At 49.3% G+C, this 111,153-nt stretch carries 94 protein-coding genes, 3 rRNA genes and 2 riboswitches (1 of these 99 only partly in view); of the genes, 22 read left to right on the plus strand and 75 right to left on the minus strand.

Annotated elements, in window-relative coordinates; genetic code table 11:
* Positions 1-139 precede the first annotated feature (139 nt).
* Positions 140-316: riboswitch (cobalamin riboswitch) on the minus strand.
* Positions 317-384: 68 nt separating this feature from the next.
* The 3 genes from ACZ481_RS24360 to ACZ481_RS24370 form a co-directional block, all read right to left on the minus strand.
* The gene (locus ACZ481_RS24360; protein WP_464767933.1) at positions 385-1,032 is read right to left on the minus strand and encodes a TetR/AcrR family transcriptional regulator; all 648 of its coding nucleotides are present in this window, start codon (positions 1,030-1,032) and stop codon (positions 385-387) included.
* Between the two features lie 120 nt (positions 1,033-1,152).
* Complete coding sequence (locus ACZ481_RS24365) at positions 1,153-2,442, minus strand: trans-sulfuration enzyme family protein (protein ID WP_464767934.1); 1,290 nt, start codon at positions 2,440-2,442, stop codon at positions 1,153-1,155.
* A 206-nt stretch (positions 2,443-2,648) separates the two neighbouring features.
* Positions 2,649-2,960 (minus strand): hypothetical protein, encoded by a 312-nt coding sequence (locus ACZ481_RS24370; RefSeq protein WP_464770688.1) that lies wholly within the window; start codon positions 2,958-2,960, stop codon positions 2,649-2,651.
* Positions 2,961-3,282: 322 nt separating this feature from the next.
* On the opposite strand from ACZ481_RS24370, the gene murI reads away from it, so the two are divergent.
* The gene (murI, locus tag ACZ481_RS24375; RefSeq protein WP_464767935.1) at positions 3,283-4,056 is read left to right on the plus strand and encodes a glutamate racemase; all 774 of its coding nucleotides are present in this window, start codon (positions 3,283-3,285) and stop codon (positions 4,054-4,056) included.
* Between the two features lie 11 nt (positions 4,057-4,067).
* Here the strand turns inward: murI and ACZ481_RS24380 are convergent, their stop codons facing one another.
* From ACZ481_RS24380 to rpsD, 5 genes are all read right to left on the minus strand, one after another.
* Positions 4,068-4,406: a zinc ribbon domain-containing protein YjdM gene (locus ACZ481_RS24380; protein ID WP_464767936.1), complete on the minus strand. Its 339-nt coding sequence runs from the start codon at positions 4,404-4,406 to the stop codon at positions 4,068-4,070.
* Positions 4,407-4,585: 179 nt separating this feature from the next.
* Positions 4,586-5,590 carry an alpha/beta hydrolase gene (locus tag ACZ481_RS24385; RefSeq protein ID WP_464767937.1) on the minus strand — a complete coding sequence of 335 codons (1,005 nt, stop codon included), beginning with the start codon at positions 5,588-5,590 and terminating at the stop codon, positions 4,586-4,588.
* A 15-nt stretch (positions 5,591-5,605) separates the two neighbouring features.
* Positions 5,606-6,145, minus strand: a complete 540-nt coding sequence (locus ACZ481_RS24390) for an HIT family protein (RefSeq protein ID WP_464767938.1) — start codon at positions 6,143-6,145, stop codon at positions 5,606-5,608.
* Between the two features lie 127 nt (positions 6,146-6,272).
* The gene (locus ACZ481_RS24395) at positions 6,273-6,923 is read right to left on the minus strand and encodes a hypothetical protein (protein ID WP_464767939.1); all 651 of its coding nucleotides are present in this window, start codon (positions 6,921-6,923) and stop codon (positions 6,273-6,275) included.
* Positions 6,924-6,955: 32 nt separating this feature from the next.
* Positions 6,956-7,549: a 30S ribosomal protein S4 gene (gene rpsD, locus ACZ481_RS24400; RefSeq protein WP_464767940.1), complete on the minus strand. Its 594-nt coding sequence runs from the start codon at positions 7,547-7,549 to the stop codon at positions 6,956-6,958.
* 282 nt (positions 7,550-7,831) lie between these two features.
* Positions 7,832-7,918: riboswitch (cyclic di-GMP riboswitch) on the plus strand.
* A 106-nt stretch (positions 7,919-8,024) separates the two neighbouring features.
* Between rpsD and ACZ481_RS24405 the strand changes: the two genes are divergently transcribed.
* From ACZ481_RS24405 to ACZ481_RS24415, 3 genes are all read left to right on the plus strand, one after another.
* Positions 8,025-8,678: an RraA family protein gene (locus tag ACZ481_RS24405; RefSeq protein WP_464767941.1), complete on the plus strand. Its 654-nt coding sequence runs from the start codon at positions 8,025-8,027 to the stop codon at positions 8,676-8,678.
* Between the two features lie 71 nt (positions 8,679-8,749).
* Positions 8,750-9,208, plus strand: coding sequence for a DUF441 domain-containing protein (locus ACZ481_RS24410; protein WP_464767942.1), 459 nt, complete (start codon positions 8,750-8,752; stop codon positions 9,206-9,208).
* 51 nt (positions 9,209-9,259) lie between these two features.
* Positions 9,260-11,200 (plus strand): methyl-accepting chemotaxis protein, encoded by a 1,941-nt coding sequence (locus ACZ481_RS24415; RefSeq protein ID WP_464767943.1) that lies wholly within the window; start codon positions 9,260-9,262, stop codon positions 11,198-11,200.
* 214 nt (positions 11,201-11,414) lie between these two features.
* Here ACZ481_RS24415 and ACZ481_RS24420 read toward each other — a convergent pair whose 3' ends face one another.
* From ACZ481_RS24420 to ACZ481_RS24430, 3 genes are all read right to left on the minus strand, one after another.
* Positions 11,415-12,347, minus strand: coding sequence for a helix-turn-helix domain-containing protein (locus ACZ481_RS24420; RefSeq protein WP_464767944.1), 933 nt, complete (start codon positions 12,345-12,347; stop codon positions 11,415-11,417).
* A 133-nt stretch (positions 12,348-12,480) separates the two neighbouring features.
* Positions 12,481-13,983: an IS1182 family transposase gene (locus ACZ481_RS24425; protein ID WP_464767945.1), complete on the minus strand. Its 1,503-nt coding sequence runs from the start codon at positions 13,981-13,983 to the stop codon at positions 12,481-12,483.
* 175 nt (positions 13,984-14,158) lie between these two features.
* On the minus strand, positions 14,159-15,412 hold the full coding sequence (locus ACZ481_RS24430) for a DUF5677 domain-containing protein (protein WP_464767946.1): 1,254 nt from the start codon (positions 15,410-15,412) through the stop codon (positions 14,159-14,161).
* 1,715 nt (positions 15,413-17,127) lie between these two features.
* Here ACZ481_RS24430 and ACZ481_RS24435 point away from each other — a divergent pair.
* Complete coding sequence (locus ACZ481_RS24435) at positions 17,128-17,559, plus strand: hypothetical protein (protein ID WP_464767947.1); 432 nt, start codon at positions 17,128-17,130, stop codon at positions 17,557-17,559.
* Positions 17,560-17,757: 198 nt separating this feature from the next.
* On the plus strand, positions 17,758-18,387 hold the full coding sequence (locus ACZ481_RS24440) for a YidC/Oxa1 family membrane protein insertase (protein ID WP_464767948.1): 630 nt from the start codon (positions 17,758-17,760) through the stop codon (positions 18,385-18,387).
* Positions 18,388-18,656: 269 nt separating this feature from the next.
* Here the strand turns inward: ACZ481_RS24440 and ACZ481_RS24445 are convergent, their stop codons facing one another.
* From ACZ481_RS24445 to ACZ481_RS24535, 19 genes are all read right to left on the minus strand, one after another.
* Complete coding sequence (locus ACZ481_RS24445; RefSeq protein WP_464767949.1) at positions 18,657-19,349, minus strand: aspartate/glutamate racemase family protein; 693 nt, start codon at positions 19,347-19,349, stop codon at positions 18,657-18,659.
* Between the two features lie 101 nt (positions 19,350-19,450).
* Positions 19,451-20,575, minus strand: a complete 1,125-nt coding sequence (locus ACZ481_RS24450; RefSeq protein ID WP_464767950.1) for a radical SAM protein — start codon at positions 20,573-20,575, stop codon at positions 19,451-19,453.
* A 105-nt stretch (positions 20,576-20,680) separates the two neighbouring features.
* Positions 20,681-20,821 carry a hypothetical protein gene (locus ACZ481_RS24455; protein WP_464767951.1) on the minus strand — a complete coding sequence of 47 codons (141 nt, stop codon included), beginning with the start codon at positions 20,819-20,821 and terminating at the stop codon, positions 20,681-20,683.
* Positions 20,822-20,982: 161 nt separating this feature from the next.
* Entirely contained in the window at positions 20,983-21,288 is a 306-nt protein-coding gene (locus tag ACZ481_RS24460; RefSeq protein ID WP_464767952.1) for a hypothetical protein, read from the minus strand.
* A gap of 88 nt (positions 21,289-21,376) precedes the next feature.
* Complete coding sequence (locus ACZ481_RS24465; protein ID WP_464767953.1) at positions 21,377-22,699, minus strand: FAD-binding oxidoreductase; 1,323 nt, start codon at positions 22,697-22,699, stop codon at positions 21,377-21,379.
* A gap of 360 nt (positions 22,700-23,059) precedes the next feature.
* Positions 23,060-23,737: a DJ-1/PfpI family protein gene (locus tag ACZ481_RS24470; RefSeq protein ID WP_464767954.1), complete on the minus strand. Its 678-nt coding sequence runs from the start codon at positions 23,735-23,737 to the stop codon at positions 23,060-23,062.
* An 87-nt stretch (positions 23,738-23,824) separates the two neighbouring features.
* Positions 23,825-24,589 carry a sulfite exporter TauE/SafE family protein gene (locus tag ACZ481_RS24475; protein ID WP_464767955.1) on the minus strand — a complete coding sequence of 255 codons (765 nt, stop codon included), beginning with the start codon at positions 24,587-24,589 and terminating at the stop codon, positions 23,825-23,827.
* Between the two features lie 290 nt (positions 24,590-24,879).
* Positions 24,880-25,359, minus strand: a complete 480-nt coding sequence (gene rlmH, locus ACZ481_RS24480; RefSeq protein WP_464767956.1) for a 23S rRNA (pseudouridine(1915)-N(3))-methyltransferase RlmH — start codon at positions 25,357-25,359, stop codon at positions 24,880-24,882.
* Between the two features lies 1 nt (position 25,360).
* A complete protein-coding gene (locus ACZ481_RS24485; RefSeq protein WP_464767957.1) occupies positions 25,361-26,479 on the minus strand; it encodes a S1C family serine protease in 1,119 nt (372 codons plus the stop codon).
* Between the two features lie 11 nt (positions 26,480-26,490).
* On the minus strand, positions 26,491-27,273 hold the full coding sequence (locus ACZ481_RS24490) for an MBL fold metallo-hydrolase (RefSeq protein ID WP_464767958.1): 783 nt from the start codon (positions 27,271-27,273) through the stop codon (positions 26,491-26,493).
* A 94-nt stretch (positions 27,274-27,367) separates the two neighbouring features.
* Complete coding sequence (locus ACZ481_RS24495) at positions 27,368-28,717, minus strand: phosphomannomutase/phosphoglucomutase (RefSeq protein WP_464767959.1); 1,350 nt, start codon at positions 28,715-28,717, stop codon at positions 27,368-27,370.
* Positions 28,718-28,832: 115 nt separating this feature from the next.
* On the minus strand, positions 28,833-30,209 hold the full coding sequence (locus ACZ481_RS24500; protein WP_464767960.1) for a nickel-dependent hydrogenase large subunit: 1,377 nt from the start codon (positions 30,207-30,209) through the stop codon (positions 28,833-28,835).
* Positions 30,210-30,215: 6 nt separating this feature from the next.
* Positions 30,216-31,451 carry a hydrogenase small subunit gene (locus ACZ481_RS24505; protein ID WP_464767961.1) on the minus strand — a complete coding sequence of 412 codons (1,236 nt, stop codon included), beginning with the start codon at positions 31,449-31,451 and terminating at the stop codon, positions 30,216-30,218.
* 76 nt (positions 31,452-31,527) lie between these two features.
* On the minus strand, positions 31,528-32,409 hold the full coding sequence (locus tag ACZ481_RS24510; RefSeq protein WP_464767962.1) for a peptidase MA family metallohydrolase: 882 nt from the start codon (positions 32,407-32,409) through the stop codon (positions 31,528-31,530).
* Between the two features lie 182 nt (positions 32,410-32,591).
* On the minus strand, positions 32,592-33,257 hold the full coding sequence (deoC, locus tag ACZ481_RS24515; protein ID WP_464767963.1) for a deoxyribose-phosphate aldolase: 666 nt from the start codon (positions 33,255-33,257) through the stop codon (positions 32,592-32,594).
* A 22-nt stretch (positions 33,258-33,279) separates the two neighbouring features.
* Positions 33,280-33,711: a transcriptional regulator PerR gene (perR, locus tag ACZ481_RS24520; protein WP_464767964.1), complete on the minus strand. Its 432-nt coding sequence runs from the start codon at positions 33,709-33,711 to the stop codon at positions 33,280-33,282.
* 243 nt (positions 33,712-33,954) lie between these two features.
* A complete protein-coding gene (locus tag ACZ481_RS24525; RefSeq protein ID WP_464767965.1) occupies positions 33,955-34,272 on the minus strand; it encodes a spore coat protein in 318 nt (105 codons plus the stop codon).
* A gap of 17 nt (positions 34,273-34,289) precedes the next feature.
* The gene (locus tag ACZ481_RS24530) at positions 34,290-34,487 is read right to left on the minus strand and encodes a ferritin-like domain-containing protein (protein ID WP_464767966.1); all 198 of its coding nucleotides are present in this window, start codon (positions 34,485-34,487) and stop codon (positions 34,290-34,292) included.
* Positions 34,488-34,585: 98 nt separating this feature from the next.
* Positions 34,586-36,967 (minus strand): MASE3 domain-containing protein, encoded by a 2,382-nt coding sequence (locus ACZ481_RS24535; protein WP_464767967.1) that lies wholly within the window; start codon positions 36,965-36,967, stop codon positions 34,586-34,588.
* A gap of 188 nt (positions 36,968-37,155) precedes the next feature.
* On the opposite strand from ACZ481_RS24535, the gene ACZ481_RS24540 reads away from it, so the two are divergent.
* Positions 37,156-38,202 carry an HD-GYP domain-containing protein gene (locus ACZ481_RS24540; protein ID WP_464767968.1) on the plus strand — a complete coding sequence of 349 codons (1,047 nt, stop codon included), beginning with the start codon at positions 37,156-37,158 and terminating at the stop codon, positions 38,200-38,202.
* Between the two features lie 39 nt (positions 38,203-38,241).
* On the opposite strand, the gene ACZ481_RS24545 is transcribed toward ACZ481_RS24540, so the two are convergent.
* Entirely contained in the window at positions 38,242-39,567 is a 1,326-nt protein-coding gene (locus tag ACZ481_RS24545; RefSeq protein ID WP_464767969.1) for an MATE family efflux transporter, read from the minus strand.
* 154 nt (positions 39,568-39,721) lie between these two features.
* Between ACZ481_RS24545 and ACZ481_RS24550 the strand changes: the two genes are divergently transcribed.
* The gene (locus tag ACZ481_RS24550) at positions 39,722-41,896 is read left to right on the plus strand and encodes a Tex family protein (RefSeq protein WP_464770689.1); all 2,175 of its coding nucleotides are present in this window, start codon (positions 39,722-39,724) and stop codon (positions 41,894-41,896) included.
* 61 nt (positions 41,897-41,957) lie between these two features.
* On the opposite strand, the gene ACZ481_RS24555 is transcribed toward ACZ481_RS24550, so the two are convergent.
* The 3 genes from ACZ481_RS24555 to ACZ481_RS24565 all read right to left on the minus strand — a co-directional run bounded on the left by ACZ481_RS24555 (position 41,958) and on the right by ACZ481_RS24565 (position 45,166).
* A complete protein-coding gene (locus ACZ481_RS24555) occupies positions 41,958-42,602 on the minus strand; it encodes a cyclodeaminase/cyclohydrolase family protein (protein WP_464767970.1) in 645 nt (214 codons plus the stop codon).
* Between the two features lie 68 nt (positions 42,603-42,670).
* Positions 42,671-44,305 (minus strand): DAK2 domain-containing protein, encoded by a 1,635-nt coding sequence (locus tag ACZ481_RS24560; protein WP_464767971.1) that lies wholly within the window; start codon positions 44,303-44,305, stop codon positions 42,671-42,673.
* A 21-nt stretch (positions 44,306-44,326) separates the two neighbouring features.
* Entirely contained in the window at positions 44,327-45,166 is an 840-nt protein-coding gene (locus ACZ481_RS24565; RefSeq protein ID WP_464767972.1) for a DegV family protein, read from the minus strand.
* A 268-nt stretch (positions 45,167-45,434) separates the two neighbouring features.
* On the opposite strand from ACZ481_RS24565, the gene ACZ481_RS24570 reads away from it, so the two are divergent.
* Positions 45,435-47,579, plus strand: a complete 2,145-nt coding sequence (locus ACZ481_RS24570) for a cell division FtsA domain-containing protein (RefSeq protein WP_464767973.1) — start codon at positions 45,435-45,437, stop codon at positions 47,577-47,579.
* A 107-nt stretch (positions 47,580-47,686) separates the two neighbouring features.
* On the opposite strand, the gene ACZ481_RS24575 is transcribed toward ACZ481_RS24570, so the two are convergent.
* From ACZ481_RS24575 to ACZ481_RS24680, 22 genes are all read right to left on the minus strand, one after another.
* Positions 47,687-48,712: a GGDEF domain-containing protein gene (locus ACZ481_RS24575; RefSeq protein WP_464767974.1), complete on the minus strand. Its 1,026-nt coding sequence runs from the start codon at positions 48,710-48,712 to the stop codon at positions 47,687-47,689.
* A 205-nt stretch (positions 48,713-48,917) separates the two neighbouring features.
* A complete protein-coding gene (hemL, locus tag ACZ481_RS24580; protein ID WP_464767975.1) occupies positions 48,918-50,231 on the minus strand; it encodes a glutamate-1-semialdehyde 2,1-aminomutase in 1,314 nt (437 codons plus the stop codon).
* 12 nt (positions 50,232-50,243) lie between these two features.
* Positions 50,244-51,209 carry a porphobilinogen synthase gene (gene hemB, locus ACZ481_RS24585; protein WP_464767976.1) on the minus strand — a complete coding sequence of 322 codons (966 nt, stop codon included), beginning with the start codon at positions 51,207-51,209 and terminating at the stop codon, positions 50,244-50,246.
* A 2-nt stretch (positions 51,210-51,211) separates the two neighbouring features.
* Complete coding sequence (cobA, locus tag ACZ481_RS24590) at positions 51,212-52,729, minus strand: uroporphyrinogen-III C-methyltransferase (protein WP_464767977.1); 1,518 nt, start codon at positions 52,727-52,729, stop codon at positions 51,212-51,214.
* 51 nt (positions 52,730-52,780) lie between these two features.
* Positions 52,781-53,713, minus strand: a complete 933-nt coding sequence (hemC, locus tag ACZ481_RS24595; RefSeq protein WP_464767978.1) for a hydroxymethylbilane synthase — start codon at positions 53,711-53,713, stop codon at positions 52,781-52,783.
* On the minus strand, positions 53,676-55,031 hold the full coding sequence (gene hemA, locus ACZ481_RS24600) for a glutamyl-tRNA reductase (protein WP_464767979.1): 1,356 nt from the start codon (positions 55,029-55,031) through the stop codon (positions 53,676-53,678). Before hemA ends, hemC begins: the two co-directional genes overlap by 38 nt.
* The gene (locus ACZ481_RS24605) at positions 55,000-55,644 is read right to left on the minus strand and encodes a precorrin-2 dehydrogenase/sirohydrochlorin ferrochelatase family protein (protein ID WP_464767980.1); all 645 of its coding nucleotides are present in this window, start codon (positions 55,642-55,644) and stop codon (positions 55,000-55,002) included. Before ACZ481_RS24605 ends, hemA begins: the two co-directional genes overlap by 32 nt.
* Positions 55,645-55,746: 102 nt before the next feature.
* Positions 55,747-57,561: a penicillin-binding protein 2 gene (gene mrdA / locus ACZ481_RS24610; RefSeq protein WP_464767981.1), complete on the minus strand. Its 1,815-nt coding sequence runs from the start codon at positions 57,559-57,561 to the stop codon at positions 55,747-55,749.
* 130 nt (positions 57,562-57,691) lie between these two features.
* Positions 57,692-59,101 (minus strand): LCP family protein, encoded by a 1,410-nt coding sequence (locus tag ACZ481_RS24615; protein ID WP_464767982.1) that lies wholly within the window; start codon positions 59,099-59,101, stop codon positions 57,692-57,694.
* Positions 59,102-59,244: 143 nt separating this feature from the next.
* Entirely contained in the window at positions 59,245-59,544 is a 300-nt protein-coding gene (locus tag ACZ481_RS24620; protein WP_464767983.1) for an MTH1187 family thiamine-binding protein, read from the minus strand.
* Positions 59,545-59,637: 93 nt separating this feature from the next.
* On the minus strand, positions 59,638-60,726 hold the full coding sequence (locus tag ACZ481_RS24625) for a glycosyl hydrolase family 18 protein (RefSeq protein WP_464767984.1): 1,089 nt from the start codon (positions 60,724-60,726) through the stop codon (positions 59,638-59,640).
* Positions 60,727-60,818: 92 nt separating this feature from the next.
* On the minus strand, positions 60,819-61,988 hold the full coding sequence (locus ACZ481_RS24630; RefSeq protein ID WP_464767985.1) for a pyridoxal phosphate-dependent aminotransferase: 1,170 nt from the start codon (positions 61,986-61,988) through the stop codon (positions 60,819-60,821).
* 17 nt (positions 61,989-62,005) lie between these two features.
* Complete coding sequence (locus tag ACZ481_RS24635) at positions 62,006-62,803, minus strand: ABC transporter ATP-binding protein (protein WP_464767986.1); 798 nt, start codon at positions 62,801-62,803, stop codon at positions 62,006-62,008.
* 1 nt (position 62,804) lies between these two features.
* Entirely contained in the window at positions 62,805-63,605 is an 801-nt protein-coding gene (locus ACZ481_RS24640) for an ABC transporter permease (protein WP_464767987.1), read from the minus strand.
* Between the two features lie 536 nt (positions 63,606-64,141).
* Positions 64,142-65,158, minus strand: coding sequence for an ABC transporter substrate-binding protein (locus tag ACZ481_RS24645; protein WP_464767988.1), 1,017 nt, complete (start codon positions 65,156-65,158; stop codon positions 64,142-64,144).
* Positions 65,159-65,337: 179 nt separating this feature from the next.
* Positions 65,338-66,585 (minus strand): NPN-dependent 2-hydroxyacid racemase, LarAH10 family, encoded by a 1,248-nt coding sequence (larAH10, locus tag ACZ481_RS24650; RefSeq protein ID WP_464767989.1) that lies wholly within the window; start codon positions 66,583-66,585, stop codon positions 65,338-65,340.
* 234 nt (positions 66,586-66,819) lie between these two features.
* A complete protein-coding gene (locus ACZ481_RS24655) occupies positions 66,820-68,082 on the minus strand; it encodes a dicarboxylate/amino acid:cation symporter (RefSeq protein ID WP_464767990.1) in 1,263 nt (420 codons plus the stop codon).
* Positions 68,083-68,227: 145 nt separating this feature from the next.
* Entirely contained in the window at positions 68,228-69,088 is an 861-nt protein-coding gene (locus tag ACZ481_RS24660) for a response regulator (RefSeq protein ID WP_464767991.1), read from the minus strand.
* Between the two features lie 9 nt (positions 69,089-69,097).
* Positions 69,098-70,360: a sensor histidine kinase gene (locus tag ACZ481_RS24665; protein WP_464767992.1), complete on the minus strand. Its 1,263-nt coding sequence runs from the start codon at positions 70,358-70,360 to the stop codon at positions 69,098-69,100.
* 20 nt (positions 70,361-70,380) lie between these two features.
* A complete protein-coding gene (locus tag ACZ481_RS24670) occupies positions 70,381-71,034 on the minus strand; it encodes an NUDIX hydrolase (protein ID WP_464767993.1) in 654 nt (217 codons plus the stop codon).
* 9 nt (positions 71,035-71,043) lie between these two features.
* Positions 71,044-72,057, minus strand: a complete 1,014-nt coding sequence (locus ACZ481_RS24675) for an FAD:protein FMN transferase (protein ID WP_464767994.1) — start codon at positions 72,055-72,057, stop codon at positions 71,044-71,046.
* 183 nt (positions 72,058-72,240) lie between these two features.
* Positions 72,241-72,543: an STAS domain-containing protein gene (locus tag ACZ481_RS24680; RefSeq protein WP_464767995.1), complete on the minus strand. Its 303-nt coding sequence runs from the start codon at positions 72,541-72,543 to the stop codon at positions 72,241-72,243.
* Positions 72,544-72,905: 362 nt separating this feature from the next.
* Between ACZ481_RS24680 and ACZ481_RS24685 the strand changes: the two genes are divergently transcribed.
* The 3 genes from ACZ481_RS24685 to ACZ481_RS24695 all read left to right on the plus strand — a co-directional run bounded on the left by ACZ481_RS24685 (position 72,906) and on the right by ACZ481_RS24695 (position 75,607).
* Complete coding sequence (locus tag ACZ481_RS24685; protein WP_464767996.1) at positions 72,906-73,958, plus strand: energy-coupling factor ABC transporter permease; 1,053 nt, start codon at positions 72,906-72,908, stop codon at positions 73,956-73,958.
* Between the two features lie 87 nt (positions 73,959-74,045).
* The gene (gene cbiQ / locus ACZ481_RS24690) at positions 74,046-74,858 is read left to right on the plus strand and encodes a cobalt ECF transporter T component CbiQ (RefSeq protein WP_464767997.1); all 813 of its coding nucleotides are present in this window, start codon (positions 74,046-74,048) and stop codon (positions 74,856-74,858) included.
* Positions 74,855-75,607 carry an energy-coupling factor ABC transporter ATP-binding protein gene (locus tag ACZ481_RS24695; RefSeq protein WP_464767998.1) on the plus strand — a complete coding sequence of 251 codons (753 nt, stop codon included), beginning with the start codon at positions 74,855-74,857 and terminating at the stop codon, positions 75,605-75,607. The genes cbiQ and ACZ481_RS24695 overlap by 4 nt, the downstream gene beginning before the upstream one ends.
* A 561-nt stretch (positions 75,608-76,168) precedes the next feature.
* On the opposite strand, the gene rfbD is transcribed toward ACZ481_RS24695, so the two are convergent.
* The 10 genes from rfbD to ACZ481_RS24745 all read right to left on the minus strand — a co-directional run bounded on the left by rfbD (position 76,169) and on the right by ACZ481_RS24745 (position 86,292).
* Positions 76,169-77,023: a dTDP-4-dehydrorhamnose reductase gene (rfbD, locus tag ACZ481_RS24700; protein ID WP_464767999.1), complete on the minus strand. Its 855-nt coding sequence runs from the start codon at positions 77,021-77,023 to the stop codon at positions 76,169-76,171.
* Positions 77,020-77,583: a dTDP-4-dehydrorhamnose 3,5-epimerase gene (gene rfbC, locus ACZ481_RS24705; RefSeq protein WP_464768000.1), complete on the minus strand. Its 564-nt coding sequence runs from the start codon at positions 77,581-77,583 to the stop codon at positions 77,020-77,022. The genes rfbD and rfbC overlap by 4 nt, the downstream gene beginning before the upstream one ends.
* On the minus strand, positions 77,580-78,464 hold the full coding sequence (rfbA, locus tag ACZ481_RS24710; protein WP_464768001.1) for a glucose-1-phosphate thymidylyltransferase RfbA: 885 nt from the start codon (positions 78,462-78,464) through the stop codon (positions 77,580-77,582). Before rfbA ends, rfbC begins: the two co-directional genes overlap by 4 nt.
* Positions 78,461-79,537 (minus strand): dTDP-glucose 4,6-dehydratase, encoded by a 1,077-nt coding sequence (gene rfbB, locus ACZ481_RS24715; protein WP_464768002.1) that lies wholly within the window; start codon positions 79,535-79,537, stop codon positions 78,461-78,463. The genes rfbA and rfbB overlap by 4 nt, the downstream gene beginning before the upstream one ends.
* A 49-nt stretch (positions 79,538-79,586) precedes the next feature.
* Positions 79,587-81,194 (minus strand): GNAT family N-acetyltransferase, encoded by a 1,608-nt coding sequence (locus ACZ481_RS24720; RefSeq protein WP_464768003.1) that lies wholly within the window; start codon positions 81,192-81,194, stop codon positions 79,587-79,589.
* A gap of 11 nt (positions 81,195-81,205) precedes the next feature.
* Positions 81,206-81,628, minus strand: a complete 423-nt coding sequence (locus ACZ481_RS24725; RefSeq protein WP_464768004.1) for a sugar 3,4-ketoisomerase — start codon at positions 81,626-81,628, stop codon at positions 81,206-81,208.
* A 275-nt stretch (positions 81,629-81,903) separates the two neighbouring features.
* A complete protein-coding gene (locus tag ACZ481_RS24730) occupies positions 81,904-82,488 on the minus strand; it encodes a DapH/DapD/GlmU-related protein (RefSeq protein WP_464770690.1) in 585 nt (194 codons plus the stop codon).
* A gap of 2 nt (positions 82,489-82,490) precedes the next feature.
* Positions 82,491-83,066: an acyltransferase gene (locus ACZ481_RS24735; protein ID WP_464768005.1), complete on the minus strand. Its 576-nt coding sequence runs from the start codon at positions 83,064-83,066 to the stop codon at positions 82,491-82,493.
* A 32-nt stretch (positions 83,067-83,098) separates the two neighbouring features.
* Positions 83,099-85,390 (minus strand): glycosyltransferase, encoded by a 2,292-nt coding sequence (locus ACZ481_RS24740; protein ID WP_464768006.1) that lies wholly within the window; start codon positions 85,388-85,390, stop codon positions 83,099-83,101.
* Between the two features lie 77 nt (positions 85,391-85,467).
* On the minus strand, positions 85,468-86,292 hold the full coding sequence (locus ACZ481_RS24745) for an alginate O-acetyltransferase AlgX-related protein (RefSeq protein ID WP_464768007.1): 825 nt from the start codon (positions 86,290-86,292) through the stop codon (positions 85,468-85,470).
* 474 nt (positions 86,293-86,766) lie between these two features.
* Between ACZ481_RS24745 and ACZ481_RS24750 the strand changes: the two genes are divergently transcribed.
* From ACZ481_RS24750 to ACZ481_RS24770, 5 genes are all read left to right on the plus strand, one after another.
* Positions 86,767-87,723 carry an exosporium glycoprotein BclB-related protein gene (locus ACZ481_RS24750; RefSeq protein WP_464768008.1) on the plus strand — a complete coding sequence of 319 codons (957 nt, stop codon included), beginning with the start codon at positions 86,767-86,769 and terminating at the stop codon, positions 87,721-87,723.
* Positions 87,724-87,818: 95 nt separating this feature from the next.
* Entirely contained in the window at positions 87,819-90,812 is a 2,994-nt protein-coding gene (locus tag ACZ481_RS24755) for a hypothetical protein (protein ID WP_464768009.1), read from the plus strand.
* 347 nt (positions 90,813-91,159) lie between these two features.
* Positions 91,160-92,365 (plus strand): hypothetical protein, encoded by a 1,206-nt coding sequence (locus ACZ481_RS24760; protein ID WP_464768010.1) that lies wholly within the window; start codon positions 91,160-91,162, stop codon positions 92,363-92,365.
* A 51-nt stretch (positions 92,366-92,416) separates the two neighbouring features.
* Entirely contained in the window at positions 92,417-92,701 is a 285-nt protein-coding gene (locus tag ACZ481_RS24765; RefSeq protein ID WP_464768011.1) for a hypothetical protein, read from the plus strand.
* 42 nt (positions 92,702-92,743) lie between these two features.
* On the plus strand, positions 92,744-93,841 hold the full coding sequence (locus ACZ481_RS24770; protein ID WP_464768012.1) for a tetratricopeptide repeat-containing glycosyltransferase family 2 protein: 1,098 nt from the start codon (positions 92,744-92,746) through the stop codon (positions 93,839-93,841).
* A 110-nt stretch (positions 93,842-93,951) separates the two neighbouring features.
* Here ACZ481_RS24770 and ACZ481_RS24775 read toward each other — a convergent pair whose 3' ends face one another.
* Complete coding sequence (locus ACZ481_RS24775; protein ID WP_464768013.1) at positions 93,952-95,940, minus strand: exosporium glycoprotein BclB-related protein; 1,989 nt, start codon at positions 95,938-95,940, stop codon at positions 93,952-93,954.
* 144 nt (positions 95,941-96,084) lie between these two features.
* A complete protein-coding gene (locus ACZ481_RS24780) occupies positions 96,085-97,200 on the minus strand; it encodes a glycosyltransferase family 2 protein (protein WP_464768014.1) in 1,116 nt (371 codons plus the stop codon).
* Between the two features lie 293 nt (positions 97,201-97,493).
* Here ACZ481_RS24780 and gmd point away from each other — a divergent pair, with 293 nt between their 5' ends.
* Both gmd and ACZ481_RS24790 read left to right on the plus strand, forming a co-directional pair.
* A complete protein-coding gene (gene gmd, locus ACZ481_RS24785; RefSeq protein WP_464768015.1) occupies positions 97,494-98,465 on the plus strand; it encodes a GDP-mannose 4,6-dehydratase in 972 nt (323 codons plus the stop codon).
* Between the two features lie 98 nt (positions 98,466-98,563).
* Complete coding sequence (locus tag ACZ481_RS24790; protein ID WP_464768016.1) at positions 98,564-99,346, plus strand: hypothetical protein; 783 nt, start codon at positions 98,564-98,566, stop codon at positions 99,344-99,346.
* A 56-nt stretch (positions 99,347-99,402) separates the two neighbouring features.
* On the opposite strand, the gene ACZ481_RS24795 is transcribed toward ACZ481_RS24790, so the two are convergent.
* Positions 99,403-99,852, minus strand: a complete 450-nt coding sequence (locus ACZ481_RS24795) for a DUF3794 domain-containing protein (protein WP_464768017.1) — start codon at positions 99,850-99,852, stop codon at positions 99,403-99,405.
* 490 nt (positions 99,853-100,342) lie between these two features.
* On the opposite strand from ACZ481_RS24795, the gene ACZ481_RS24800 reads away from it, so the two are divergent.
* Genes ACZ481_RS24800 through ACZ481_RS24810 form a run of 3 tightly spaced genes read left to right on the plus strand, consistent with a single transcriptional unit; the run spans position 100,343 to position 102,108 of the window.
* A complete protein-coding gene (locus ACZ481_RS24800; RefSeq protein ID WP_464768018.1) occupies positions 100,343-100,888 on the plus strand; it encodes a DUF3794 domain-containing protein in 546 nt (181 codons plus the stop codon).
* 34 nt (positions 100,889-100,922) lie between these two features.
* Positions 100,923-101,546: a DUF3794 domain-containing protein gene (locus ACZ481_RS24805; RefSeq protein WP_464768019.1), complete on the plus strand. Its 624-nt coding sequence runs from the start codon at positions 100,923-100,925 to the stop codon at positions 101,544-101,546.
* A gap of 16 nt (positions 101,547-101,562) precedes the next feature.
* On the plus strand, positions 101,563-102,108 hold the full coding sequence (locus tag ACZ481_RS24810) for a DUF3794 domain-containing protein (protein ID WP_464768020.1): 546 nt from the start codon (positions 101,563-101,565) through the stop codon (positions 102,106-102,108).
* Positions 102,109-102,408: 300 nt separating this feature from the next.
* Here the strand turns inward: ACZ481_RS24810 and ACZ481_RS24815 are convergent, their stop codons facing one another.
* The 6 genes from ACZ481_RS24815 to ilvD form a co-directional block, all read right to left on the minus strand.
* Complete coding sequence (locus tag ACZ481_RS24815; protein WP_464768021.1) at positions 102,409-103,257, minus strand: DUF3794 domain-containing protein; 849 nt, start codon at positions 103,255-103,257, stop codon at positions 102,409-102,411.
* A 57-nt stretch (positions 103,258-103,314) separates the two neighbouring features.
* Positions 103,315-103,977, minus strand: a complete 663-nt coding sequence (locus ACZ481_RS24820) for a DUF3794 domain-containing protein (RefSeq protein ID WP_464768022.1) — start codon at positions 103,975-103,977, stop codon at positions 103,315-103,317.
* Between the two features lie 497 nt (positions 103,978-104,474).
* A 23S ribosomal RNA gene (locus ACZ481_RS24825) occupies positions 104,475-107,484 on the minus strand.
* 301 nt (positions 107,485-107,785) lie between these two features.
* A 5S ribosomal RNA gene (gene rrf / locus ACZ481_RS24830) occupies positions 107,786-107,902 on the minus strand.
* Between the two features lie 281 nt (positions 107,903-108,183).
* Positions 108,184-109,897 (minus strand): 16S ribosomal RNA (locus ACZ481_RS24835).
* The 16S, 23S and 5S rRNA genes sit together here, the layout of an rRNA operon.
* Before the next feature lie 506 nt (positions 109,898-110,403).
* Positions 110,404-111,153, minus strand: the final stretch of a protein-coding gene (gene ilvD / locus ACZ481_RS24840; RefSeq protein WP_464768023.1) for a dihydroxy-acid dehydratase. Its footprint extends 909 nt past the window's final position; only the last 750 of its 1,659 coding nucleotides appear in the window; the start codon falls outside the window, past its right edge; its stop codon occupies positions 110,404-110,406.

The following is a 111,153-nucleotide window of genomic DNA, read 5'->3' on the forward strand; positions in this document are numbered from 1 at the left end:
GCCACAATTATTAACAGAAAATAAGCATACTTCCGCTTTTGAAGACAGCGGAAGTATGCTTATTCAATAAGTTAGCGCTAATAGCTCAACGCTAAGCAATATTCTTATTTATGCATTACTCGCCTTGTCGATCGCAGGCAAAAGTAATCAGGAGCAGGCAGTTCTTCTGACTTAAGTTCATCGCCTTTTTTCGCCTTCCCAGATAAGATCCAGTGACATATTGAAAAAAGACTCCCTATTACAGCAGCGGGACTGTATCGGATTTACACCGATTTCTCTATTAAGCCTGTACGGCACCTATTCCCCACAAGTATTAAATTAGACTAATATTTCGACCCCGGGTCTAATTATTATTCTATAACTCTCTATTTACTATTGTCAAGGTTATTTTTTACTTTTGTTGTATAAAATGCCATCAATAAAGAAACGCAGCATACGGACTACCCGAAACTCATATAAGCTTTTCCGTTCAAATAATAACTCAGCGCTTTGCTCGCTGTAGAATTTGCCGCTGCTAATCATTTGCCGGTAATAACCACGGATAAAATGCATTTGTACTTCAAAAATATAAAAAATTTCATTTCGGTTAAAATCATTAACTTTGCCTAATACTTTACTATGCAGTCCGTCATATAACATAGTCAAACGCTGCTTTTCTTCGATAACCTCGTGTTTTTCGCACTCGCTGTTAATTATGTCTTCATATTCCAGCAATTTTATCAGCAAGTAGTGTTCCTTAATAAATTTATCGGTCATTTTTATGGCAAAACCTTTAAACTCTTCCCCGCTCATAGGCGCTACCTGCTCAAGTTCACTGATAAAATCCGCTACTAATTCCACATGCAAGTCATGTAAAATCTTCAAATATACAGAAGCTTTCGATGTAAAATAATAAAAAATCATTGATTTTGCCATTTTTGCAGCTTTCGCTATATCTTCGACGCGCACTTCATCGTAATGATTACTTTTTATCAAATCCCTAGCGGCTGCAAGAATTTGTTCCCGCTTTAAGGCCCGTTTAGTATTAGCCATATCCTTGACCTCGTCATTTGTATAAATTATAGTATGTATCCTGCCTGCTTAAGCCGGCCGCATGACAAACCAGCCTCGGCCGCCATCGCGTTATTAGGCTGTATGCAGGCATATACTCTATTACCCTTCCTCTCCCAAGGCAGCCTCGGCCGCTTGCTGGAGATCACGCACAAGATCCCGGTAATCTTCGAGTCCGGCGTGGAAGCGTAAAATATACCCCTCCGGCAGGGGCGTGACTTCGCGGTTGGCATGCACCGGCAATACCAGCGACAAATGCCCGCCCCAGCTCTCAGCAACCCAGAACAGGTTCAGGGCATCGACAAAAGCCTCGATGTGCTTTGCCGGCAGGTCCGGACGGAAAGCGACGCTGAACAGGCCATTGCCTTTACTGAAATAACGTGTAAACCGTTCGTGATAAGGTGAGGTCGCCAAAGTCGGCGAAAGGACGCCGGTGACAAAAGGCTGTTGCAAAAACCATTCGATCAGCCGCGCTGCGGTGTCGGCGTGTTGATTGAGACGTTCTTCGGTCGAATCAATTCTGTGATACAGCCGCGAGCAAGTCGTTGGTGCGACCGCGCCATTACCGGTTGCGCGCAATTCGTCGGCGATGCGCTGCAGATCTTGCGGATGCTTGGCGATCACCATGCCCGACGGCGTATCGCCATACCCGCCTTCGTATTTTGTCGTCGCTTGCACAACGATATCTATGCCGTGTTCAAGCGGTCGAAAACGGACGTGGCTTGCCCAGGTGTTGTCCATAATAGTACGTAATTTGGCATGTTGGGCTATCGCTATTATGCCATCAAGGTCGGGGATTTCAAAAGTACCGCTGCCCGGGGCCTCGATATAGACAATCAATTCGTCGCGTAATGAATACTCGCTGCGCGCTTTTACCAGGAGCGAGTGAAATTCCTCTGCCCCAACCCCTGCGGGATAACGGATTTGTTTTATGCGACGCCGGTTCAAAAACCGGAGCATTGGTCCATATACATTATCAGGAATAAGAACCGCTTGCGGGGAAAAGGCATCTATAGTGGTTGCAATCGCAGATAAGCCCGACGGACAGATGACGGCGCCGTGGCCTTTATGCAGGGCCGCCATTTTTCTGCACACAGCGTCGGCTTCCGGTGTCAGTGGCACGCCATATTCCGCACCGCCATAAGGTGCTCGGCCGCATTTGTCTGCTGCCCGATAGGTCCCAAGCTTGGGAAACAAAACTGAACTTTGCCCCCAGGAACCGGTTTGCGAAAAGCGGCCGGCATCGCCAAGGCCGGCCGGATTGGGATGCCCGCAAACCGCGTAGGGATCGGAAACAGGCTCATGTAAACGTCGTGTTGCCGGCGAACAGAGCGCGAGAAACGCGCGTCTGGCCTCGCATTTGATTAAAATTTCCGGTATTTTACCCGCCACAGAATTCTCCTCCAAATTTTATCGTATAGATTCTTAGTTCTTTAATGAACAAACATAGTCCTTTTTTTACAGAAGGCTACCTTTCAAAAAAAAGGACTGGGCTCCTGATTGGGAGCCCAGCTAATGGTTTACTCTCGTTGACGGCGCGGCCGGAACAGTTGGCACCTAATAGCAAAAATAATTTCGCCCGCCGGCGTAGCCGCCCGTTAATTCGGCTTGATCTGCAGTTCAGAATAACCCTCGAACTGGGTCAAAATTCCGGCCAGCGCCTTCTCAACATTCGCCAGGGTTACAGCCGCCGGGTTATGCCGGTTCGTTAAATGCAGCTCAAAACCAAAAATTTGTTTATCATTCGCTGCATAAGCGCGGTTGTTGCCAACGTTAATAAGTGATATCACCTTGTTTTGAAACAAGCGATGGGCAATCTCCTTATACAAGTCCATATTATTGCTTACAGGCTCTGGGGTTACAATTTCAATAGAAAAAATCCGGGACGTTTCATCGCAGGCAATACACATTGCTAACACTTCCTCATCTCACTTGCTGAAAACACAGGCCGTACTCACGTTTCCGCCATCATATTGTAACATAATCGAGAATCATTTTCAATCATTACAATGTTTATCACACTCTGTTGCCAAGACCAAACTTTAGCCGCTTTGTTTAAGCAGCCCGGGCCAGCAACAGCCCCACCGCATAAGGTGGAACAGCGGCCGGCTCCCAGGCAAAATTCCAACCGCCGCTAATTTATGGTATGATATAGACAGTACTCTTTACGGGCTTTTTTCGGAGTTGTTCATGCTAATATAAATACAATATTGGAACTAGGAAGGGATTAAGATGAAGATCGGTTTTTTTGATTCTGGTATTGGCGGCTTAACCGTCCTTGGCCACGCTTTAAAAATACTGCCGTTTGCCGATTACATTTACTATGCGGATATTGAGCATATACCGTATGGGGAAAAGACCAAAAGCGAAGTGAGACACTACGTCCAAAAGGCTATGGATTATATGGCCGAGATCAAAGTAGATGCTGTGGTGATTGCTTGTAATACGGCAACAAGTGTTGCCGGCATGAAGCTGCGCAAAAATTATAGTTTCCCGATCATTGGCATGGAGCCGGCTGTAAAACCGGCAGTTGCGTATTGTAAAGAAAAAAACAAAAAAATATTGGTATTGGCAACCAGCCTTACGTTGCGGGAGGAAAAATTTCATCAATTAATTCAGAGGCTTGATGCGGCCGCAATGGTTGACACACTGGCGTTAGGCGGCCTGGTAAAGTTTGCGGAACAGTTTGAGTTTGACACTGCCGGTGTAAATCAGTATTTGCAAAAGGAATTTGCTCCATTAAAGCTGCCTGATTATGGCGCCGTTGTTCTTGGCTGCACCCATTTCCCCTTATTCGGGAAGGTTTTACAGCAATGGTTTGCCAAGGAAACCGTTTTTTTCGACGGCGGCCTTGGCACCATACATCATTTGGCAGATATAGTAAAGCAAAGAGGCGTAGCCCCTAGTATTGATGATAAAATTAAATTTGTCATTACAGATGGCAAACTCCCGCCCAATGATGTTGATTATAAAAAAATACTGCAAACTTATTTGCATAACATATAAACACAGTCTCTTTATATCTTTTTAACAAACTCTGATTTCAGCTTCATAGCGCCAAAACCATCAATGTGGCAGTCAATATTGTGATCGCCCTCAACCAAGCGTATATTCTTAACCTTCGTCCCCATTTTTATGGCCGAAGAACTTCCTTTTACCTTAAGATCTTTGATTACACTTACCGCGTCACCATCCTGCAACACATTCCCATTTGCATCTTTGACAACGGTTCCCTGGCTTGTGCCGGCTTCTGCTCCTGCCGCCCACTCATGACTGCATTCCGGACATACCAATAGGATTCCATCTTCATACGTGTATTCTGAATTGCATTTTGGACAATTTGGCAATTGGTTCATGTTATATTGCTCCATTCTTTATTGGTTTTATCATCAAAAAGCGGCTTTTTCCGCTATGAGTCCTCTTTACTTCCTATTCATGGCAATATTTTTTCTTATCATGCTCATTTATTTTACGAATTACCCGGCAGGGATTTCCCGCTGCAATTACGCCGGCCGGGATAAAACACATAGCCCTGCTACCGGGCCTCCCAGCTTGACGAATGCAGCGCAAAAGCAAGCGCATCCGCCACCGCAGCGGGCAACATGGAGCCGTGAGTTTTGTCAGCCTGCTCCCGAAAACTTACCTGCAGGCCGGCTAGTCCCCCTAAGTCGGCGGCGATCTCCCTGCCTGTTAGCCCGGAGCGAAACCTCGTTAGCGAGGCGGCGTCAGCTTTAGAGAGCCCTGCCCGCAGGGCTTGTTGGCCGGCAGTCTCTACCAACAGGCGTACAGACGCTTTGCCGTTCCTTGCCTGTTCGCCAGCCACGAAGCCGGCGTGCTCCGCTAAAATCGAACCGCCATTCCACCATATTGACGGATCGGCGGCCACATAAGACTGGAACGACGTAGGCGAGGTATAGAGGATATGCAGGACGAGCAAGCCAGCCAGGGAATGCCCGAATAGGGTCTGCCGGCTGCGGTCGACCGGCGCCATCCTCTCAATCACTGGCTTTAGCTCTGTTTCGATGGCAGCAAAAAATGTGTCACGGCCACCTGTTGCGAAGGCCCCTAAGCCTATGGCCTCAATCGGAATGAGATCCGGCGAGGTCGGCGGTGTGAGATCAAAGTAACGCCGGCCGACATCGATACCGGCATCAATCGGATAACCTATGCCAACCGTTACAACAGGCGAGAAACCGGCAGCCTTCTGGGCAGCCTGCAGCAGCGGAAAAGTCAGGTTTCCGTCAAGCAGGTAGATCACCGGATAACCCTTGGCAGGCACGGGGCCAACCGGCACTGAAACGAAAATCCGATACCTGCCGCCATGTTTTTGGAAATAAAGATCAAAGGTCTTAAGCTGGTATTCAGTCCGTCCGGCCCCTGCAGAACCGGCAATATCTGCCGCTAAACCAGCCGGGGCCGCAGGGGTTGTGGCCTGATTATAGGCCCCTGTTTCCCGGTTGCAGGCGCTTGCCCACATAATTACAAGCAAAACAGCTAAAACCAGGCTTTTCCACTTGCGAATTTTATACCGGAATTTCATCGTTAAAAGGCTCCTTTACCCTAGCCGCAGGCGGCACCTATTACATTGTAATTGGCTTTTTATAAAAGTGATTGTTTTATTGATTTCGGGCATTTTCTCTAGCGCATCCGTTTTATTTTTATGCCTGTAATAACTGAATAACTTAGCCCCATCCAGTTTTTCGCTTGAGAATAGTGCAACATTTAATTTGTCTAGCATCCAATGATAGCGCGGGAAAATATGAAAGTGGCAATGACTTGTTTCCTCTCCCAAGTTCAGTATATACACCTTTTCAACCTCCGGCAGCTTCTGCAGAATACACATTATGGTTTTTGTCCCTCTGGCCATTGCCACCAGCTCTGTATCGGTTAACTCCTGATAATCAGGGACATGCCTGAGCGGGGAAATAATTATATACCCTGGTATATTGACATCAAGACAATGATGTACAATAATGCTGTCACTCTTGTAAAGCAGCCCTCCGGGTGGAATCCTTGTTCCTTCGATAATCCGGCAAGTTATGCACATAACCTTTGCTCCTGTTATATACCTTTTATTTCGTAATTTACCATCCATATATAAAACTCCTGCTAATGGATCAGCAGGAGTTCTCTGTATTGGGCAGTTATCAGTGGCTGCGCTTCTCCCGGTCATACCTAACGGCAGGTTTATTGCCCGGTCAGGACCGCTTTTTTCCTGGCAACTAAATGATGCAGCCAATCTTGTTGTTTAAAATTTTAACAAATGTTTTGCGAATGAAGGTATCGGAATAGAATTTCTCGCACAGCTCTGTTAGTTGCCGGGGAGTAAGTCCGATATCTTCTGCCAGCACTTCCGGAAATTCCTGCTCGGCCAAAATATGCTGAGCAATTGCCTGCGTACTGGTAAATAAACCAATATGTAAAATAGTGTTGTCCCCGTACCAGGTTTCGTTAAAACGACGGCCAAAAAGCTGCAGAGCCGTACGGCAGGCACTTTCATTCAACTCCCAGAAGCTAACCAGCTCTTCTATCGTGGCAACCATTGCCGCTGCATCTTCTCTATGCAGCTGTTGAATGGAAGCCAGTAGTTCCTGCGTTGAGGCAATGGGAATTAACAGCTTCTCATTTTCCTTATACATAATAAAATAGAAGGCCAGCGGTACATATATGTACAACAAGAACCCCAGTAAGGATTTACTGTCAGGATAGCACGCCCAGTTATTATCCAAGGTCTTTCTAGGATAATCAATGAGAGTCGTATTAACAAATAAAACCTGATAAGGATCGGCTTTATCGTCAAAATGACTTTGCCATACATCCGTTTTGCCGGCTAATGTACCTTCCCAGTAATAGTGGCTATTGTATTTGCACATGCTAACACCTCACAGGGGTTGAATATCTACACTTAGCGCGAATACAACTCGATGATATGAATTTCGTTGACTTCAATTGGCAGTTCTTCCCGATTGGGCAGGCGAAGCAGGGTGCCGCTAAAATCATCGTAGTTCTTTTCAATATAGGGCAGGTCAAAGGATCTGAGGTCGCGGAAATTGCTGACAAACATTTCGTTGTTACGGGATTTTTCCGCCAGGCTGACAACATCACCTACGGCCACAGCATAGGACGGAATATCAACACGTTTTCCATTGACGCGAACATGGCCATGGTTAACCATTTGGCGGGCTTGTCGTATGGAATTGGCAAAGCCGATACGGTAGACCAGATTATCAAGGCGGCATTCCAATGCTTTTAATAGGACAAGACCGCTGACGTCCCGGCTGTTCAGGGCCTTTTGCATATATCGGGCAAACTGTTTTTCCAGTACTCCATAATACGCTTTCAACTTTTGTTTTTCCAGCAGTTGAATGCCGTAGTTAGAGAGTTTCTTATTATTTCGCCTAGTTGTTTTTTCAAGACGATTGAGGGCTTTAGGGTGACCGCAGATGTTTACGCCAAAACGGCGGCAAAGTTTAAACCGGGGATCTCTTTGAGTGGCCAAAATACAATCATTCCTTTCGCACAAGCTGTCTATGGCTTAGTTACTTGAACAGGATAACCTACATACTTGTATAAGTATAACACCAATGAGAATGATATTCAATATCGTTCTCATTAAATTTTGCCGGCGCTCTTAGCGCAACCGTCTCTTTATCCGCTTATATTAAGATTTACCAAGGTTTATTAACATCTATTAACATTTATAGAACGGCTATATAGGTTTATGTTATTATCTTAGCGTATAGTGTGCTAGCCAAATGTACGGGCCCTGGAATATAGACAAATACATAATTAGCATACTTATCGAAAGGTAAGGACGCAAAGCCATGGGTCTAAGGGCAAGTATGCCTATGATTGCCAGGTTGCCGTTTGGTTTAACCGCTAAACGCCTCATAAACCAGCTATGGGGCTGGTTTATTTGTTTGGAAAAATTTATTTTGTTGGGGAAAACAGATTATGAAAGGAGTTTGGCGAGGATGGAGTTGACTGCATTACAGAAAAAAATACTGGAGTATATTGATTGCAACCAGATGAGCACAACGGAAATAGCCGATGCTATGCATAAAACGGGAGAGTTGGACCCCAGATTGCAGGTTCTACTGCCTGGCAGCAGAGTAGCAGGGCTCATCCACTATATTCCTGCGTTCAACGGTTCCAATTATCATGTACATAATTATATCCGCAATACGCCTAAAGACGCTGTAGTTTATATTGATGCAGTGAATTGCGACGGCAAAGCGATCATTGGCGATCTGATTGCCAAATATATCTTTACTTATCGTCAGGCCAAGGGGATTGTGGTTAGCGGCTTGGTACGCGATGTCCAGCAACTGATCAAAGAAAACTATCCTATGTGGACTTATGGCCGGTCGCCAATCGGTTGTATCAATACCGACACCGGTTTCGACGAGGCTTATTATAACAAACGGAAACAGGAGTTGGACGGTGGAATCATTGTTGCTGATGATTCCGGTGTTATCGTAATCAAACAAGACCAAATTGCCGGGCATATGCTGGAACGGTTGGAGTTTCTGGGGAAACAGGAAGCTATCTGGTCTGATTGTATTAACCGGTTAAGATGGGATACTTTTGATACTATTTGCTTGAAAAAATACAATGAAACAAAATAGTCCGGAACAGCCGGCTGCAAGCTGACAATTGCTGGTGCGACCACTGAAAATCATGGCTAGGATGTGGACAAATGAATTGGGATAGCCTTCCTTTATTAATAATACTGGCGTTATCTATGATCGGCAATAACCATACGGTAGCGGTAGCGGCCTTGGTTCTGTTGCTCATTCCCCGATTAGGTCTTGAAAATTATCTCCCGCTGATAGACAAGCACGGTATCAATATCGGCATTGTCATTCTGACCATCGCCGTCCTGAGTCCGGTGGCCCAGGGTCATATAGCCATGAACGACATGCTGGCGATCTTTAAATCTCCGGTTGGCTTTCTCGCGGTTGTGATTGGGGTTTTCCTGGCCTGGGTTGCAGGTCAGGGAGTCATTTTTATGAAGGAGTCACCGGAAACAGTATCGGCTCTGATTGTCGGCACAGTTATCGGTGTTTGTTTCTTTCGCGGGCTGCCTGTCGGGCCGCTCATCGCCGGCGGTTTGGTGGCGCTGCTGGTAAATGTATTGGGGTTATTCAAACGATGAACAAGCACACTTGATTTACATTCGCACACTTCAATAAGGAGCTAATGACTAATGAAAAAAAAGTTTTTTATTCTGCTGATCATTATTAGTTGTGTCCCATTGCTCGGAGCCTCCCTTTTTTCTTTTTCATTGTATAATAAATCCCTCCAGGCTGATTTCTATTCACTCAGTGCCAGTGAGCTGGAAGTATTAAAGTCGGAAACCCGCGATTATATCGATAAGCACCTGGAAGTACTTAGAGGAACTGCCCAGACCGCCCCGGTAAGAAATTACGATCTGCCGGCGGCAGGCCAGCTGCTGGGTGACACACAGAAAGTATTTACCGCGCTGGCCATGACCGTTGATGACAATCAAGGCAATCAGCTGGTAAGAGGCGACAATGCCAAATTGGTGAAAGTTGGCGACCGGACCTTTTACCAGGAAGCGGTACAAGGAAAAGATGAGGTAGTTTCTGAAGTCCTCGTCAGTAAGACAGACGGCAAGCCGGTAGTTGCCATAGCCACACCGATACGGGCGGCCAATGGAGCAGTGACCGGCGTTTTGCAAGCCTCCATCAATCTCTCGTTCCTCAAGGATTTCGTCGTTAAGCGGTCACAAAACGGAGTTACCGCCTACATCCTCGATCAGGACGGAAAAATTACCGCCCATCCCGATGAACAGGTTTCAAACGAGCGCAAGGATATGAGCAGCCTCCCCTTTGTGCAGAAGGCACTGCAAGGTCAAAGCGGCCGGGAGGAAATCATTGATGATAATGGTGTCCGCAAGCTGGTCAATTATGTGTATGATCCTAAAACACGCTGGATTATCTGCATGGAAAAATCCTTCGATGAATTTAATGCTAAAAATAATAACCTCCTCCTGGCCAATCTGACTATACTGCTGATAACCATTCTAGTGGTAGGTTTCATTAGTGTTTTTGTTTCCAAGCATATAACCAGGCCTATCATCCAATTGGTAGAAGCCACTGAAGCTATGAAAACCGGTAATTTGAACATTGAAATCACCAACCGGCAAAATGACGAAATCGGCAAGCTGGCGCAGAACTTCAATGCCATGGTTGGCGGGCTCAAGAGCTTGCTGAGACAGGTATTAGTTACGGCCGAGTCAGTCTCGTCGTCGTCCGAACAGCTAACAGCCTGTGCGGCCCACTCGGAGGTTACAGCAGGCCAAGTCGCCGATTCCATTGCCAGCATCACTCACTCTGTCAACGAACAAGTGGCTACTCTTGATACTACCGCCTCGCTTATAACCGAAATTGTTGACAACATTCAACAAATTGCCGCCGATTCCACCGCTGTTGCTTCCGTGTCGGAAAGGACCGCTCAAGCGGCCATAGAAAGCGGCGAATCAATTGAACAGGCAGTCTCGCAAATGCAAAACCTCGCGGTTAATGTCGCCGACTCCTCTAAGCTTGTAACCAAGCTGGATGAGCGTTCTAAGGAAATCGGTCAAATTCTTGATACTATTTCAGGCATTGCCAGTCAAACCAACTTGTTAGCATTGAATGCGGCTATTGAGGCGGCGCGCGCCGGCGAACAAGGACGCGGTTTTGCTGTTGTCGCTGATGAAGTCCGCAAGCTGGCGGAACAATCACAAATCGCGGCCAAACAAATCGGCGAGTTAATTATCGAAATACAGGCAGATACCCACAACGCCGTTGCCGCAATGACGAAAAGCAGCGATGTCGTCAAACTGGAAGTCGCTATGGTTAGCCGTGTTGGCGATACCTTCAATGAAATTATTGACATGACCAACCAGGTATCGGGACAAATTCAAGGTATCACTGCTGCCATAGAAACGATTGCCACCAACAGCCAGAACGTCTTGACTGCAGTCCAAGATATTGAAGCCATGAGCAAAAACACCGTAACGCAGACCACGCAGGTTTCCGTAGCCACCCAGGACCAGGTTACGGCTATCGAAGAAGTACAGCAAGTACTGGTCAATACGGCTGATGCATTGCAAAGCGCAGTTAAAAAGTTTTCGATATAAGAGGACAGCTCTCCCCAACCACCAAACCGCTTACAATACCATCAAATATAAAAGTTCCTGCAAATTATCGCAACATTTTGCAGGAACTTTAAAATTCTCTATATTTCTGCTTATATACAATCAATCTAGTGTTGGCAGTTACCAGTGGTACGGTTCTCCATATCACCGGTAACTGCCAAAAAAAGCTCTCGGCTTATGTTCTGATGTGATTATGCTATATAGCGACTACCGGCCTAGCTTCAATATAGCCTCTTTCCCCCTGTGGTGCAAGCTGAAATCTTGGCCCGTTTGCATCAGCCCAGGCAAAACCGTAGAATTCGGCATTATACTCCTTCATGATTTGCCACAAATCATGAATGGCTGCCATAAATTCTTCGCTGTCAAATGGCGGCCCTTGAAATACCATATATTTACAAGCCTGCAGGTCAATAACTTCAAAATCATCCGGGAGCGGGCCCGTATAATTAACTGGAACCTCTACTCCCTGCGCATAGACTGAGGTTCCGGGCATACGAAGGTTTTCCGGCAGCCACATGCCGATTGGTTCATACAGGGCCTCTTTGATACTGCATAATATGCCCCACACTTCGCAGCCAACCTCTTGGCAATAGTCGAAATAATTGTCTGCTTTGATACCTCTTCTTAAAATTAGTTTTCTGGCTGGCCGTTCCACCACTTGTACAAAAACAGTATTGAGTTTGTTGTTTGCCGTCATAAATTCCTCCCCTTTCTGCAACAGGAGGTAATAACTACGGATCGGACTAGGCATAAACAGCGGCAAAGGCGGCTTTTTTCGGCGGTAATGATACGGAGTCAGGCCAAACGCAGCGGCAAAGGCCCGCGTAAAGCCTGCATGAGAAGCAAAAGAAAAATCAAGTGCAATATCAATGATCCGTTTATCTTCGTCCCAAAGTTCCAGGGCTGCCCGGGACAGCCTGAGGGCACGAATATATTCCAGCGGCGTTTTTCCTGTCAGCTGCTTGAATATACGGGATGCATGCCAGGGGGAATAAACGGCGGCTTGTGCTAACCTATACAGTGTGATTGGCTCGGTCAGATGCTCTTCAATATAATTCTGCATCCGCTGGACTGCATCGATCTTATCCCAGTTCGCCAGTAGTTTCACCTCCTGTACCAAGAATAGCATAAAGCAAGACGCTGTTTCTTGACTTGTTTTGCTTACTATTCGTTAATTGGAACAGCTCCCAAACCTGGCCGTTGCGCTATATAAACACAGGACGGACACAGGGGACGTCAGACTGTGCGACAAGAGGAACACTTCAGTATGCTAAGTGCCCCCAAAAGCGAATGTTAAGAAGAATAGCGGCAAAATCAAAAGAAAAGCCAGTAGCCTTTCTTCGGATTGCCGCTATCATTTCTTCGGTTCCCAAAATGGAGAGCACGCGTTTAAGGTTATACACCAAGCAGTGCATAACCGCTTCCCCTCTCACGTTTTCGATGCCGCGCAGCAAAAAGTATGTATAGCCAAAGCTCCGCTTGATTGTGCCAAAGGGGTGCTCGACGATCATTTGGCGTTGTTTATACAGCTCGGGCTGTTTGGCCATCCGCTCATCGGTACGCGCCATGACTTCCTGGTAGTCTCCATGGATAATTTGCCGGCCCCGCTTGTTTTTGGTGCAATTATCTTTTTCGGGACACGTTTTGCAGGCTTTACTCCGATAGAGTTTTTTCTTGGCATCTTCTTTGCTTACCTGGTTCAGTATTTGACCTTGCGGGCACAGGTAACTGTCTTTGTCTGGGTCATATTTGAATTGATCTAGGGTATAGGCCGGATTACCGGTGACGGAAGGGGGGTTTTGTTTCGGTATTAGGGCTGTGATCTGATCTTGTTCACACTTTTCCAGGTCTTCTCCGTTGTAATAGCCTTTGTCGGCAAGCACGGTCAGGGTATCGACTCCCAGCTGTTGTTTTGCTTGGGATGCCATTTCATAAAGTTGGCTTTGGTCTGCCGGGTTATTGGTGATATCAACCGCTACGATCAGGTGGTGTTTATCATCTACGGCCGTCTGCATGTTATAGGCTACTTCCATTCCCATGTTGTTGGCGCTCATGAGCCGTGCCTCTTTATCGGTCAAAGAGACTTCGCCGGTTTCTTCGATTTGGTGTTTGAGCTGCCTTAGTTCTTCTATACGCTTGGTTGCTCTGGCCAGTTTGGTCTGCAGTTCTTCTTTGCTGACTACGACAGCTGTATCGCCTTCGCTCTCGTCGCTGTGTGATAATAGTTCCAGGTAGCGTTCGGCTGCTTGTTCAAAGTAGGCTAACATTTTAGCCACTTTGTTCTTAGTTATGTTTTTTTTACGGGCATTGTTAGCCCTAAACTTGCTGCCATCAATGGCTACGATTTCTTTTCCTAGTAAACCGAGCTCACTGCATAATAAAGAAAACTGTTGGAAGATATCTTTTAGCTGTGCGATATGGTCTTTTCTAAAGTCAGCAATGGTACGATAGTCCGGCTTTATTTCTTTCAGTAGCCACATCAGCTCAATATTTCTTGTGCATTCTCTTTCCAGCTTGCGGGAGGTTCGAATGCCGTTGAAATAGCCATATAGGTAAAGTTTCAGCAGGTCGCTCGGGTTGTAGGGTTTGCGGCCCGTTTCCTTGGTTGTTGCGTATTTAAATCCTAAGGCCTTTACGTTTAAGCTTTCCACCAGCATGTCAATCACTCGTACCGGGTTGTCTTCGCTAACCATTTCATCCAAGCTCATCGGCAATAGGCTAAGTTGATACCGGTCTGTACCACGGGAGACATAGCGCGTCATCATGCACACCTCAAACCATTTTTTCTTACTTTTATTATATCATTTTTTGGTTTTCATGGCGTTCTGTTTGTGATAAGTTACCCGTTTTCGCACAGTCTGACGTCCCCTACTGTCACCCAAAATAGTAATAGTCGACAGAAGTCAACCGCCCTACACTCCATGAAATATTCTCCAGGGTTTACATCTCTTCTAAGCAGGCTTTAATAATTTTGTAAAAAGGAAGATCATCAATGCAAATTAAAATTTCTAATATTATGGCGATATCTTTCTTAGCTTTTGTTACAAAAAACATCAAATCTTTCCGTAAACTTACTGGTATAACGTCTAAATTACCAAAAGTATTGATTAGTTGTAGTGAAAAAAATATGCTCAAGTATCCTGCAATAAGGGCCTCATCTACTATAGAGAAAGGATCACTAACCGAAAAATATTTTTTCGCAGCCAACACGTCAATGTGAATATATTGAGACAAATCACCATAAAGAATAGTATAAAAATCCTGATTATTCTTATTACTCTTTTCAGCTAAATCTTTGACTGATATTTTAGTATTAAAAATCTTATTCGTGTGATTGTCTTTAATTGAATAGCGCGCCACTATTCCATCATTTTTTAAAACTCGAGAGTGTGTACCATTATCTAATCCTGCTAAAGGTAAAACTTTTTCATTAAATAAATCTATATCTTTGCTATATACAGCAGCATTTAAGTATGATTCAAAAATAAACCTTACAGTGGCTAAAGCATTTTCAACCATACCTTCTTTTATCAATTGTTTTACTGTTATAATATTCTTCTGGGTTCTATGAGCACAATAAGCCAAAAAATCCAATATGCAAGATATATTAAAAAAATTATAATCCTGCTTTTGATCTTGAGTTAAACTAATAAACATTCCAAGTATAAAATCAAATTGCTCAAAGTATTTGAAACATATTTCTCGTAAGATGCTGTTTGCAAAAGCTACAGCTTGAATAACATTAATTTCATTTGATATTTCCTGGTTGACTAATTGATTATATTCTTTTTTTGAAGTTTTCCATAATATATAGTCAATATCAGAAATGAAATTTCTATTATTATTAGTTACTAGTAAACCCGTTTTATAATATGCATAAATGAGAGCTTCATTTATGCCATCATTACGCATCATCCTAATTAAATTAGGGTCATATTTAATTTTATCATCCGGAATATTGCATAATATTCTTTTATCTTCTGGTTCTCTTCCAAACATATCTATAAATAATTTTTTCATTTTTTCTAATTGTAAAAGAACTTCTAATTCCATAGGTATCGTTTTTATAATATCTCCAGTTTCACTTATTTCCCATTTATAAGCTTTTTTCTTACAGCATTTTTTATATATTTTCCTCGACCCACATGGACAAATAGTATTATCTTCTATTTCGTGATAATTATATTTTGGCATAATGCACTCCATTCATATAATCTTGCATCTGACCCCAAATAGGACATAGGGACGTTTTTTGATATGTCTTTCACTCATTGCCCTACGAAAGTTGTAGGATATTTTTACTGTAAAAATAAAAATCAAATTCATAAGAACCTTTTTATTGGGGTTCTATTCAAATGTGTTTAATAAACTTCCTTATCACAAGGACCGTTATCCCGAAGCCAAAAGTTCTGTTAAGCGTTACAACTATAAATTTACCACAAAAATACAAAGCTCCTGCAAACTATTAGAATTTTCTGCAGGAACTCGACTATTTTTCTATTTACTTGGATTACAAGCGTTCAGCCGTTCGGCCATGTTATCATGGTATCGCCTCGTATAAGTGCCTTTTAAAGGTGCTCCCATCGCCGCAGAAACTCCCTGCCGGCCAGTCATTGGTACTTGCATTTTACTGCAAACAGGCTATATGAAATAGGCGGATTTAGTAATCCGCCCCTTCCCGAACCGTACAAGCGATTTTCACCGCATACGGCTCTCCATATTCCAAATGAGTTATCGTCGACTGAGTGGATTAAGCGGAAACCTGTTGGTTTCGACATTGGCAAAACAGTGATTGCATAAGGGTATCTGACGCCGGTTGATCGTCAGCATAACAGTGACAATCGGTGGATGATGTACAAGTCCCTATCGTAGAACAACCGATAGAGGTCACCGTTGACATAGCCATGGTCGGCGTTATTCCGGCGACGATAACCTTCCAGTCTTTCCATGAGTTTTGATTGCCCCATCCAAAGCAACTCCTTTCAAGGTTGGAACTTGGAATACTGCCCCCCTTCACCATGTGCCTTCCATTACAGAAGGCCGTTAGGCTACTATTAGGGCTCTCTGCCATATACCGTCAGCCGGTACTTAGGCAGGTCACGTTTGACAGCTCCATATAGTGTCTCCATACGTAGGTACCCGGTTGGTCGTTACCCCGCTTACCGCAGGTGCGTCAATAGGCCTGCTTATACCCAATCTAATTAATATTGGAGATACCCATTGATACCGGAGTTTACGTCCGGCAGCGCCTACACAGCCACAGACCCGGATTCAGCCCACAGGCTTTACCATATATGGCCTGACTCGCCAGGCTACTCGATAGCAGTTGCTGTCTAATCCTGACTTTACCGACATGCTATTGTCCCCCAGCGGCTTTCGCATGAGGTAAGTCGGTTGTCTTACATCGCAACGCAGGAGCGATGATTTCTGTGAAATGTATATGAAGCGCACAACGTGCGCACAATTAGAAATAGGTGGAAATTAAAAAGTCGCCGTGACCTGAAAGTGTTGGCGCACTTTCAGGCCCGCGCAAGGTGCACGAACACCTACACGTAACAGCCAACTGTCCACGACGACATTTCTATTATAACCGCACTTCGGCCGCCGCACAAGCGGGGCGGGCGGGGTTAATAGCCGTTGCCGGGGCGCTGCCGGGCTGGGAGTGCGACTGGACGCAGCAAATGATTCGACTATCCTCAGCCGCTAAGGAGCAGCAACGGGGCAGACATTGTGACCGCCCTTGTTGTTTCGGCCGGGTCTGCCGGCTTATTGGCGTTGAGTATGTAACAGCTATCGCAACAGAACGCATGTGTAGGGGATAAAAACCTTTGCCTGCGTTCTTTTTAATTTCCCCCTGTAAAAAAGCTGACGGCCATACCGGCCGCAGTCTGAATATAGGGGGTATAACTATGTCTGACCAATTAACGACAGCCGGCGCGGCTTTTTGTCCGGGGCTGGCTTCCTTCCGGCCGGCGGAGCGGGACCAGGAGCCGCAGCCGCCCGGGGCCGAGCCGGATGACCGGCTGATGCTGCAAAGCATCTTAACCAAGACCTTTAATCAGTACATCTTTGTCCGGGTGGACAGTATCCTCAAGCTGGCCGGCACCAACGAGGCCGACTACAGCAAGACGGTCAGCCAGGTCGGCGCCACCCTCGACCGGCTGCTGGCCCTGGCCGGGGAGCTGGCGGATCAGTATCCGGAATTGCTGGAGCTGGTCATGGATTACGAGTCCTTCACCGCCCTGGAGTCCGGCCAGGCGGCGGAAATCGCCTACAAGCAGGGCTTACGGGACTGCAGCCAGATCCACCAGGAGTTTATGACCTTCCTGCAGCAGCGCTAGGCGGGAAGCATTAGGGCTTAATTCCGCCGATTAAGCGTCAAATGGATGATAGCGGGCAAACTAGCCCGCTATCATCCATTAAAGGAAAAGTGACCTAGGTGTCGAACAACGACGTTATGAGAATACTGGATCCGCTTTACGGTGAAGTTTTAAACTAATGGCCATTATGCACAGATTTGGTATAAGGAGTGAGAGTTATTGTTTGACTATTTTAGCAGCATCATGCAAGCGGCATTGACCTTTATGTATAACCTTACCAGCATTATGGGCTTCCCAAGCTACGGGACCGCCATTATTATGCTGACAGTAATGATTAGGATATTGCTTTATCCCCTGACGGTCAAGCAGGTTAAAGCGATGCAGGCCATGCGTGAACTGGGTCCCAAACTTAAGCAACTGCAGGAAAAATATAAGAACAACAAAACGAAACAGCAGGAAGAAATAGCAAAATTATATAAAACGGCGGGTGTAAATCCCCTGGCGGGTTGTTTGCCCATGCTGATTCAGATGCCTTTTTTAGCCAGCATGTTTTATGCACTGAGAAATTTCAGCTATGTCAGCCATCCTGGTTTCCTCTGGATAAAAACCTTATCCGGGAGAGACCCGTTGTATATTCTGCCTGTGCTTGCGGCAATTACCACCTATATTTTATCACAGCAAACAATGAATGAGACCAATCCGCAAAACCAATTGATGTCCATTGCCATGCCCTGTGTTATTGGCTATATGGCCGTACATTTCCCTGCCGGGCTGGGTTTGTACTGGGTAGTAAGCAATCTTTTTCAAATTGTTCAGCAGCGAATAGTCTGTCGTAAAATTTTATCATAAATCGGCTCTGGCCAGCTGACCAGGGAAATCACAAAACGGCGGCATCTTTGGATTGCCGAAATACAATCATGCCTTTCGCAAAGGCTGCTTATGGCCAGGTGCTTGCACTGGCTGACCTACCTACTTTAATACGTACAACACCAGCGGGAATGATTTCTTTCCGCGGGCTTGCGCTAAAGCCGATGGTTTTCATCGGTTCTCCTTATCAACGGTCTGTGGCTTGTGTATTAATTGATTTGCATTTGCGCCTTTACCATTCGCACCTTAGACTATTGTAATGCATATTCCACTGCGGCAACGGCATGCAGCCTGGTGGTATCAAAAACCGGGATTTCAACATCGGCCTGCCTTATGAGCAAAGGGATTTCCGTACAGCCTAATACAACTCCCGCTGCCCCGTTTGCCGCCAGCTTATCGATGATGGTGGCAAACCGCGCCCTGGAATCAGGCCGGATCATGCCCTGGCACAATTCCTGGTAAATCACATGGTGAATGAATTCTCTTTCCGCTTCAGCGGGAATGACTACGGCTATGCCAAATTTTTCTTGCAGGACCTGCTTATAGAAGTCTTGTTCCATCGTAAATTTAGTCCCCAGAAGACCAACCTTTTTCATTCCCTGCCGGGCAATGGTATGTCCTGTTACCTCGGCAATATGCAACACCTTGATGCCGGCGCGCGTCTCGATGTCAGTTGCCATTTTGTGCATAGTGTTCGTACAGATAACCACAAAATCAGCACCGCCGTTTTTCAGCCGGGCAGCGGCAGCGACCATGATATCGGTCAGTTCGTCCCAGCGGTTTTGATGCTGCAAGGCTTCTATTTCCTGAAAATCGACAGAATACATCAGGCATTGGGCCGAATGAAGCCCGCCCAGTTTCATGGCAGCCGTTTCATTGATCAGTCTGTAATATTCCAGTGACGATTCCCAGCTCATACCGCCGATCAAGCCGATTGTTTTCACAGTAACCCTCTCCTTTGTTTGCTGCCACAGGGAGCCACCTCACCGCCCCCTATGTGCTGTTGGGTGAAGAGTATTTCGATATGACTAAATGACACACCCTGCTAAAATTCTATAATATCCGGTTTATAGCCGTCAGGCAAATCTTCTTCATTTAAAAATTGGAAATTGTCATCATTGAGTATTGGCATGAATATATCGTAGGGAATCATAGAAAATTCACAGGCATAGTTACTGGCGCCGAACCACATACCCGCCTTGCTGTTCAAATTTAAGCTTCTGGCAAACTTTGTGTAGTTGGAGCAATCATGAACGGCTACATCCCAGTTTTCGTCATCCGCTATTTTCATGAATTTCAAAGTTAACTCCCGGCTCCAAATGGGCGATATATAGCCATGGCGCGAAATATACATGTTCTCCCCAGAATAATTGTTGATGTTATTTTCATTTAAATGTAATTCCGCACAATTGATAAAATCGAGTTTGGTCGCGAAGATCGCCTGCTTTTTCTTAAAAAACACTGCGAAAAACTCAGGCGTCATCGGCGTTTCAATCCCTACACTGTTAATATATTTTTTCGCTAAGCGGATATTTTCAATGACTTTGTCCGCGCAATTAGAAGCGCCTAGGTTGAAACGTATCTCATTTAGACCGGCTTCACCCAGCGCTTGCAATGTTTCTGCTGTAGCTAGCGTGCCATTTGTGTATAAATGCTGATAAATGTGCGCCTCACTGAATTTCTTTATAACCGGATAATATTTTTCAATTTCCATAAACGGTTCTAAAAAAACATAGGAAATACCGGTGGGTTTTTGGTGAACGGAAAGCAGCAAATCAATATCCTTCTCGTAAAATTTTGTGCCGCCAATTTCCCACATCCCTTCTCCCACGGGATGAATATCGTCCAGTTCGCCATAATTATAACAGAACTTACACTCTAAATTACATTTGTTCGTTTTCCGAATTGCACTCAAACCAGTCCCCAGCAGACAAGAACGGCAGCCCTGGGGGAATTTGCTTTCATTGCCTACAAAAAAAGTTCTGTTTGCCAAGGTTTTTACATTTCTAATTTCCGACATCAACATGTCAATTCTATGATCAATGGCTGCCTCAATTTGCGCAAACGTAGCGTAAATGATTTCTTCATGTTTGATACTGATTTCTTCTTTCTCCGGCAATTGTGAAAAAAAATCAAACCAGAGCAACGCGTCTTTTTTGGAAATTTTCATAACCTATCCGCCTATCTATTTAATCTAATACTTTATATTATCGCCAAGTATGGCTACCCTTTAAAAGCGGCAGTTAAGCTTCATTACTTATTCTTATATGAGTAATCAAGCCATACCATTTAAATTATACTGGGTTCCGCACCGGTTTTCAACATGCCGGCGGGAATGGCAAAGGAGGCGGGAAAGCCGGCGGTGTTGAAAACTGCTGCCGACAACTCCGTCTTCAAACATGCATTCACTTTCCATATTCGCAGGTCTCCCTTAGGTACGCAAAAAAAGCGCCCCCAAGCCCTAATTTTTAAGGCCAGAGGACTTTTGCACCGTTACCAATGATACGGTTTCCGTATCGGGTCAAACAGTATGGTTTTTCTAAACCAGAAACAATCTCATTTTGTTGTTTATAATAACTATTGCTGTTTGCTTTCTAAAACGGCAATCTTTGCCTTCATTGTTTCTACATTCTGTTGTAGCATATTAATGCTTTTTTGCAGGTTTTGAACTTGTGTATCTGCGGAACTGTCCGATGTGGTTGAGGGAGGATTAGACGATACTATTGCCTGTATTAGCAGGATGTTTTGCCCCACTGCTTCTACGAAGTTTCCCAAAATATTTAGTTGGTCTTCGTTAAGCTTATCAGATAGTATTATCGCTAGTAAAGCTGCGAGTAGTACCTGCTGCTCAGAGTCAAGAGAAAAGAGAATTGATTCTTCCATGGCACCCACCTGAAGCATTTTATAAACTATATGATGCCCCTAAGCAATGGATAACTTAATTTTTCTGTTTGCCAAACGGTCCCGGTTGTTACGGCAACCTGATACCTTGGGGAAAATGGAAGACGTTGTGGGGATCATATTTTTGCTTGATACATTGCAAGCTCAGCAAATTCTCCTGGAAATAGGCGGCCTCGTAACCTGGTGTCCGGTCATAAGGGAAATTCACATAAGAACCTTTAGTTATTTGATAAATATAGTCATAGCCCGCTTTTATCCATACTCGGTGCAACAGCTCCTCCTGTTTTTTCTCCCAAGAAGACGTAATCACCATGATATAATCAGCATTTCTAGCCGGGAAGGCAGTGGCTTTAGGTCCGGTGTCCCGGACGGCTCCCCCCAGCGAATATACCCGAATGGACGACTCCGTCTCGGAGGGTGCCCTATCCATAATAGCGCCAAGGTTATCTAACTGCCTTTTTGTGAAATAGCAAAACACGAATCTCCCCGGTGCCTGGAAGGCATCGCGTTTTGCATACATCGCCCCAATTCTTTCTACTGCGTTAAGGAGCGGGACATACTCAATAACCTCTTGGCTGATTCCCTGTATAGCCAGTATCGGCCCAAGAATTTCTCGCGCTTCTGCCGGCAATCCGTAAAAAAATGCGTTCATCCAGGCTCCGCATTTATATATGCCACTGAACGAACTCATACGCCGGTCTAAATTTGGCAGCCACTCTTGCCAGATTCCGATAAATTTGTTTCTTGCCAGCACATTATGGTCCCATCGCAGTTGTATCAAAGTTATTTTCTCAGCTTTCTGTAAGCCGAACTTATAATTGGTCACAACGCCAAAATTTCCGCCCCCTGCGCCTCGCAACGCCCAAAAGAGAGCCGCGTTGCCGTTGCTGTTCGCTGTTAGCAACTCCCCCTCAGCGTTAATCATCTCAGCCTCCAAAAGACTGTCTGCGGTCAGGCCAAGCAGCCGGGTGGACAGTCCGATGCCACCGCCCAGCACTAAACCGGAAATAGCAACCGTGGGGCAGGTCCCCCCCGGGAAGGTATAACCATATTCAGCTAGACGCTGGTATAGGGGTAGCAGCCTTGTGCCTGCCTGGACCGCTGTTGTATTATCGCCGCTATTCACGATTATATCATTCATACAGCTGGTATCAATTACCAGGCAGCCATTACCGGTTGAATAGCCTTCATAATTATGGCCGCCAGAACGGATGCGTAACGGTATTTTTCGCTTTCTTGACCAAACGACGGCGTTAGCTACGTCCTGTTGGTCAAAGCAGTACACTATGGCCAGCGGATATTTATCGACTGCAAGGTTGTACTCTTGCCTGGCCCAATTATATTCAGGATCTTCAGGGAGTATTACCTTGCCTGTTAAGCCCTGATATTTCAATTCGCGCCTCCTCTCACCATCTTCTTGTATATCTTATGGTAAGTATCCAGCAACTGTTACACGCATGGGCATTCTCTCAATACAAGAGTAAGTGGCTGAAAAGAAAGTGGCTGGAAAAAATAAAACCGGCAAATGTCATTTACCGGTTTTGCTAGAAGAACACTTTTTTGTGTAAACAAGGGAACGTGTAAGCAAAGAGGACGTAAAATTCGCTTCACAACAATGCTTACTTTTATGCGACGCGGGGATGTCAGGCTGTGCCTGACATCCCCGCATTGTCTAATTTTTTGTTTTGGCGAAAATCACATTATCTTCTGCTTTGTAAAAAAATCGAGGTTATGAAACTCTTAATCAACCACTTTACTCAGAGATCACTATATCATACTCCATACGCTTAGCTGTGGCTCTTGCAATCTCAGTTCCAAAAATTTTCTTTATGATGTGAAACGACATATCAATGCCAGCAGTAATTCCAGCGGCAGTGATGATTGAGCCTTCATCTACATATTTTGGCCCCCGCTGAATATCAATTTTAGGATATTCTCTTGCCAGCCTATCAATATCCATCCAGTGCGTGGTCACTTTTTTCCCATCAAGGAGTCCGGCTTTAGCCAGAAGAAAAGCGCCCGTACAAACGGATGCGAGCAGTTTTACTTTGCTTGCTTGTTCTCTTATCCAATCAATTAACGTTTTATTGTGTATTTCTATTTCTTCAGCTCCATATCCACCTGGAACAATTAATATGTCTAATTCTGGTGCATTAGCAATGCTGTAGGTAGGTTTTACTGTCAAACCGTTTCGGGCACGTATCATTTCTCCGGTCTCAGAAAGAGTATGTACGCAGAAGAGCTTCTCCTGCCGCCCCTGCAAGGTTGTTATGGAAAACACTTCCAACGGCCCCGCGAAATCCAATACCTCAACTTCATCAAATAAAAGAATACCAACATTCCATGGTCGTACCACTTCCATCCCCCTCTCAGCTACCTCTAGTCTTATATTCTGTAACCTTGATTCAACTCCTTTACTATCTTGTCCCATAAAAAAAACAACCTCAACCCTTTTTCTACAAGGCTTGAGGTCAGGCTTGACTTGTTGTAAGAGAGAACCGTTCCTTAGATGCACTTATTAATGCGCTGTGCCGAATAACAGTAAAAGTCCACCGATCGCCGGAATGGCTACCATGGTAGTTTTCAAAATGACAGGCGGCAGCCGTCTCGTAAACTTTGCGCCAATATATGTTCCAGTCATTAGCCCGGCAACAACCTTAGCCAATAAGCTAAAATCCAAATAACCACTAATAAGATAACCGATTCCCCCGAAAAGGGCAATGGGCAGAGAAATAAGCATAGTCGTACCTGCCGCTTGGTGAACTGGCAGGTTGAAAATAGTTAACAACCCAATTATGATAAACGGCATACCGCCTATCCCGAAGGTACCGGACATGATCCCCGAAACTATACCCACCCCACCGGCGGCGGCCCAATACTGCGCCCCAGCCGGCTCTGGTACTCCTTTCGCCAAAGTGTATATCCACTCAGGAAAATAAACCCTGATCGCGAGCAAGAAAGCTGATACAAACAGCATCCCGGCAGTCAACCATTTTAGATCACCGGCTGGCAACAGACCGGCCAGCCTTGCACCTAAAAACGCCCCCACTGCGCCAAATATACCGACAACAACCCCGCATTTTACGACAACATTATTTTCTCGGTAATGGCTATATGCGCCTGAAAATGCCGTAAACACCATAGCCCCAAGCGATGTTCCAAGCGCGGTATGAAGCGGAATACTAAACACGATGGACAGCACCGCAATGACGATACCCGCCCCTCCGGCGCCAATAAAGCCAAGTATAAGTCCCATGATGAACATTGCCAGAATAATCGACATATATTTTCCTCCATAAAATGTAATATTATTATAATATAGGATGATCCAGAGTAACAAGCAACGCCTTTATGCCCTAATGGAACTGGCCGCCCCCAAGTCATGATCCCCCGTTCCATAGCGGGAGTTTTTTTATTTCCTCTGTTATCATTTCGGAAACATACTAAAATATAAGAAACTTGGAACTCACGATTGCAAATGGAATCGTGGGCTCCAAGTGACATATTTCTGTAGAAAACTCCGAATTTAATTGGTAGCGGCGCGCCGTGCCGAACTCCTTTAATTTTTTACCGTTACCAATGATACGGTTCCCCCCGGCTGATCTTAAACGCCCGGTAGATCTGTTCTACCAACAGCAGCCGGATCATCTGATGGGTAAATGTCATTTTGGAAAATGACAGCCGTTCCCGGGCGGCGGCAGTCAGTTCGGAGGATAAGCCAAAGGCGCCGCCGATGACAAAGGTGATGTCGCTGTGTCCGTTCAAGGCCAGGCTGTCGAACCGGGCCGCCAGTTGCTCGGAGGACAGGGCCTGGCCGGCCACGTCCAGTACGATCAGGTAGCTGCCCGGGCGGACGGCTTTTAAAAGGCGCTCACCCTCCCGGGCGAGCGCTTGTGTTTTCTCGGCAGCCGAGGGGTTTTCAGGCATGCGTTCTTCTGCAAGCTCGATAATATCCAGCTTGCAGAAGGGAGTAAGCCGCTTTAAAAATTCCTGAATCCCGGCGGTAAGATATTTCTCCTTGATTTTACCGATGGCAAGTATCGTTATCTTCATGTTATTGACCAGGCATTTCTTCTAAGAGAACCTGGATTGTCTGGGTCTGGTTATTTCTTTTGATGACTACCTCAACCTGGCCGCCTACCTGCTGGCTGTCAAGGACGGCCCTTAATTCGGCGACACTGTTGGTTTCAGCCCCGGCAACCTTCAGGATAACGTCCCCTTCGCGCATGCCGGCCTTATAGGCAGGTCCGCTCTGGGCCACTCTGGCCAGATAAACGCCTTTTTCGAGGTTAAGCTCATACCCGTACCTGGCGGCCGTGGCCTGGTCCAGCGCCCCTACCCCAAGATAGGCCCTGATAACCCGGCCTTTGTCGATCAGGGACTGGAGAATGGGTCTGGCGCTGTTGATCGGGATGGCAAAGCCGATACCCTCAACCCCGGATAGGGCAATCTTGGCACTGTTGATGCCAACAACCACGCCATCGGCGTTAACAAGGGCCCCGCCCGAATTACCGGGGTTAATGGCCGCATCGGTCTGGATCAGTTTGAAGCGGCGCTCGCCAATATCCAACGAGCGGTTTAGGGCACTGATGACACCGGTAGTCACGCTGCCTTTAAACTCCAGCCCAAGCGGATTGCCAATGGCAATCGCTGGTTCACCAACCATAAGCGAATCGGAATCTCCCAGGGTGGCAACAGGCAGATTACTCTCGTCAACCTTGACAACAGCCAGATCTGTCGCCTGATCCACGCCAATGACCCTGCCTGTCAGCGTGCGCCCGTCGGCCAGGGACACGGCCAGTTCCTGGGCATTTTGCACAACATGAAAGTTTGTGGCTATGTACCCCTGGGAATCAAATATAACACCTGAGCCTGTCCCCTGTTCAATAAGAACTTTGCGATTAAAAATATCCCGGGCAAAGGCCTTGTTCGTAATGCCGACCACCGCCGGCCCCACCGATTGCGCAGCCCGGACGATGGGTGTGTTGCGGGCATCGGACAAGCTGGCCTGAGCAGTTGGCGGCTGCAGGGCTTGGAACGGCGAACCGGCGGCTTCAGGCTTTTTCGTTTTATCGGCAGCATTGCCGGCACAGCCTACCACCAGGGTAGCGCCAATAATCATGCTGATCAGTGATACTGCGATGTAGGGAGTTATTTTCCTGAACCATTTCATACAATCGCCTCCTACTTATTGTGGGTGAACCCTGAAATTTTTTCAGGATAGGTAAGATGCAAAGTAATATCCTGGCCAAGTTTGCAGCCCTGGGCCGTTAAAATATTCGCCACCGTATCCTCAGCCAGTTCAGGCCGATTGTTTTCCCGGCTTAAATGGGCCAAAAAGACATCCGTATGGGCCTTGCGGCTGAGTCTGGCCAGGGTCCAGCCGGCGTCCGTATTGGCAAGGTGGCCGCGGTTGCTCATAATCCGTTTTTTTAAATGCCAGGGATAACTGCCATTTTGCAGCATATCCAGATCATGATTAGACTCTAAAACCAGGACATCCGACAGGGATAAAGCGTCCTTGACGGTTGGGGTCACGAAGCCAAGATCGGTGGCGACACAAACCTTGGTATTCCCCGCATAAAGCCGGAAACCCACCGGGTCGGCCGCATCATGGGAGATCGGGAAAGGCTCCACCTTTACCGCACCGATATCCAGGCTGTCGGGCAAATGCCTGCAGCACTCATCAGGCAGTGCCGCTCTGCAGTACATGGCTTTCCAGGTGTCAGGCCGGGCATAGGCGGGCAGGCGATATTTCTTGAGCAAAGTCTGCAGCCCGTTGATATGATCACGGTGTTCATGGGTAATAAATACCGCATCAAGCTCTTCCACTCCGGTCCCAAGTGCCGCCAGCGACTGTTTGATCCGCCGGGTGCTGATGCCGGCATCAACCAGGACCTTGGTATTGTCCATTTCAATAAATACAGCATTGCCGGTACTGCCACTGGCCAAAACATGAATTTGCATAATTACCTCTTCCGAAATATCATCTTTTCAAAATAAGTATTTATTCGACTAAATACCGGCAAATCCTCTTTGCAGAGGGGATAATGAGGTTTGATTATTGAAGTTCTCCAGGCAATTTAGCGGCAACCGCAGCCTGTATGTCAGCAGGCAGGGCCTTGAGCAAAATAGTTTTAATTTCCCTGAGGCGGCTGGCGGTTTTCGCCTCAAACCGCAGTGTAAACAGCGGCTCCGTAACCGAAGAGCGGATCATGCCCCAGCCATCGGCAAATTCAAGCCGCACCCCATCAATCAGATTGGGTTTGTATGCCGCGAGCCTGGCGGCAGCCTGCGCCAGCACGGCTGCTTTATCGGCGCCCTTATAGGGAACACGGATATCAGGCGTCAGCAGATAGCGGGGAATACCGGCCACCTGTGCCGACAAACGGCCCTGGTCGGCCACCAGTTCACATATTTTCAGTCCGGAAAACATGCCGTCATCGTAGCCCAGCTCCCGGAAAAAGAAGTGGCCGCTGATTTCACCGGCAAACAAGGCCTGCTCCCGGATAAATGCCGCTTTACTGAAAGTGTGGCCGGCCCGGGCCATAACCGGCCGGCCGCCGGCGGCAGCCACTGCTTCGGGCACGATCATTGAGCACTTTGCGTCATAAACGACCGCACCGGTTTCGCGGGCCAGATACGCTTTGGCTATCAGCACCATAATTGCGTCATTGTCAATCGCCTGGCCGGTTTCGTCAACAAATCCCACCCGGTCGCCGTCACCATCAAAGCCAATCCCCAGCGCGGCTTTGTGTAAACGTACGGCCTCGCCGAGTGACACCAGATTTTCAGCCAGGGCCGGATTCGGGGGATGGCTGGGAAAACGCCCGTCCGCTACGCAGTTGAGTGGGATTACCTCATAGCCCAGCCGCTGAAACAGTGGGGGGGCGATGGCCGCTGTCGCCCCATTGCCGGCGTCAAGCACGACTTTTAAACAGCCGGGACGGGCTTTGCCGGCCGTGTGCGCGATATAATCAGCAATAACAGGCCTCTGCACGACCGAACCCTGGCCCTGGGTACGGACATTATCGGCCACCATGTGCCCGATTTGAGCCACATCCGCTTCACTAACCGGCTCAGGGCCGAGGATCAGCTTAAACCCATTGTACCGAGAGGGATTATGGGACGCTGTTACCATGACGCCGCCAGTGGCGCCGGTGGCTTTAACCGCATAATAAAATACGGGGGTAGCCACTGTCCCGATATCAATTACCTGACAGCCGGACTCAGCCAAACCATCAATCATAATCCGCTGCAGACCGGGGGTAGATAAGCGGATATCGCCACCGACCACCACTGTTTGGCCGGCCAGTTTAACCCCGATTGCCAAGGCTATACGCCTGGCCATTACGTCAGTCAGGTCTTTACCGGCTATGCCGCGAATATCACAAGCTTGGAAAATGCTCATATATGTCCCCTTTCCGGCTATATAACCAGAGACTTGGCATAAGCCAAGTCTCTTATCTCCTAGCAAATATTGTATCATGCCCGGTGGCAGGCTTCAAGCCGCCACCTTACGGCAGTTACTTTTTAAACAGGTGTACGGCGCAGGTAAAGCAGGGGTCAAATGACCGGATAACGCGGCCGGCTTCAATAAGCCCGCCCCCGGCCGCGATGGGCGTACCAAGCAGCGCCTGTTCGACCGGACCCCGGACACCCCGGTTGTCGCGGGGCGAGAAATTCCAGGTTGTGGGGGTAATAATCTGGTAATGAGTCACCTTGTTATGCTTATATTCCAGCCAGTGCCCGAGCACCCCCCGCATGGCATCAGTCAGCCCCATTCCGGCCCCGCTGTCCGGCTGGGTATATTTTTGAAAACTGGGTGTGCCGGGCACAATTTCCGTTATAATCGCCTGCGCTAATTTGCAGATCTTGAGTGTTTCCCTGGCCCGGGCAATCAGTCTGTCCATGACAGATACCCCGCGCCGGTAATCACCGCTGATAAAGCCTCTGGCCAGGGGGCCGCATTCCACCGGCAGCTCTTTATAGCGTGGCGCCTTGATCCAGGAATAAGCCTCCGGCTTATCCCGGTCCGGTCCCGGACCGGCCTGAGTGGGAAAATGGCTGGGGGCGTCGCCGCTATACCAGCTGTAACGAATTTCTTCAGTAAAATGATTCACATCAAGCGGCTCAGGCTGGCCCTGATTAATAACCAAGCCAGCCGGAAAAGCCCGCTCGCCGGTTGGCGGCGCGGGAAACATGCCCACAGAGATGAAGTTGCCGTAACCGGCGCCGATCGAGTAGTAATCCTGATAATATTCGGCGATCGTCATCACATCGCTGATATGGACTTTCTCCACCCAGTCTGTAATTTCTCGCAGAATGCCGCTGTAGGCCATAAGGCGTTCGACCGAAGCCTGCTCTGTTATCCCGGTCGGCAAAATCGTCTGCTCCATTGGCGCTTTGGCGCCAAAAATTGCCAGGGCTTCATGGGCCTGCACAGCCTTGAAAGCAGCTTCCTTGGCATGCTGCAGGAGCTCGGCGTTGACTTTGGGCGGCAGACGGTAATCGGCCTGAGGCCGCGGTACATAGGGAGGAATGTCGGGACCTTTCACATAGTCATACAGCACCAGCACGTAAAAATGACGCAGGTTATTTTGAATGATATCGGCAGCGTAGATCAGGTTTGTCAGCTGTTGTCCGGTCGGGGTCGGTTGAACCCCGAACGCCTGCTGCTGAGCCATGCTTGCGGCTACCGCGTGGGTTGCGGAGCAAATCCCGCAGATGCGCTGGGTAAACAGGGCGGCATCCCGGGGATCACGATCTTTCATCATACTTTCCAGCCCCCGGAATAAATGGGCTCCCAGCCAGGCATCGGTTACTTTGCCGTCCTGCACTTCCACATCCGCCCGCAGCGGCTCATGGATACGAGTGACCGGAAATATCGTCTGTACAGCCATGGGTAATTACCTCCTGTGCTTTGGCCCCGGCCGGAAAAAATCAACCACCTTCTGGCGGAATGTTCGGCGCAGCCTGCGCTTTACTTTATTGCTCTCCAGGCTTTTGCTCTCACTAATCAGGGCATTTTGCTGCCGGATAAGGTCATCCAGTTCCTGTTTAAGCTGTTCCTCGTTTTCCGGTGGGTCTGTCTCCTGCCGGTTCGTGCCGTCAAGCCAATTTTTGCTGATCCGTTTGGTTATAACCCCGGTAATGAGGTGGGCGCCAGCTGCCACCGCGCTCAGCCCGGCGGCAGCGGCACCAATTTTCTTTATATTAAGCGCGCCCAGCGGTGTTTGCACAGCAGGCAGATGCTCATAAAACGGCATGCTGCTGTCGGGAAAACCCGGATTGGTGCAGCCAATACAGGGTGCCCCGGCCTTAACCGGCCAATTGACATAATGGTTCCATTGGCGCTTGGGACAATCGGCATAGGTTACCGGCCCCTTGCAGCCTATTTTGTACAGGCAGCCGCTTTCGCCGGCAAAGGAGGCGAAAATACCGTCTTCAAACTGCTGGCGGCGCTGGCATAAGTCATGAATCGTCTGCCTGAAAAACATTCTCGGCCGGTTATAGCTGTCCAGTTCAGGCAAGCCGTACATCAGCAGATGACTGAAGGTACCTGTTATCCAGTCGGGATTGCTGGGACAGCCTGGTATATTAATCACCGGTTGTTTAATGACCTCCCATACCCCCTTGGCCCCGCCGGGATTGGGGTAAGCGGCGGCCGGGCCGCCAAAACAGGCGCAGGTGCCGACCGCAATGACATAACGGGCCCTGGGGGCAAATTCCTTCAGGGCCGCCAAGCCTGTAACCATCTCACTGCCCCGCAGGAATATATGGTTAAAGCGGCCGTTATCCCCTGTCATGACCGCGCCTTCCAGGATAAGCCAGAAATTTCCCGTTTCTTGTTCCACTGTGTCCATTAGGGCTTGAACGGCCTGCTCGCCCTGGGCGGCATTAAACAGCCAGTGATACCGCAAATCAATTATATCGTGGAGTACCTGATAAAATGTTGGATTTACGGCATTATCCAGAGAGACGGAATTGCCGGTGCAGGACCCTAATTCCAGCCAGATTACAGGTGGTTTCGTCAGCTTGCGCTCGGCAAAGGCCTGACGCATGATGGGCAGCAGCTGATCTGTCAGACCGGCTGTCAGCGCCGCCGACATACAGAGCTTGAGAAAATCCCGCCGGCTCAGCATATGATTCCCCCTTAGACAATAATAACGTTAAAATTCCCATATATATGTAAAAGAATACGCCTGTACGGCGTATTCTTTAATTTGCAGCCTGTTTATACTCTTTCATATTACCCTTGGCCCATTGATTCACCAGAGCTTCAAAGGTGGCGGCGTCTAGGCCCAGTGACTTTTCAATCGCTTTATCCACCTTGACACCAGCCTGCAGGTAACTGAGTACCTGACCCAGCTTGGCGTCACCGTATACCTCGGCTATATAACGCACTGCCGCCAATGACTGGCGGTAAGCCAGGGCCTGATTCGGCAGTTCGTCGAAATCAGAACGTAATTCTTCCATTGTATACAGCTGGCCGGTCAGCCGGTTGCCGGCTGTTATCCACTCATACCCGTTAAGCCGGTATTCCATATATTGAGCCAGGCCTTCTGTAAACCAGCGGCTATAATTGCCTCTGGCCAGATAATCAAGCACCAGATGGGTATATTCATGAGCAATCGGCCCGGTAGTAATAAACTCTTCCGTCGACTGCGCATTCTTCATCCAGGCTTTGGGTGACAGCACCTGAATCACCCCGCCCCAGTAGAAGCCCATGGCGCTGGCATCGCCGGCCCAGCCATAGGCTTTCTGCATCGACTCCCGGTCCGGATAGATCAAAATGAGCGTTTTGCCGCCTGGCGTATAGTTGAGCGCGCCGGTAACAGGCGCAAAGGCAGCCTCGGCTGCTGTGGCTACCATATCGGCCATATCGGCATCAGGTTCCGTATATTTGACGATAAAATGCGGCGTTTCTTTCGCCGGCATGTCTCTGGTCTGATAATTAATTTTATATTGTGTTGCCTGCCGTACCAGAGGGTACAGCCACATTTGCGGACGCCCCGGGACAATGCTTAACAGCATTGCGGCCAATACCAGACCAACCACTGCCGGCACACCGCCGGGAATCATTTGTATCAATGTTCGCATGATTTGCTGCCCTCCTTTCGAGCATGTAAAGGACATTATACCATGCTTACTAGTTTACTTCTACATGTATTTTATGTAAACTTAAAAATAAATAAAAAAAGAGATTGTTTTGCTGATAGCAGCAAGGCTACGGTCTTCCGTCCCATCGCTGACACCAGCAAAACAACCTCGGTTCATTCCTGCTAATAACCTCTGCTTATAGCTTTATCGCCGCCCACAATAGTGATACCGGCACTTGTTCCCAGCCGCGTTGCCCCGGCCGCAATCAGTTCCACAGCCTGCTCGCGGCTTCTGATCCCGCCCGAGGCTTTGATGCCGATAGTATCACCCACAATTTGTTTGAGCAGCTTAATGTCGGCAACCGTCGCGCCACCCGGGCCAAACCCGGTTGATGTTTTCACAAACCGGGCTCCGGCCTCGACAACCGCGTTGCCGGCCCGGCGCTTTTCCTCATCTGTTAACAGCCCGGTCTCAATAATCACTTTTACGGCAGCACCGTCAGCGGCTGCAACTACCTGCCTGATGTCATCGGCCACAACGTCCCAGAGCCCGGCCCTCGCGGCGCTGATATGAATAACCATGTCCAGTTCGTCAGCCTTCTGCCGGACTGCTTCCTTCGCTTCCAGTACTTTAACTGCCGTAAAAGTCGCCCCCAGCGGAAAGCCGACAACAACCGCAGTTTTCACCCCCGTGCCGGCCAGTTGATGAGCAGCCAGCCCGGCATATACAGGATTTACGCATACTGCCGCAAATTTATGTAACGCGGCTTCTTCACACAAGCGGATAATATCCTCAATTGCACTCTCAGGCTTAAGGAGAGTATGATCAATATAGCTTGCTAAATTCATGCTGCCTACGTCCCTTCACCTTTTAACTGGCTGCTGAAGCCTTCTCCTGACAGGCAGGGCACACACCATAAAAATAGAATTGCTGTCCTTCCAGCCTGTATTGAGTCTGTGCGGATACCTGGCTGACAAAATCGGAAGAGTCAATACCATACAAATCATCTACCCGCCCACAACTCAGGCAGCGGACATGGGGATGATTAGTGGTATCGGCATCATAACGGAAACTGTCTTCGCCAACATTGAGTACCTGGACCAGATTAAGCTCTTTAAGGATCTCAATCGTCTTATACACAGTTGCCAGACTCATTGTCGGGTACAGGGGCTGAAGATCATTATAAATCATTTCAGCACTGGGATGGGCTTTGGTAGCCGCCAAGGCACTATAAATGGCTAATCGCTGGGGCGTAACCTTGAACCCCTTGTCTCGTAGCAATGATGTAACGCAAATGTCCACTAATCTCGCCTTCCCTTATAAAAATTACCACCGGAAAATAGTTATCGGATAGTTCTTATTTAATTTTACTCTGGTCATAGAGTACTGTCAAGGGAATTTTATACAACAATTTTAGAAAAACCTGGTTGGCAAGCCTTTAGGGCGTGGGCCAGGGCGCCTGGGCCCTGTGAGTAAAGACTAAGCAAAGCTGATAAAAACAAAAACAAGCCCTGCTGTAGTCGCAGGACTTGTTAACAGATATTCCTATTGGGCCTGACCGCTAAACTTGGACTTAACCTGGGCAATATCCTGGGGATTGGCGTTTTGCACATTATAGTAGCCTTTTTGCTGCATAAGGTCAAAAATTTGTTTTTCCTGATTATGAACATCGCCTAAAATAGTCAGATAGTCGCGGCGAAGTGTTTCATTGGCAGCCTCAAGTGCAAAAGTATTGACTGCGGCTGCGGTGTGTTTGCTTTCATTAAGGGCAAGCTGCAGGTACTCACGTTCGGAAATGCTGACTCCCTGGCCGCTCATCCCGCTCTGGGTGCTTTGCCCGGCTTGTTGACCCGTTTGTGCCATTGTGATTTCACCTCAAATTATTGTAAGTTTTGCCCGGCATTTAAATGCTTGCTGATCGTTTGGAAATGCTGCTGGCTTTTTTGCGCAACCTGCTGAAACAGTTGCTTGGTCTGGGCATCCTGGACACTGCTGGCAAAGAAATTCATTGTCTTGGCGCAGTTTTGCTCCATGCCCAGGAAGTCTTCCAGGTGCATCAGTTCTTTTGACGATAACACGGGGTATCCCTCCTTTCCGTTACTCGTCAATAGCATGTGTCACACTGTCGCCAATTATTCTCTTTGCGGGCAAAATTTGGGCAAAACCAGCCAACGAGCTAATGATGGCACTCCACCCGGTTCCGGCCTGTTTGTTTTGCCCTGTACAGGGCCTGGTCGGCGGCATCGATCAGACTGGTTCTGGGGTTCTCCCAGTCCGTGTGGCTTTCAAAAGTGGCTACGCCAAGGCTGATGGTGATGCTGATCCTGTCGTCATCCACTTCAAATTTGGTTTCTTCAATATATTGCCGGAAATTTTCCGCCAAAACAGCGGCTTCCGTAAGACAAGTCTCTGGCAGTACAACAGCAAACTCTTCACCGCCATAGCGGGCGCTCATATCAGTCAGCCGGAAACGTTCCTTAATCAGGGCCCCCATCTTTTGCAGAATAACATCACCGGCCAAATGGCCCCAGGTATCATTAACCTTCTTAAAGAAGTCGATATCCAGCATAATAAGACTCAGGGGACGATGATACGTGAGGGTCCGGCTGATTTCACGGCCAAGATATATTTCCAGCTGCCGCCGGTTCCCCAGACGGGTAAGCGGGTCAGTCAGGGCCAGCGCCTGAAAATGTTCATAGAGGTAAGCGCGCTCAAGGCCAATCGCGGTCTGGCTGGCAATGGTACTTAGGGCCAGTTCCTTGCCTGGCGGAATTTCCTGTTTCGTATTATTCCAGCCTAGTACAATCAGCCCTTGCAGCTTGCCGCTCGCCAACAGCGGTAAAATATTGAGGCGTCTTACCATAAATACCGACATAGTAATCAAACCATGCTTATTCTCGCCTGCGGCCGTATCATCAATGGCGCTGAGTCCGCTCCAGGGCCAGGATGTTTTGCTGTCTGAAAAGACCCGCTGCATATGGTCAAGCTCTTTTTGTTCAAAGCCAATGTCAAAAACGGGCTCAGTATGAATACCATCATCCCGGTGATGCATGATAAAGGCAACCGCAGCGTTGGCAGAAAACAGATTATAGAGTTTTTCCGCTACCTTGGTCAGAATAGAGGCTGGCGACTGCAGGCTGGCCAATTCCTTAACAATATCATACATCAGACTCAGCTCGGCAAAGTTTTCCACCGTTGTCTCATAAGCACGGGCGTTTTTAATCGCTTCCCCGGCATGATGGGAGAACACGCTGAGAAACTGAGCATCATGCTGGGTAAAAGCCCGTTCCCGGCGGGAGAATATTTCGAGCACGCCAATAACATCCCCATTGTGCCTGATGGGCGCGCCAACCATTGATTTTAAACCGGCCTGCCGCAGGGCCTCAATCATACGTTCAGGCAGGTTGGCAATGTTGTCGATAACGATTGGTTTTTTTTCGGTGAATACCTTGCCCATAAAGCTTTTATCGGTCTGAATTTTCTCAGATGGTTTAAAGCTGCTGATATAGGCCACAAATTTCAGGGTATCGTTTTCCTCCAGGGCCAGATAAACATGATCACATTGGAATACCGTGCCGGTGGCGGTGACAACCTGCTGCAGCATAGCTTCCAGGTTGTTTTTTGTTGCCAGGGTTGCGCCAAGCTGGATAAAGGCCTGCTGCAATATCCGCTCGCTGTCCTTGGTTTCTTTGTAGAGGCACATATTTTCCGATGCCATATTGCGCAGCGCCCGGTTTAGGCGGGAAATACGCATATAAGGACGCAAAATTGAGGTTTGCATCAGTGATTGCAGAATACAGTAGTAGGCCAATACCTTATAGGCATGGCCAATAAGATTAAAACTATCCTGTGCATTTACATGCAAAGTACAGGCGATGCCGCCCACAAAGCTAAACACCAGGCTGACCCGCAGCAAAAACACTGACTGCTGGGACGGATTGCGGTAGCCGTACAAATAAATTGCCAGGAGGTTTAGCAGCATAGCCACATACTCAAAAGCAATTTTTTCGATTGTCTGCCCTTGTTCTGGCATGAACATTGGCAGCAGGGCGCTTTCAAACAGCAGCACCACCAGGATAAGCGCGACGCTGCAGGTGGCAGTGACTGACAGAAGATAGATGCGATGGAATATTGGGTTTTTGCTATGCCGGGGGATATACACGGCTGCCAGCAGTCCAATACTGACCAGCAGTCGGCTGATGATCCAATACAGTGACGCTTTGTTCTCACTGTTGCTTGTTATAAAATCTGGCATTCCTTTATATGACAGCAGATGGGCGAAATCAAAAAAACCGATAGCCAGAAATACCATGGCAATAAACAAGTCACGGCTGTTTTTGGTCTGAGGCCAGCTAAACCACACTACACAAAACACACTCAGGGCAATTACCAGACAGCTGACCTCCGCCATGGTATGCAGAAAAAGGTAGATATCGTCAGGAAATATTACATAAAAAAGACGTGGCATCCAGGATACTAAGCCTAATATTCCAAACAGCACTGACGTAAGTGCCGCTAAAAAAACATTGGCCTTCAGCGAAGTTACTAAAAGCGACATCCTTTATCCCCCCTTTGGCCTGGGTCACTTTCATCCACGCTCCTACTAACATAATATGCATAACAAAGCCTGTTGTGCTTTATGTATAGAGATCAGACCAAAGTCCCGCATAACCAGGACTTTAGAATATTTCCTTTCTCAGGCATTTTATGTATAATAATGGTAACAGGATAAAGGAGGACTGCCTTATGCTTATCAGCGAGGTGAAAGCTGGCATGGTGCTGGCCCGGGATATTGTTGATGACAGGGGCAATCTGCTTTTAGAACAAGGCATTGCCCTTACCGAAACCTATATTAAGCGTCTCCACCAGCTGGGAATTAAGAATATCCCGGTTTATGACCCCTATGCCGCCGAATTAAAAAAAACAATGATTGTTGCTCCTGAAACCAGAGAACAGCTCAATGTCTGCTTCCGCGCTTTATTTAATAAAAAAAGCCAGGAGATCATAAACCCCGGCCTTAATACAGTGTACATAAAACAAATTCAACTGGCTGCCGGGCAGATGATTGATGAGACAGAAAAAAATCTTGCCTATATTGTTAATGTTCAGGTACGCCAGCCCACAGCCGATGAGATCGGCCACGCTGTCAATGTCTGCTTACTGGCGGTGGCCGCAGGCCTTTATATCAAGCTGCCCCGGCCGGTGCTGCTGGATTTGGCGCTGGGAGCGCTGTTTCATGATCTGGGCAAATCAGTCGTCCCCAACATGAATAACCCGGCTTTTGACCAGGAGCGGCTGCACCCTATCTACGGGCAGCAGTTGCTGTTGAAAAACAAGCTTGGCTCCATTCCCGCCCGGATAGCGGTTGAGCACCATGAGCGCTATGATGGCCAGGGATATCCCGCCGGTCTGGCCGGCAAAGAGATTCACCCGCTTTCCCGGCTTGTGGCCATCGCCAATTACTTTGATAATGCCGTCAATACTGCCAGTATAGCGGGCGCACCCCGGCACACCATCACCGAAGAAATGCTGAGAAACGGTAATTCTCAGTTTGATCTGTACCTCTTACACGCTTTTCTCCATACAACGCCCCTTTATCAGGTAGGCAGCCTGGTCCGGCTCACGACCAGCCAGCTGGCGTATGTGGTTAAGAATAAAGAGCGGTTTGCGGCTGCCCCCACCGTTGAGCTTGCGGAACAGAATGTCCGCCCCGGTTTTCTGACCGCCACCGGCAAGCTGATAGATCTGGCTTTGCGGCCAAATATTGCGATTGCCGAGGTAATCGCAGAGTAAAAAAACGTCACGCAAAATTTTGCGTGACGTTTTTTAGGTTTACAACCATTTGCCGGAGGCAAAGCGGCGCCAGAGAATAACGCTTCTGATGAAAAAATCGCCGGCGGTAATATACCAGGCAGCAATTACATCATAGTTCCATACAACAATAAACAGATATACCAGCGGCAGACGGAACAGCCAGACGCCGGCTGTTGTTATATACATCGGCCAGCGTGTGTCCCCGGCTCCCCGGAGAGCCCCGCCCAGGACAAAGCAAATGGCCAGGGTTGGCTGCTCCAATACGGCGATCATAACGCATAAGGAGCCCCAATAGACCACCTGCGGATCGTTAATAAAAAAAGCGGTCAGCGGTTTGGCCAAGAGAAAAATAATGCCCCCCATAACCGCCATACTCCAAAATGCAAGCTTATTAGTCAGCCAGGCATACTGAATCGCCCGGTGCGGCATTCCCCGCCCCAAATGCTGGCCGACAAGGGTCATGGCCGCCACGGAAAAGCCAAACCCGGGCATAAAGGACATGGACTCAATCTGCAGGGCGATTTGATGGCCGGCAAACTGGATGGCCCCTACCCCGGCCAGCATAAAAGTAAACACCAGCCGCCCGCCCTGCATAGCCAGCTGTTCCAACGCGGCTGGCACACTGATATTGATAATGCGCTGCAGTGTTTCTTTTTTTATTGTTAGTATATGGCGCCAGGATATGCGGACCTGATCCATCCGCCCAAGCACAAGCAAGGCCGCCGTGCCCCCGGCCAGCTGCGCCAGTCCTATCCCCCAGGCGGCGCCATAGGCGCCAAGGGGCGGCATTACCCGGCCGAATACCAGGAGATAGGAGACAAATACGGCCAGGATATTATTAAAAATAGTAATATAAAAAGCCGTTTTCGTCTTACCCATGCCGCGCAAAGCGGCATTGGCCACAGACATAATTAAATAAAATGGCGTAAACATAAACGTAATCTTCACTAAACTGGCAGCTAAGCCGGCTACCGCCGGTTCTGCCGCCGTCAAGGCCAGAGCCTGTTCAGCCGCCAGCTGCCCCAGCAGCGCCAGCAAGACCCCCAATACGGCCCCCAGCAGGATTGCCTGACCGGTTAGGAGGCGGACTTCCTGCCAGTTGCCCGCACCGCTCGCCCGCGCAACCAGGGCTGCTGCCCCGGTACCGGCGGCAGCAAAAACCATGGCTGCCGAAAACTGCAGCATAGTTGCCAGACCAACGGCAGCCAGCGGAACGGCGCCCAGTTGGCCAACCATGGCGGTAACCAGCACGTTTACCGCCATAATGCCAACCCCTTCAAAGATGACCGGCCAGGCAAGCGTGATGATCTGCCTGCGCATATAGTGTTTAATCGATATAATCACAGGTATGAGTCCCCTTTACAGAGCCAATTCCACTACTTTCTCCCTGCCTGAAAAATAACCCTTTCGCCAATATGCTGCCAATGTATTGTTCTAATTGGGCAAACTGATTATAATAATAAAGTTAGGATAACTTATGAATAAAGATGGTGAACATATGCTTATTAGTGAAATCCCTGCCCTGATCGCCCGTGAGCTGGGCGTTAAACCACAGCAGATCACAGCAGCCACCGCCCTGCTCGATGACGGCAATACAGTCCCGTTCATTGCCCGCTACCGCAAAGAAGCCACCGGCGAGCTGGATGAAGAGCAGCTGCGCACAGTGGAAGAGCGGACATTATATCTCAGGAATCTGCTTAAGCGCCAGGAAGAAATCCTCGCCAGCATTGAAGCCCAGGGTAAACTGACCCCGGATCTGACTGCCGCCATTCAGTCGGCAAGCAAACTGCAGGAATTAGAAGATCTTTATCTCCCTTACCGTCCCAAAAAACGGACCAGAGCGCAAATCGCCCGGGAAAAAGGGCTCGAACCCTTGGCCGCCATTATGCTCGCTCAGCAGTTGACCGGCGGTGATCCCCTGGCTGTTGCCGGGGATTACATTAATGTTGAACAGGATATAACCACTGCCGAACTGGCGCTGGCCGGCGCACAGGATATTATTGCCGAAACGGTCAGCGAACAGGCCGATATCCGGGCGCTGCTCCGCAAAGAGCTGTGGCAAAAAGCCGAAATCACGAGCCAGCTTGCCACGCCCGCAGCCGATGCCAGAGAATTTCTCATGTACAAAGAGTACCGGGAACCGGTTAAGCGCATGCCGGCCCACCGGATTTTAGCCATTAACCGGGGGGAAAGCAAAGGTGTGCTCAAGGTTGACCTGCTGGCCGACCATGAAACGAATATCAGGCTGATCGCGCAGAGGACCATCACCGGTCATTCCCTATTCAGTGAAGCGATTAAAGCAGCGATTGCCGACGGCTACAAACGCCTGCTGTTTCCGGCCCTTGACCGGGAAATTCGCGCCCTGCTGACCGAAAACGCCGAAAAACAGGCCATTCGCGTGTTCGGCCTCAATCTCCGCCAATTGCTCCTGCAGGCCCCGCTGGCCGGCCATACGGTTATGGGTCTTGATCCCGGCTACCGCACCGGCTGTAAAATGGCCGTTGTCAGCCCTACCGGCGCTGTATTGACCTACAATACCCTGTACCTGACCATGAGCGAGCGGCAGCGGGAAGAGGCCGCTGCCAAAGTGCTCGCCGCTATCAACACTCATGGGGTAACCCTCATTGCCATAGGCAATGGTACGGCCTCCTACGAAACAGAAGAATTTACCGCCAGCCTCATCAATTCCCATAATATAAATGTTCATTACGTTATCGCCAACGAAGCCGGTGCTTCGGTCTATTCCGCCTCCAAACTGGCCCGGGAGGAACTGCCTGAGCTTGATGTTACCATCCGGGGCGCGGTGTCCATTGCCCGCCGGATTCAAGACCCGCTGGCCGAACTTGTCAAAATTGACCCTAAGTCGATTGGGGTTGGCCAATATCAGCATGACGTTAATCAAAAAGAATTGGGCGGTACGCTGGCAAATATCGTGGAATCCTGCGTCAATCATGTCGGGGTTGAACTCAATACGGCTTCGCCGGCGCTGTTGACCCATGTGGCCGGCATAACCGCCAGTATTGCCAAAAACATAGTGGCTTACCGCCTGGAAAAAGGCACTTTTACCAACCGCAAAGAACTCCTGAAGGTAGCCCGTCTGGGACCTGCCGCCTTCACCCAGTGCGCCGGTTTCTTACGTATTGCCCAGGCGTCCAACCCGCTGGACAATACGCCTGTCCATCCCGAATCCTATGCCCTGGCGGAAGCTGTCTTACGCCATCTGGGCTTTACGCTGGAGGATTTGTCCGATAAAAATAAGCTCGCTGCCCTGCAGCAGACAGCCCCGGCAGCGGATGCTGCCAAACTGGCGCTGGCTCTGAACGCCGGCGAGCCGACAGTCCGCGATATTTTATCCGCCCTGGCCAAGCCTGGCCGCGACCCGCGCGAAGATGTGCCGCCGCCGCAAACCCGCAAAAATATTGTTAAATTGTCGGACATTACCCCCGGTACGATTGTCAAAGGCACGGTGCATAATGTCACAGATTTTGGCGCCTTTGTTGATATTGGCATTAAAATTAACGGCCTGATCCACCGCTCCGAGCTTAGCCACCGGCCTTTCCGCCATCCGATTGACGTGATCTCGGTCGGTGACATCATTGATGTAATGGTGATCAGCGTTGACGAAGAGCGCCAGCGCATTGGCCTGAGCTTAAAGCAAGTGCCCAAAGCGTAGGGAAGACCCTGTATCCAGGCTTGGTCCGGATACAGGGTCTTTTGATTATGGCCGGCAGCGGCTACCCCCGTAACACACAAAAGGGCTCACGGCTATACACAGTGCCTTCAAGACCACTCCTAAGCTCATCGGCAGCTAATTTCAGCAGATAAATCTGGCCTTTGAGCGCGCTAATCAGGGCCTCATCATCCATTTCACTGAGATTGATCGCTGCGCTGAGCAAGCCGCCGGTAATACCGGCATGAGCCGCGGCAGCTCCGGTTATTAAATCACTGACAACCAGCTTATCTACCCTGTCGACAATGGCCTTGCCAATCTCCATGATCTCCAGGCAGGCCCTGGCCGTTTCCAGCGGTACCTCAGCGGCCTGTTTCAAGGCTTTTTGCAGGGCTGTATGGCGGGCCTGCCTGGCTTCCGGTGTCAGTTCAGGCAGACCCGCCGCCGCCAGCAGCCCCCTTAGCGCCAGCGCATCCCGGTCGATCAGTATCGTTAGCTCAATATGCAGCCTGGCCAATTCGGCCTGTTTAGCGATTAGCAGTTCATGCTGCTCCACTAATTGCGGACTTTGTAATGAATGATTAATCGATAATTCCAAAAGCGCAGCTGCCGTCAGTCCATACATAGCAGCGGCGCTGCCTCCTCCCGGCGGCACATCGCCGGCGGAAATTTTCGCGGCAAATTCATTAATGCTAAGTGAGCTGAGCATCGTTTATCCTCTCCTCATCAAGTCCAGTGTCGTCGCCGATAGCAAAAGATAGCTATTATGAGACCGCTTCATTCTACACTGATAATAAACTGATAATGCGGTTGTCCGCCAAAGTACACCTCGATCTCAACGCCGCTTAAAGTTTCCTGCAGCACGCCGGCCAGGGCCTGCGCCTCGGCTTCGGCCAGTCCGGCCCCGTAATACAGGCTGATCATTCCGGCCTCAGGCCTGTTCAAATGTTCTACCAGCGCGGTGAGCGCCCCCTGCAGACTGTCGGCCCAAACGGCAACGCGGCCTTCGATTACGCCGATAAACGAACCGGCCGGGACGGTCTGGCCCCGGACCTGTGAATCACGGACAGCAATGGTCACACTGCCGGCCTTAACGGTTGTCTGGGCCTCAGTCATCAGGGCGATATTGGCCTCAAGATCACGTTCCGGATCAAAAGCCATTACGGCAGCCAGGCCTTGCGGCACATTAACCGTCGGTATAATCGCCACTTTGTCGCCTAACAGCTTCTTGGCCTGGGCAGCGGCCAGCACGATATTTTTGTTGTTCGGCAAAATAATATATTTTTCGGCCGGTCCGTTATGAACAGCGGCTATAAACTCCTCAACCGGCGGATTCATCGTTTGCCCGCCGGCAATAACACCGGCTCCCAGCTGGCGCATAATCTCGGTAAGGCCTGTTCCCGATACAACGCTGATCACTGCCAGGCCGGCCTTGGCCGGCAGTGGCTCGGCCGCCGCATTAAATGCGGCCGGCGGCTCGTTCCGGACGGTTTCCCGGTGCTGGTCGGCCATATTGTCAATCTTAATATCATGAAGGGTTCCCCAGGCAATAGCCGACTCCAGTACGGCCCCGGGGTGAGCGGTATGAATATGGACCTTTAGCACACTCTCCCCCTGGGCCAGGACCAGCGAGTCTCCCATCTGCTCCAGCTGCCGTTTGACCTCACTCAGCCCGGCCGTAAACCGCTTGACAATAAACTCGGTGCAGTAAGGATGGGCGATGTTCGTTTCGGCCACTACGGCCGGTACAGTCAGCGTGCGGCCAAAATCGGCCTCAGGTCCGCTGAAACGGCCTTCCAGCCCTTCCAGGCAGCCGGTGAGGAACACGATCAGGCCCTGGCCGCCGGCATCGACAACCCCGGCCGCTTTGAGTGCCGGTAACAGCTCCGGTGTGCGTTTAAGCTCCTCCTGGCCGGCGCGGATGGCCTCGCTGAGGATATCAGCAAAGGCCAGCCGTTCGCGGACCGCCCGGTGCGCCCCTTTGGCGATGCCCTTAGCCACCGTCAGGATTGTACCCTCCACCGGCCTGGCAACAGCCCGGTAGGCGTAGAGCACTCCATACTGAAACGCTTTGCCGACCTCGGCCGAGGTTGCTTTATCTTTGCCGGACAGGCCCCGGGCTATCCCCCGCAGCAGCTGGGACAAAATAACACCGGAATTGCCCCGCGCGCCCATAATCGCGCTGTCCGCCGCCCGGCGGGAAAGCGAGCCGGTCCCTTCATCCGGCGCTTCGGCAACCGCTTTCGCCACCGCCCCCAGGGTCAGCAGCATATTGGTGCCTGTATCGCCGTCAGGCACAGGGAAGACATTTAAACTGTTAATATATTCGTGTTCGCGCATAAAGGCACTATAGGCACCGGCGATCATACGGCGAAAATCTTTTCCGTCAATTACATCAAGACTTGACTGCATACCTTTACCCCCTCGGAGAAGTTATTCACACTTATGCTGAAATATCAGGCCTATAATCCCCGGCCCTAAGTGTGCTCCCAAACAGGAGCCGATGCTGGTCAGCGATACAGGTACACCGGGATATTGCTGTTTGACTTTATCATATACTTCCCTGGCGATAGCCGGTGCCTCACCATGGGCAACACCAATATATTCAAGCTCCCCATATTGCTTCAGTTCCTCAAGCATGCGCGCCAAAGCCCGCGGCCTGGTCCGGACTTTATCCAGCACCTGCACTTTGCCGGCACGCAGTGTAAGGATTGGCTTGATTTGGAGAATCGAGCCGAATAATACGGCCGCGCCGCCAATCCGGCCGCCTTTATGGAGATACTCCAGTGAGTCAGGCATAAACAAGGTATGGGTAGCATCCGCCATTGCCTGGAGCCGCCGGGCAATCGTACTGGCCGACTGGCCTGCCGCCGCCATCGCCAGAGCAGCCTCAGCCATTTTTACCATGCCAATAGCCGAGGTACAGGAATCAATCACATGAATCTCGCAGCCTTTAAAATCCCGGGCGGCAGCCAGGGCGCCATTGACAGTTCCGCTCAGACCGCCGGAAACTCCGATCATAATAAGGTCGTTCCCGTCGGCTGCCGGCGCAAAGGCAGCGGCAAAATCACCCGGAGCCGGTTGCGAAGTCCGCGGATGAAGCCCCTTTTCCCGGACAAGCTGAAATAGCTCCTCCGCGCTTAGCTCCGGTTCATTCCACACACAGTCGCCCAGTATAACCTTCAGCGGTACAATGTGGAGATTGGGATAAGCGGCCAGTACCTCGGGCGAGGCATTAGCCGTGCTGTCCAGCACTATATGTATATTTGACAACTTTCGTAAACTCCTCTCTTAATACCTAAACTATATTTTACCAAATAATCCGGCGCAAATACATAAAAATATACCGGATTCAGCTCGCAAAAAGCATAAAACAAATACGATAATCTTATCTTTTCTGACAGGAAACAAGCTGTACGGCAGCGAAAATACCACTAAAATACAAGTTTATGCAGCCTACTGATGCCCACTATGAGGCGACCCCTGTTGCGCAAACAATCGCCCAGGCGGAGTATTCGCAAGCTGCCGTAAGGAGTACCTAATGGATGATGATAACCAACTTCTTTTTGCATTAGATATCGGTACGCGCAGTGTCGTTGGCTTAGTCGGCAAAACGGAAAACGGAATAATTAAACTCGTGGCTGCGGATCGTGAGGAGCACCATACCCGGGCGATGCTGGACGGCCAGATTCATGATGTGCAGGAAGTGGCGGGAGTTCTGGCCGCAGTGAAAGCGCGTTTAGAGATCAGCACCGGTCCGCTGTCCAGGGTTGCCGTAGCGGCTGCCGGCCGCGCCCTGTGCACTCTGCGGGGCAGTGCAGAGCTGGAAACGGCGGCCCGCGGCACCCTCACCCCGGACGATGAACGCTCACTGGAACTGGCTGCAGTTCAGGCGGCCCAGGCAGAACTTGCCACCTCAGGCACCATAGCGGACCCTGCCGGGTATTACTGTGTTGGCTATAGTGTTGTCAGCTTTACTTTGGATTCCAGCCGTATTAAGAGTCTGGTTGGCCAGCGGGGCAAACGCGCCGGTATCGAGGTAATCGCCACCTTTTTACCCCGGCAGGTAATTGATTCTCTGCAGTCAGCCATCCAGTCCGTCGGTCTGGAAATGTCGACCCTCACCCTGGAGCCAATTGCGGCAATTAATGCCCTGATTCCCTCCACGATGCGCCATCTTAATCTGGTACTGGTCGATGTTGGGGCCGGTACATCCGATGTGGCCATTACCCGTGATGGCTCGGTAGTTGCCTATGGCATGGTGCCTTTTGCCGGTGATGAGATTACGGAAACCATATCCCAGCACTTTCTCCTGGATTTTAACATCGCCGAAACCGTAAAACGTCAGCTTGGCGGCAAAGCCAGGAAGCTGGCCTTTACCGATGTGCTGGGCATGACTCGCAAATTGCCGGCTAAAGATATTATTATGGCCATGACCCCGAAGGTAGGCGAATTAGCGCAGGCCATCGCCACTGAGATTCTGACTCTCAATACGGCCCCGCCGCAGGCCGTCCTGCTGGTGGGCGGCGGCGCGCTGACGCCGCTGCTGCCTGAGGCCCTCGCCCAGGCACTGGACATACCACAGGCCCGGGTAGCTATCCGCCGCCCCGATTCCATGGCCGGGTTTATCGACATACCGGCAGAGTTATGCACCCCTGATGCCGTAACCCCCCTCGGCATTCTGAAACTGGCCGGGGGCCGCGCCTTAAATTTTATTAATGTCTTCGTAAACAAGCGGCCGGTCAGGCTTTTCAACCTCAGCCGCCTGACGGTAGCTGACGCCCTGTTAGTGGCAGGGATTGACATCAGAGCTTTGCGTGGCCGGCCCGGCATGGCCCTGACCATTACGGTCAACGGGGAAACCCGTTTTATTGCCGGCAGCCATGGCACTCCCGGCCAGGTATTGCTGAATAGTCAGCCAACCCCGCTGACCGGCGTCTTACAGGACCAGGATAGGCTGGAGGTTACACTCGGCGCCGACGGCACAGAACCAAGACCGTTGCTGGCCGAGGTAGTGACAATGCCGGAACCGTTATCGATCCGGATCGATGGCCACGATTATACAGTCAGCCCGCCCGTAACCGTCAACGGCCAGCCGGCAACAGCAGCCACGGTGTTAGGTGATCGCGATCAGATTGTTGCTCCTTCCAGCCTTACCCTGCTGCAGGCCCTCCAGCTTCTGGATCTTAACCCTGAGCCGGCTGAATACAGCTACCAGGTCAACGGCACCCTGCGCGCCTATAAAGTCTGGCCTAAATATACCATAAACGAGACACTGGCAGCACTTGACCAAGTATTACATACAGGGGATGCAGTAGCAACTCTCCAGCTGCCGCCGCCTACGCTGGCGGAGGTGCTGGGGCTTAATCCCCCTGAGCTTGAGCCGGCCATCAGTGTACTGTTTAATGGTGTGAATTGCCCGGTCCCCATCCGCCGCCATACAGTCAGGGTTAACGGCCGCCCGGCTGAACCGGCTGAACCGGCGCCGCCCGGCAGTGCTATTGAATTGATCACCGCCGCTGATCCTCAGCCCTTAATCAGCGATGTGCTGCTGGCTGCCGATTTTGATCCCTTGAGCCTGCCTGCCGCCAAAAAAGTAACGGTTCTGTTGAATGGATTGCCCACTGAATTTACAGCCTGTGTTAAAAACAAAGACAAAGTGGACATTGACATTAAGGCATACTAATAAAATAAAGGTAAATCACACGGGACTGTGACGCACGTCACAGTCCCGCACTGCTCGCCCCCGCTAAAGGCCGTAAGCGATAGAAGGCAAAAGGGATTTATCAGCAGCTAAAATACAACACACCGGTTGCGGCCTTGCTTTTTGGCGCGATACAGAGCGCTGTCCGCCTCGCGGAACGCGTCCTGACAGGCGGCGCTTGGATTTTTGCAGGACACGCCGATACTAATAGTAATCTTAACCGGCTCGCCATTATGAAAGAAATTGCAATTAGCTACCTGATACCTGAGGCGCTCAGCAATCTTAAGCCCCAGTTCCAGGGCTGTACCCGGCAACACCAGGGCAAACTCTTCGCCGCCATAGCGAAAGGCCATATCCTTACTGCGAATGCCGATTCTGATAATATTGCCGACAGTTGTCAGCACCTGGTCACCAAACAGGTGACCGTATGTATCATTGAGTTTTTTAAAGTGGTCAATATCAATCACTAACAACACATATTGCGGTAAATCAGCGGTTTTTTCCAGATAGGCCCGGTGATTCAGCAGGCCTGTCAGCCCATCGGTATGCGCCATCGCATAATGGTGGGCATTTTGCCGCTTAAGCTCGGCAATTTGACCTTCGTGCTGCATTTGCATTTCCATGACATTGCGCATATGGAGGGCCGTGATCGACAAAACGGCGAACCCCATCACATTATAAGCCGTTTCCAGTAAAAAAGCAGCAGCTACAAAATCAGCCCTGATTATATTGGCTGTCAGATATACCAGGGAAATAGCGATAGTCATCCGCATAGCCCGGTCCCGGCCCACCTTCAGGACCATTTGCATTAACAGCAGATGGTACAACACATTGCTGTATAATGCCCCCGCCAGCGTCAGGCCGGCGCACAGTGACAGGTTGACGGCCAGCTCGCCCAGTTTGGGCTTACTCCGCCGCCAGGACAATATAATATTATACATGGTATAAGCAGAGCTTAGCACAACAATAACAGCCCAGTGCGGCCCTGGATTGAGCACTGCGGCCACCAGGGTAAACACGGCTGAAATACTGCTTATTCGCCTGGTTATAATCTGCAGCTGCGAGGCAGAATCACCCCATTCGCCCGCAGCATGGACACGGTTTATCGCACTCATTCCCCTAAACCCCTTTACAATCCAGGAGCAGAATTGGCATCTCTAGTAATATATTATCTTACTAATCACATGAAATGTAAAGGTTTTGCATGGTTTAAGCAACAAAATAATAACGCAATTTTCTGTTAATTATAACAAAATTCGCCAAAAAAGTGATTCCCATGCTCAATGCAGCAATAACATGGGAATCACTACTTCCTGAACTTTATTGCTTACGATAATACTCGGCCACTTTGGCAAAAGCATGGCCGCTGGCCGCAATCGTGGCGCCAATGTCGGCATGGGTATGAGCGCCGGACATAAAGGCAGCTTCAAACTGGGATGGCGCCAGATAAACGCCCTGCTCCAGCATGGCATGGAAAAACACAGTAAAAGCAGCTGTATCGGCGCGTTTGGCACTATTATAATCATATACCGGCTTATCACTAAGGAACAGCCCAAACATGGAGCCGGCCTGATGAAACTGGAAGCTGAAACCAAAGGCCTCGGCCTGGGCCTGCATGCCGGCACACAACGCAGCCGTCATGGTTGTCACCTTCTCATAAAAATCGGGATTCTCCACCAGCAGCCGCAAGGTGGCAATTCCGGCCGTCATGGCCAGGGGGTTGCCGCTCAGCGTTCCGGCCTGATATACCGGGCCGGCCGGGGCGATAAGCCCCATAATATCGCGCCGCCCGCCATAGGCGCCAACCGGCAGGCCGCCCCCGATGACCTTGCCGAGACAAGTCAGGTCGGGGGTAATATTATAGACCTCCTGGGCCCCCCCGTAGGCCACCCGGAAACCGGACATGACCTCGTCAAAAATCAGCAGGGCACCATAGCGCTCCGTCAGCGCCCGAACCTGTTCGAGATAGCCGGGCCGGGGCAGCACCAACCCCATGTTACCGGGAACAGGTTCAATAATTACGGCGGCAATATCCTCGCCGTGTTGGCCGAACAGTTCTGTCAAACCCTGAATATCGTTATATTCTGCAGTCAGGGTATTGCCGGCAATACTTTCCGGCACCCCCGGGCTGTCAGGCACCCCCAGGGTAGTGGCCCCTGAACCCGCCTTGACCAGCAGGCTGTCATGATGACCATGGTAACAACCGGCAAATTTTACGGTCTTACTGCGTTTTGTGTAAGCCCGTGCCAGCCTGAGCACGCTCATAGTGGCTTCGGTGCCGGAGTTGACACAGCGGACAAGCTCCATGGACGGGACGGCTTCGCTAATCAGGCGAGCCAGTTCGGTTTCTAACAGGGTGGGGGCTCCATAGCTGGTTCCCCGCGCTAGAGCCTCTTTTAACTCACCGACAACCTCAGGGTGGGCATGGCCTAAAATCATTGGCCCCCAGGAACCGACATAATCAATATAGCTGTTGCCGTCAATATCATAAATACGGCTGCCGGCCGCTTTGGCAATAAAGGGCGGCGTGCCGCCAACACCACGGAACGAACGGACAGGGCTGTTGACACCGCCGGGAATATACTGCTTGGCCTCAGCAAAGGCTTTATCTGATTTATCCAGTTTGAATGCCATTGTTTCTCCTCCCTACAACCAGCGTACAGCATCTAAGGCATGATAGGTAATAATCATATCCGCACCGGCCCGCTTCATGCCGGTAAGAGTTTCCATGACCAGGCGCGGTTCATCAATCAGACCCTGGGCCGCCGCCACCTTAACCATGGCATATTCGCCACTGACATTATAGGCGGCCACAGGCAGCAGGAACTTATCCTTTACCTGGCGGACAATATCAAGATAAGCCAGGGCCGGCTTAACAATAATAATATCCGCCCCTTCGGCAACATCAAGCGCCACTTCCTTCAGGGCTTCCCGCGCATTAGCCGGGTCCATCTGGTAGGCCCGGCGGTCGCCAAACTGCGGCGACGAGTCGGCGGCATCCCGGAAGGGCCCGTAGTAGCCGGAGGCATATTTGGCCGAATAGGACATAATGCTGACATCACTGCAGCCCGAACGGTCCAGCAGTTCCCGGATAGCGGCGACCCTGCCGTCCATCATATCCGACGGCGCGACCATATCGGCCCCTGCCTGGGCATGGCTGACCGCCACTGCGGCTAAGAGCGGCAGGGTCGGATCATTATCCACTGTATCGCCGTTCAGCAGGCCGCAATGGCCATGATCGGTATATTGGCACAAACAGACATCGGTAATGACAACAAGCGCAGGCAGGGCTTGCTTAATGGCCATAACCGCCTGCTGCACCGGGCTGTTCATATCCCAGGCACTGCTGCCACGCGCATCCTTGTAGGCCGGCAGGCCAAAAACCAGTATGGCCGGAATCCCCGCGGCATAAACCTGTCTGGCGATGTCAACAGCCATATCGGGCGACAGATGATAATTGCCCGGCAAAGAAGCAATCTCTTTTTTAATTTTCGTGCCAGGGACAACAAACAACGGATAGATAAGATCAGCCGCCGCGAGTGCCGTCTCCCGCACCATGCTGCGGATGCCGCCGGAGACTCGCAGTCGCCGGGGACGCTGAACAATAGCCATATTTACTCCTCCCTGTACATGGCCGTAATGGCCGCAATTAAGCCTTTAATGGTATATTCCTCGGCAATAACATCGGGTGTAATGCCATGGGCCAGACAGGTCTCGGCCGTGATGGGGCCGATTGCCGCCACCTTGGCTTTAGCAATAAGCCCGGACCCCGCAGGGCCCAGCAGGGCCAGCAGGTTAGTTACGGTTGATGAGCTGGTGAAGGTAACAAGTTCAATCTCGCCCCGGTTCAGCTTGGCCGCCAGTTCCTGCCCGTCCGTATCGCCGGCCAGGGTCCGGTACGCGGGGACTACATCAACCTGGGCCCCCTGTTCTGCCAGCTTTACCGGCAGAATATCCCGCGCTATCAAAGCCCGGGGAATCAACACCTTTACGCCGGGTTTTATGTAAGGGCCTAAGGCCTCAACGACGCCCTCGGCCCGGAACTCAGCCGGAACAATATCGGCCGCAATACCGTAATTTCTCAGCAGCTTCGCTGTGGGCAAGCCGATGGCAGCCACCTTGGCCGCAATCGCTCTGGTATCCAGTCCGGCAGCCGTCAACCGGTTGAAGAAATGCGCAACGCCGTTAACACTGGTAAAAATCAGCCAGTCATATTCTTTTAGCCTGGCAATGGCCTCATCCAGGGGACCATAGCTTTCAGGCGGAACAATCTTAATGGCCGGGGCTTCTATACAGCAGGCGCCCCGCTTGGCCAAACCGGCCGTAAGCACGCTGGCCTGTTCACGGGCCCTGGTCACAAGTATCTTTTTGCCGAACAGCAGTTTATTGTCGAACCAGGCCAGTTTATCCCGTAAAGCAACCACATGGCCGACAATAAAGATCGCCGGCGGTTTCAAGCCCCTGGCGGCAACAGCGGCAGCCGCCTGGCCAACAGTGGTTACCAGTACTTCCTGCTCAGGTTTGGTGCCCCAGCGAATAACAGCCGCCGGCGTATCAGCCGGGCGGCCATGCTCTATCAGCTTACCGGTAATGTAGGGCAGATTCTCCACCCCCATCAGGAATACCAGGGTATCTACGGCAGTCGCCAATTTATCCCATTTGATTGTCGACTCGGCCTTGGCAGGATCTTCGTGGCCGGTAATGACGGCAAACGAGGTGGCAATCCCCCGGTGTGTTACCGGAATGCCGGCATAGGCCGGTACGGAAATAGCCGAGGTAATGCCAGGCACGACCTCAAAAGGAATATTATGCGCCAGCAGTGTTAACGCTTCTTCGCCGCCGCGGCCGAAAACGAAGGGATCGCCGCCTTTAAGGCGGACAACCGTTTTCTGCGCCCCGGCTTTATCCACCAGCAGCTGGTTAATGTCCTCCTGCCGCATGGTATGGTCGCTTGAGGCTTTACCGACATAAACAAGCTCAACCTCCGGCCGGGCATGCGCCAGCAGACGGTCGTCAGCCAGCCGGTCATATACGATGACATCGGCCTCTTTAATACATTCAATGGCCTTTATGCTAATCAGCCCGTAGTCACCGGGACCGGCACCGACTAAATAAACAATTCCCTGGTTCATTGGCATCCCCCTTACCCCTACATACTGATCTATATAACAGCCCTTAAAGAATTATTGGGCGGCAAATAGCCGGGCCAGTATTTCCCGCCCGCCATTGTCCAACATGCGCACCGCCAGTGCCTGTCCCAGCACCGCCGCTTCGGCCGGACTGCCACAGGCCGTGTCCCGAACCACTTCTTGGCCGTCAGGCGACATAATAACCGCATTCAGGCGGAGCTGACCCTCCCGGTCAAGCTGACCGTAAACCCCGATCGGGATCTGGCAGCCGCCTTCAACCTCAGCCAGAAAACTCCGTTCGGCCAGCGTAGCCTGACAGGTTGGCGCATGATTCAGGAATTGCAGCAGGGCCAGGGTGTCCGTATCGTCAGCCCGGGCTTCCAGGGCCAGCGCTCCCTGGCCGACGGCAGGCAGACAAATATCCTGCGGCAGGATTTGCGTAATCTGTGCATCCCAGCCCAGGCGTTTGAGCCCGGCCACTGCCAGCAGGATAGCGTCAAGATTTTCTGTTGTCAGCTTCTTCAGCCGCGTATCCAGGTTGCCGCGCAGGTCCACAATCACAAGGTCAGGCCGGGCATTCAGCAGCTGCGCTTTGCGCCGGAGGCTTGAGGTCCCGACCCGGGCGTTAACAGGCAGATTGGCCAGTGTTTTATAGACCGGGCTAATCAGGGCGTCACCGGGGTCAAGCCGGTCGGTCACTGCCGCCAGCACCAGGCCGGCCGGCAGTTCAGTGGGCATATCTTTCAGGCTGTGCACTGCCAGGTCGATTTCGCCGCTCAGCATAGCCATTTCCAGTTCTTTCGTAAACAGTCCTTTGCCGCCGATCTTCGCCAATGGCACATCGAGGATCCGGTCGCCTGTTGTTACCATATTCTTGAGGACAATTTCCACTTCCGGATAACGCGTCCGCAGACAGGCCGCCACATAATTGGCCTGCCACAAGGCCAGCTTACTGCCGCGCGTACCGATGACAAGTTTTTGTTTCACTGTGTTGTTCCTCTCCTAAATAGTCTTCCTGTTCCCGTGCTATTTCCAGCGCAATATCCAGCTTAAACAGTTTCCGGAGAGCATCCTGATAATGATACTCCTTGTCGGTGCCGGCCGCTTCGTTCAGCCTGACAATCGGGTCGCGGAGCAGCTTTCTCACAATCATTCTTGACATATTTTCAAATATCTTGCGCTCGTCGGCGGTAATATCGGGCAGCTTGGCCATGGCCCGCTTAATTTCCCGCTGCCTGATGCGCTCGGCCTTGTCGGTCAGCCGCACCAGGGTTGGCTGATACGATAAATAACGGAACCTTTCAATAATTCCGGCCATCTCTTCATCAATCAGCTTTTCGGCTTCAACAGCCTCCTGCTCCCGCCCCCGCAGATTTGATTCCACAACCGCTTCCAGGTCGTCAATATTGTATAAGGACGCACCGGCAATGGCCCCGACCTCAGGCTCGATATCGCGCGGTACGGCGATATCGATAAACAGGATCGGCCGGCCCTGCCGCTTGGGCATAAGGTGGGCCACATCCCAGGCATGGATGATATAGTGAGGCGCACCGGTGGAAGTAATAATAATATCGGCCTCAACGGCTGACTGCATAAAATTCTCAAACGGTACGGCCACCCCGCGGAACTTGACCGCCAGGGCAGCAGCCCTGTCATAGTTGCGGTTTGACACAAAAACTGTTTTAACGCCGCTGGCCACAAGATGTTTGGCCGTCAGTTCACTCATTTCGCCGGCTCCCAGCACCAGGACATTGGTAGCTGACAAATCGCCCAGTACCTTTTTAGCCAGTTCGACCGCCGCATAGCTGACAGAAACAGCATTGTAGGCAATCCGGGTCGTTGTCCTGACTTTTTTGCCGACAGCAATCGCCCTGTTGAACAAGGTGTTCAGCACGGTGCTGGTGGTGCCGGCCGTCCGGGCCATGGCATAGGCGGTCTTTACCTGACTTAAGATCTGCCCTTCCCCCAGCACCAGGGAATCGAGGCTGGCACTGACCCGGAACAAATGCCGGATACATTCCTCCTGCTGAAAATAAAACAGATAATCATAGCTTGTCTCAGCTAATACACCCGGGGCCATATGATCGAGAAACTCCTGCATAACCGGCAGGGCATCATCCGCCTCCTCAACAACCGCATACATCTCCGTACGGTTACAGGTAGACAAAATAACGCATTCCCGGATATCATCATATTCGGGAAGACGCTTATACGCTGCTTTGATTTTTTCCTCAGAAAAGGAGAAGCATTCCCTGACCTCTACCGGGGCAGTTCTATGATTCAGGCCCAGTACAACAAGCTGCATGTCGTATTCTCTCCTCCGCCTCGCTAAACTTACCATTTTTAATTAAGTTCAGCGCCTCATTGTCAATCGTCTCACGCCAAAATTTTTCCCGCTTTTTCGCTGTTGACAGACGGTCCTTGATCTCAGGCCGCAATTTGGCGATCAGTGTCAGGTAGTGGCCATATTCCGGACCATACCGGGCAGCAATATCCTCTTTCAGGCGCCTGGCCAAAGCAGGGCTGCCGCCGCCTGTCGAAACGGTAATGAGTAAATCGCCGTGCGCAATATGGGCCGGCACGTAAAAGTCAGACAGTTCAGGCGCATCCGCACAGTTTACCAGCGCCCCGGCGGCCCGCGCCGCGGCCGCGGCCTGCCGGTTGACCTCAGGCTGATCGGTAGCGCAAAATACGAGAAAAAAATTATATAAATCCCCCGGGGCATACACACGCGGCACCCAGGTCAGATGCCTGGCCTCGACCAGGCTGGCCAGACCGGGTGCAAGCAGCGGACTAAATACGGTCACTTGCGCCTCAGCTGCCGCAAGCAGCGTCACTTTTCGCGCTGCAACCGCACCGCCGCCGACAACAGCGCACCGCCGCCCGGCTAATTTAAGATTGATCGGGTATAACTCCATTCATTTCACGTCCCGGATGAGTTATGGTACCATCAACATCTTATCATATTTCGCGGCCAAATGGTAATTTTCCTTTTGACATAAATAAAATAATGAACCAGGCTAATCTGTTCTGTCGGACGGCGGCAGGGCTTTACCCGGTATGGAAAAATACGACTCCAGTATCCGCCTGGCAACAGGGGCCGCAGCCATAGACCCCTCCCCCCCGTCTTCAACAAAAACAGCCACGGCAATTTCCGGGCTTTCCACCGGGGCATAGCAGGCAAACCAGGAATGAGTAGTGCCCCGCCCGGTTTCGGCCGAGCCGGATTTTCCGGCCACTGTTTGGGGGAACCCTTTAAAAGTGGCGGCCCCGGTACCGCTGACAGTAACAGCAATCATCCCCTGACGAATGGTGTCCCAGACCTCAGGCCGCAGATAGATTGTCCGCAGAATCTCAGGCTCCAGCTTTTCGGCCAGATTGCCGTCAGGAGTCAGCACCTTGTCAACAAGCATTGGCTTGTAAACCACACCGCCGGTGGCAGCCGCTACCGCCAGCAAAGCCTGCTGCAAAGGCGTCACCAGATAATACCCCTGGCCAATGGCGGCAATCAGGGTTTCGCCCGGATACCAGCCTTCGCCATAGGTAGCCTGTTTCCATTCGGTAGTCGGCACATTTCCTTTTTCTTCCCCGGCAAGCTTAATGCCTGACTTTTGACCAAAACCAAAGGTCAGAGCATAGGCAGCCAGATTGTCGGCCCCCAGGCGGCGGCCAAGCTCATAAAAAACCGGATCGCTCGACCAGGCCAGGGCGCCGCTGACGGTCAGTCTGCCCAGGCCTTTGGTATTCCAGCCATAAAAGCTCCAGCCGTTTAATACATATACCCCGCGGTCGTCAAAAATTTCCCCGGGGGTGGTCAGATTCAGCTCCAAGGCCGCAGCGGCTGTAACAATCTTAAATACCGAGGCCGGCGGATACGTATTCTGGATAGCCCGGTTGCTGAGCGGGGTATTGGGATTGGCAATCAGCCTGGTCCACTCCCGGCTGGAGATGCCGCCGGCGAAAACATTGGGATCAAAAGCCGGGTTGCTGGCCATGACCAGTACACCGCCTGTTTTTACGTCAAGAGCCACAATGGCCCCGCCTGTAGCCGGCTCGCCCAGGCTGCGGCTGGCTGTTAGCTGAACAGCCAAAGCTTCCTCCGCAGCCTTTTGCAGATTAGCATCAAGCGTCAATACCAGCCCCTGGCCGGGAATAGCTGTCCGGTCCCCCAGAGACCGCACTTCTTCCCCACCGGCATTGACTTCCAGCCTCAGGCCGCCGTCGGTGCCGCGCAAGACTTCTTCCCATTCCCGCTCCAGTCCATCCTTGCCCACCAAATCGGTGGGGCGAACTCCCTGACTTTTACGCCTGACATATTCCTCTTCGCCAATACTGCCGACAAACCCCAATACGTGAGCCGCCAGCTCGTTGTACAGATACTGCCTGACCGGAATAGCCTCAATGATCACGCCAGGCAGATAATCCTGCCGTTCCTCGACCTGGGCGATCATGGCGGCATTAATGTCCCGCTTGACCCGCACCGGGGTATACAGGAAGTCTTCGCTGCCTTGCAACAGCCGTTCAATCTCCGCGACAGGGATACCGGTAATCGTCGCCAACAGCGGGGTGCTCTCCTGCGGCTTTGTATATTCGCCGGGAATGATGGATATGGCAAAACTAGGCCGGTTGGTCACAATCACGGCCCCGTTCCGGTCATAGATTGTCCCTCTTGGTGCCTGAGCGGTAATTTGCCGGGTCCGGTTTTGTTCGGCGATTTTTTTATATTGCCCGCCCTGAAACAATTGCAGCCAAACCAGCCTAAGCACCAGTACGCCGATAATGCCGACGGCAATGAGGGCTAATATGCCAATCCGCCGGCTTTTCTCGTCCCACATATATGTCCCCTTTTCTTTAGGCCAATTCATATTACTTAGTATCCCGGATTAGGCAAAAAAAATAGCAACCTTGTGCCCGGCACTGGTTGCTATTGACCGCATTATTAAGAATTTCCGGCGGAAAATTCACTTATTGCAGATAATCTTTGCCGACTATCACCCTGACCGTGTCGGCTTTGCTTTCATCCCGGTTAACCTGCAGCGCATAGCGGAATGGCAGCCTTGTTAGCTTGCCGCTGGCTTCAGCGCCGTTGGCAATGACCACCGTATTTCGGCTGACCGCTTTACTGCCGGCCACGCCAATCACATCATACCCCTGATCCCGGAGGGCCTCGGCCATTTTTTCCCCGGCCTCCGGCACACCACTGGCATTGACCACTTCAAACCGCAGCTTGCCGCCGGCTGCCGGCGCTTTAGGTTTGCCGGTTTCTTTGGGCTTGTCGGTTTCTTTAGCCTTATCGGCTTCTTTAGACTTATCCGGAGCTTTGGGATCGGTAATCGCTTTTGGTTTGGGGTCTTTTACCTCCTCCGGCTTTTTCGGCACATCAACGATTTTCATTTCCTGCGGCACAGACCGTTCATACTGAGCCGCGGTGGAGCGGGCGGCAGCCACAAACTTGGCATCGGCAGTCATGCCCTGGGTAAAAATCACATAATTTCGCAATGCAATGATATCAGGCAGCCAATAACTGATATCGGCAATATAGGCCGGTTTTCCCGGCACCATATCCGCCTTTAGGCCGGCCTTGGACGCATCATTCAACAGTTTTGCCAGATTCAGCATTTCTGCGGTTGTCATATCAGTGTCAATAGCTGCGTTTACTTCCCGGATAATGCCCGGTATCCGCGGCAGAATGAACGGGCTGCTGGCTTCTTTGAGCATCGCTTTGATAAACTTCTGCTGGCGCTCAATCCGGCCAATGTCGCCCTCTTCGTCGCGGTAGCGAACGTATTTGATTGCAGTCCTGCCGTCCATTTTCTGCAGACCGGGCTTAAGGTCAATCAACAGGTTGTCATAGGGATCTTCATAATACATACGTTTTTCCACATCAACAGTGACACCGCCGACGGCGTCAACGATTTTATTAAAGGCCGCAAAGTTAATGATTGCATAATAATCCAGGGGGATGCCCAACAACTCTTCCACTGCCCGTTTTGACAGCTTATGGCCGCCTTCAGCATAGGCATGGTTAATCTTGTCCCAGCCGTAACCGGGGATTCTAACCCTGGTATCCCGGGGTATGGACAGCAGGGACACTTCTTTGGTGCCGGTGTCGACAGTAACGACGAACATCGTATCCGAACGGCCAACATCATCACTGCGCTCATCTACTCCCATTACCAGGATGTTGACTTTGTGCGGCAGTCCGGTTACATCCGCCCCTGCCTGCCGGGCTTTTTCAAAGGTACCGCCTGTTGACCAGTAATAGGTGGCGCCGGCCACAGTAATAAACAAAAGCAAGCAAAGGAGTATCAGTAAAAAACGGCTGCGCCGGTTTTTGCGCTGATCAACAAGCCGTTTTTCCAGGCGTGATGTCATAACACAATCACCCTTCCATCGTCTTTATATTACCTTTTATAACATAACAAGACAAGCCCCCTGTCGCCGGGGGCTTGTCTTGAAGTATAGCAAATTCTAGTTTAAAAGGTCAAGTATTTTTACGAAAAAGAACGGAACAAACATTACAGTTTGTCAGTAACAGCCTTGATTTTTCCTGCCATTGTCAATTCTTTGTCCCGTCTGTCGTCAATCCGGATTGCCGTCATAACCCGCTGGGCACCGCCCGTAAAAGGCACTTCATGCATTTGTCGAATAACCGCTAAAATCCGGTCTAGATCCCCCTCAATGACAGTTGCCATCGGCGTTAACTGATAGGCAAGATCCGGGGCTTGTTCGAGGACTTTGTGGCAGCCGGCCACAAAGTGACTGACACTGGGTGAGCCTGTCCCCAACGGGGCAATGGTAACTTCAACAACAGCCATATACTCATTCCTCCTCGCCTGAATGATTATCTTTATGCCTGATATTCTCGGTATGGCAAAAAAAACCTGCCGCCGGCGCGGCAGGTTTGCCAATTATTGCTGCTTGGGAAACTTTTTGTCGATAATTCCCCAAATCTCCGGCTGCTCCTGGCCAAGACGCCAGATCGCAATCCCGGCCGGGTTGTATTTGGCCACGATGTCCAGTTTGGCTGCTGTACTTTTATCATTTTCAAACCATACTTCATGGTTTTTGTATTTGAACCAGGGTGCCTGCGCTTTGTCATCATAATTGATTTTAGCGCCATTTTTTTCAGCCAGCACAATGGCGTCAACATATTTAATCGTTTCCCCTTCTTTGCCTACCCAGTCATAGCCATAAGCGCTGATGCCGATGATGACTTTATGGGGGCCGCCGGCTTGCTCAATTGCATAGTTAACATTTTTTTCAAACCACTCCACCGGCGCCACCGGCCCTGGTTCCGAAGTCGCCCAGTGGTTATCATAGGTCATAATCTGCAGAAAATCGGCATTAGGGGCCAGCTGCGGATAATCGTAAGCGCCGGATACGTCTTCGGCCACCTCAACCCGGGGGAATACGGAAACAATCACGGTTTTATTTATGGCCTTCATCTTGGGATACAGTTCAGCCATAAAGGCAGTCAGGTTGTCTTTGTGCTTGGGCGGCAACAGTTCAAAGTCAATATTGATACCGTCATAGCCTTTTTCCTGTACAAGTTTAACAATACTGTCGGTTACTTTGGTGCGAACTGCCGGATCGCCAAGTACCGCATCGGTAGAGCCGGTTTTATTTGTCACCAGCGGGTACAACTTTAGACCGGACTGCCGGGCTGTATCATAGACCAGTTGGCTGTCCTTAGCCTCAAGGGTGCCGTCTTTGGTAGCTTTGTACCAAAAGGGCCCCACAGCTGATAAACTCTTGGCATGAGCCTTCATACTGGGAAAAGAACCGCTCTGGTCAGGGGTGCCGGGCCAGGGGTTTTCATAGTAGCCAATAACCATGCGCGGGGGCATAGTACCATCGCCCGGTGCCTGCTGGTTCGGATCAAGGGGTTTCGGAGCCGGTTTATTGCCGGTGCCACAGCCACCAGCCAGGACAGCGGCTAAGACCAGCAGGATGATGAGGATACTGACGATAGTTTGTAAGCGACTGTTAGTGCACAATACTGTCACCCTTTCCGTAACGTAATTGATATACTCAATCTTAGTATTGGCGGGGCGCAAGTTCTTATGCCATATTCTTAAAAATTAATTGTTTACGAAAGTTTTATTGTCAGGGCCTGGGCAACCTGCGCCAGCGTCTCCCACTGTTTGCAGAAGCAAAACCGGACCTGGTGGCTGCCTTTGGTTTTATCCGCGTAAAAGGAGGATCCCGGGACAGTCGCAACACCGGCCAATTCAATGAGTCTGCGGCTAAAGTCGGTATCGTCGGTAATCTTTAGCTTTTGCATAAGGGGGCCGGCATCGGCCAGCACATAATAGGCCCCTTGCGGTAATGCGCACTGAAAACCAGCTTGCCGGAGGGCATTAAGAAAAAAATCACGGGCCTCGGTATAATGATTTTTCAGCCCTGCATAATATTCCGGCCCAAAGCTCATGGCCTCGGCCGCGGCATGCTGGAAGGGGGTCGGTGCACCGACGGTAAAAAAATCATGCACCTTTCTGATCCGCTGCGTAATCGGCGGGGCGGCAATGGCCCAGCCCACCCGCCAGCCGGTAACCGAATAGGTTTTGGAAATAGAGTTAATCGTAACTGTCCGCTCGGCCATACCCGGCAGGGAGCCAATCGATATATGCTCGGCCTCATCGTACAGGATATGTTCATAAATCTCATCAGCAACAACGTAGGTGTCCCATTTAACCGCCAGTCCGGCAATTTCCTGCAGTTCAGACCTGGTAAAGACCTTGCCGGTCGGGTTATTGGGGGTATTGATAATAATGGCCTTGGTTTTTTCATTAAAAGCGGCAGCCAGCTCGTCTGACGAAAAATGCCAGTCCGGCCCATATAATGTGACATAACGCGGAGTGGCCCCGGACAGGATGGAGTCAGGGCCATAATTTTCATAGAAAGGTTCAAAAATAATGATTTCATCGCCCGGATTAATCAGGGCCTTGAGTGTGGCAATCATGGCTTCCGTGGCGCCACAGGTAACAGTGATATCTGTGGCCGGATCACAGTCGATGTGATTGTAGCGGCGCACCTTGCGGCTGATGGCCTCCCGGAGCTCAGGCTCGCCAAAGGTAACGGGATACTGGTTGTACCCGGCTGAGATAGCGCGGATGGCAGCCGCCTGAATAGCCTTGGGGCTGTCAAAATCGGGAAAGCCCTGGGAAAGATTATAGCCGCCGGCCGCATCGCAAATCCTGGTCATCTCGCGAATGACTGATTCAGAAAATGTTTCGGTAATCCTAGATAAGGTTTTCATAACGTGCTCCCTCCGCCTTATGTATTGGTATTGGCAGCCTTCCAGGCTTCCTCCCGGATAAGCCCCATAACCTGACGCTTAATTTGCGTGAACTGTTCGCTCAGCTTCAGATCAAAGGTGCGCTGATCCGGCAGGTCCACCGCTATTCTGGCTTTGATCCTCCCTGGCCGGGCTGTCATGATATAGATTGTATCGCCAATAAAAACGGCTTCATCCACATCATGGGTGACAAAAAGAATTGTTTTATGCGATTCATCCCATACATCCAGCAGCAGTTCCTGCATGACTGTACGGGTTTGGGCATCCAGGGCACCAAACGGCTCATCCATGAGCAGCACCTCAGGGTCATTAGCCAGCGCCCGGGCAATAGCCACCCGCTGCTTCATGCCGCCTGATAAATCACGGGGGAAAAAGTTTTCAAAGCCTCTCAGGCCAATTTTATCAATATAGTGCTCAGACACTTCCTGGCGCTCATGCCTGGTTTTACCGGCAACATCCAGCCCAAACTCAATATTCTCCCGTACCGAAAGCCAGGGAAACAGGGTATAGGTCTGAAATACCATGCCCCGGTCCCGGCCGGGTTCTGTGATTTCGCGCCCGTCTAGGAGCACCCGACCGGAAGTGGGCGACTCCAGCCCGGCCACGATCTTTAAGATGGTGGATTTGCCGCAGCCCGAAGGCCCGAGGATGGTAACAAACTCACTGGGTTTAACGGTAAAACCGGCCTCGGCCAAAGCCGTAATCTGACCTTGTTTCCCGGTAAAGGTTTTACTGACACCGTCAATAATTAATTTTGCCTGCGCGGGTTCCGCCATATTACCGGCCTCCTTTCCCCAGCCACGGGAACATTCTGGCGTACAGCCATTTAAACAGAACATCAATAAGGATGCCGATTACACCGATAACAATAATGCCGACAATGATATTCCCGGTTTTTAAAAAGCGCTGTGACTGCATAATCATATACCCCAGACCAGAGCCGGCTGCGACGATTTCTGCAACAACCAGGTACGTCCAGGCCCAGCCAAAAGCGATTCGCAGGGTATCGACGATACCCGGCAGGCTGGCCGGCAATATGACCCGGCGGAACACGCCCAGCCGCGATACCCCCAGTGTATAAGCGGTGTCAATGAGGTCATGGGCCACATTTTTGGTAACATCCATAACCATCAGCGCCAGCGGAAAAAAGGTGCCAAAAAGAATAACAGCAATTTTTTCGCTCTCACCGATACCCAGCCAGAGAATAAACAGCGGAATAAAGGCTGATGCCGGCATATAGCGGATAAAACTTAACAGCGGCTCAACCAGCGCTTCACAAACTTTAAGGCTGCCCATCAAAATACCCAGCGGCACCGCAATCACTGCCGCCAGCACAAAACCGGCCGTAACCCTGACCACACTGGCCCAGATATCGGCCAGCAGATCAAACTCCGTAAATAACAATACTCCATCTTTCAGAACCTTGTCCGGCGGGGGTAAAAACATGGGGGGAATCATTTCGCTGTAAGTAAGCGCCGACCAGACGGCTCCAACAAGAACAAAGGTCAATGCGCTCAGCGTTATATACAGGGGCGCGGCAATTTCAGCTTTAGGTGTTAATAGTTTGCATTTGACCATGGTTCCGGCCTCCTTATGGTTAGAAATAATACGCTGCTCTGGGATAAAAAAAGACTTGGCTTGTGACAAGTCCCTCAGGACGCCGGCAGAAGCCGCCTGGGCCCTTTAGGGTATAGTCGTTCTTACTTATGATCAGAAACCGCTATACTCTCTGATCATGTCAGAAAACACGGCTTGCGCGGGGCCTTAGCGAAGGCGGAAGTCGCTGCTGCCCTGATCCAGACGGAAAGTTAACCTTGCTTACAGGATAAAAAAGGCCGCGTAGAGGCTGAAATTCCTCTAGCACGGCCTCATAGTACCTCATCTCCCTTAAAACCAAGGATATTTTGCGCATCTTTTCCCGCACTGCTGCGTTGTCGTCGCCTTACATATGTCCGATATGCGCGGCCCGCGCAAGTAATAAGAGACCTATCACCTACCGGCCTTATTAAAGCAGATCTTACTGAATAAGTTAGCGTCCTCCGCCTTGCATTGCGAAAAAATCTACGCAAACTATTCCCTCGATTTTAAGAAAGATGAGGTACTAGCCTTATCAGCTACTTAACCTTGGTTATAAACGTGTTGTCGATGTATTTGTTCAAATCCGGAGCCTGGGATAAAAGCTTCAGTTTAATATAAAAAGCACTGGCCCGGTTGCCCACTTCGTAAATCGCCCCCGGTTTTTCCTGGGTGCCATAAAACTCCAGGTTTTCCTGCAAGTCATAAAACTTAACCGTCTGGATATCGGCTGCCACCTCTTCGGGTTTCATCTTAAAAGCGGCTGCCAAAATCTTATTGGCTTCTTCGGGGTTTTTACTCATAAATTCAGTGGCCTCAGCCAGGGCCGCCACCACGGCTTGTACGGTTTCAGGATTACTTTTGGTGATATCTTCACGGAATGCTAATACATCGGCAATAAGCCCCGGCGTATCTTTCGTAGTAGCCAGCACGGTTTCGCCGGCAGCCCTGGCTTTGCCCAAATGGGGTTCCCAGGTAACAGCCGCAGCTACTTTGCCGGCCATAAAGGCGGACGCCGCTTCACTGGCCTTCATATCCACGGCTTTAATATCACTGTCTTGCAGTCCATGCTTTTCCAGCAGCGTGTTTAAAAAGAAATGCGCCGCCGATCCGCGGTGAAAGGCAACCTCTTTGCCTTTCAGATCAGCAACGGTTTCAATCCCTTGGCCTTTTTTTACAATCAGGCCGTCAGCGCCGTTAGATGCATCAAAGGCCCAGACAAATTTCATCGGCACCCCTTCACCGGCCGCGGAAACCGACACATCAAGGGAGGCGGCCATGGCTTGAATCTTACCGGCCACCAACGCCTGCTTGCGATCGCCGACACCTTCAATCGACTGCAGTTCCACATCCACGCCGCGGTTTTTAAACATGCCTTTTTCCTGGGCAACAAACAGGGCACCATATCCCGTCCACGGGGTATAGGCGATAATGACCGGTTTTTTCTCTGCTGCCTGCGGCGCGGCTTGCTGTACCGGTTTATTGGCGCCACAGCCGGCCGCCACGATAGCCAGCATGGCCGCGATAAGTACTAATATTACTATTTTTTTCTGCATAAAAATCCCCTCCTGCATAATATTTATAAAGCACAATTGAGGTATTTTCGCCACTTTTTCCTATATTTCCTGCATGGCATATAATCATTTTTTGTATTTAATTTTAGTATTTTTATGCAGATAGTCTTCAGCAGTTGGACGTTTTGCAAGGCACTACATTCCCCCCCTGGGGCATAACGCTAATACGAAACTCCTGACGACCAAGCTTGGCGGCCGCCAGTTGCAAGGCCGCTGCCAGTGAAACAGCAAACACCATGCCTGCCCTTTCCAGAAATCCCTGGTTTTCCGGCCGCGAAACAATAATAACCGGCATGGTGCTGGCAAATAAAGCCAAGCTTTAAGGCCACAAAGCCAGGTACTGTAAATCCTTCCCGCAAAGCCGCCTCGCGGTCATACAGGGTGGGATAGTCAAACCATTGGCTAAAATCAGGCGGTTCACTAATCTCCCGGCACTCCATAACAACAATCAGGATGCCGCCGGGCCTGACAGCCAGGCAGGCATTTTCAATAGCCTTGGATGCCTGATAAAAATTAATGTCTTTCGGATAACCGCCGGCCGAGGCAATAACCACATCAGCCGGCTCTGCAACCGGCACACCGGCAATCGCTGCTGCCTGGCGGCAGCCTGACAGCCAGGCCTCATGCCAGTGACCGGCAACAAAGCCGGCAAAACCACCGGCCGCGGTAAATACGGCGTTAAGGAGGAAATCCGGCTTAACCATAGCCGCTGCTTCTACCATATCCAGGTGCATCTCATTTGTCGCCAGATTGCCCTGCCGGCATTCCGGGTGCGGGCCGCTCCCCTGCTCAGGGCTTAAGCAAAGACGGTGATTGGCCTGGATGGTTTCATACCCGGCCACACCGGGGAGTATGGCTTTGCGTCCGCCGCCGAAACCAGCCATGGAGTGGTAAGTAATGCCCCCGGTCAGAATAACTTTACCGGCCTGGAGGACATGGCGGTTAATATAAACCGGTGTTCCCCGGCGGGTACAGCCGCAATAAGCAAAGTCGGCCTTTTCTACGGCCCGGCTTTGTACTATGTTTATCCGGCCAACCACCTCCTGGCCATAGGTCAGTATATTGTCATCCCGGGTATGCCGCCGGTGCGCCCCCAGTGCAGTCACCAGCGTTATGTTGCTGTCAGCGACCCCGGCGCTGTTAAGCTCATCCAGCAAAGCCGGCAGGAACAGGTCATGCCGGACCCACTGCCTGGTAATATCGGCAGCGATAACGACAATTTTGTCGCCTGGCTGCACCACTGCCCGCAAAGGCGGTGAAGCAACAGGGTGATTCAGGACTTCACGGACAACCCGGGCAACATCTGTAACAGGCGTGGTTTCACGGCCTTCAATATACGCAAGCAGGCTTTCCTGCGGCAGGCAAAGCGTTAGCGCCTGCAGCCCGAAAGCTAATGAAATCTGTTTCATCTCTGTAACTCCATTCCAGCCGGTTATCAATATATCCTTAATTCTACCGATTTTGCTTTTATCCTTTTTTCCATTAAAGAAAAAAATAAAGAAAATATAAACTTATGCTGCTACCCTGAAAAATACATTTCATCCTTTGCTGGGGCCGTTGTAACGGTAGGAGTGTTTATCTGGGCAAAAAAAAACAGACTGCCTGAGGCAGTCTGTAAAATTTACTGTTGATTATAGCAAGGATTAGTCTTCATAGCTTTGGGCATAAGCCACTTGCAGTACATCGTCAGGCAGCTCCTTCTCCCACCGGGCGACAACTACGGCCGCTACACAGTTACCGATCAGGTTACAGGCCGTACGGGCCATATCCAGAATACGGTCGACACCAAGAATGATGCCGATGCCTTCCACAGGCAGGCCGAAAGCGGCAGCTGTACCGGCGATAACAATCAGGGAGGCGCCAGGCACCGCAGCAATCCCTTTAGTAGACAACATCAGCGTAAGAACCATAAGGATCTGCTGAGAAATATCGAACGGCACGCCATAGACCTGGGCGATGAACACAACCGCCAAAGCGCTGTACAGGGTCGAACCGTCAAGGTTGAAGGTATAGCCGGTCGGTAATACGAAAGTGATAATATGCTTGGGCACGCCGAACTTCTCCAGCTTTTCCATGGCTATCGGCAATGCGGCTTCACTGGAGGCGGTTGAGAAAGCGATGAGGATTGGCTCTTTCAATGCCCGGAGCAAATGGAAGAAGTTCACGCGGATAACGAACGAGGCACTGAACAATACCAGGAAAATGAAAGCAATCAGGGCAAAATACAGGGAACCGATCAGCTTAGCCAACGGAATCAGCATCCCCAGGCCAAATTTACCGACAGTAAAGGCAATCAGGGCAAATACGCCGATCGGCGCCAGCTTCATTACATACCAGGTAAATTTAAACATAATCTCGGCAACGCTGATACACATCTCGACTGCCGGTCTGCCTTTTGTGCCCATGGCAGCGGCAGCAACACCGAAGAATGTCGAAAACAGGATGATTTGGAGCATATCACCCCGGCCCATGGCATCAACGATATTGGTAGGAACAATATTAACAAGCATTTGTGTCATATCAATGCTCTTGTTCGCGGCAGCAGCAGCGACACTGGCGTCACCGCCAGTAACATGAACACCAACACCAGGCTGGAAGATATTTACAACAACGAGACCGACAATCAGGGCCAACGTGGTGGCAATTTCAAACCACAAAATAGTTTTCGCGCCCAGACGGCCTAATTTCTTGAAATCGCCGGTGCCGGCAATACCCATAACCAGCGAGCTGAATACCAGGGGCACAACGATCATCTTGATCATACGGATAAACATATCCCCTACCGGCTTAAGCTCTACAGCATATTTAGGGAAGACATAGCCAAATATCACACCAAGGATAAGACCAATAAAAATCTGCGTTGTCAGGCCCATGCCTTTTTTCGGGGCAGCTTGAGGGTGAGACATAAATTACCTCCTTTTTGTTCTCTGCTTACATGATCTGTCAGAATTTAATGTAAATGAACCTCTATAAAAAACTACATAAACATACACAAAGTTTCATTGGCAACCAATAAGTATACATAATACAAATGACCCCGCCTGAGCGGGGTCATTCAGCTGCGAGAAACAGAAGTCCTTCGAGAAATTTCTTGATATTAATTTTTCCGTGATAGGTGCCTTTGCCTTGAACAAAAGCCATTTCCTGCCTGATTTCTTTGAAATCAAACAACGCGCCGCTGTACACCTCAAATTTATCGTTATGATAGTCTTCAATCCCCATATTGGCAACATTCTGCATAGCTTTCGCAATGGCCCGCCGTACCCGCTGCTCAATTGTCTTGACATCCTGGCCAATCGCCTGCGACAGCTCGTTATAGAGTTCATGCAGCTGGTAAGCCTGATGTTCCCCGCCTGTTACCCGGGAGTCTACCAGCTGGATCAGCTGGTGAATGTTCTTGGCTCCGGCCTCGCCAATAATGCCGAGTTCTGAAAACATCCGGTTAATCCGGTTCTTTTTGGTACTATCCTCCGCCTCGGCCGTACGTGACGGCGGAGTGCCATATTTGGCGGTTGTCTGGGAAATCAGCGACATCACGGCCCTCAGCCGCCTGCTTTCCTCAACCCTGCGGATGACTGAAACAATCTCCAGAACATTAATTGGCTTATGAATATAAAAATCTATCCCCGTTTGATAGGCTTTGGTAATCATTGGCTGGCTGGTACTCTCGGATACCATAATAAAGGAGGTATCCAGGGTGTTTTCCCGCATTTTTCTAATTAGTTCCACCCCGTCCTGGCCCGGTAAAAGCATATCGACTAAAGCAACATCGGGGGCATATTCAGTGATGAAGGCCTCGGCTTTTAACCCGTCACCACACTCGGCTACCACTGTCCCCAACTGATATTTATTGATAATATTGCCGATAATTCTCCGGACACTGACATCGTCTTCAATAATTACAAATCGCATTCGTTTATCCTACACCCCTTCATCATCCTGCCTGTTCTCCCTGGCAACGGCCAGCTTGGCCAGCGGCAAAGAGACGGTAAATACAGTTTTCCCCGGTTCCGAGATAAAAGTGATCTCGCCGCCCAGAAGTTCTGCCAGATTTTTGACATGAATTAAACCCAGGCCTGTTGACATTTGCCCGGTAACCTCGGAGAACTTTGTTGAATACCCCGGGGCAAAGATGAGTTCCCGGTCCTCGGCCCGGATGCCCGGGCCGTTATCGGCGACGGTGAGCACCAGCCTGCCGCCGCTGCAAAGCCCGGTCACAGCGATGACGCCTGCGCTCTGGGCGGCTTCCACCGCATTGGTAATAAGATTGTCCAGAATCGAAACAATGGTATAGTATTGGTCGGTAACAAGCTGTCCCTCATAATCAAAGGTAATTGTGACCGGCTTGTCCAGGCTGCTGATATAGCGCCTGGTATTCTGCTCCACAATTTGAAAAAATTCGTCTAAGGGCAGACCTTCCTCCGTAACGGCCACATCAAGAATCTCTTCGATTCCACGGGTGACACGGTAATAATCCTTCTTTACCTCATGAATGTCACGGGCAATGGCCAATGCCCGTGAGGTTGGCGAATCAGCCCGGGCCAGTTCACCCGGGTTGGCGGCATTGAGGGTTTGATACAGCGTATAGCCTTTTTCCATAACCAGCTCAATATCACCTGAGGATTTTTTCAGGTAAAATAACTCTGCTTTAAGCCTGGCGATAAGCAGGATGAGTTCCGCATAGCGGGCCGCATGATCCTCAGCCAGTACAAAGTCCCGGTAGCGTTTCAGCGAATAATAGCCGGCCACCGCCAGCAGCGCCCGCCCCACCCCCATTGTTACGACACTGGTTAAGACGGTCTCCAGACTGCGGCTGGCCAATTCCCAGCGAATCATCAGTTCCACACAGTTGCTGGCAATGTCACAGATGCTCAATAACAAAAGCAGGACCGGCACATTGCCGGTGTAATCCCGTATTCTGAGCAGGCTAAACAAAAGGCCGTAGGTAAGATAATAGCAAAAAGACGGCAGATTGTGGAGCGCAGCGCTCAGCAGTGTTTCATTAACAAAAGGATATTTTATCGCCGTACGCAATAAAAGAATGAGACCGCCCGAGGCCGCCGCCACCCGTATAATGGGTAAGCGCTCAAAATACAAGAGGAGGACGGCGAGCATGACCACACTAAGCGTAAAACGGAAATAACCATCAAACGGGTAGGTAAAAACCAGCCCGGTGATACTCACTAGCAGGACGATATGGAGAATCATGCCTTTGCCCCGGCGGCATGATTGCGGAAGATATCCAGAAAGCCTTCCAGCACGCCGGCTGTCAAGCCCCAGATAACATAGTGTTTATATTGATAAAACAATACCTGGTATTTATATCGCCGCCGGTAATCCTGAGGGTAATCCGGCGGTAAGAGATCAAAGGGGAAACCGGCCAGTGGTTTGGTTGCCATCTCCATTGACGCTGCCCGCGGCTTGGTATTAAGCAAAAATTCCAAGGGGACGGTAAATACCTCAGCCACTTCATCGGCATTCGGTGTAAGCGGCAGCCCCGCCGCCAAGTGGATGACAAACGGGTAAATCATTACGCCGATAGGATTAACCATAATATCGAGCGGCCCCAGTACCTCTATCGCCTCAGGCTGCACAGCAAGCTCCTCAATCGTTTCCCGCACAGCCGCAGCCAGGGGGCTGCTGTCCGCGGCCTCAATCCGGCCGCCGGGAAAACATATTTCGCCAGGCTGCCACTGCAGGCTGCCTGACCGTACCTCAAACAAAACAGAAGGCTGGCCGGCAACATCAACCAGCGGTACAGTAACAGCTGCCTGCAGGTAATGATCAGCATTCGCAATTTTTACTGAATGGCTGCGCAGCTCGGCAGCCACTTTGCTGCTTATTTGCTTTATATCCATATTGTCCACCTAAAACTCTATTTTTCCCGTTAATCCGGGGGTTACAACCTTTTGGCCGTCATTAGTAATGAAAATAGCCTCCGTATCGGGAAATTGCTGTAATAACTGCTGCCCCTTTTCCACCCCAAGTACAAACAGGGCCGTGCTTAAGACATCGGCCTCGTTGTCTGCCTTAGAGACAACAGTAACACTGATCACCTGCCGGGGCTGACTTCCGGTACGGGGATCGATAATATGGGCATATCTCACATTATCTTTAATAAAAAAACGCTGATAATCACCGGAAGTTTCCAGTGAGTCCCACTCCGTCAGCGCCACTTTGGCGGCTAAGCCTTCCATATCCCGGGGGTCCTGCACGCCAACCCGCCAGGCTTGCCCGTCAGGCCTGGTGCCGACAACCCGTACTTCGCCGCCGGCATTTATCAGCGCCGACTTTATCCCTTTGGCCTTTAGGACCTCAACCGCTTTGCGGTTCGCATAGCTTTTGGCAACTGCCCCCAGGTCAATCCGCATACCTGCCTGAGGTAAAAATACAGTATTGTTTTGTTCATCAACTTCCAGCAAGCGATAATTGACCAGTGGCAGCACCGACTCAATCTCTGCCTGACTTGGTATAAAATCCCCTTTATGCCCCACACCCCAAAGCTCGGTCAGCGCTCCTACGGTTATATCCAATGCCCCGGCAGATTTTTCTGAGCGGTCCCGGGCCAGCTTAAGCATGGCAATAATGTCCGGGTCAACCTGGACTTTGCTTTTACCTGCTGCCGCATTGATCTTAGTTACCTGGCTATCAGCATCAAAACGATTAGTTAGTTCATTAATACGTCTAAACTCGGCAAATGCAGCTTTAACAGCGGCTTCATTGTCCTGGCCATAGGCTGTTATATCAATAATGGTATCCATTAAAAATTGTGTTTCTTTGTAGGCTTTGGGTGCAAATAACGCACCGGTTCCACAACCGGCGCTAAATACTAGCAGGATAGTCAAACAGATGCTTACCAGCACGGGACGTAGACCCTTCATTAACGACAGCCCTCCGGATACATATTATTCTAAAGTACCTCCATACTATTCGGGTTTTGGTAAGTAAAAACCTGCAAAAGCAAAAATTTGCATAATTCCGTTAATTCAAAACCAGCTTAACCAATCGGCTGAGAACGCATAAGCGGCCACTCTGACCTGAGTGGCCGTTTATTGGTTACCTGATTAAAGAATCTCAAACACCTTATTCAGGCGGGTCAGCTCAAATAATTCCTTAACGATTCCTTGAATGCCTTTGATTGCCACGCCACCACCGTTTTGCACAGCCCGCTTTTGTACCGCAACCAGCACGCCTAAACCGGAACTGTCGATATAATCGACCTTTTGCATCGTAATAACAAATCGTCTAAACCCCTGATCAATATATTCAATCAGTTTTGCTCTGATAGCCGTGGCTTCTTCCACATAAATACTGCCGGTAAGCGTGACATGTACTTCGTTGTCTACTACTGAGATATCCTGAAACATGCTCAACCCTCCTTTGCCGAAATTACACTCGCTTTTGCTATTTCTTATTATAACACTGATTCGCCGTTTCGTTGCTAAATTAACTGCCAACTATAAATAAAAATTAAAAACATCATAAATTATGCAGGAATAAGCAAATCCATAACGAATAATTCCCACTGATGAAATATTCGCAAAACAGTGTATCATGATGATACTTGAAGTTCTGAAGAGCTAACTTATATTTCATCCAACTGGATACCGGTGAAATAAGGCTACGAAAGTCTCATCCCAGCAGCAGTGCCGGGGGTTTCTTAGTAGCCTTTTTTTGTTGGTATAGTACTGTGCCGGTTAAAATATTATTGATTAGGAGTTGATTTGACATGCATATGGCAGACGCGTTAATCTCACCGGCAGTCGGCGGGGTTATGTGGGCAGCAACAGCCGGTTTGGCTGCTTATGCCGCGAAAAAGGTCCAAAACGAGCTCGATGATCGCAAGATCCCGTTAATGGGCGTGCTGGGAGCTTTCGTCTTTGCAGCGCAAATGATTAATTTTACGATCCCGGGAACCGGCTCCAGCGGCCACTTGTGCGGGGGGCTCCTGCTGGCCGTTTTGCTCGGCCCCCAGGCTGCTGCTTTAACGATTGCGTCTATTTTAACAATTCAGTGTTTGTTTTTTGCCGATGGCGGCCTGTTAGCCCTTGGCGCCAATATCTTTAACATGGGTTTTATTGCCTGCTTTATCGCCTACCCTTTTATCTACAAACCATTAACAGCCAATAACCCTTCCCAGGGACGGATATTTGCCGCCTCCCTGTTAGCAGCCGTTGCCGGCCTGCAATTAGGGGCCTTCGGGGTCGTGCTGGAAACACTCTTTTCGGGAATTTCCGAATTGCCCTTCTCTGCTTTCGTGCTCCTCATGCAGCCTATCCATTTAGCAATAGGGTTAGTCGAAGGCCTGATTACAGCAGTTATTGTTTTATTTGTTATGAAAGAATCACCGGAAATGCTGCAAAAAACGGCACAGGGACAGCCATGGGGCGCTATCCCTGTCAAAACTGTTTTTATTACCCTGCTAATTGCCGCCACCCTCACCGGCGGGGCGTTAAGCTGGTTCGCCTCTGCCAATCCGGATGGGCTGGAATGGTCCATTGCCAAGGTAACCGGCGAACCTGAGTTAAATGCCCCGGCAGGAATTCACAGCTTTTTTGCCGGAATACAGGAAAAAACTTCCTTCCTGCCTGATTATAACTTTAAGCAGCCAGCCGCAGAAACTCAAGCCGCCTCTGCCGGCGTCCATACCGCGGAGGCTGAAGAAACGGCAGCCTGGCCGGCTGTTGACAGCGGCACTTCCCTGGCCGGGATTATCGGCTCGATCATGACTTTAGCCCTTGCCTATCTCATCGGTAAAGGCCTGCAGCGGTTCGCACGATAACCGGAAACTTACGTAAGGGGATACGGCCAACCGTATCCCCTGATATATGCGTCACTTTCCTATATGGTTTGCAAAAGAGGTTGATTTATGCTGAAATTGGAAGCAAACTGGATTGATTTACGTTATCTTGATGCGCTCTCCACCCAGGACACCTTGATTCACCGCCTCAACCCCTGCGTAAAGCTCATTACCACGCTTATATTTATCCTTGCCGTTACTTCTACGCCCAAATATGAAATTACCGGACTGTTGCCGTTCTTTTTATTCCCTGCAGTCTTAGTTTCACTCGGCAAGCTGCCCTTGTCTTTAATCCTGAAACGGGTGTTGATTATTGCCCCTTTTATCATATTTATCGGCATTTTTAATCCATTGCTTGATCAGACACCGGTTATCCGTATCGGCTCGCTGAGCATTAGCAGCGGCTGGATTTCCTTTTTCTCACTCACAATCAGATTGTGTTTGACAGTGACTGCGGCTTTGCTTTTAGTGGCAACAACAGGTATTGATGCTTTATGTTCGGCCTTGCTGAAGCTAGGTGTGCCTAAAATTATTGTAACCCAGCTGTTATTCATGTATCGTTATATACATGTCCTGGTGGAAGAATTTATTCGCTGTATCACAGCTTACAGCCTGCGGTCTTTCCATGGCGAGGGAATCCGGTTCCAGGCCTGGGGTTCCCTGTTGGGCCAGCTCCTGCTTCGTTCTATTGACCGTGCCGGCCGTATTTACCAGGCCATGCTCTGCCGCGGCTTTGACGGTAAGTTCCGGCTCCTTCGCACCAGCACCCTGACAGGAGCTGATATATTGTATTTCACCTTTTGGGTTACTTTCTTCCTGATCGCCCGCTGGTTTAACCTGCCACAGGTATTTGGCACTTTACTCCTGGAGGTATCGAAATGAGCCATCATATCGTAGAACTAAAAGATGTTACCTACACGTATCCGGACCGGACGGAAGCGTTGCGGGGCTTGTCGGTACGCATTACGCACGGGGAATCGGTGGCCATTGTCGGCGCCAATGGCTCAGGCAAAACCACGCTTTTATCACACCTGACCGGGGTGCTCCTGCCATCTTCAGGGAGCGTAAATATTGGCGGTTACCCGGTCACGAAACACACCCTGCCTCAGGTGCGCCGGGCAGTCGGCATGGTTTTTCAGAATGCTGACGACCAGCTGTTTATGCCTACAGTGTATGATGATGTGGCTTTTGGATTATTAAACCTGGGCTTTTCCCCGGCCGAAGTGGAGGTCAGGGTAACCGCCGCCCTGAGTACGGTAGGAGCTTTGCCGCTTAAGGATCGTACCCCTTACCGGCTGTCAGGCGGCCAAAAGCGGGCTGTTGCCATTGCCGCGGTTATCGCGATGGCCCCATCTGTCTTAGTAATGGATGAGCCTACGGCCGGGCTTGATCCCAAGGCCCGCCGTCAATTGATTACCCTGCTTAATACCTTTACCCATACTAAAATTATTGCAACCCACGACTTGGATTTAGTAGTTGACCTATGCCCCCGTACAGTAGTTATCGGCGCCGGCAGGGTGATTGCCGACGGACCAACGCTGGATGTTTTTAGCAACCAGGACCTTCTTGACAACGCGCACCTGGAAAAACCTTTTCGCATGCAGGGCTGCCCTGTATGTTGCCCCGCATAGAATTTAAAAACCCCCATCATAGGATTCCGGCATGCCGGAATCCTATGATGGGGGTTTTTATAATTGTGTATACTCTGACACGATCAGTGGCAGACCCCGAATAAAATTCATTCTGTCACCAATCGGCTATGTATACTTTATTCTTGTATTTATTATAACATCTGTGTATACAAAAATCAATCTGATTTTTGAACTGATTTTTTAAGCATAAACTGCGTTAGCAGGCGCTAATTATCACGTAAATGAGCCGGCCTGGGGGACCGGCTCATTATAAGTAGAGAATTCAATTCATATCGGCTAACAGCTGCAACTGTCTTCATCCCCGAAGCAGGTTAACAGTAATATTATGATGATAATCACAATACACCAACTGTTACCGCGGCCATGTCCGCCGCAACCGCCAAAACCAAAACCCATGTCATTCCCTCCTTCGTTTAACTGCATTAATAAGGTTAATTCAATGTAGTTTATGCAATACCCGGCCATTAAGTGACTCGTGCAGCTGATTGAGGCCGAAACCACTTTGCCATCTGCGGATAATAAAAATGGATAACCCTCCGGTTATCCGCAAAAATCATTGTTCAGGTTGTTTATATAAGCCTGAAGTCCCTCTTGCCAGGAACGGAAATAATCGCCGCCTGCCAGTTCCAGCATATAATTGCGCAATACGGAATAGGCGGGCCGGGGTGCCGGCAAGGCAAACTCCTGGCTGCTGATTGGCCTTACGTCTGTGCTTCGCCCGGCAAGCCGTACAATCTCCCGGGCGAATTCATACCAGGTGCACTGGCCCTTGTTAGACATATGATACGTACCATAGTCCCAGGTGTTCACCAGCCTCATAATGCCCCGGGCCAAGTCCAGGGCATTTGTCGGCGAGCCGGTCTGATCGTTGACAATGGTGAGAAACTCACGTTCTTGGGCAAGCTTTAAAACGGTAAGGACAAAATTATGTCCCCGCCCATAAAGCCAGGAAGTTCTGACAATATAAAGCCGGGGACAAATCCTGGCGGCAATTTTTTCCCCTTCCAGCTTGCTCCGTCCGTACATATTCAGCGGATCCGGCTGATCAAACTCGGTATAGGGGCGGCTGCTTTTTCCGTCAAATACGTAATCCGTGCTGATATATGTTAATGTACTGCCATAATGCAGGCAGGCTGCAGCTATATTCCGCGTGCCGATCACATTCACCTTGAATACAGTGTCAACCTGAGCCTCGGCTGCGTCAACCGCAGTAAATGCGCCGGCATGAATAACAACCTCGGGCCGAATTTGATTAAAAACAGAGCGAATCTGGCAGGTATCGGTAACATTTAATTCCTTGGAGCTAAAAGCGTAAAGCCGTATACCGGCTGTATCTGTCAGTTCGCTAAAGGCCTTCCCTAGTTGACCTGTGCCACCGGTAATTAACACTTTCATCTGTCGATCCTCAAACTGGGCAAACACGCCGGCGGTATGGATTTAAACGCAGGGAATTGCTTATCTTTGGCCGATAAGATAGGTTCGGCCACTGGCCAGGTTATGGCCAAATCCGGATCATTCCAGCAGATGCCGCCCTCATGCTCAGGGTAATAAAAGTCCGTACATTTATAACTCAATAATGCACTCTGGCTCACTACGCAAAAACCGTGGGCAAAACCTTCAGGAATATACAATTGCTTTCTATTATTTGCGGTTAAACTGATACCGACCCATTGGCCGAATGTCGGTGAACCATTTCTGATATCCACTGCCACGTCAAATACTTCTCCCTCCAGAACCTGCACTAGTTTCCCCTGGGGATGGGGCTGCTGAAAATGAAGTCCCCGCAGAATTCCCTGAGCCGATAAGGATAAATTATCCTGAACAAATAGGGCATCAATACCTATTTCCGCATAGCGGGCCGCATTCCAGGTCTCTGTGAAAAAACCCCGGTTATCTGCAAAAATATCAGGCTCAATGACCTTTACCGCCGGCAACGCCGTTGCATAGCATTTCATGATAGCGCCCCCTCCTGCGCTATATTCTGTAAATACCGGCCATAGCTGTTACTGTTATATATTTGGGCCATGCGCAGGACTTGATCAGCTGAGATATACCCCATGCGAAAGGCAACCTCTTCCGGGCAGGCAATTTTTAAGCCTTGCCTTTGTTCAATTGTTTCAATAAAATTGGCTGCTTGCAGCAGTGTATTGTGAGTCCCGGTATCAAGCCAGGCAATCCCCCGGCCCAGGCATTCAACCTTGAGCTGTCCTTTAGTGAGATACAGCTTGTTGATATCGGTGATCTCCAGTTCGCCCCTGGCGCTGGGTTTAAGGTTCAGGGCCATGTCGACTACCTGGTCATCATAAAAATATAAACCGGTTATCGCATAATTTGATTTGGGATTTTTAGGTTTTTCTTCAATGCCAATCGCTGCTCCCGCTTTATCAAACTCAACTACGCCGTATTGTTCAGGCTGACTGACCCGGTAGCCAAAAACAGTAGCTCCAGCGTTATTACCGGCGGCTTTGCGGAGTTTGACGCCAAGGCCGTTGCCATAATAAATATTGTCCCCAAGCACTAAGGCACAGCCGTCACTGCCGACAAAATCCTGCCCGACAATAAACGCCTGGGCAATCCCCCCGGGATATGGCTGGGCTGCGTAGCTGATGTTTATGCCCCATTGAGTGCCATCTTTCAGTAGTTGCTGGTACAAAGGCAGATCCAGCGGTGTTGATATAACCAGTATATCTGTGATACCCGACAGCATCAGTGTTGACAGTGGATAGTAGATCATTGGCTTATCATACACCGGCATAAGCTGCTTGCTTACTACTTGAGTCAGGGGATACAGCCTGCTACCTGTACCGCCGGCTAAAATTATACCTTTTTTAATCATTCCTCACACTCCTGGCCGTTAATAAGGCCCAAACGCTCATAGCGATATCGGCCTGATGTAACTGCTTCACACCAATCGAGGTTAGCCAAATACCACTCGACTGTCTTGGTGAGTCCGGTTGCAAACGATTCCCGGGGAATCCACCCAAGCTCGGCCTGCAGTTTGGCGGCATCAATAGCATAACGGTGGTCATGGCCGGGGCGGTCCTTAACAAAAGTTATGAGTTCACAGTAATCCTCCCTGGTCCTGCAGGGTTTCAGCGTGTTCAGCAAATTGCAGATTGCCCGGACTACCTGCAAATTCGTCTGCTCGTTATTGCCACCGACATTATAGACCTCTCCAGGCCGCCCATAGGCCAGCACTGTTAATAAAGCACCGCAATGGTCCTGTACATTGAGCCAATCCCGGATATTGCTGCCGTCACCGTAAACAGGCAGCGGCTTGTCGGCCAGCGCGGTAAGAATGATTAAGGGGATAAGTTTTTCGGGGAATTGATACGGTCCGTAATTGTTAGAGCAGTTGGTTATCAAAACAGGCAGGCCATAGGTCTGAAAATAGGCCCGCACCAGATGATCCGACGCGGCCTTGGAGGCTGAATAAGGCGAATTAGGTGCATACCTGGTCGCCTCTGTAAAATATCCATCCGCTCCTAATGAGCCGTAAACTTCATCAGTGGATATATGGAGAAACCGAAACGTTGTCTGCTTGGCCGGGTCCAGATTAGACCAGTAATCACGCACGCACTCCAGCAGTTCAAAGGTGCCGACGATATTTGTCTGGATAAATGTTCTCGGGCCATCAATCGACCGGTCTACATGGGATTCAGCCGCCAGGTGAACAACCCCGTCCGGCCGGTATTGCGCAAGCAATTGCCGCAACAAGGCCCGGTCCTCAATGGCGCCTTGGACAAAAGTGTGCCGCGGCTGATGGTGCAGCGATTTCAGATTAGTTAGGTTACCTGCATAGGTCAGCTTATCCAGATTAATAACATGGCAGCCTGTATTTTCAATAACATAATGAACAAAATTACTGCCAATAAAACCGGCCCCGCCTGTAACAAGCAGTGTTTGCACAAAGTCACCTCCAGTTACTCTGAGTTAGTGGACTAGGTGGGGTGATAGTCTATATATTTTTCAGCATGGGGGTAGAGGGTACACCATTAATGATTTGCTCCTGCCCATAGGCAATAAACCCCATTTTCTCATAGAAAGGAACGGCATAGGCAAAAGCGCCTACTGTTATCTGCGTTAGCCCTTCATGATCCTGCCTGCATTTATTTATGCCTGCAGCCAAAAGGTTTTTGGCAATGCCATTTCCGTGCCATTCCTCTGCCGTAAACAACAGGAGCATATGGTTGACATAATAGAACTCAACTACGCCAATAATCTGATCTTCCTTTCTGGCAACAAGCATAAAGGCGTTTGTTAACAACCGGTTCTTGATTTTTTCCTCCGCAATAAGGTTATGAAAGCTGCGTTTGCCTTCTTCCGCAAAGGCAGGTGCATTATATTTATCAAAGACTCGCTTTACAAGATTGGTTACCTGGCTGAGTTCAGCAACAGTAACCTCGCCGATCGTATACTCCCCCAACGCATTGCTGCCGGTGTACAGCCCAGGTAACGGCCCGCTGCTTTTGCCATAATTATTGAGGGTTTGAATCACCGTACTGGCCATGTTAATCTTTTGGTGGGGGCCGATGGGCAGACTTAATACTTCCTGGGCTAAAAGTTCAGTCAAGGGAAAATCACCGGCCGTAAAGCCCAGGTCATGGTACGCTCCTGATAAATGCGGCGGTATCGGGTAATGAATTAATGTTTCAATTTCTTTGTCTTTTAGATAGGTTTGCAGCTCGTCTCTGCGGCTGCTTCTGATAACAAACAAATGCCAGGCAGGCTCTGCCCACTCGGGAACATAGGGCACAGACAACTCTTCGCTGTTTAGTTTCTGCAGGTATATCTCGGCCAGACTTCGTCTGCGCCGGTTCCATTCGTCCAAATGCTTTAGCCTTACCCGTAAAAATGCGGCCTGCAGTTCATCCAGCCGGGAGTTAAAGCCCTGGTATTCATTAATATATTTGATTTTTGAGCCATAGTTTCTTAATGACCGTACCGTAGCCGCCAGTACATCGTCATTTGTTGTTACAGCCCCGGCATCACCGTAGGCCCCGAGATTTTTGCCGGGATAGAAACTAAAACCGGCCGCATCCCCCAGGCTGCCGGTATGGCGGCCTTTGTAAACCGCCCCCTGAGCCTGAGCGGCATCTTCCAGCACTTTTAGGTGATGTTGTCTTGCTATGCTATTGATGGCATCCATATCTGCCGGCTGCCCATAAAGATGGACAGCAATAATCGCCTTTGTCTTCTGGCTGATGGCGGCAGCTATTTTACCTGAATCCAGATTGTAGGTCTCCGGATTCGGTTCTACAGGCACAGGCCGGGCACCGGCATAAGTAACCGCCAGCCAGGTGGCAATATAAGTATTGGCCGGTACAATAACCTCATCGCCGGCCCCAATCCCCCAGGCCCGCAGCACCAGATGCAGTGCTTCCAGACCATTGCCTACACCAATGCAATGTTTTACCCCGCAATAGCGGGCAAATTCGTCTTCAAAACGGCTGAGCTCATCACCCATTATATACCAGCCTGACTCCATGACCCGGCGGTAAGCCGCATCGCATTCTGACTGGAGTTCCCGGTAAGTGGCTTTTAAATCTAAAAATGGAATATGCATATTCTCCCCCTTTAACTGGCGGAAGTTGAACCCTGAACGGCTTTGACAAACATATCATAATCACGGTAGTAGTCTGTCTCGTCATAAAAATCAGAAGCCAATACCATGCATACCGATGCGGATGAAAAGTTATCCAGTTCCCGCCATATCATGCCGGGAATATATAAACCCTGATAACTGCGGTTTAAGTGTATTTTCGCTTGCCGGAAACCATCATCAACAATCACGTCAAAGCTCCCCGACATAGCAACAATTACCTGCTCCAGCTTCATGTTTGCATGGCCGGCGCGGGTCGCCCCGCCGGGAACATCATACAAATAAAATATCCTTTTAAAATCAAAAGGAATATGGCGCCCGGTTTCAATGACACTGAGATTTCCCCGTGGATCATGGATCTTGGGCAACTCGATCAGCTTGATCTGCTCCACACCCATACACTGAATCCCTCCTCGGCAATCTATCTCCCATCGCCTGCTGTCACTGTAGGTCCCAAAAATAATTGTAGAAAGCCCTCCTACTGCAGATGGCTCCAAAATAGAACTGATTGATTTACCAGTCTCAACTTCTATCATAATATGCAGTGACCAGCTAAGTTGACAGCACTCCGCAAAAATTAACAGCCTGACTGCCGCAAAATAAAAAGCCTGTGCCAAGTTGTTGTGAGTGTCCCCCCTGAACAATCTGACTAAGCTTTTTATTAAATACTATACTAGTCAATACTTATTTCCCTGACCACTTTGCAGGGATTGCCGGCGGCAACAACATTAGCCGGAATACTATCCACGACAACACTTCCTAATCCGATCACTGAATTATCGCCAATAGAAACCCCTTTTAAGATGGATACATTGGAACCAATCCAGCAATTTCTGCCAATAGTGACTTGGCCGGACTTCCCTTTATTACCCCGGCGGGAGTTCGGTTGAACCCCATGGGCATCAAAGTCCATAATAGAAACATTAATACCGATCAGTGTTTCCGCCCCAATTATGATTTTATCAAGACAAATCGCTGTGAAATTATTATTGATTGTGACGTTATTGCCAATTTCGATGAGCGCATTCTCGCTTCTTGTATCAAAATGGGAATTGCCGCTCCAATAGTGAGGTGACGGCCACACGCCCAGCTTTACATGCTGTCCGCATACCAGCTTACCGGCTCCGGTAAATATGCAAGGATGAATAATATAGGGTTTTCCGCTGACAGCCATATTGCTCAGCAGGCTGTACAGCCAGATTCTGGCCTGCAGGTACAGACGTCCGCCTCTGCTAATATTGGGGTTTTTATAGTCCATTTTCACTCATCCCCGCCTCTTTTGTATTTTTCTTCAATAGAATTGCTGCCCTGTAACAAATAGGTCTTATGGCAGTTGCTGCACATCAGGGCAGCATCTAATTTCTCACCGCAGTTACATATATAAGCCTTGAATACCGCCGGGTTTCCATACCATAATGTGTTATTGGGGATATTTTTTGTAACAACTGCGCCGGCGCCAACCATCGCATATCTGCCGATAGTATTGCCGGCAACAATGGTAGCATTAGCCCCGATTGTTGCCCCTTCTTCGAGAATTGTTTGTTCAAAGCACAAGGGGTATTGTTTGGTGCGAGGACGTATATCATTGGTAAATGTCACATTCGGACCTAAAAAGACATTGTCCCCGATCCTTACTCCATCCCAGATATACACACCACACTTTACAGTAACGTTATCGCCAATAAATACATCATTTTCAATAAATACATGGGCACAGATATTGCAGTTTCTGCCAATGACGGCTTTAGGCAATACATGAACAAATTCCCATATCCTTGTACCATCACCAATATTCACAGAATCCACTATTGCCTGTTCGTGCTTAAAAAAAGGCATGGGTCAACCTCCTTACACATCTCGGAGCCCTCTTAGCCAAAACTGGAATAACATAAACCACAACGATGTTGAAAATAGGCCCAAATTATATCATTGCTGGCAACACGTTGCTTTTGCTCTTCCCCTATTTGATCAGGCTCATGACTGACCGGGAGATAGGAATACACGGTGCCTAGATGGGCAGCCCAGCCCAGATAATGTTTCTCTAATATGGCATTTTTTAAACACTGGCCTTGGTGGCTGCGGAAATCGGCATCTTTTATTAATCTGTCTATTGCGGCAAAAAGGTCGCTGTAACTGGCAAACAGCGTCTCGACGGTCCCGGGCATTACGTCTGCATTAAGGGTTGGGACATTGACTGCTAAACCAACCGCCGGGATGCCTAATGCGCCGGCTTCCAGTACTGCCGTCATTGACCCCATCGGCATGGAAACCAAATAGATATCTGCCGCGCTATGAAATAAATTCAGATCATACTGAATGCCCAGCGCCCTGATCCGCCCGTTGCTTTCCCGCTTAAGCTGGGCCCACTCACCGGCGTCGGCAGGTCCTATAACCAAAATCTCAACATTCTCATAGAGCCTGATCATTTCGCGGAGCAAACTGATAAAATTGTAATCGCCGCAAGGAACCAGCTTATAGGGCGTGGCAATTGTCAACAAAACGATTTTATCCGGGCTTATGCCCAGTGTTTGTTTGGCTACCTGCTTAGCTTGCAGCACCGGCGGCAGTTTAAGCGGTATTGGCAGCATCACGGATGCAGGTGAATTTCTCCGGGTCATACTTAAAATCTGGCCGGCGCTCCTAAGCTCCACTACCAGATCGGCAACGCTCATCCCAATTGTAAATGCATGGTCGGCGTGATTGAGAAACAATACCGGCGGGCCGCCGTCATCACCAAAAGCAATCGGCGCAACGGGATCATGGGGATGAATATGCAAAACAACCGCATCAGCCCAGGCCATCGCTATATCACGCAGCATTTTTGCCCGCTGGCACAAAGTAAGATTTGCGGTATCAAGTGCATTGTACCAGCCGCCGGATTGCCTAGCGGCTTCTTTCAACCAGGGGGGATTAGTGGCGCTGTTCAGCGTACAAACCACTGCATGAACCGCGGTCTGATCCATAGTGATCCAGCGCTCAACCAATCTGGTATGACCGCCCGAATAATAACCCTGACTCAATACATGCAAAACATTTTTCTTATCAGGATTTCTGGGGGGAGAGGCTATAACCGGCGCAGATACCCGGTCATTTAATTTCTGCCCGACTTTGCGTAGAATTGATTCTGCCCGGGATGAACTAAAAAAACCCGGATGCAAATGATGCGCAGTATCCGCTGCCTGTTTTACCAAAGTCACTGCGTTTTCAAGCTCGCCGGTTAGCACCGAAAATTCAGCCCGCTCGATTAATGCATAAAATTTTCGTTTTGCATTGTCTATCCATTGTTTATAAAAGCTAACTTCATGCTCATAAGTAAACCATTTTTTGGTCATTACATCCTGCGGTGGCTCATAAGGGGCGACAGCGTGCGGTGGCAAGCCCCATTTTTCGATAAACTTTTGTTTATTGGTCTCCAGCAGGCTATTATACCGAGCAGCTTGTTCCCCGAAAGAAATACTGCCAAAATGATGAATAAAGGTATCCCAGCATAAGATCAGACGATAGCCGGCGTTTCTGATTCGTAAGCAATAATCGTCATCTTCATAGTTGCCAGGTGAAAAAGCTTCTTCCAGTAAACCGATTTTATTGATTATTTCGGTCTTAATCAACATGCAGTAACCGACAAGGCGGGTTCTGGGTTCCCAAAGCTCCGGCTTCAAATGGTTTCTCTGCTGGGCAAAATTTATCATTTCTGTGATACTGGCATACTCACAGGGGGAGCTTTGAAAATTTGAACAGGAATTGGTTACGGCCCCGACAGCCCCAATGTCCTCGGCGCTAAACAAACATCTTCTCAGATTGGCTAACCAGTGAGGTGTTACAATCGTGTCATTATTTAATAGCAGGACACTATCCCCGCAAGCGGCCTTAATACCTTGATTGCAGCCTGCGGGAAAACCAAGGTTTTCGCTATTGGCAATTAAAATTACATCTGACTGGGCTTGCAGCCACTCGAGTGTTCCATCTGTCGAGTGATTATCAATTACAATGATTTCATACGATCCCGGTTCTGTATAGTCTCTAATACTTTCAATGCACAATTTATTGTATTCCAGCTTGTTGTACGTTAAAATCACAATACTAGTCAATGGCTGAATCGCCTCATTTTTACCGGCTTTGTTATTTACATCAACAGGGCCACTATCTCCTAATTTGTTCACGCCAATGCCTCCTCTAACTTCTGCTCAGCCTGGCTACTCCTGCCGGCCAACGGGGCGCGATACGTAAACCGCGCATTTCAAAAATCAACCGGCGGCTGTATTAAAAAACGCTCTACCATTTCGGAAATGACAATATCAGGCTTAATCTGATTGAGCAGCTCATAATCCAGGCAGGGTGTATGGAATAAATATATTTTACTAAAGCTTTCCATAAGAAATGGTAATAAAAATTCGATAAAGGAATCATGCAAGACCACTACCGTTGGTAAACTGGTATTTTTGTTTAAAGTAATCTGGATTTTACCGGAATTAATGAACTGATTATCATAGATTATCCGGGCCCGGGGCTGCTTTACCTTGCCCCAGGAAAAAATAGAGGTTCGGGGAGGAGTCAGTTTATTTCCTAAATCTTGAGATGTTTCCTCGTCTACAAAGCATATGTCTCCCCAATCCAGAATGGGTATGCTGAAGTCTTTATTGATAATGTTCATTAAATATTCATAAGCAATATAACCGCCGATACCATTCCAGTGCGTGTTGCCGGTGGGGTACAGTTGATACTCGTCTTTATAAAGTTTAAGTATGTCAACGGGGAAAAATAAGGGTATATTATTTGACCGACAGGCATTTATCAATTGAAAAACCAGTCTAGACTCACTCATTATATAATCATCAGGTAAATATTCCGGATAGATACTCTCTTTATTAGGTGCAATCAGAAAATAATATTTAATTCCTCTGCTTTTGAGAATAGCAAATCTGGCTTCTAAGGTCCGCAGCCACTTTTTAAGTTCAAGCTCTGTTAACTTTAAAGTCCCGTTATTTTGTTCAACAACACGATTTGTATCATTCTGTAAAAAAAGCCAGTCATCTTTTCCCATTAACACTTTTATAGCACTCATTTATATTGCTCCTTCTTATCAAACTACGCCAAACATGAACTGCTGCTGGCCAACACCAAGCCAAATGTCTGATCATTACAGATTTTTTGCAGCTGTATTAGTATATGTTCAATCGTAGAGACCGTGCGGTCCAACCTGGAGCTTGCCTGCTATTAATCACGTCGGCGTACGTTATTATAGTATTAAGGAGAGTAAATAAGGATGACTATAAAAAAGGAAATTGACCAAAGATATACCGAGCCTCTAACTATGGAATCAGGACAGATATGATTAATTAATAGTTAGAACAAAAACATGAGGTGCCTCCATATCTCTCACGAAAAAGTAAGCAGCTGCCGTCATTATTTTCCGGCAACTGCTTACTTTTTTCAATTTATCATTATAAAATTTGAAACCACTGTAAAGTAACGCTTATACATAGCTATCATATTATATTATGCGAGTCATTTAATTCACATAAGGAAGGAGTATATTATGGATCAAATAAAAAAACCCACTGCGAATACATCGGGAGAGATACATGAATATAAAAAGAAAAATCACACTAGCCATAGATTTTATCATTATGGCGATCAGCATTTGATTCAGCCTGAAAACAGCAATACAGATGGACAAGAAAACATAGCCGCAAATAATAAAAGCCATGAACAATCCCGCCATTATCACCATCATTACTCAGATTTTTCAGATGACTACAGTCACAAAAAATGCGGCTGCACTCCAAAAGTTCCTACTGGTACAACTGGTTTTACGGGGGCTACCGGCGCTACGGGGGCAACGGGTGCTACCGGTGCCACCGGCGCTACCGGCGATCCCGGGGCAACGGGGGCTACCGGGGCCACCGGTGATGCTGGCGCTACCGGCGCTACTGGCGCTACCGGGATAACCGGCGTTACCGGTCCTGGTGCTATAATTCCTTTCGCTTCAAGTATCCCTGTATTACTAAGCACCGATGCACTTGGATTAGTTTCTACCGTGGGCCTAATCGGGTTTGGAAGTTCTATAGGCAGCGTCAGCATTCTTGGCGGAACATTAGATATTACAAGTACCGGTGCAGGTGAATCCTTCAACTATGCATTTTCGGTTCCCCGGGACGGAACAATCACTTCCATAGCTGCATATTTCAGTACCGCGCTGGCTTTAACACTACCAGCCTCAACAATCACTATAACAGCTCAATTATATAGCTCACCGCCACCACCTAACAATATTTTTACTCCAATTCCCGGCACTATTGTAACATTAGCTCCATCGCTCACAGGTATACTCCCGCTGGGTACAATCAGCGAAAGCGCTCTGGATTTGGCAATACCAGTGCCGGTAACGCAGCGAACCCGTCTTTTAATGGTATTTTCCGCACAAATTACAACAGGTACTGCAATTGCGACCGTTATCTTAGGTTATGCAAGTGCAGGGGTTACAATTAGCTAAAACAAAATAGCTATGCAAGCATAAACATGATTGGGCTATCAGAGGGGTTCATTTCTTTTAATAATTACCTTTATAACACATGGGAGGAGGACATTATGGATCAATCAAAAGATATCGATATAACTGTACCTGCGAAAACAAAAAGGTATAGAAAAAATTTTATAAGTGCAAATGATTATGGGTTTATTGATCTTGACCCACTGCTTTTCAGAGGTGGGGAAACTGGGGCCACCGGCGAAACTGGCGCCACCGGGGCCACGGGTGATACCGGCGCTACTGGACCTACTGGCGATACTGGGGCCACCGGGCCTACGGGCGATACCGGCGCCACTGGTGATACTGGGGCCACCGGGGCCACTGGACCTACCGGCGATACAGGCGCTACTGGTGATACTGGGGCGACCGGCGATACCGGCGCTACCGGCGATACCGGCGCCACTGGCGATACTGGGGCGACCGGCGATACTGGGGCCACTGGCGATACTGGGGCCACCGGCGATACCGGCGCCACTGGCGATACTGGGGCCACCGGTGCCACTGGTGATACCGGCGCTACTGGCGATACCGGGGCCACTGGACCTACAGGCGATACCGGCGCTACGGGTGATACCGGCGCCACTGGCGACACCGGTGCTACGGGTGATACCGGCGCCACTGGCGATACTGGGGCGACAGGGGCCACTGGACCTACGGGTGATACCGGCGCTACGGGCGACACCGGCGCTACTGGACCTACTGGCGATACTGGGGCCACCGGTGATACTGGGGCCACCGGGGCCACTGGACCTACCGGCGATACAGGCGCTACTGGTGATACTGGGGCGACCGGCGATACCGGCGCTACCGGCGATACCGGCGCCACTGGCGATACTGGGGCGACCGGCGATACTGGGGCCACTGGCGATACTGGGGCCACCGGCGATACCGGCGCCACTGGGGCCACTGGACCTACCGGCGACACCGGCGCTACGGGTGATACCGGCGCCACTGGCGATACCGGCGCTACTGGTGATACTGGCGCCACTGGCGATACTGGGGCGACCGGGGCCACTGGACCTACGGGTGATACCGGCGCTACAGGTGATACAGGCACCACTGGACCTACAGGCGATACCGGCGCTACGGGTGATACCGGCGCCACTGGCGATACCGGCGCTACGGGTGATACCGGCGCCACTGGCGATACCGGTGCTACGGGTGATACCGGGGCCACTGGTGATACTGGGGCGACCGGCGATACTGGGGCGACCGGCGATACTGGGGTGACCGGCGATACTGGGGTGACCGGCGATACTGGGGTGACCGGCGATACTGGGGCCACTGGCGATACCGGCGCTACTGGTGATACTGGCGCTACTGGGGCAACCGGCGATACTGGCGCCACTGGGGCCACTGGTGCCACTGGACCTACCGGCGACACCGGTGCTACGGGTGATACCGGTGCTACTGGCGATATCGGCGCAACCGGCGATACTGGGGCCACGGGGGCCACCGGACCTACCGGCGACACCGGTGCTACGGGCGATACCGGCGCCACTGGTGATATCGGCGCAACCGGCGATACTGGGGCCACGGGGGCCACGGGCGCTACCGGGGCTACTGGCGATACTGGGGCCACTGGACCTACCGGCGACACCGGCGCTACGGGCGATACCGGCACCACTGGCGATACTGGGGCAACCGGACCTACCGGCGACACCGGCGCTACGGGTGATACCGGCGCCACTGGCGATACTGGGGCAACCGGCGATACTGGGGCCACTGGACCTACCGGCGACACCGGCGCCACTGGTGATACCGGCGCTACTGGCGATACCGGGGCCACCGGACCTACCGGCGACACCGGTGCTACGGGCGATACCGGCGCAACCGGCGATATCGGCGCGACCGGCGATACTGGGGCCACGGGGGCCACGGGCGCTACCGGGGCTACTGGCGATACTGGCGCCACTGGCGATACTGGGGCCACTGGACCTACCGGCGATACCGGCACTACGGGCGATACCGGCGCCACTGGTGATACCGGCGCCACTGGCGATACCGGCGCTACTGGCGATACCGGGGCCACTGGACCTACCGGCGACACCGGTGCTACGGGCGATACCGGCGCTACTGGTGATACCGGCGCCACTGGCGATACCGGTGCTACTGGCGATACCGGGGCCACTGGCGATACTGGCGCCACAGGCGCCACAGGGGCCACTGGACCTACCGGCGATACCGGTGCTACTGGCGATACCGGCGCCACAGGCGATACCGGTGCCACTGGGGACACTGGCGCTACCGGCGCCACAGGCGCTACTGGCGCCACAGGGGCCACAGGTGATACAGGGGCCACTGGCGATACCGGCGCTACCGGCGACACCGGTGCTACGGGTGCTACCGGTGCTACGGGTGCTACCGGTGCCACTGGACCTACCGGCGCTACTGGACCTACCGGCGCTACTGGACCTACCGGCGCTACTGGACCTACCGGCGCTACTGGACCTACCGGCGCTACTGGAGCCACGGGCGATGCTGGCGTCACTGGGCTGACCGGAGCCACTGGGTCTACGGGCGATACTGGCGCCACTGGGGCGACCGGAGCTACTGGCGATGCCGGGGCTACTGGGACGACCGGAGCCACGGGGCCTACGGGCGATACTGGCGCTACCGGGGCCACGGGTGCTACCGGCGCTACAGGCGAATGTATTCAAGGCTACGGTTATGTATATTACCTTGACCCTGCGCTCTTAGTTAATCCGGGAGATGATATTCCATTTAATAGCGAAGGTCCTTTATTAAATATTACCCATCCCCTCCCCACAACTGTTGCGATCTTACCAGCAGGCGACTATCTAGTTGAATACAGTGTATATTTCGACTTTGGGACAACGGCAACCATTGCTATCACAGTTAATGGCGCCACTGATTCTTCAACACAAGTTGCATCATTTGTCAATACAGGAATGCTTTCTGGTCAGGCCATTCTGTCTCTTAACGCAGGTGATCAAATTACTTTACGCAACACAGGAGAAACACCATTCTTTTTAAGAACCAGCCCAAGTGTTGGCGCGCAAATAACTTTTGTCAAACTAACTTGCCTGTAGAATTTTTTATGGGTATCACCAGAAACAAACTGTTAATAAGTATATCTCATTTAGTTAAACTTTGTCCTACGGAAAACCAATATTTCCGATGAAGCAATAAGGCCTACCTAAAAGGTAGGCCTTATGCCATACTTTTCCCATCTAAAACAAATTACAAGATTCCGTTATATATTTAGAATATTATTTTTACTAAATATGGGAAAGAAATTCAATAATTTTTAAATATCAAAGTATTAGACTTTTTTAAAAAACTTAAATTAAAGTCAAAGTAAGTTACCTTTATCAATATTTATCATATTATGTATTATGTAACTCATCCTAATAAGACTAAGGAGGAGAAAACCAATATGTCAAAAAATATTGACTTAAATTTGTCTGACAGCTCCCGCCACAGTCACTGGCATTATAATACTCCCTGCGATTATCATTCACCTAAACATTGTGGAGCTTGCATGCCTTGTGTACCTACTGGAAGTACTGGAATTACAGGAATTACTGGACCTACAGGCGCTACTGGCGCTACCGGCGCTACCGGCGCTGGCACTACTGGTGCTACTGGTGATCCTGGTGCTACCGGCGCTACCGGCGCTACCGGCGCTGGCACTACTGGTGCTACTGGTGATCCTGGTGCTACCGGCGCTACCGGCGCTACTGGCGCTACCGGCGCTACCGGCGCTGGCACTACTGGTGCTACTGGTGATCCTGGTGCTACCGGCGCTACCGGCGCTACTGGCGCTACAGGCGCTACCGGCGCTGGCACTACTGGTGCTACTGGTGATCCTGGCGCTACCGGCGCTACCGGCGCTACCGGTGATGCTGGGGCTACCGGCGCTATTGGGGCTACCGGGGCTACCGGCGCTATTGGGGCTACCGGGGCTACCGGGGCTACAGGCGCTACGGGTGACACCGGCGCTACCGGCGCTACTGGCGTTACCGGCGACACTGGCGCTACCGGAGCTACGGGTGATATTGGTGCTACCGGCGCTACTGGCGTTACCGGCGCTACCGGTGACACTGGCGCTACCGGCGCTACGGGTGATATTGGTGCTACCGGCGCTACTGGCGTTACCGGCGCTACCGGTGACACTGGCGCTACCGGTGACACCGGCGCTACCGGAGCTACCGGCGCTACCGGCGCTGCCGCCGCATTAGCCGGACTTGAGATCCAATTACAGGCTCCAGGAACTACAACTGTTGCGGCTGATGCTCCAGTCGTATTTGACACAATCGTAAATGACGTAGCTTTAGATATTGCCTATGATCTTCTCGGGACAATAACTATCACAGCGCCAGGAGTATATTATATTAGCTGGTGGATCGCAACCGATGGAACAGATGGACCAGGAACTGTAACATTCTCCATCGTTACTTCCGCGCCGCAAACAATCGGTTCCTCAAGTCAAATGACACAGGGACAAATATCAGGTAATGCTTTGATCTCAGTTATAGCAGCCCCATTAACGCTGCAACTAATAAATAGTACCGGAGGTACAGTAGGATTTGCTGCAACACCATTTAAAGCCGATCTAACAATTATTAATGTAACATTTTAATGTTAGTCACTATGAAGTTACCCTTCATAGTTTAATTGAGGTGGGATATAGTTGGCTACAATAGGTCTTCAATTGCAAAGACTTATAGGTGGAACAGTTGCTCCAAGTACCAACGTAATCTTCGATACTGTGGTAAACAGTTTTGGCCTGGTGAGTTATAATGCACTCACTGGCGATATAACAATAGCAAAGACAGGGCGCTATCTTGACAACTGGTGGGTCACAACTCAGTCAACTTTAGGAACAAAGGGAATAACTTTTTTTAAATTCATAACACTAGGAGAAATGGGTTCTAATCATATGGTTAGAACCCATTCTCCTATTAACAAATATTAGCTTTCCTGAATAAGCTGATTAGGGATATATAGGAGGTATCATATGGAAACTGGAGAAAACCCAACATTAATAACAATTAGTCTGTGCTTGATTGTCAAAAATGAAGAGCAGACAATTGGGCGCTGCTTGAGCTCCGTACAAAGTCTTGTTGATGAAATCATAATAGTAGATACTGGTTCTACCGATAAAACTAAAGAAATCGTGACTAAGTTTACAGATAAAATTTACGATTTTGAGTGGATTAATGATTTTGCCGCAGCCCGTAATTACGCTTTCAGCCAGGCAAAATCGGAATACATTCTCTGGTTAGATGCTGATGATGTCATCTTACCGGCAGACCGTGAAGCCTTATCTAACATAAAAAATACTGTCAGCCCCGATATTGATGTCATTAGTATGCCGTATAATCTGTCTTTTAACGAACAGGGAAAGGCAGCCACTCAGATTCGGCGGAATCGTATTGTTAAACGACAAAATAATTTTCAATGGATTGGGGCAGTCCACGAATATCTGGAGGTATGGGGAAACCGGCTTAGCATTGATGCGGCAGTAACCCATTTGCCATTAAGTCATGATGCCGGCAGAAATTTATATATATATGAGCAACGACTGTTGAAAGGAGAACAATTTTCGCCTCGTGACTTATATTATTTTGCTAATGAATTAAAGGATCACCAACTATATTATCGGGCAATTGAGTATTACCAAAAATTTCTCGATACTAAACAAGGGTGGATTGAGGATAATATCGGGGCCTGTGGTAAATTGGCTGATTGTTTTTATAATTTTAATGATATTGAAAATCAACTCAAGTATATATACCTGTCTTTTAAGTATGCTGCACCCAGAGCAGATTTCTGTTGCCGGCTCGGCTATTACCATCTTAGTAGCAATGAAATGGAGCAGGCCGTATTCTGGTACAAGGTAGCTACAGAATTAGAAACTCCTTCTGAATCATGGGGATTATTAAATATACAATGCCAAACTTGGCTGCCTCATATTCAATTATGTGTATGCTACTCACGTATGGGACAATATCAACTGGCTTATGAACATAATGAAATAGCTGCAACCTACATTCCATCAGATGCCAGAATTGAGTTAAACCGAAATTACTTAAAAAATATGATGAATATCTGACAGACTGCACCCATCCTGCCACTGGTATAAATAATAGGGAAGACTACGTTCCCATTATACAATGGAATAGAAGAGGCTGGCATCTTAAAGATGCCAGCCTCGTTTTTTTATTAAACGATTTCAAGTCCGGCGCTTGCATAACCAGCGACAGTGTTAATGAGAGTAATCCCTGCCGCTGTTGCCGAGAATACCAAAATTAAACGGGTTTCTGCAGTCACTGGAATTGCTAAACCAGTAGTGATGCCACTGCTAATAGTACCAAGCGCCAGCACGCCTGTAAGCGGTGGGGCCAATGTTACGACAGCACCTGGGATTGCCGTAAAGGTATTATCAGGTGTTGCTGAACTAAACAATTGAGCAGTAATCGTTATCGTAGAACCCACCAGGGACAATGCTGCTGTAGTACTAAAGAAGCCGGCTATTGACGTAATTGTGCCATCACGTGGAGCAGAAAACGCCATATTGAGACCGATGCCGGGACCACCGGTAAGATCGACGGTTCCGCCGACTATCGATACCCCTGTAGCCGAGGCCCCAAACCCAACAAGGCTTGAGGTGCCAACTAAGCCGCCGGCGATAGTCGTCAATACGGCCGGAGTGCCTGAGGCAAATGGGATTATTGCGCCAGCACCGTCAGCCCCGGTTGCGCCCGTGGCTCCGGTATCACCGGTGGCTCCCGTGCCTCCCGTTGCGCCGGTGGCTCCAAGAGCCCCGTCTGCGCCGGTGGCACCTGTCGCCCCGGTGGCTCCAAGAGCCCCGTCTGCGCCGGTGGCGCCTGTAGCCCCGGTGGCTCCAAGAGCCCCGTCTACGCCGGTGGCGCCTGTCGCCCCGGTGGCTCCAAGAGCTCCGTCTACGCCGGTGGCGCCTGTCGCCCCGGTGGCTCCAAGAGCTCCGTCTGCGCCGGTGGCGCCTGTCGCCCCGGTGGCTCCTAGAGCCCCGTCTGCGCCGGTGGCGCCTGTCGCCCCGGTGGCTCCTAGAGCTCCGTCTGCGCCGGTGGCGCCCGTAGCCCCGGTGGCTCCAAGAGCTCCGTCTGCACCGGTGGCGCCTGTCGCCCCGGTGGCTCCAAGAGCTCCGTCTGCACCGGTGGCGCCTGTCGCCCCGGTGGCTCCAAGAGCCCCGTCTGCGCCGGTGGCGCCCGTAGCCCCGGTGGCTCCAAGAGCTCCGTCTGCGCCGGTGGCGCCTGTCGCCCCTGTGGCTCCAAGAGCTCCGTCTGCGCCGGTGGCGCCCGTAGCCCCTGTGGCTCCAAGAGCCCCGTCTGCGCCGGTGGCGCCTGTCGCCCCTGTGGCTCCAAGAGCTCCGTCTGCACCGGTGGCGCCTGTCGCCCCGGTGGCTCCAAGAGCCCCGTCTGCGCCGGTGGCGCCCGTAGCCCCTGTGGCTCCAAGAGCCCCGTCTGCGCCGGTGGCGCCTGTCGCCCCGGTGGCTCCGGTTACGCCTGGATCACCGGTTGCACCGGTGGCACCCGTGGTTCCTGCACCGGTGGCTCCCGTCGCTCCGATTGCTCCGGTGGCGCCTGTGTCTCCCGTAGCGCCGGTGGCACCCGTAGTTCCTGCACCGGTGACACCGGTGGCTCCGGTAGCTCCGGTGGCGCCTGGATCACCGGTTGCGCCGGTGGCACCCGTAGTTCCTGCACCGGTGGCTCCCGTCGCTCCGGTTGCTCCGGTCGCTCCTGGATCACCGGTTGCGCCGGTGGCACCCGTAGTTCCTGCACCGGTGGCTCCCGTCGCTCCGGTTGCTCCGGTCGCTCCTGGATCACCGGTTGCGCCGGTGGCACCTGTAGTTCCTGCACCGGTGGCTCCCGTCGCTCCGGTTGCTCCGGTCGCTCCTGGATCACCGGTTGCGCCGGTGGCACCTGTAGTTCCTGCACCGGTGGCTCCCGTCGCTCCGGTTGCTCCGGTGGCGCCTGTTGCGCCGGTAAATCCAGTGAACCCGGTTGATCCAGTACATCCTGTAGGACCATAAGGTGGTTTTGGATGACAAATCCCACACGAAAAACCACAATGATCATCGTAATGATAATGATTATGCCGAGAGCTCTGGCTCGAATTATCGCTATTTAGTTCTTCAGGTGTGTTTATATGCGTGTTTTTTAACTTATCCATGAAATTCTCCTCCCATATTAATCAAATGTGTTACATAATATAATATGAAAATTTTGTGTAAAGGTAACTTTTTTTCTATTTTTATTTTAAAACTTCAACTTGGCAACATACCCCGGGATACTTAAGTAAGATAGACTTAAAAGCTTATTTATTGGCAGAAGTTTCTAGCAGTTTTTTCAGATAAGATCTATTGTGATGAATCCGGGCATCTTCAGGGATAAAGGTAGCCGCTATTTCATTATGTTCATAGGCAAGCTCGATTTGTCCGATACGGGAGTAACATACACATAATTGAAGGTGGGGAAGCCAAGTCTGACACTGATAATTTACCATTCCCCAGGAATCAGCCGGTTTTTCCGCTTTAGTGGCAAGTTTATACCAAAAGACTGCCTCATTCAGTTGGTTGGCATTAAGATGATAAAAACCAAGGCGGCAACAAAATTCAGCCCTGGGAACACCATAGCGGAAAGACATATATATATATTTAAGCTGATTTTCCATGTCGTTTAGATTATGAAAGCAATCAGCTAATTTACTACAGGCGCTGATATTATCCTCAACCCAGCCTTGCTTTGTTGCTAAAAATCGTTGGTAATATTCAACTGCCCGGTTAAATAGGCGATGATCAAACAATTCATTGGCAAAATAATATAGATCCCGTGGGGAAAACTGCTCTCCCTTTTGCAGCCTTTCTTCATATATTTTAAGATTTCTTTCAGAATCATGGCTTAAGGGTTGATGAGTCACAGCTATTGTTGAGTTCAGGCTATTCCCATATACCTCCAGGTACTCATGGACAGCTCCAAGCCAGCGAAAATTTTTTTCTCTTTTAACAAGCCGGTTCCTTCGCCGCTGAAAAGTAACTTTTCCGTATTGATCAAATCCTAAATTATATAACATGCTGACAACAGCAATGTCATGATTGAGAGTCGATTTTAATTGCAAAAAAAGGTCCTGGTCTTCTGTAAGAAAAACATCATCGGCATCCAGCCATAAAATATACTCTTGTGTTGCCTGATTAAAAGCATAGTTACGAGCAGCAGCAAAATCATTTATCCAGGTAAAATCATATATTTTATCTGTAAACCGGCTAACGATTTCCTTGGTTTTATCATTTGATCCGGTATCGACTATTATGATCTCGTCAACAATACCTTTTACTGAAAGTAAGCATCGTTCTATTGTTTGTTCTTCATTCTTTACAATCATGCAAAGACTGATAGTTATTGGTAAATGTGGAGTTCGTCCACATTCTTCCATAATATTACCTCCCTAAAAAATATTTCCTAATAATATATTCAGAGAGTTGTATACTTGTGAATGAAAAAGAGAGAACATTTATAAAAGTAATGATGGCTTTTATATGTTCTCTCTTTACATAATGCATGTGTTAAGCCTTTGCTAAAATAGTGTAACTGACACCACCTAAAAAACATTTGCATACACTATGACATATATAGCTTTATATATTAAATCCATTGACCATAACTAACGCATTCCGCCTGAAATAATCTTAGCAAGAGTTAAATACGGCACTGCCTGGAGGTATTAAAATGAAATCAGCATTAATTACCGGCATTACTGGTCAAGACGGAGCATATTTGGCCAAATTGCTTTTGGATAAGGGCTATGAGGTTTATGGATTAATTGCACGCAGAGCTACATCAACTACCTGGCGACTACGATTTCTAGGTATTGAAAATGAGGTTGAACTTATTAACGGTGATTTAACTGATTTGCCATCAATAGCCAGAGCAATCAATAAAGCGAAGCCCATAGAAGTATATAATCTAGGCGCACAAAGTTTTGTAGGCACATCCTGGCAACAAACAGTTGCAACTGCACAATCTACCGGAATCGGCGTTTTACATGTTTTAGAAGCAATCCGGTTGACAGATTTGTCTATTAAATTTTATCAGGCTTCAAGCAGTGAGATGTTTGGATTAATTCAAGAACCAATGCAGTCGGAGTCTACACCTTTTTATCCCCGCAGCCCGTATGGAGTATCTAAATTGTTTGGGCATTGGATGACAGTAAATTACCGCGAAAGTTTTAATCTGTTTGCCTGCAGCGGCATTCTTTTTAACCATGAATCGCCGATACGTGGTATAGAATTTGTTACCAGAAAAATTACTGATGCCGTTGCAAGAATAAAGTTAGGAAAACAGCAGGTATTAAAATTAGGCAACATTGATGCCAAACGGGATTGGGGGTTTGCTGGAGATTATGTCCAAGCTATGTGGTTAATGCTGCAGCAAGTTAAAGCCGATGATTATGTTGTTGCTACAGGCCGCACAACTACGGTACGTGATATGTGCAAAAAGGCCTTTGAATATGTAAATCTAAATTATGAAGATTATGTTGTTATTGATCCAGCATTTTATCGTCCTGCTGAAGTAGAGGTCTTACTGGGTAATCCGGAAAAAGCAAAAACAGTATTGGGTTGGGAAGCCAAAACCAGCCTAAATGCATTAATCGAAATGATGGTCGAGGCAGATCTTGCCCGTGTAAAAGCTGAACTATAAGGGCCAACAATAGGGTTTCCAACACAGTGTGAAATTGCGCTGGTAGTGGACTTTATGCGCTCTTATAAATAAAAATTATGAGGTGTAAACTTAATAGAATGAAACCTACAGAATTTGTAACGATTGCTATTCTTGCCAAGGATAAAGCGCATGTCTTGCCTTTATATCTTAGTTTAATTGAAAGCCAAACCTATCCGGCATCTAAAATCAAACTCTATATAAGGACAAATAATAATAATGATCATACGGCAAATCTACTTGAAGAATGGATTGAAAAAGTCAGGGATAAATATTCAGAAATTTACTATGATGCAAGTGATGTTAAAGAACCCGTACATGAATACAGCCCTCACGACTGGAACCCATTAAAGCTCGCCGTGCTGACACGGCTGCGCCAAGAATCGGTAGATTGGGCTCGCGCCAAAGGAACTCACTATTTTGTAGCAGATTGCGACAACTTTATTGTCCCGGAAACAATTGAAATTCTTCTTAATACTAATTTACCTGTTATTGGGCCGATGCTTCGCTATGCCGATGAGCCAACGGCAAATTATTCCAACTATCACTTCGTTACCGATGAAAATGGCTATTACAAACATTCAAGTCTGTATTTTGAAATATTAAATCAAACCATTAAGGGCTTGATTCAAGTAGAGGTAATCCATTGCACCTATCTGATCCGACACGAAGTTTTGGATTTTGTTAGCTATATTGACGGCAGTGGCCGTTATGATTATGTAATATTTAGTGATACCTTAAGGAAAGCCGGGATACCTCAATATATCGACAATCGCCGCCATTTCGGCAAGCTCACTTTTTGTGACACAGAAGAACAATTTAATTTAGTAAAACCAAAAATTTTGATCGATAATTTAATTTGATTATGCAGGAGTAAAAAGGCTGCCATCTCTTAGGTGACAGCCTTTCTAAATGAATATTATTGATTACACAGATTTGTACAGGATTTGCATAAATGAGGAGGTAGAGGTTTGCTGGCTTGTGCAAGTCTTAAGGGGTACACCTTAAAATTGATAAGAAGTTTTATACTTCTCGGACTAATACGTTGAAATTCCGGAATTTCAACTAAACCTTTTAACTGGGCATTCATCTCCGGACGCATATGGCGGTTCCTAAGCATATCTTCAAAGGGTAATTGAAATGATACGAAATGTATCGGCTGTGTATCGTCGGGAATACCAGCTACGTATTCAACGCAAATAAGTATATGACCAGAGAAATTTATTTTTTTCTCTGCTCCTGTTCCGTTATTAATTACAGGTGTTGCCGTCACTCGTAACAGGAATTCAATATCAGGTTTATCTTCAGGTATTGTCAACGTATCGTTTATCGTAAGCTGTGTGCTTCTTTTATGATAATGCCGACTCATAATTGATTCCTCCTAATTTGATAATATACTCTCGATATTTACTAGTACCTCATCTCCCTTAAAACCAAGGATATTTTGCGCATCTTTTTCCGCCCTGCGTTGTTGCCGTCGCCTTACATATGTCCGATATGCGCGGCTCCTCCGCCTAGCCGGCCGAAAAAATCTGCGCAAACTATTCCCTCGCTTTTAAGAAAGATGAGGTACTAGTAGTTTATGATTTCTAACTGATTTTGCTACTTTATTTCTGGCTTCCAGCCGACATAAGCTCCATTGTTTATAAAGGTAATCCCGCTACTTAAAATAATTATGTTTTCCGGTTGAATTCATAACCGCTGAAGGCACTTCACGATTTTAAAACAGTTTTAATCTTATGTCACTATTATTGGGAACCACTGCCGAATCCGCGACATATAATACTTTAGAAGGCAGTTCTTATTAAGTTCCATAATCCGACCGCCTATTCCATCATAAAATCCAAGGAGGTATAAACATGGATAACACGTTAATTAACGTTACCGGAATTTGTGATGTCTGTAAAATTGAATTACATGATGATGATAGTTGGACTGAAATAACAGTTCCGGAGAGTTTAGTACTCCCTAAAGAAAAACCAGATATTGAGCAGCTTATTTCATCAAAAGTTATAGTTAGAATTATTAGACAGAAGGTAATTGTAACCCCTAGTACAGAATTAGCCCCTAATTTTGAAGGCAAATTACTATCAGGCCGTAAGCTTATTGTTGAGGGAGAAATATGCCAAAGTCTAACATATACTGCAGATCTTTGTAATCAACCAGTACATTCTGCTCACTTTATTGTTCCGTTTTCAGCTTACATTGTTATTCCAAAATGCTTAAGGGTAATAGATAAAGTGACTTGTTGTGAAAGGGCGATTGATTCATTATTTATCAAGTATCAAATTTGTCCCTGTGTAGAAAATGTATTTATTCAGGAAATTAGTAAAAGGCGGATAATCCAAAATGTATTGCTATTCCTGCATGCTATACCGGTTACAACCAGCGGCTGTTTAGATTAAATTGGGCAAATTCATATTTAAGGGAGGAAAGAGGATGTATAATTACTGCGACAGCAAAGAATGCGAGGAGAGCGCTGTTACTGCTGATGGCAGTGCAACCAGGAAATTTGGGAAACCGGATTATTGCGGATATGAAAAAAATGATCATTTGCTTATTATTAATGGCGTCTGTCCCAAACACGAATTGGAATGCTTTTTAGATTGCGGTCATATCAGAAGATGGACCCAGATATTTATACCGGAAGTTTTGTGCATACCCTGCCCCAAGCCTGATATTGAGCAATTAATAAGTATTTCTGCGGTAGTTGAAATCTTATCGCAACGAGTAATACGCACCCCTGGAGAATACGGTCTTCCGCTAACCAACGAAGAATGCACTGATATAACTGGCAGGAAACTGATAATTGAAGGAGTCCTGCGGCAAAAGATTGTATACGCTGCTGCTGTAAAAGAGCAAAGTGTGCATTCCGTGCATTTCGATGTGCCTTTCTCGGCATTTATTGTGTTATCTCCATGTGATCCACTGACTAGCAAATTCAAAATTGATGTTTGTATTGAAGATATCTTTGTCACAGATGTTGCCCCAAGAAAAATATTTAAAAATGTTTCTCTAGTGATCAGGGCATTGCCTATTATGTGCCCAGAGATTTGCATTTAGATAAGGAGGGATAACTATGAAAACATGTCGTTGCATTGGGCAAAACGCTGTTGATATAGTAGGATTATGCGATTTCGATCAATTTTGTATCGGTTTAAATAAATGTGATCTAGGCCAATGGACACAAATATCAATCCCGGAAATACTGCAATTGCCTTGTGCCAAACCAGACATTGAAACTATTGATACAATATTAATTGATGTGCAGATTAAGTCGGCAAAAGTAATAAGGACACCGGCAGGTGAATGTGGGCAGCCGGTATTAAACCGCGAAGGGCTCCGGCTAACGGGGAAAAAATTAGCAATTGAAGGTGTGCTACAACAGAAAATAGTGTATACTGCAGCGTTGTGCGACCAGCCTGTTCATTTTGTACATTTTGAGATACCATTCTCAGCTTTTATTGTTTTAGCATGCGATACGTGTCTGGATCAAAAATTTTTCATAGAGACTTGTGTTGAGGATGTATTTGCAATTGACTTTAATTGCAGAGAAATATTCAAGAATGTAACCTTATTTATACAGGCTATACCCATCGAGGCATGCAGACGTGATATTTTCTAAAGTACATGTGCTTAGTTTTTGTTCTTATTTGCCTACTAAATGAACTCTATATAGATCAAGTTGTTTGGCCGAAATTTTATTCGGCCAAACAATTAAGACTGTAGAGCTGCGTTAAGCTGATAAATTACAAGATAATTACCGGACAATTTCTTGTGTATCAAGTCTGAAGCAGACAAGCATTATAGCTTACCCTGCACAAAGTGGCAGAAAAATAACCAGGGAAATACTCGTAACGAGATTCCCTGGTTATTTTTTTCCGTTTTTCCAATCTATTGCATTTGACAACTGCTATCTTATTTTTTATTCTATGGTGCTGCCAGATTCCCTATCATAAACCCGCTGAATTGATTGCGGAAGGTAAAATTCACCATATTGAATAACTTCATTATCCATACTGGTATGAAGTTTATTGTTAGCTCCTACCTGGTATATCTCATCTTTGGAAATTGAATTGTACGGCGGCCCTTCTTTACAAACATAATGCTGTGGTTTATTTTTACAGCCTATATAATGCGCTTTCCCCTTACTCCCGGCTGGATATGGTTTATGTTTGCAAATGAGATGGTGAGGCGGCTCTTCCATATAAGCAGAATACAACGGTTTCTTTTTATAGCCGCCATGATGCTTTTTACCCTTACCGGCAGGTGAATACGGTTTCTCTTTACAAACTGGGTACAGCGGTTTATTGCAGCAAATTTGCGGCTCTGAGGAACAAACATGTTCACCAATATTACCTGCTTCTGAACAATGTGCCGGCACATATTTCTTAATACGGATAAATTTGTGTAAACATAGTTTCAAAGTTATATCTTTTTTTATTGTTCTTGGATCAATAATGTCATAATGCTGAAATAAAATTTTGGTTTTTAAACATGCCTTTAAATTCGCTCGCGCATAGCGATGACAGAACAAGCCATTAAAAGGTATTTTAAAGGCAGCAAAGTAAATAGGCTGCGTACCATTATGAGTACTTGCCACATATTCCACACAAATACGTACATGTCCCACAAACATAATCTTTTTTTGCATTGTTACAGTCGTATCAATTACTGGTGTTGTTGTTACGCGGAGTATAGATTTAATGTCCGGCTTATGCTGGGGAATGGCAAGATTACCATTAACGGAAATTTGAGTAGATGTGTGCCCCATATTTCAAATCCTCCCTGTTTAATTTATATTTAGTTTTTAACATTCCTAGGCACGGGTTTATTTTCCATAATAATGACGCCCATCAACGCGAATTACATCAGTCTCATCATCTGTAGGCCACTCTGACAATGAACGATAGTTTTTTAGATTTACCTGAAAATTACTGTAGTCTTTCGCGTTGCCAGTGTAACTGACTGAGTCATTATCTTGATGTTTGCAGGAATCATGGCAATCGCAGGGCCAATTATTATTAGCTGACCAGGAAGAACATTCATGCTCTTTTTTAAATTCCGGACATATAAATATAATACTGGTAACCATTAAGTGCCTATTATCTAAACGTTTGACAATGCTATCTTCTAATGCCGTAGACACTTGAATTATTTCACGTTTTATATCACCTAATACAATAAACGTGCAAAAAGGAATTTCAAATTGAGCAGAATACACTGATTTACAAGGATCATCATCAGAAAATTTTATTTTTATTTGCTTTTTACCCTCAATAACCAGCTTTTTACCTATTGATGTACATATTTCTCTGGTTGAGCATATGATTACAGATACGCATACTTCTAGTAGCTCGTGAATATTAGGATTTGGATAAGGTATACATAGTTTGTCAGTTTCACAGAATTGGGTATGCGGATGGTTAGGCGAACACTGGGGAAAGTGCGACGGTGGTGTAATACCTAGCACCTCAACCGGCCTCCAAGTCATTATATGTTACCTCCTTATTGTTAAATCTATCTTATTAGTCGTTATATTTTATGGTTTACGGCGCATTTATGCTACTCTGACGCAAGCTATTAATTAAAATCCTTATGTTTTGTATTAATCTGTTATTAAAGCGGGTACATTTAATAAATAATAAATGCCCTGGGTAAACATAATACTAATGTATCTGATTAATGTTACAGTCTTCAAAGGAAAACATTTCTTACATATTTATTGCCAAAGCCTTTTTGCTTGCACATGCAAAACATACAGTTTTCGTCATAATAAAAACCACCTACAAAAATTTGTAGGTGGTTATAAAATAGCCATAATCATCGTTCCCTGAAAACTTCACAGAAGAAAGATTTGCGCAATAGTCATTTACGGTTGCCAGCTCGGAGTTACAACATACATTATGGATGTTATCGCTCCGCTCTAACTAAGCGACTCACACAACTTCCCGTTTCGCTCTCGCTCGCGGCAAGTTGGTTCGCTGCTTAAAAGTCAAGTCCTCGGCCTATTAGTACCAGTCCGCTCCATGGATCACTCCACTTCCACTCCTGGCCTATCAACCTTGTCTTCTCCAAGGGGCCTTACTTCTTGCGAATGACAGACCTCATCTTAAGGCTGGTTTCACGCTTAGATGCTTTCAGCGTTTATCCTTTCCGGACGTAGCTACCCAGCTCTACCCCTGGCGGGATAACTGGTACACCATGGGTCCGTCCACTCCGGTCCTCTCGTACTAGGAGCAGTTCCCTTCAAGTCTCTTACGCCCGCGATGGATAGGGACCGAACTGTCTCACGACGTTCTGAACCCAGCTCACGTACCACTTTAATGGGCGAACAGCCCAACCCTTGGGACCTACTTCAGCCCCAGGATGTGATGAGCCGACATCGAGGTGCCAAACCTCCCCGTCGATATGGACTCTTGGGAGAGATTAGCCTGTTATCCCCAGGGTAGCTTTTATCCGTTGAGCGATGGCCCTTCCACTCGGTACCACCGGATCACTAAGCCCGACTTTCGTCCCTGCTCGACTTGTCTGTCTTGCAGTCAAGCTCCCTTCTGCCTTTACACTCTTCGCGCGATTTCCATCCGCGCTGAGGGAACCTTTGGGCGCCTCCGTTACTCTTTCGGAGGCGACCGCCCCAGTCAAACTGCCCGCCTGACACTGTCCTCAGTTTCGTTACTCCTTGAGTTAGAACTCCAGTAAATAAAGGGTGGTATCCCAACATTGACTCCAATGAGACTTGCGTCCCATCTTCCCTGTCTCCCACCTATCCTGTACATCATTTACCAAAACTCAATGTCAGGTTGCAGTAAAGCTCCATGGGGTCTTTCTGTCCAGTCGCGGGTAACCTGCATCTTCACAGGTATTTCAATTTCACCGGGTCCCTCGTTGAGACAGTGCCCAAGTCGTTACACCTTTCGTGCGGGTCGGAACTTACCCGACAAGGAATTTCGCTACCTTAGGACCGTTATAGTTACGGCCGCCGTTTACCGGGGCTTCAATTCAAACCTTCGCGTTTCCACTAAGCTCTCCTCTTAACCTTCCGGCACCGGGCAGGTGTCAGCACCTATACGTCAGCTTTCGCTTTAGCAGGCACCTGTGTTTGTGGTAAACAGTCGCTTGGGCCTCTTTTTTGCAACTCATTCCCGCTTCGACCGCTTCTGGTCTACACGGTTTACAAGCTCCCCTTTTCCCGAAGTTACGGGGACATTTTGCCGAGTTCCTTAACGAGGGTTCTCCCGCGCACCTTAGGATTCTCTCCCCGCCTACCTGTGTCGGTTTACGGTACGGGCACCTAGTCTCTCACTAGAAGCTTTTCTTGACAGTCTGGGATCAGCAATTTCGCCATTATCTCTAACAGCTACCCGTCACTCCTCAGGCTTTACGCATCACGGATTTGCCTGTGATGCACCCTACAAGCTTAGACGCGAATTTCCATCCTCGCGCTTGCCTGCCCTCCTGTGTCACTCCCTCGCTCAAACGATCCTAGGTGGTACTGGAATATTTACCAGTTGTCCATCGCCTACGCTTTTTGCCTCGGCTTAGGGCCCGACTGACTCTGAGCGGACGATCCTTCCTCAGAAATCCTTAGGCTTTCGGTGGACAAGATTCTCACTTGTCTTTTCGCTACTCATACCGGCATTCTCACTTCTATACTCTCCAGCACTCCTTACGGTATACCTTCTCTGGGTATAGAACGCTCCCCTACCCATGTCGTTAGACATGCCATAGCTTCGGTTCCGTACTTTAGCCCCGGACATCTTCGGCGCAGCGACACTCGACCAGTGAGCTATTACGCACTCTTTTAATGGTGGCTGCTTCTAAGCCAACATCCTGGTTGTTTTTGTATCTCCACATCCTTTGCCACTTAGTACGGCATTGGGGACCTTAGCTGATGGTCTGGGCTGTTTCCCTCTTGACCACGGGTCTTATCACTCGTAGTCTGACTCCCAGGATTCCACTACAGGCATTCGTAGTTTGACAAGGTTCAGTAACCCATTAGGCCCCTAGCCCTATCAGTGCTCTACCGCCTGTACTTACTTCCTGAGGCTAGCCCTAAAGCTATTTCGGGGAGAACCAGCTATCTCCGCGTTCGATTGGCATTTCACCCCTATCCACAACTCATCCCAAAGCTTTTCAACGCTCACGGGTTCGGTCCTCCACGCATTTTTACCTGCGCTTCAACCTGGCCATGGATAGATCACTGCGGTTTCGGGTCTACACTATCCAACTTTCGCCCTTTTTAGACTCGCTTTCGCTTCGGCTCCGTGTCTTCCACTTAACCTTGCTGGATATTGTAACTCGCCGGTTCATTCTTCAATAGGCACGCCGTCAGCCTCCTACGGGCCTTCGACTGCTTGTAGGCATACGGTTTCAGGTTCTCTTTCACTCCCCTCCCGGGGTGCTTTTCACCTTTCCCTCACGGTACTATGCGCTATCGGTCGCCTCGAGTATTTTGCCTTGGAGGGTGGTCCCCCCTGCTTCCCACAGGGTTCCTCGTGTCCCGTGGTACTCTGGATTCCGGCCATTTCGCTCTGCCTTTCGCTTACAGGGCTGTTACCTTCTGCGGCCTACCTTTCCAGGTAGTTCAACTAGGCCTGACGAAACTTCCGCCGGTCCTCAACCCCGATTGAGATGTGAGAAGTTAGATGTTAGAGGTGAGTTCTTGTTGGAATTTGCTCTGCAAATTCTCTCATTTAAATCTCACTTCCAACTTCCCGCCTCTCACCTCTCAACCGGTTTGGGCTCTTCCCCGTTCGCTCGCCGCTACTTGGGGAATCTCGTTTGATTACTTTTCCTCCGGGTACTTAGATGTTTCAGTTCCCCGGCTTACCTCCCAACCTAAGTCGGGTAATGGTGCATGACCACCACTGGGTTCCCCCATTCGGATATTCATGGATCAGGGCCTGCTTGCGGCTCCCCATGACTTTTCGCAGCTTACCGCGTCCTTCTTCGGCTCTTGGCGCCTAGGCATCCACCGTATGCCCTTACTAACTTGACTTCTAGCTCCGACTGTCTATAAGCCGCCATCTGCGTTGTTGCTCCTCAACCCGATTGTTTGCGTACGCAAGTACGCGGCACGGCTCGGGTTTCCGGGGCGCCTAGCATATGGCACCTTCTAGCCAGTCTCCGCCTCAACTTAAACTTTGCTTGTGACTAAGGTTAAGTCATTTTTTAAAAATCCTAATTGCGCTTCGTTAAGTTACTTCACATATTTGCATATGAGAGGTACTTTTACTTTGCTTTCTTCTGTGCAGTTTTCAAAGAACATATTAACTGATGAACACAACTGTGTTCATCAAAACCAGCAACTTCCTAATCTCCCGGGCCGTTTCCAGCCAAGTACCTTCGACGTTTGTGGGCTTAACTTCTGTGTTCGGTATGGGAACAGGTGGAGCCCCACAGCTATCGTCACTGGATATCTTGTTTTCAGGAATATCTATGTTATCATCGTTGCCTGTATGTTTCAACAAGTAACTTTTGGTAACAAAAGCATTCCCTCAAAACCAAACAATGTAAATGGATTTACTACAGCCACCGCATATGGTGCGTCTAGTATTCCTGCATCTGCCAAATGTACCGACCTGGAATAGAGCTCGCTTATAAATGATGTTCTTCGCTTGCGCTCAGAACTAAGCGATTCACTCAGGTTTCCGCGTCGCTTTCGCTCCTAAAAACCTGGTTCTCTGCTTATCCCTAGAAAGGAGGTGATCCAGCCGCACCTTCCGATACGGCTACCTTGTTACGACTTCACCCCAATCATCGGCCCCACCTTCGACGGCTAGTTCCATTTCTGGTTACCCCACCGGCTTCGGGTGTGACTGACTTTCGTGGTGTGACGGGCGGTGTGTACAAGGCCCGGGAACGTATTCACCGCAGTATGCTGACCTGCGATTACTAGCGATTCCGACTTCACGGAGGCGAGTTGCAGCCTCCGATCCGAACTGAGAGCTTGTTTCTGCGTTTTGCTTGCCTTCGCAGGTTCGCTTCGCTTTGTTTAAGCCCATTGTAGTACGTGTGTAGCCCAGGACATTAGGGGCATGATGACTTGACGTCATCCCCGCCTTCCTCCGCATTCTCTGCGGCAGTCTCCCTTGAGTTCCCGCCTTTACGCGCTGGCAACAAAGGATAAGGGTTGCGCTCGTTGCGGGACTTAACCCAACATCTCACGACACGAGCTGACGACAGCCATGCACCACCTGTTTTCGCGTTACCCGAAGGTAAGGGATCTATCTCTAGACCTTTCGCTCAATGTCAAGCCCTGGTAAGGTTCTTCGCGTTGCGTCGAATTAAACCACATACTCCACCGCTTGTGCGGGCCCCCGTCAATTCCTTTGAGTTTCAACCTTGCGGCCGTACTCCCCAGGCGGGGTACTTATTGCGTTAACTCCGGCACAGAAGGGGTCGATACCCTCTACACCTAGTACCCATCGTTTACGGCCAGGACTACCGGGGTATCTAATCCCGTTCGCTCCCCTGGCTTTCGCGCCTCAGTGTCAGACACAGTCCAGAAAGTCGCCTTCGCCACTGGTGTTCCTCCCAATCTCTACGCATTTCACCGCTACACTGGGAATTCCACTTTCCTCTCCTGCACTCAAGCCTGGCAGTTTCCTGCGCCCATACGAAGTTGAGCTTCGCACTTAGACACACGACTTACCAGGCCACCTACACGCCCTTTACGCCCAATAATTCCGGACAACGCTTGCCACCTACGTATTACCGCGGCTGCTGGCACGTAGTTAGCCGTGGCTTCCTCCTTTGGTACCGTCATTACCCTATATTGTTCACATAGGATACGTTCGTCCCAAACGACAGAGCTTTACGACCCGAAGGCCTTCTTCACTCACGCGGCGTTGCTCCGTCAGACTTTCGTCCATTGCGGAAGATTCCCCACTGCTGCCTCCCGTAGGAGTCTGGGCCGTGTCTCAGTCCCAGTGTGGCCGTTCATCCTCTCAGACCGGCTACTGATCGTCGCCTTGGTGAGCCGTTACCTCACCAACTAGCTAATCAGACGCAGACCCATCTCTGAACGGTAGCTTATATATAGAGGCCACCTTTCTTATCTCCGTCATGCAACGAAGATACCACATTCGGTATTAGCACCACTTTCGCGGTGTTGTCCCCAATTCAGAGGCAGGTTGTCTACGCGTTACTCACCCGTTCGCCACTATCTGCTGTACAACACCAAAGGCTCTGTGTTGTGACGGCCCTGGATGGCCTAATGTCGAGTTTGCCATGGATGGCAATACAACTCGACTTCCTTCTTTGCGTGAAGCGCTCTCTATCGTTCGCGCTTGACGCTGCCGGATTTCACCATCACTTAACTCTTGGTGTTGAACAGCAGACCGTTCGACTTGCATGTGTTAGGCACGCCGCCAGCGTTCGTCCTGAGCCAGGATCAAACTCTCCAATAAAGTTCATAGCCTTGCGACTATATATATTGAAGCCGTTTTATCGGCTCAATTCAATCAAAATTGTTGTTGGTTGTGCTGCAAGCAGCACACCGCACATCTGGCTTTTATGATGCATTTCTTTACATTGTTCAGTTTTCAGGGAACGACGCGCATGGATGCGCTAGTGTCACGGGCGTATCATGGACGATACGCTCTGCCCGGGACCGTCGCGCGCATCATGTCAATACGCTTTGCATTCATTATTGTCTTGCTTACTGCTGAACGCGACAGCTTTTATATACTATCATGTTTATCTCATTATGTCAATGATACTTACACTATCTTAAATAAGTTATATTATGTCAAACTATTTAAGAAACAGATATAAACATTATTTAATAACTTACAAGATTAGCGTAGCATAATATAACCTAGCCTGTCAATAATTATTCAATCGATTCAGAAAAATCAATCAATAAAACAGAGCTGTTACTTACAAGATCACAGCTCTGTTGGGATTCTGATTTTTACTTAAGCACAGCCCCAGTATTTGCAGATGTAACTAGCTTAGCATATCTTGCCAGGTATCCGGTAGTAACTTTTGGAGCTGGTTTAATCCAGGCATTTCTCCGCTTGTCTAATTCTTCAGGGCTGATTTGAAATTCAAGCTTACGTCCTGGAATGTCGATATTAATAATATCACCATCTTCCAGAAAAGCAATTGGCCCGCCTTCCATAGCTTCAGGAGAAATATGGCCGATACAGGCGCCTTGGGTAGCACCGCTAAAGCGCCCGTCTGTCAAAAGCGCTACTTTAAGACCCATGCCAACAATGACAGCAGTCGGATTAAGCATTTCTTTCATACCTGGCCCACCCTTAGGCCCTTCGTAGCGAATCACCACAACATCGCCATCTTTAATCTTTTTACTAATTATAGCGTCAATGGCTTCTTCTTCAGAATTAAATACGCGGGCAATGCCTTCAAAAGTAAGCATATCTTCTTTTACCGCGCTTTCTTTGACTACAGCACCGTCCGGGGCCAAGTTACCATTTAAAATCGCGATTCCACCTGTGTGGCGATATGGTTCTGCAACTGTTTTAATCACCTCAGGGCGGTAAATAAAAGCATTTTCAATTCTATCTGCTATAGTGCCATTAATCGTCAAAGCATCTGTACAAATTCCCCCGCACTTACTAAGCTCTTTTAACACTGCTGAAATACCGCCAGCCTCATTAAAATCCTGAATATGGTGAGTTCCTCCAGGGCTAAGTTTAGT

This window comes from Sporomusa intestinalis (genome assembly GCF_055383785.1).

What these genes read in the sequence shown, in the direction of transcription:
- ACZ481_RS24360 (WP_464767933.1), bottom strand. Translation starts at nt 1,032, where the DNA reads ATGGCTAATACTAAACGGGCCTTAAAGCGGGAACAAATTCTTGCAGCC.
- ACZ481_RS24370 (WP_464770688.1), bottom strand. Translation starts at nt 2,960, where the DNA reads ATGTGTATTGCCTGCGATGAAACGTCCCGGATTTTTTCTATTGAAATT.
- murI (WP_464767935.1), top strand. Translation starts at nt 3,283, where the DNA reads ATGAAGATCGGTTTTTTTGATTCTGGTATTGGCGGCTTAACCGTCCTT.
- ACZ481_RS24380 (WP_464767936.1), bottom strand. Translation starts at nt 4,406, where the DNA reads ATGAACCAATTGCCAAATTGTCCAAAATGCAATTCAGAATACACGTAT.
- ACZ481_RS24385 (WP_464767937.1), bottom strand. Translation starts at nt 5,590, where the DNA reads ATGAAATTCCGGTATAAAATTCGCAAGTGGAAAAGCCTGGTTTTAGCT.
- ACZ481_RS24390 (WP_464767938.1), bottom strand. Translation starts at nt 6,145, where the DNA reads ATGGATGGTAAATTACGAAATAAAAGGTATATAACAGGAGCAAAGGTT.
- ACZ481_RS24395 (WP_464767939.1), bottom strand. Translation starts at nt 6,923, where the DNA reads ATGTGCAAATACAATAGCCACTATTACTGGGAAGGTACATTAGCCGGC.
- ACZ481_RS24405 (WP_464767941.1), top strand. Translation starts at nt 8,025, where the DNA reads ATGGAGTTGACTGCATTACAGAAAAAAATACTGGAGTATATTGATTGC.
- ACZ481_RS24410 (WP_464767942.1), top strand. Translation starts at nt 8,750, where the DNA reads ATGAATTGGGATAGCCTTCCTTTATTAATAATACTGGCGTTATCTATG.
- ACZ481_RS24415 (WP_464767943.1), top strand. Translation starts at nt 9,260, where the DNA reads ATGAAAAAAAAGTTTTTTATTCTGCTGATCATTATTAGTTGTGTCCCA.
- ACZ481_RS24420 (WP_464767944.1), bottom strand. Translation starts at nt 12,347, where the DNA reads ATGCTATTCTTGGTACAGGAGGTGAAACTACTGGCGAACTGGGATAAG.
- ACZ481_RS24425 (WP_464767945.1), bottom strand. Translation starts at nt 13,983, where the DNA reads ATGATGACGCGCTATGTCTCCCGTGGTACAGACCGGTATCAACTTAGC.
- ACZ481_RS24430 (WP_464767946.1), bottom strand. Translation starts at nt 15,412, where the DNA reads ATGCCAAAATATAATTATCACGAAATAGAAGATAATACTATTTGTCCA.
- ACZ481_RS24435 (WP_464767947.1), top strand. Translation starts at nt 17,128, where the DNA reads ATGTCTGACCAATTAACGACAGCCGGCGCGGCTTTTTGTCCGGGGCTG.
- ACZ481_RS24450 (WP_464767950.1), bottom strand. Translation starts at nt 20,575, where the DNA reads ATGAAAATTTCCAAAAAAGACGCGTTGCTCTGGTTTGATTTTTTTTCA.
- ACZ481_RS24455 (WP_464767951.1), bottom strand. Translation starts at nt 20,821, where the DNA reads ATGGAAAGTGAATGCATGTTTGAAGACGGAGTTGTCGGCAGCAGTTTT.
- ACZ481_RS24460 (WP_464767952.1), bottom strand. Translation starts at nt 21,288, where the DNA reads ATGGAAGAATCAATTCTCTTTTCTCTTGACTCTGAGCAGCAGGTACTA.
- ACZ481_RS24470 (WP_464767954.1), bottom strand. Translation starts at nt 23,737, where the DNA reads ATGGGACAAGATAGTAAAGGAGTTGAATCAAGGTTACAGAATATAAGA.
- ACZ481_RS24475 (WP_464767955.1), bottom strand. Translation starts at nt 24,589, where the DNA reads ATGTCGATTATTCTGGCAATGTTCATCATGGGACTTATACTTGGCTTT.
- rlmH (WP_464767956.1), bottom strand. Translation starts at nt 25,359, where the DNA reads ATGAAGATAACGATACTTGCCATCGGTAAAATCAAGGAGAAATATCTT.
- ACZ481_RS24485 (WP_464767957.1), bottom strand. Translation starts at nt 26,479, where the DNA reads ATGAAATGGTTCAGGAAAATAACTCCCTACATCGCAGTATCACTGATC.
- ACZ481_RS24490 (WP_464767958.1), bottom strand. Translation starts at nt 27,273, where the DNA reads ATGCAAATTCATGTTTTGGCCAGTGGCAGTACCGGCAATGCTGTATTT.
- ACZ481_RS24495 (WP_464767959.1), bottom strand. Translation starts at nt 28,717, where the DNA reads ATGAGCATTTTCCAAGCTTGTGATATTCGCGGCATAGCCGGTAAAGAC.
- ACZ481_RS24500 (WP_464767960.1), bottom strand. Translation starts at nt 30,209, where the DNA reads ATGGCTGTACAGACGATATTTCCGGTCACTCGTATCCATGAGCCGCTG.
- ACZ481_RS24505 (WP_464767961.1), bottom strand. Translation starts at nt 31,451, where the DNA reads ATGCTGAGCCGGCGGGATTTTCTCAAGCTCTGTATGTCGGCGGCGCTG.
- ACZ481_RS24510 (WP_464767962.1), bottom strand. Translation starts at nt 32,409, where the DNA reads ATGCGAACATTGATACAAATGATTCCCGGCGGTGTGCCGGCAGTGGTT.
- deoC (WP_464767963.1), bottom strand. Translation starts at nt 33,257, where the DNA reads ATGAATTTAGCAAGCTATATTGATCATACTCTCCTTAAGCCTGAGAGT.
- ACZ481_RS24525 (WP_464767965.1), bottom strand. Translation starts at nt 34,272, where the DNA reads ATGGCACAAACGGGTCAACAAGCCGGGCAAAGCACCCAGAGCGGGATG.
- ACZ481_RS24535 (WP_464767967.1), bottom strand. Translation starts at nt 36,967, where the DNA reads ATGTCGCTTTTAGTAACTTCGCTGAAGGCCAATGTTTTTTTAGCGGCA.
- ACZ481_RS24540 (WP_464767968.1), top strand. Translation starts at nt 37,156, where the DNA reads ATGCTTATCAGCGAGGTGAAAGCTGGCATGGTGCTGGCCCGGGATATT.
- ACZ481_RS24550 (WP_464770689.1), top strand. Translation starts at nt 39,722, where the DNA reads ATGCTTATTAGTGAAATCCCTGCCCTGATCGCCCGTGAGCTGGGCGTT.
- ACZ481_RS24555 (WP_464767970.1), bottom strand. Translation starts at nt 42,602, where the DNA reads ATGCTCAGCTCACTTAGCATTAATGAATTTGCCGCGAAAATTTCCGCC.
- ACZ481_RS24560 (WP_464767971.1), bottom strand. Translation starts at nt 44,305, where the DNA reads ATGCAGTCAAGTCTTGATGTAATTGACGGAAAAGATTTTCGCCGTATG.
- ACZ481_RS24570 (WP_464767973.1), top strand. Translation starts at nt 45,435, where the DNA reads ATGGATGATGATAACCAACTTCTTTTTGCATTAGATATCGGTACGCGC.
- ACZ481_RS24575 (WP_464767974.1), bottom strand. Translation starts at nt 48,712, where the DNA reads ATGAGTGCGATAAACCGTGTCCATGCTGCGGGCGAATGGGGTGATTCT.
- hemL (WP_464767975.1), bottom strand. Translation starts at nt 50,231, where the DNA reads ATGGCATTCAAACTGGATAAATCAGATAAAGCCTTTGCTGAGGCCAAG.
- hemB (WP_464767976.1), bottom strand. Translation starts at nt 51,209, where the DNA reads ATGGCTATTGTTCAGCGTCCCCGGCGACTGCGAGTCTCCGGCGGCATC.
- cobA (WP_464767977.1), bottom strand. Translation starts at nt 52,729, where the DNA reads ATGAACCAGGGAATTGTTTATTTAGTCGGTGCCGGTCCCGGTGACTAC.
- hemA (WP_464767979.1), bottom strand. Translation starts at nt 55,031, where the DNA reads ATGCAGCTTGTTGTACTGGGCCTGAATCATAGAACTGCCCCGGTAGAG.
- ACZ481_RS24605 (WP_464767980.1), bottom strand. Translation starts at nt 55,644, where the DNA reads ATGGAGTTATACCCGATCAATCTTAAATTAGCCGGGCGGCGGTGCGCT.
- mrdA (WP_464767981.1), bottom strand. Translation starts at nt 57,561, where the DNA reads ATGTGGGACGAGAAAAGCCGGCGGATTGGCATATTAGCCCTCATTGCC.
- ACZ481_RS24615 (WP_464767982.1), bottom strand. Translation starts at nt 59,101, where the DNA reads ATGACATCACGCCTGGAAAAACGGCTTGTTGATCAGCGCAAAAACCGG.
- ACZ481_RS24620 (WP_464767983.1), bottom strand. Translation starts at nt 59,544, where the DNA reads ATGGCTGTTGTTGAAGTTACCATTGCCCCGTTGGGGACAGGCTCACCC.
- ACZ481_RS24630 (WP_464767985.1), bottom strand. Translation starts at nt 61,988, where the DNA reads ATGAAAACCTTATCTAGGATTACCGAAACATTTTCTGAATCAGTCATT.
- ACZ481_RS24635 (WP_464767986.1), bottom strand. Translation starts at nt 62,803, where the DNA reads ATGGCGGAACCCGCGCAGGCAAAATTAATTATTGACGGTGTCAGTAAA.
- ACZ481_RS24640 (WP_464767987.1), bottom strand. Translation starts at nt 63,605, where the DNA reads ATGGTCAAATGCAAACTATTAACACCTAAAGCTGAAATTGCCGCGCCC.
- ACZ481_RS24645 (WP_464767988.1), bottom strand. Translation starts at nt 65,158, where the DNA reads ATGCAGAAAAAAATAGTAATATTAGTACTTATCGCGGCCATGCTGGCT.
- larAH10 (WP_464767989.1), bottom strand. Translation starts at nt 66,585, where the DNA reads ATGAAACAGATTTCATTAGCTTTCGGGCTGCAGGCGCTAACGCTTTGC.
- ACZ481_RS24655 (WP_464767990.1), bottom strand. Translation starts at nt 68,082, where the DNA reads ATGTCTCACCCTCAAGCTGCCCCGAAAAAAGGCATGGGCCTGACAACG.
- ACZ481_RS24660 (WP_464767991.1), bottom strand. Translation starts at nt 69,088, where the DNA reads ATGCGATTTGTAATTATTGAAGACGATGTCAGTGTCCGGAGAATTATC.
- ACZ481_RS24670 (WP_464767993.1), bottom strand. Translation starts at nt 71,034, where the DNA reads ATGGATATAAAGCAAATAAGCAGCAAAGTGGCTGCCGAGCTGCGCAGC.
- ACZ481_RS24675 (WP_464767994.1), bottom strand. Translation starts at nt 72,057, where the DNA reads ATGAAGGGTCTACGTCCCGTGCTGGTAAGCATCTGTTTGACTATCCTG.
- ACZ481_RS24680 (WP_464767995.1), bottom strand. Translation starts at nt 72,543, where the DNA reads ATGTTTCAGGATATCTCAGTAGTAGACAACGAAGTACATGTCACGCTT.
- ACZ481_RS24685 (WP_464767996.1), top strand. Translation starts at nt 72,906, where the DNA reads ATGCATATGGCAGACGCGTTAATCTCACCGGCAGTCGGCGGGGTTATG.
- cbiQ (WP_464767997.1), top strand. Translation starts at nt 74,046, where the DNA reads ATGCTGAAATTGGAAGCAAACTGGATTGATTTACGTTATCTTGATGCG.
- ACZ481_RS24695 (WP_464767998.1), top strand. Translation starts at nt 74,855, where the DNA reads ATGAGCCATCATATCGTAGAACTAAAAGATGTTACCTACACGTATCCG.
- rfbD (WP_464767999.1), bottom strand. Translation starts at nt 77,023, where the DNA reads ATGAAAGTGTTAATTACCGGTGGCACAGGTCAACTAGGGAAGGCCTTT.
- rfbC (WP_464768000.1), bottom strand. Translation starts at nt 77,583, where the DNA reads ATGAAATGCTATGCAACGGCGTTGCCGGCGGTAAAGGTCATTGAGCCT.
- rfbA (WP_464768001.1), bottom strand. Translation starts at nt 78,464, where the DNA reads ATGATTAAAAAAGGTATAATTTTAGCCGGCGGTACAGGTAGCAGGCTG.
- ACZ481_RS24720 (WP_464768003.1), bottom strand. Translation starts at nt 81,194, where the DNA reads ATGCATATTCCATTTTTAGATTTAAAAGCCACTTACCGGGAACTCCAG.
- ACZ481_RS24725 (WP_464768004.1), bottom strand. Translation starts at nt 81,628, where the DNA reads ATGGGTGTGGAGCAGATCAAGCTGATCGAGTTGCCCAAGATCCATGAT.
- ACZ481_RS24730 (WP_464770690.1), bottom strand. Translation starts at nt 82,488, where the DNA reads ATGGACTATAAAAACCCCAATATTAGCAGAGGCGGACGTCTGTACCTG.
- ACZ481_RS24735 (WP_464768005.1), bottom strand. Translation starts at nt 83,066, where the DNA reads ATGCCTTTTTTTAAGCACGAACAGGCAATAGTGGATTCTGTGAATATT.
- ACZ481_RS24745 (WP_464768007.1), bottom strand. Translation starts at nt 86,292, where the DNA reads ATGAGTGCTATAAAAGTGTTAATGGGAAAAGATGACTGGCTTTTTTTA.
- ACZ481_RS24750 (WP_464768008.1), top strand. Translation starts at nt 86,767, where the DNA reads ATGGATCAAATAAAAAAACCCACTGCGAATACATCGGGAGAGATACAT.
- ACZ481_RS24755 (WP_464768009.1), top strand. Translation starts at nt 87,819, where the DNA reads ATGGATCAATCAAAAGATATCGATATAACTGTACCTGCGAAAACAAAA.
- ACZ481_RS24760 (WP_464768010.1), top strand. Translation starts at nt 91,160, where the DNA reads ATGTCAAAAAATATTGACTTAAATTTGTCTGACAGCTCCCGCCACAGT.
- ACZ481_RS24770 (WP_464768012.1), top strand. Translation starts at nt 92,744, where the DNA reads ATGGAAACTGGAGAAAACCCAACATTAATAACAATTAGTCTGTGCTTG.
- ACZ481_RS24775 (WP_464768013.1), bottom strand. Translation starts at nt 95,940, where the DNA reads ATGGATAAGTTAAAAAACACGCATATAAACACACCTGAAGAACTAAAT.
- ACZ481_RS24780 (WP_464768014.1), bottom strand. Translation starts at nt 97,200, where the DNA reads ATGGAAGAATGTGGACGAACTCCACATTTACCAATAACTATCAGTCTT.
- gmd (WP_464768015.1), top strand. Translation starts at nt 97,494, where the DNA reads ATGAAATCAGCATTAATTACCGGCATTACTGGTCAAGACGGAGCATAT.
- ACZ481_RS24790 (WP_464768016.1), top strand. Translation starts at nt 98,564, where the DNA reads ATGAAACCTACAGAATTTGTAACGATTGCTATTCTTGCCAAGGATAAA.
- ACZ481_RS24795 (WP_464768017.1), bottom strand. Translation starts at nt 99,852, where the DNA reads ATGAGTCGGCATTATCATAAAAGAAGCACACAGCTTACGATAAACGAT.
- ACZ481_RS24800 (WP_464768018.1), top strand. Translation starts at nt 100,343, where the DNA reads ATGGATAACACGTTAATTAACGTTACCGGAATTTGTGATGTCTGTAAA.
- ACZ481_RS24805 (WP_464768019.1), top strand. Translation starts at nt 100,923, where the DNA reads ATGTATAATTACTGCGACAGCAAAGAATGCGAGGAGAGCGCTGTTACT.
- ACZ481_RS24810 (WP_464768020.1), top strand. Translation starts at nt 101,563, where the DNA reads ATGAAAACATGTCGTTGCATTGGGCAAAACGCTGTTGATATAGTAGGA.
- ACZ481_RS24815 (WP_464768021.1), bottom strand. Translation starts at nt 103,257, where the DNA reads ATGGGGCACACATCTACTCAAATTTCCGTTAATGGTAATCTTGCCATT.
- ACZ481_RS24820 (WP_464768022.1), bottom strand. Translation starts at nt 103,977, where the DNA reads ATGACTTGGAGGCCGGTTGAGGTGCTAGGTATTACACCACCGTCGCAC.